The organism is Flaviaestuariibacter flavus (genome assembly GCF_004337505.1).
Classification (GTDB): domain Bacteria; phylum Bacteroidota; class Bacteroidia; order Chitinophagales; family Chitinophagaceae; genus Flavisolibacter; species Flavisolibacter flavus.
On record NZ_SJZI01000042.1, the window covers coordinates 168417 to 282421 of the forward strand.

Annotated in this window: 109 protein-coding genes and 2 tRNA genes (2 of these 111 cut by a window edge); 72 read left to right on the top strand and 39 right to left on the bottom strand. The window is 58.6% G+C overall.

Annotated elements, in window-relative coordinates:
- From EPD60_RS08740 to alaS, 3 genes are all read right to left on the bottom strand, one after another.
- A protein-coding gene (locus tag EPD60_RS08740; protein WP_165871486.1) for a TlpA disulfide reductase family protein crosses the window boundary here: on the bottom strand, positions 1 to 652 show its 5' portion. 527 nt of this gene lie to the left of the window's left edge; the window shows 652 of its 1179 coding nt (coding positions 1–652); its start codon is at positions 650 to 652; the stop codon falls past the left edge of the window.
- 148 nt (positions 653 to 800) lie between these two features.
- Positions 801 to 1793 (bottom strand): PDZ domain-containing protein, encoded by a 993-nt coding sequence (locus EPD60_RS08745; protein WP_131448871.1) that lies wholly within the window; start codon positions 1791 to 1793, stop codon positions 801 to 803.
- 218 nt (positions 1794 to 2011) lie between these two features.
- Entirely contained in the window at positions 2012 to 4627 is a 2616-nt protein-coding gene (gene alaS / locus EPD60_RS08750; protein WP_207896573.1) for an alanine--tRNA ligase, read from the bottom strand.
- Between the two features lie 178 nt (positions 4628 to 4805).
- Between alaS and EPD60_RS08755 the strand changes: the two genes are divergently transcribed.
- From EPD60_RS08755 to EPD60_RS08770, 4 genes are all read left to right on the top strand, one after another.
- Positions 4806 to 5777 (top strand): M23 family metallopeptidase, encoded by a 972-nt coding sequence (locus EPD60_RS08755; protein WP_131448873.1) that lies wholly within the window; start codon positions 4806 to 4808, stop codon positions 5775 to 5777.
- A gap of 237 nt (positions 5778 to 6014) precedes the next feature.
- Positions 6015 to 6644 carry a MerR family transcriptional regulator gene (locus EPD60_RS17155; protein WP_207896575.1) on the top strand — a complete coding sequence of 210 codons (630 nt, stop codon included), beginning with the start codon at positions 6015 to 6017 and terminating at the stop codon, positions 6642 to 6644.
- Positions 6645 to 6802: 158 nt separating this feature from the next.
- Positions 6803 to 7321, top strand: coding sequence for a thioredoxin family protein (locus EPD60_RS08765; protein WP_165871487.1), 519 nt, complete (start codon positions 6803 to 6805; stop codon positions 7319 to 7321).
- 95 nt (positions 7322 to 7416) lie between these two features.
- Complete coding sequence (locus EPD60_RS08770) at positions 7417 to 9225, top strand: autotransporter outer membrane beta-barrel domain-containing protein (protein WP_131448877.1); 1809 nt, start codon at positions 7417 to 7419, stop codon at positions 9223 to 9225.
- Positions 9226 to 9291: 66 nt separating this feature from the next.
- Here EPD60_RS08770 and EPD60_RS08775 read toward each other — a convergent pair whose 3' ends face one another.
- The 6 genes from EPD60_RS08775 to rsfS all read right to left on the bottom strand — a co-directional run bounded on the left by EPD60_RS08775 (position 9292) and on the right by rsfS (position 15302).
- Positions 9292 to 10356 carry a mechanosensitive ion channel family protein gene (locus EPD60_RS08775; protein ID WP_131448879.1) on the bottom strand — a complete coding sequence of 355 codons (1065 nt, stop codon included), beginning with the start codon at positions 10354 to 10356 and terminating at the stop codon, positions 9292 to 9294.
- A 94-nt stretch (positions 10357 to 10450) separates the two neighbouring features.
- Entirely contained in the window at positions 10451 to 11242 is a 792-nt protein-coding gene (locus tag EPD60_RS08780) for a hypothetical protein (RefSeq protein ID WP_131448881.1), read from the bottom strand.
- 158 nt (positions 11243 to 11400) lie between these two features.
- Positions 11401 to 12180: a UDP-2,3-diacylglucosamine diphosphatase gene (locus tag EPD60_RS08785; RefSeq protein ID WP_131448883.1), complete on the bottom strand. Its 780-nt coding sequence runs from the start codon at positions 12178 to 12180 to the stop codon at positions 11401 to 11403.
- An 8-nt stretch (positions 12181 to 12188) separates the two neighbouring features.
- The gene (locus EPD60_RS08790; RefSeq protein ID WP_243647792.1) at positions 12189 to 12776 is read right to left on the bottom strand and encodes a LutC/YkgG family protein; all 588 of its coding nucleotides are present in this window, start codon (positions 12774 to 12776) and stop codon (positions 12189 to 12191) included.
- 41 nt (positions 12777 to 12817) lie between these two features.
- Positions 12818 to 14887: an ATP-dependent zinc metalloprotease FtsH gene (gene ftsH, locus EPD60_RS08795; protein ID WP_131448887.1), complete on the bottom strand. Its 2070-nt coding sequence runs from the start codon at positions 14885 to 14887 to the stop codon at positions 12818 to 12820.
- A gap of 52 nt (positions 14888 to 14939) precedes the next feature.
- Positions 14940 to 15302 (bottom strand): ribosome silencing factor, encoded by a 363-nt coding sequence (gene rsfS, locus EPD60_RS08800; protein ID WP_243647793.1) that lies wholly within the window; start codon positions 15300 to 15302, stop codon positions 14940 to 14942.
- Positions 15303 to 15432: 130 nt separating this feature from the next.
- Here rsfS and EPD60_RS08805 point away from each other — a divergent pair, with 130 nt between their 5' ends.
- The gene (locus EPD60_RS08805; RefSeq protein ID WP_165871488.1) at positions 15433 to 16209 is read left to right on the top strand and encodes a biotin--[acetyl-CoA-carboxylase] ligase; all 777 of its coding nucleotides are present in this window, start codon (positions 15433 to 15435) and stop codon (positions 16207 to 16209) included.
- Between the two features lie 182 nt (positions 16210 to 16391).
- On the opposite strand, the gene EPD60_RS08810 is transcribed toward EPD60_RS08805, so the two are convergent.
- A complete protein-coding gene (locus tag EPD60_RS08810; protein ID WP_131448893.1) occupies positions 16392 to 16583 on the bottom strand; it encodes a hypothetical protein in 192 nt (63 codons plus the stop codon).
- A 16-nt stretch (positions 16584 to 16599) separates the two neighbouring features.
- The gene (locus EPD60_RS08815; RefSeq protein WP_131448895.1) at positions 16600 to 17022 is read right to left on the bottom strand and encodes a hypothetical protein; all 423 of its coding nucleotides are present in this window, start codon (positions 17020 to 17022) and stop codon (positions 16600 to 16602) included.
- 160 nt (positions 17023 to 17182) lie between these two features.
- Here EPD60_RS08815 and EPD60_RS08820 point away from each other — a divergent pair, with 160 nt between their 5' ends.
- Positions 17183 to 18196 (top strand): glycosyltransferase family protein, encoded by a 1014-nt coding sequence (locus EPD60_RS08820; RefSeq protein ID WP_131448897.1) that lies wholly within the window; start codon positions 17183 to 17185, stop codon positions 18194 to 18196.
- On the opposite strand, the gene bcp is transcribed toward EPD60_RS08820, so the two are convergent.
- Complete coding sequence (gene bcp, locus EPD60_RS08825) at positions 18193 to 18657, bottom strand: thioredoxin-dependent thiol peroxidase (RefSeq protein WP_131448899.1); 465 nt, start codon at positions 18655 to 18657, stop codon at positions 18193 to 18195. The two genes, EPD60_RS08820 and bcp, sit on opposite strands and share 4 nt — an antisense overlap.
- A gap of 153 nt (positions 18658 to 18810) precedes the next feature.
- Positions 18811 to 20469 carry a peptidoglycan DD-metalloendopeptidase family protein gene (locus EPD60_RS08830; protein ID WP_165871489.1) on the bottom strand — a complete coding sequence of 553 codons (1659 nt, stop codon included), beginning with the start codon at positions 20467 to 20469 and terminating at the stop codon, positions 18811 to 18813.
- Positions 20470 to 20851: 382 nt separating this feature from the next.
- On the opposite strand from EPD60_RS08830, the gene EPD60_RS08835 reads away from it, so the two are divergent.
- From EPD60_RS08835 to EPD60_RS08845, 4 genes are all read left to right on the top strand, one after another.
- Complete coding sequence (locus EPD60_RS08835; RefSeq protein WP_131448903.1) at positions 20852 to 21193, top strand: hypothetical protein; 342 nt, start codon at positions 20852 to 20854, stop codon at positions 21191 to 21193.
- A 319-nt stretch (positions 21194 to 21512) separates the two neighbouring features.
- Positions 21513 to 21677 (top strand): hypothetical protein, encoded by a 165-nt coding sequence (locus EPD60_RS16960; RefSeq protein ID WP_165871490.1) that lies wholly within the window; start codon positions 21513 to 21515, stop codon positions 21675 to 21677.
- 212 nt (positions 21678 to 21889) lie between these two features.
- Positions 21890 to 24712 (top strand): carbamoyl-phosphate synthase large subunit, encoded by a 2823-nt coding sequence (gene carB / locus EPD60_RS08840; protein ID WP_131448905.1) that lies wholly within the window; start codon positions 21890 to 21892, stop codon positions 24710 to 24712.
- A gap of 294 nt (positions 24713 to 25006) precedes the next feature.
- The gene (locus EPD60_RS08845; protein ID WP_131448907.1) at positions 25007 to 28360 is read left to right on the top strand and encodes a methylmalonyl-CoA mutase family protein; all 3354 of its coding nucleotides are present in this window, start codon (positions 25007 to 25009) and stop codon (positions 28358 to 28360) included.
- A gap of 65 nt (positions 28361 to 28425) precedes the next feature.
- On the opposite strand, the gene EPD60_RS08850 is transcribed toward EPD60_RS08845, so the two are convergent.
- From EPD60_RS08850 to EPD60_RS08865, 4 genes are all read right to left on the bottom strand, one after another.
- Positions 28426 to 29124, bottom strand: coding sequence for a Mut7-C RNAse domain-containing protein (locus tag EPD60_RS08850; RefSeq protein WP_131448909.1), 699 nt, complete (start codon positions 29122 to 29124; stop codon positions 28426 to 28428).
- Positions 29125 to 29189: 65 nt separating this feature from the next.
- Positions 29190 to 29687 (bottom strand): RDD family protein, encoded by a 498-nt coding sequence (locus EPD60_RS08855; protein ID WP_131448911.1) that lies wholly within the window; start codon positions 29685 to 29687, stop codon positions 29190 to 29192.
- 56 nt (positions 29688 to 29743) lie between these two features.
- Entirely contained in the window at positions 29744 to 30232 is a 489-nt protein-coding gene (locus EPD60_RS08860) for an RDD family protein (protein ID WP_131448913.1), read from the bottom strand.
- Positions 30233 to 30362: 130 nt separating this feature from the next.
- On the bottom strand, positions 30363 to 31403 hold the full coding sequence (locus EPD60_RS08865; protein WP_131448915.1) for a nucleoid-associated protein: 1041 nt from the start codon (positions 31401 to 31403) through the stop codon (positions 30363 to 30365).
- Between the two features lie 79 nt (positions 31404 to 31482).
- Between EPD60_RS08865 and EPD60_RS08870 the strand changes: the two genes are divergently transcribed.
- Positions 31483 to 31920 carry a DUF2141 domain-containing protein gene (locus EPD60_RS08870; RefSeq protein ID WP_131448917.1) on the top strand — a complete coding sequence of 146 codons (438 nt, stop codon included), beginning with the start codon at positions 31483 to 31485 and terminating at the stop codon, positions 31918 to 31920.
- Positions 31921 to 31924: 4 nt separating this feature from the next.
- Here EPD60_RS08870 and EPD60_RS08875 read toward each other — a convergent pair whose 3' ends face one another.
- Complete coding sequence (locus tag EPD60_RS08875; protein WP_131448919.1) at positions 31925 to 32314, bottom strand: hypothetical protein; 390 nt, start codon at positions 32312 to 32314, stop codon at positions 31925 to 31927.
- 149 nt (positions 32315 to 32463) lie between these two features.
- Between EPD60_RS08875 and EPD60_RS08880 the strand changes: the two genes are divergently transcribed.
- Positions 32464 to 33435 (top strand): zinc metalloprotease, encoded by a 972-nt coding sequence (locus tag EPD60_RS08880; RefSeq protein ID WP_131448921.1) that lies wholly within the window; start codon positions 32464 to 32466, stop codon positions 33433 to 33435.
- 138 nt (positions 33436 to 33573) lie between these two features.
- Here the strand turns inward: EPD60_RS08880 and EPD60_RS08885 are convergent, their stop codons facing one another.
- On the bottom strand, positions 33574 to 34047 hold the full coding sequence (locus EPD60_RS08885) for a hypothetical protein (protein WP_131448923.1): 474 nt from the start codon (positions 34045 to 34047) through the stop codon (positions 33574 to 33576).
- 160 nt (positions 34048 to 34207) lie between these two features.
- Between EPD60_RS08885 and EPD60_RS08890 the strand changes: the two genes are divergently transcribed.
- The 14 genes from EPD60_RS08890 (at position 34208) to EPD60_RS08955 (ending at position 49774) form a co-directional block, all read left to right on the top strand.
- Positions 34208 to 35671: a RapZ C-terminal domain-containing protein gene (locus EPD60_RS08890; RefSeq protein ID WP_131448925.1), complete on the top strand. Its 1464-nt coding sequence runs from the start codon at positions 34208 to 34210 to the stop codon at positions 35669 to 35671.
- A gap of 145 nt (positions 35672 to 35816) precedes the next feature.
- Positions 35817 to 36530, top strand: coding sequence for a nucleotidyltransferase family protein (locus tag EPD60_RS08895; RefSeq protein ID WP_131448927.1), 714 nt, complete (start codon positions 35817 to 35819; stop codon positions 36528 to 36530).
- Positions 36531 to 36826: 296 nt separating this feature from the next.
- A complete protein-coding gene (locus tag EPD60_RS08900; RefSeq protein WP_207896577.1) occupies positions 36827 to 37363 on the top strand; it encodes a GNAT family N-acetyltransferase in 537 nt (178 codons plus the stop codon).
- Positions 37364 to 37564: 201 nt separating this feature from the next.
- Entirely contained in the window at positions 37565 to 40396 is a 2832-nt protein-coding gene (locus EPD60_RS08905; RefSeq protein ID WP_207896579.1) for a M16 family metallopeptidase, read from the top strand.
- 222 nt (positions 40397 to 40618) lie between these two features.
- The gene (locus EPD60_RS17160) at positions 40619 to 41629 is read left to right on the top strand and encodes a polysaccharide lyase (RefSeq protein ID WP_207896581.1); all 1011 of its coding nucleotides are present in this window, start codon (positions 40619 to 40621) and stop codon (positions 41627 to 41629) included.
- A 588-nt stretch (positions 41630 to 42217) separates the two neighbouring features.
- The gene (gene arr, locus EPD60_RS17395; RefSeq protein WP_394346038.1) at positions 42218 to 42631 is read left to right on the top strand and encodes an NAD(+)--rifampin ADP-ribosyltransferase; all 414 of its coding nucleotides are present in this window, start codon (positions 42218 to 42220) and stop codon (positions 42629 to 42631) included.
- 64 nt (positions 42632 to 42695) lie between these two features.
- Positions 42696 to 43355, top strand: a complete 660-nt coding sequence (locus EPD60_RS08920) for a hypothetical protein (protein ID WP_131448933.1) — start codon at positions 42696 to 42698, stop codon at positions 43353 to 43355.
- A 47-nt stretch (positions 43356 to 43402) separates the two neighbouring features.
- Positions 43403 to 43927 carry a GNAT family N-acetyltransferase gene (locus EPD60_RS08925; protein ID WP_131448935.1) on the top strand — a complete coding sequence of 175 codons (525 nt, stop codon included), beginning with the start codon at positions 43403 to 43405 and terminating at the stop codon, positions 43925 to 43927.
- A 168-nt stretch (positions 43928 to 44095) separates the two neighbouring features.
- Positions 44096 to 44524: a VOC family protein gene (locus EPD60_RS08930; RefSeq protein WP_243647794.1), complete on the top strand. Its 429-nt coding sequence runs from the start codon at positions 44096 to 44098 to the stop codon at positions 44522 to 44524.
- Between the two features lie 59 nt (positions 44525 to 44583).
- Positions 44584 to 45966 carry a serine hydrolase gene (locus EPD60_RS08935; RefSeq protein WP_131448939.1) on the top strand — a complete coding sequence of 461 codons (1383 nt, stop codon included), beginning with the start codon at positions 44584 to 44586 and terminating at the stop codon, positions 45964 to 45966.
- A 36-nt stretch (positions 45967 to 46002) separates the two neighbouring features.
- Complete coding sequence (locus EPD60_RS08940; RefSeq protein ID WP_131448941.1) at positions 46003 to 46440, top strand: hypothetical protein; 438 nt, start codon at positions 46003 to 46005, stop codon at positions 46438 to 46440.
- A gap of 73 nt (positions 46441 to 46513) precedes the next feature.
- On the top strand, positions 46514 to 48496 hold the full coding sequence (locus tag EPD60_RS08945) for a M1 family metallopeptidase (RefSeq protein WP_131448943.1): 1983 nt from the start codon (positions 46514 to 46516) through the stop codon (positions 48494 to 48496).
- A gap of 305 nt (positions 48497 to 48801) precedes the next feature.
- Positions 48802 to 49311: a DUF4199 domain-containing protein gene (locus EPD60_RS08950; protein ID WP_131448945.1), complete on the top strand. Its 510-nt coding sequence runs from the start codon at positions 48802 to 48804 to the stop codon at positions 49309 to 49311.
- Between the two features lie 43 nt (positions 49312 to 49354).
- Positions 49355 to 49774, top strand: a complete 420-nt coding sequence (locus EPD60_RS08955) for a VOC family protein (RefSeq protein ID WP_131448947.1) — start codon at positions 49355 to 49357, stop codon at positions 49772 to 49774.
- Between the two features lie 28 nt (positions 49775 to 49802).
- Here EPD60_RS08955 and EPD60_RS08960 read toward each other — a convergent pair whose 3' ends face one another.
- The 3 genes from EPD60_RS08960 to EPD60_RS08970 all read right to left on the bottom strand — a co-directional run bounded on the left by EPD60_RS08960 (position 49803) and on the right by EPD60_RS08970 (position 53132).
- On the bottom strand, positions 49803 to 50897 hold the full coding sequence (locus EPD60_RS08960; protein ID WP_131448949.1) for a metallophosphoesterase: 1095 nt from the start codon (positions 50895 to 50897) through the stop codon (positions 49803 to 49805).
- Positions 50898 to 51095: 198 nt separating this feature from the next.
- Complete coding sequence (gene treA, locus EPD60_RS08965; RefSeq protein ID WP_207896583.1) at positions 51096 to 52625, bottom strand: alpha,alpha-trehalase TreA; 1530 nt, start codon at positions 52623 to 52625, stop codon at positions 51096 to 51098.
- Positions 52626 to 52751: 126 nt separating this feature from the next.
- Complete coding sequence (locus EPD60_RS08970) at positions 52752 to 53132, bottom strand: RidA family protein (RefSeq protein ID WP_131448951.1); 381 nt, start codon at positions 53130 to 53132, stop codon at positions 52752 to 52754.
- 69 nt (positions 53133 to 53201) lie between these two features.
- Here EPD60_RS08970 and EPD60_RS08975 point away from each other — a divergent pair, with 69 nt between their 5' ends.
- On the top strand, positions 53202 to 53816 hold the full coding sequence (locus EPD60_RS08975; protein WP_131448953.1) for a 3-hydroxyacyl-CoA dehydrogenase family protein: 615 nt from the start codon (positions 53202 to 53204) through the stop codon (positions 53814 to 53816).
- Positions 53817 to 53926: 110 nt separating this feature from the next.
- Here EPD60_RS08975 and EPD60_RS08980 read toward each other — a convergent pair whose 3' ends face one another.
- Entirely contained in the window at positions 53927 to 54325 is a 399-nt protein-coding gene (locus EPD60_RS08980; RefSeq protein WP_131448955.1) for a LexA family protein, read from the bottom strand.
- 74 nt (positions 54326 to 54399) lie between these two features.
- On the opposite strand from EPD60_RS08980, the gene EPD60_RS08985 reads away from it, so the two are divergent.
- Positions 54400 to 55005, top strand: coding sequence for a 2'-5' RNA ligase family protein (locus tag EPD60_RS08985; protein WP_131448957.1), 606 nt, complete (start codon positions 54400 to 54402; stop codon positions 55003 to 55005).
- Here EPD60_RS08985 and EPD60_RS08990 read toward each other — a convergent pair.
- Positions 54973 to 55716, bottom strand: a complete 744-nt coding sequence (locus tag EPD60_RS08990) for an SOS response-associated peptidase (RefSeq protein WP_131448959.1) — start codon at positions 55714 to 55716, stop codon at positions 54973 to 54975. The genes EPD60_RS08985 and EPD60_RS08990 overlap by 33 nt on opposite strands.
- A gap of 42 nt (positions 55717 to 55758) precedes the next feature.
- Here EPD60_RS08990 and EPD60_RS08995 point away from each other — a divergent pair, with 42 nt between their 5' ends.
- Positions 55759 to 56871, top strand: a complete 1113-nt coding sequence (locus EPD60_RS08995; protein WP_131448961.1) for a PA0069 family radical SAM protein — start codon at positions 55759 to 55761, stop codon at positions 56869 to 56871.
- Between the two features lie 13 nt (positions 56872 to 56884).
- Here EPD60_RS08995 and EPD60_RS09000 read toward each other — a convergent pair whose 3' ends face one another.
- Positions 56885 to 57370 carry a hypothetical protein gene (locus tag EPD60_RS09000; protein ID WP_131448963.1) on the bottom strand — a complete coding sequence of 162 codons (486 nt, stop codon included), beginning with the start codon at positions 57368 to 57370 and terminating at the stop codon, positions 56885 to 56887.
- Between the two features lie 864 nt (positions 57371 to 58234).
- On the opposite strand from EPD60_RS09000, the gene EPD60_RS09005 reads away from it, so the two are divergent.
- The 7 genes from EPD60_RS09005 to EPD60_RS09035 all read left to right on the top strand — a co-directional run bounded on the left by EPD60_RS09005 (position 58235) and on the right by EPD60_RS09035 (position 63057).
- Positions 58235 to 58307, top strand: a tRNA-Lys gene (locus tag EPD60_RS09005).
- Between the two features lie 4 nt (positions 58308 to 58311).
- Positions 58312 to 58383: transfer RNA gene (locus tag EPD60_RS09010), tRNA-Phe, on the top strand.
- Between the two features lie 33 nt (positions 58384 to 58416).
- Positions 58417 to 58833, top strand: coding sequence for a hypothetical protein (locus EPD60_RS09015; protein ID WP_131448965.1), 417 nt, complete (start codon positions 58417 to 58419; stop codon positions 58831 to 58833).
- Between the two features lie 63 nt (positions 58834 to 58896).
- On the top strand, positions 58897 to 59964 hold the full coding sequence (locus tag EPD60_RS09020) for an AAA family ATPase (RefSeq protein WP_131448967.1): 1068 nt from the start codon (positions 58897 to 58899) through the stop codon (positions 59962 to 59964).
- Between the two features lie 46 nt (positions 59965 to 60010).
- Entirely contained in the window at positions 60011 to 60496 is a 486-nt protein-coding gene (locus tag EPD60_RS09025) for a ribonuclease H-like YkuK family protein (RefSeq protein ID WP_131448969.1), read from the top strand.
- Positions 60497 to 60692: 196 nt separating this feature from the next.
- Positions 60693 to 62144, top strand: coding sequence for an RtcB family protein (locus tag EPD60_RS09030; RefSeq protein ID WP_131448971.1), 1452 nt, complete (start codon positions 60693 to 60695; stop codon positions 62142 to 62144).
- Positions 62145 to 62565: 421 nt separating this feature from the next.
- Positions 62566 to 63057 (top strand): asparaginase domain-containing protein, encoded by a 492-nt coding sequence (locus EPD60_RS09035; RefSeq protein ID WP_131448973.1) that lies wholly within the window; start codon positions 62566 to 62568, stop codon positions 63055 to 63057.
- 116 nt (positions 63058 to 63173) lie between these two features.
- Here EPD60_RS09035 and EPD60_RS09040 read toward each other — a convergent pair whose 3' ends face one another.
- Together EPD60_RS09040 and EPD60_RS09045 are read right to left on the bottom strand one after the other, a co-directional pair.
- A complete protein-coding gene (locus EPD60_RS09040) occupies positions 63174 to 63620 on the bottom strand; it encodes a DUF1569 domain-containing protein (RefSeq protein ID WP_131448975.1) in 447 nt (148 codons plus the stop codon).
- A gap of 108 nt (positions 63621 to 63728) precedes the next feature.
- The gene (locus EPD60_RS09045) at positions 63729 to 64304 is read right to left on the bottom strand and encodes a type 1 glutamine amidotransferase domain-containing protein (protein ID WP_131448977.1); all 576 of its coding nucleotides are present in this window, start codon (positions 64302 to 64304) and stop codon (positions 63729 to 63731) included.
- A 112-nt stretch (positions 64305 to 64416) separates the two neighbouring features.
- Between EPD60_RS09045 and EPD60_RS09050 the strand changes: the two genes are divergently transcribed.
- Positions 64417 to 65232 (top strand): N-acetylmuramoyl-L-alanine amidase, encoded by an 816-nt coding sequence (locus EPD60_RS09050; protein ID WP_131448979.1) that lies wholly within the window; start codon positions 64417 to 64419, stop codon positions 65230 to 65232.
- A gap of 51 nt (positions 65233 to 65283) precedes the next feature.
- Here EPD60_RS09050 and EPD60_RS09055 read toward each other — a convergent pair whose 3' ends face one another.
- Positions 65284 to 65505, bottom strand: coding sequence for a hypothetical protein (locus EPD60_RS09055; protein ID WP_131448981.1), 222 nt, complete (start codon positions 65503 to 65505; stop codon positions 65284 to 65286).
- A 185-nt stretch (positions 65506 to 65690) separates the two neighbouring features.
- Here EPD60_RS09055 and EPD60_RS09060 point away from each other — a divergent pair, with 185 nt between their 5' ends.
- The 5 genes from EPD60_RS09060 (at position 65691) to EPD60_RS09080 (ending at position 69481) form a co-directional block, all read left to right on the top strand.
- Positions 65691 to 65957 carry a hypothetical protein gene (locus EPD60_RS09060; RefSeq protein WP_207896585.1) on the top strand — a complete coding sequence of 89 codons (267 nt, stop codon included), beginning with the start codon at positions 65691 to 65693 and terminating at the stop codon, positions 65955 to 65957.
- A gap of 161 nt (positions 65958 to 66118) precedes the next feature.
- Positions 66119 to 66790, top strand: coding sequence for a tRNA (adenosine(37)-N6)-threonylcarbamoyltransferase complex dimerization subunit type 1 TsaB (gene tsaB / locus EPD60_RS09065; protein WP_131448983.1), 672 nt, complete (start codon positions 66119 to 66121; stop codon positions 66788 to 66790).
- 87 nt (positions 66791 to 66877) lie between these two features.
- Positions 66878 to 67210: an ArsR/SmtB family transcription factor gene (locus tag EPD60_RS09070; RefSeq protein ID WP_131448985.1), complete on the top strand. Its 333-nt coding sequence runs from the start codon at positions 66878 to 66880 to the stop codon at positions 67208 to 67210.
- Positions 67211 to 67319: 109 nt separating this feature from the next.
- Positions 67320 to 68732 (top strand): MBL fold metallo-hydrolase, encoded by a 1413-nt coding sequence (locus EPD60_RS09075; RefSeq protein WP_131448987.1) that lies wholly within the window; start codon positions 67320 to 67322, stop codon positions 68730 to 68732.
- A 458-nt stretch (positions 68733 to 69190) separates the two neighbouring features.
- Positions 69191 to 69481: a hypothetical protein gene (locus EPD60_RS09080; protein ID WP_131448989.1), complete on the top strand. Its 291-nt coding sequence runs from the start codon at positions 69191 to 69193 to the stop codon at positions 69479 to 69481.
- 167 nt (positions 69482 to 69648) lie between these two features.
- Here EPD60_RS09080 and EPD60_RS09085 read toward each other — a convergent pair whose 3' ends face one another.
- The 7 genes from EPD60_RS09085 to EPD60_RS09115 form a co-directional block, all read right to left on the bottom strand.
- The gene (locus tag EPD60_RS09085) at positions 69649 to 70617 is read right to left on the bottom strand and encodes a lysophospholipid acyltransferase family protein (RefSeq protein WP_317126060.1); all 969 of its coding nucleotides are present in this window, start codon (positions 70615 to 70617) and stop codon (positions 69649 to 69651) included.
- Entirely contained in the window at positions 70617 to 72215 is a 1599-nt protein-coding gene (gene nadB / locus EPD60_RS09090) for an L-aspartate oxidase (RefSeq protein WP_131448993.1), read from the bottom strand. The genes EPD60_RS09085 and nadB overlap by 1 nt, the downstream gene beginning before the upstream one ends.
- Positions 72216 to 72453: 238 nt before the next feature.
- Complete coding sequence (locus EPD60_RS09095; RefSeq protein ID WP_131448995.1) at positions 72454 to 73173, bottom strand: lysoplasmalogenase; 720 nt, start codon at positions 73171 to 73173, stop codon at positions 72454 to 72456.
- A gap of 68 nt (positions 73174 to 73241) precedes the next feature.
- Positions 73242 to 75332 (bottom strand): (E)-4-hydroxy-3-methylbut-2-enyl-diphosphate synthase, encoded by a 2091-nt coding sequence (ispG, locus tag EPD60_RS09100; protein WP_131448997.1) that lies wholly within the window; start codon positions 75330 to 75332, stop codon positions 73242 to 73244.
- A 616-nt stretch (positions 75333 to 75948) separates the two neighbouring features.
- Positions 75949 to 76491: a tetratricopeptide repeat protein gene (locus EPD60_RS09105; RefSeq protein WP_131448999.1), complete on the bottom strand. Its 543-nt coding sequence runs from the start codon at positions 76489 to 76491 to the stop codon at positions 75949 to 75951.
- Positions 76488 to 77525 (bottom strand): VWA domain-containing protein, encoded by a 1038-nt coding sequence (locus EPD60_RS09110; RefSeq protein ID WP_131449001.1) that lies wholly within the window; start codon positions 77523 to 77525, stop codon positions 76488 to 76490. Before EPD60_RS09110 ends, EPD60_RS09105 begins: the two co-directional genes overlap by 4 nt.
- 162 nt (positions 77526 to 77687) lie before the next feature.
- A complete protein-coding gene (locus tag EPD60_RS09115) occupies positions 77688 to 78467 on the bottom strand; it encodes a class D beta-lactamase (RefSeq protein WP_131449003.1) in 780 nt (259 codons plus the stop codon).
- Positions 78468 to 78802: 335 nt separating this feature from the next.
- Here EPD60_RS09115 and EPD60_RS09120 point away from each other — a divergent pair, with 335 nt between their 5' ends.
- The 4 genes from EPD60_RS09120 to EPD60_RS09135 all read left to right on the top strand — a co-directional run bounded on the left by EPD60_RS09120 (position 78803) and on the right by EPD60_RS09135 (position 81687).
- Complete coding sequence (locus EPD60_RS09120; RefSeq protein ID WP_131449005.1) at positions 78803 to 79714, top strand: hypothetical protein; 912 nt, start codon at positions 78803 to 78805, stop codon at positions 79712 to 79714.
- Positions 79715 to 79931: 217 nt separating this feature from the next.
- A complete protein-coding gene (locus EPD60_RS09125; RefSeq protein ID WP_131449007.1) occupies positions 79932 to 80486 on the top strand; it encodes an RNA polymerase sigma factor in 555 nt (184 codons plus the stop codon).
- 34 nt (positions 80487 to 80520) lie between these two features.
- Positions 80521 to 81210, top strand: coding sequence for a hypothetical protein (locus EPD60_RS09130; RefSeq protein WP_131449009.1), 690 nt, complete (start codon positions 80521 to 80523; stop codon positions 81208 to 81210).
- A 69-nt stretch (positions 81211 to 81279) separates the two neighbouring features.
- The gene (locus EPD60_RS09135) at positions 81280 to 81687 is read left to right on the top strand and encodes a hypothetical protein (protein ID WP_131449011.1); all 408 of its coding nucleotides are present in this window, start codon (positions 81280 to 81282) and stop codon (positions 81685 to 81687) included.
- A 164-nt stretch (positions 81688 to 81851) separates the two neighbouring features.
- On the opposite strand, the gene EPD60_RS09140 is transcribed toward EPD60_RS09135, so the two are convergent.
- The 4 genes from EPD60_RS09140 to EPD60_RS09155 form a co-directional block, all read right to left on the bottom strand.
- A complete protein-coding gene (locus EPD60_RS09140; protein WP_131449013.1) occupies positions 81852 to 82073 on the bottom strand; it encodes a hypothetical protein in 222 nt (73 codons plus the stop codon).
- Between the two features lie 52 nt (positions 82074 to 82125).
- Positions 82126 to 84141 (bottom strand): T9SS type B sorting domain-containing protein, encoded by a 2016-nt coding sequence (locus EPD60_RS09145; RefSeq protein WP_165871491.1) that lies wholly within the window; start codon positions 84139 to 84141, stop codon positions 82126 to 82128.
- Positions 84142 to 84220: 79 nt separating this feature from the next.
- Complete coding sequence (locus tag EPD60_RS09150) at positions 84221 to 84643, bottom strand: hypothetical protein (protein WP_131449017.1); 423 nt, start codon at positions 84641 to 84643, stop codon at positions 84221 to 84223.
- A gap of 138 nt (positions 84644 to 84781) precedes the next feature.
- A complete protein-coding gene (locus EPD60_RS09155) occupies positions 84782 to 86044 on the bottom strand; it encodes an acyltransferase family protein (RefSeq protein ID WP_131449019.1) in 1263 nt (420 codons plus the stop codon).
- 276 nt (positions 86045 to 86320) lie between these two features.
- On the opposite strand from EPD60_RS09155, the gene EPD60_RS09160 reads away from it, so the two are divergent.
- The 26 genes from EPD60_RS09160 to EPD60_RS09285 all read left to right on the top strand — a co-directional run.
- Positions 86321 to 86827, top strand: coding sequence for a UpxY family transcription antiterminator (locus EPD60_RS09160; RefSeq protein ID WP_131449021.1), 507 nt, complete (start codon positions 86321 to 86323; stop codon positions 86825 to 86827).
- A gap of 4 nt (positions 86828 to 86831) precedes the next feature.
- The gene (locus tag EPD60_RS09165) at positions 86832 to 87599 is read left to right on the top strand and encodes a polysaccharide biosynthesis/export family protein (protein ID WP_131449023.1); all 768 of its coding nucleotides are present in this window, start codon (positions 86832 to 86834) and stop codon (positions 87597 to 87599) included.
- A gap of 21 nt (positions 87600 to 87620) precedes the next feature.
- Positions 87621 to 90044 (top strand): GumC family protein, encoded by a 2424-nt coding sequence (locus EPD60_RS09170; protein ID WP_131449025.1) that lies wholly within the window; start codon positions 87621 to 87623, stop codon positions 90042 to 90044.
- Positions 90045 to 90063: 19 nt separating this feature from the next.
- Complete coding sequence (locus EPD60_RS09175; RefSeq protein ID WP_131449027.1) at positions 90064 to 91029, top strand: SDR family oxidoreductase; 966 nt, start codon at positions 90064 to 90066, stop codon at positions 91027 to 91029.
- Positions 91030 to 91040: 11 nt separating this feature from the next.
- Positions 91041 to 91610, top strand: a complete 570-nt coding sequence (locus EPD60_RS09180) for an acyltransferase (protein ID WP_131449029.1) — start codon at positions 91041 to 91043, stop codon at positions 91608 to 91610.
- Complete coding sequence (locus EPD60_RS09185; protein WP_131449031.1) at positions 91607 to 92548, top strand: Gfo/Idh/MocA family protein; 942 nt, start codon at positions 91607 to 91609, stop codon at positions 92546 to 92548. Before EPD60_RS09180 ends, EPD60_RS09185 begins: the two co-directional genes overlap by 4 nt.
- A complete protein-coding gene (gene rfbB, locus EPD60_RS09190; RefSeq protein ID WP_131449033.1) occupies positions 92545 to 93606 on the top strand; it encodes a dTDP-glucose 4,6-dehydratase in 1062 nt (353 codons plus the stop codon). Before EPD60_RS09185 ends, rfbB begins: the two co-directional genes overlap by 4 nt.
- 103 nt (positions 93607 to 93709) lie before the next feature.
- Entirely contained in the window at positions 93710 to 94597 is an 888-nt protein-coding gene (rfbA, locus tag EPD60_RS09195; protein ID WP_131449035.1) for a glucose-1-phosphate thymidylyltransferase RfbA, read from the top strand.
- 27 nt (positions 94598 to 94624) lie between these two features.
- Positions 94625 to 95674: a UDP-N-acetylglucosamine 4,6-dehydratase (inverting) gene (gene pseB / locus EPD60_RS09200; RefSeq protein ID WP_131449037.1), complete on the top strand. Its 1050-nt coding sequence runs from the start codon at positions 94625 to 94627 to the stop codon at positions 95672 to 95674.
- Complete coding sequence (pseC, locus tag EPD60_RS09205) at positions 95652 to 96842, top strand: UDP-4-amino-4,6-dideoxy-N-acetyl-beta-L-altrosamine transaminase (RefSeq protein WP_131449039.1); 1191 nt, start codon at positions 95652 to 95654, stop codon at positions 96840 to 96842. The genes pseB and pseC overlap by 23 nt, the downstream gene beginning before the upstream one ends.
- A complete protein-coding gene (locus EPD60_RS09210) occupies positions 96832 to 97821 on the top strand; it encodes a zinc-dependent alcohol dehydrogenase (RefSeq protein ID WP_131449041.1) in 990 nt (329 codons plus the stop codon). Before pseC ends, EPD60_RS09210 begins: the two co-directional genes overlap by 11 nt.
- A complete protein-coding gene (locus EPD60_RS09215) occupies positions 97812 to 98891 on the top strand; it encodes a Gfo/Idh/MocA family protein (protein WP_131449043.1) in 1080 nt (359 codons plus the stop codon). The genes EPD60_RS09210 and EPD60_RS09215 overlap by 10 nt, the downstream gene beginning before the upstream one ends.
- Positions 98892 to 98949: 58 nt before the next feature.
- Positions 98950 to 100401, top strand: coding sequence for a UDP-2,4-diacetamido-2,4,6-trideoxy-beta-L-altropyranose hydrolase (gene pseG / locus EPD60_RS09220; RefSeq protein WP_131449045.1), 1452 nt, complete (start codon positions 98950 to 98952; stop codon positions 100399 to 100401).
- Positions 100391 to 101431: a pseudaminic acid synthase gene (gene pseI, locus EPD60_RS09225; protein ID WP_131449047.1), complete on the top strand. Its 1041-nt coding sequence runs from the start codon at positions 100391 to 100393 to the stop codon at positions 101429 to 101431. Before pseG ends, pseI begins: the two co-directional genes overlap by 11 nt.
- A 6-nt stretch (positions 101432 to 101437) precedes the next feature.
- Positions 101438 to 102442: an N-acetylneuraminate synthase family protein gene (locus EPD60_RS09230; protein WP_131449049.1), complete on the top strand. Its 1005-nt coding sequence runs from the start codon at positions 101438 to 101440 to the stop codon at positions 102440 to 102442.
- Between the two features lie 6 nt (positions 102443 to 102448).
- The gene (locus EPD60_RS09235) at positions 102449 to 103234 is read left to right on the top strand and encodes an SDR family oxidoreductase (RefSeq protein WP_131449051.1); all 786 of its coding nucleotides are present in this window, start codon (positions 102449 to 102451) and stop codon (positions 103232 to 103234) included.
- Positions 103231 to 104010, top strand: coding sequence for a cytidylyltransferase domain-containing protein (locus tag EPD60_RS09240; protein ID WP_131449053.1), 780 nt, complete (start codon positions 103231 to 103233; stop codon positions 104008 to 104010). The genes EPD60_RS09235 and EPD60_RS09240 overlap by 4 nt, the downstream gene beginning before the upstream one ends.
- Positions 104007 to 105137, top strand: a complete 1131-nt coding sequence (locus tag EPD60_RS09245) for an N-acetyl sugar amidotransferase (protein WP_131449055.1) — start codon at positions 104007 to 104009, stop codon at positions 105135 to 105137. Before EPD60_RS09240 ends, EPD60_RS09245 begins: the two co-directional genes overlap by 4 nt.
- Positions 105134 to 105769, top strand: coding sequence for an imidazole glycerol phosphate synthase subunit HisH (gene hisH, locus EPD60_RS09250; RefSeq protein ID WP_131449057.1), 636 nt, complete (start codon positions 105134 to 105136; stop codon positions 105767 to 105769). The genes EPD60_RS09245 and hisH overlap by 4 nt, the downstream gene beginning before the upstream one ends.
- Entirely contained in the window at positions 105762 to 106634 is an 873-nt protein-coding gene (gene hisF / locus EPD60_RS09255; RefSeq protein WP_131449059.1) for an imidazole glycerol phosphate synthase subunit HisF, read from the top strand. Before hisH ends, hisF begins: the two co-directional genes overlap by 8 nt.
- Before the next feature lie 17 nt (positions 106635 to 106651).
- On the top strand, positions 106652 to 107905 hold the full coding sequence (locus EPD60_RS09260; RefSeq protein WP_207896587.1) for an N-acetyl sugar amidotransferase: 1254 nt from the start codon (positions 106652 to 106654) through the stop codon (positions 107903 to 107905).
- Complete coding sequence (locus EPD60_RS09265) at positions 107902 to 109131, top strand: polysialyltransferase family glycosyltransferase (RefSeq protein ID WP_131449063.1); 1230 nt, start codon at positions 107902 to 107904, stop codon at positions 109129 to 109131. Before EPD60_RS09260 ends, EPD60_RS09265 begins: the two co-directional genes overlap by 4 nt.
- Positions 109128 to 110414: a lipopolysaccharide biosynthesis protein gene (locus EPD60_RS09270; RefSeq protein ID WP_131449065.1), complete on the top strand. Its 1287-nt coding sequence runs from the start codon at positions 109128 to 109130 to the stop codon at positions 110412 to 110414. Before EPD60_RS09265 ends, EPD60_RS09270 begins: the two co-directional genes overlap by 4 nt.
- A gap of 2 nt (positions 110415 to 110416) precedes the next feature.
- Positions 110417 to 111526, top strand: coding sequence for a glycosyltransferase (locus tag EPD60_RS09275; RefSeq protein WP_131449067.1), 1110 nt, complete (start codon positions 110417 to 110419; stop codon positions 111524 to 111526).
- 49 nt (positions 111527 to 111575) lie between these two features.
- Positions 111576 to 113417, top strand: a complete 1842-nt coding sequence (gene asnB, locus EPD60_RS09280; protein WP_131449069.1) for an asparagine synthase (glutamine-hydrolyzing) — start codon at positions 111576 to 111578, stop codon at positions 113415 to 113417.
- A gap of 115 nt (positions 113418 to 113532) precedes the next feature.
- On the top strand, positions 113533 to 114005 hold the 5' portion of the coding sequence (locus tag EPD60_RS09285) for an NAD-dependent epimerase/dehydratase family protein (protein ID WP_131449071.1). Its footprint extends 421 nt past the window's final position; 473 of the gene's 894 nt are visible here — the first part of the coding sequence; it begins with the start codon at positions 113533 to 113535; the stop codon falls past the right edge of the window.

A 114005-nucleotide genomic window follows, 5' to 3' on the forward strand; every position in this document is an offset into this window, starting at 1 on the left:
CGTTCACCAGCTGCAGCAGTTCGTCGTTGCTCAGGTCGGGCAGGCCGAGCCGCGTGCCGCGTGCCAGCTGCAAATAGGTGCCGAGCGCATACACCGCCACCGTGGGGCTGGGACTGTTCTTTACCAGCTGCAGGGTGTAATTGCGGAACTCATTGGCTACTCCCTGTGCACGCCCGCGCAACGGCGCCAGCGTACTGTCCGACACGCTGGCATTGCGCAGCGAATCGCCCTGGCCGATGAGGGCTTCCATCAGGGGCAGCTTGCTGTTGATCGTGTCGGTGTACACCTGCAACGCGACGCTGGCGGCAGATCCTTTCACCGCATAGGATGGTGTTCCTGACGTGCTGGCGCTGACCGTGATCTGCGGGGCATCGTTCACCACTTTGGCAAAGGGTGCCTCGTTGCCCTGGCTGCGCAGCAGGTAGAGATTTTCCTCCAGGCGGCTGCCTTCGAGGCTGAAGCGGCCATTGGCATCCGCCTTCGCCGAATCGACGATCACGGGAACGCGTGCGTCCATCTTGGCTTCGAGCAGGTAAACCGTCTGGCCGGCGCCGCCCTTCAGCGTGCCGTCGACGGTGAAATTATTGTTTTCTTTATGCTTGCAGGCGGCCACCAGGAACAGCAGCGCGGCCGGGAGCAGGGTTCGATTCATGCGGCAAAGGTAGGACGGAGATGTATGATGTCGGATGGCTGATGTCCGATTTACAGCAGGCCACAGCATTCAGGATTCACGAATGCCGTTTCATGAAAAGCCCCGGCGGGAGACGCCAGGGCCGTTGTGTTATTGCACATGAGAATATCTAGAGGTCGGCCTTCCTGAGCGTGCGCGGGATCTTCAGCTCGATCGTTTCGGTCTTGCCGTTGCGCAGAACCTGGAAGGTGAGGGCACTGCCCTGGCGCAGCCGCGTAGCAATGCGCTTCAGTTCGTCGGTGCTCTCGATGGTGTCGTCATCCACCTTGGTGATGATGTCGTCTTTTTTGAGACCGGCTTTCGCGGCATGCGAGTCTTCATCCACATCGGTGATCTTCACACCTTTGCCGTCTTCTGTGTCCTGGATGGAAATGCCAAGGCGCGGGCGGCCCATGCCTATCGTGTAAAAGTTGCCGGGAGCCGAAGGCGGCATCGGGGTCTCCACATGCACGTTGAAGTCGTTCATGTTGAAGTAGCGCGAAGGCGCCAGGTTACCGAAAGTGCTCATGCCTTTCCACTTGCTGAGCTCTGCGGTCAGCACCTGCTCTTTGCCGTCGCGCAGGATCGTGATGGCCACCTTGTCGCCGGGCTTATGGGCGCGGATGGCCTTGGCCACGTCGCCGTCTTCCCTGATCACTTCCTTGTCGATCTTCGTAATGATATCGCCTTCCTTGATACCAGCTTTCTCAGCAGCGCTTTCCTTCGTGAGGGAAGCAACGCGGGCGCCGTTTTCGGTGAGATCGGTTACCACGCCGAGCATGGCGCGCTTTTCGTCTTCCTGGAAGAAGGTGTGCCCGTCCTCGTCGTCGCTGAACACCCAGGTGTTGCGGCCGCCGATGCCATTAATGCTCACGTGGCGACCCTTTTTGATGGTGTTCACGTTCACGTTGACGTCGGAGCTCTTGTCGGCATCCTTGCCGTTCACCGTTACCTTATCGCCTTTAATGCGGATCACGGTTTCCTCGTCCATGTTGCCATCACGGGTGATCACGATGGTCTGCACATCCTTTTCCTTTTTGTCAGCCTTCTTAGGCTGCGCATAGGCGGGCAGCGCTACCAGCGCCCCGGCCACCACACACATCTGGATAAAATATCGTTTCATAAGTTATTTGTTAGCTACGTTGAGTTTCGTAGATCAAATATAAGTTGCCTTTTTGAATTACGAAGCTTTTCGCATTGTTAAAATGTGTTAAACTCCGAAATACTTCGTAAAACACGTAAAACCACTTAGGGCGCCAAGAATACGCGGAAAACACGGAATGGTTTTTAAGCAACAAGGGGCCCATTGGCCCCTTGTCTTATCTGCGTATTTTTTGCGGGCTACACTTTCGCCCGCACCGCGTCGATAACGGCCTGCAGGTTCGATACGTCCTGGCCACCCGCGGTAGCAAGGCCTTTCTGGCCGCCGCCACCGCCTTTGATCAGCGGCGCAACTACCTGCTTGATCAGCGTGCCGGCGTCGAGGCCTTTGCTGCTCACCAGCGCATCGTCGAAGGCGATAGCTACGGACGCCTTTCCTTCGATGTTCGCCGCCAGCACCACGGCTGCATTGGCGAGCTGACCTTTGATGTCAAAGGCAAGCTTCTTGAGACCGTCGGCATTGGCTACCGAAACTATCTTGCCGATAAAGGTGGCACCATTCACTTCTTCTTTCTGCTGCAGCAGGCTGTCGCGGAGGCCGTTGAGCTGCGCCTGCTGGAATTTCTCCACCTGCTTCTGCAGTGAGTTGTTCTCCTCCTGCAGGGAACTGATGGCCTTCACCAGGTCTTTGGGCGATTTCAGCGCTTCCTTCACGGCCTGCAACTGTTGCAACTGCTCGTTTACATAACGCTCGGCGGCCGCACCGCACACGGCTTCCACACGGCGAACGCCGGCAGCCACCGCGCCTTCGGAAGTGATTTTGAAGAGTCCGAGCTCTCCGGTATTACCCACGTGGGTGCCGCCACAAAGTTCCACCGAATAGTTCGGGTCGATGGTCACCACGCGCACCGTGTCGCCGTACTTCTCACCGAAGAGGGCCATGGCGCCCAGCTTCAGGGCTTCGTCCTTGGGCATTTGCCTGATCACAACGGGGATATTCTCCCGGATCTTTTCATTGACGATCGCTTCTACCTGCGCGATTTCTTCGTCGGTCATTTTCGCGAAATGCGAGAAGTCGAAGCGGAGATAGTCGGCATTTACAAGCGAGCCCTTTTGCGCTACGTGGGTGCCGAGCACGCGGCGGAGCGCGGCATGGAGCAGGTGCGTGGCGCTGTGGTGCAGGGCCGTTTTCTGGCGCTTGTCGCCATCCACCTTTGCTGTGAACTCGCCGCCCAGCTGGGCCGGAAGGCTGTCGGTAAAGTGGATGATGAGATCGTTCTCTTTCTTCGTATCGATGATGCGGATGCGCTGGTCGCCGGAAATGAGGATACCGGTATCGCCCACCTGGCCCCCGCTCTCAGCATAGAAAGGTGTGCGGTCGAGCACAAGCTGGAAGCTTTCCTTTCCCTTCGCTTTCACCTGGCGGTAGCGCAGGATGTTGGCTTTCGTTTCCAGTGAATCATAACCCACAAACAATGAGTTATTGATGCCTTCGTTCACCGTGATCCAATCGCTGGCATCCACGGCGCGGTCCTTACGGCCGCGATCCTGCTGGTTCCTGCGCTCGGCCTCGTATTCGGCTTCATTGATGGAAATGTTTTTTTCTGAAGCGATGAGGCGCGACAGGTCGAACGGGAAGCCGTAGGTATCGTGTAGCTCAAAAGCCTCGGCACCGGTGATCTGCCCGCGGGCCAGCAGGTCGTCGATGCGGCGCAGGCCCTTTTCCAGCGTTCGCAGGAAGGACTCTTCTTCTTCGCGGATAACGCGGGCCACAAAGGCCTGCTGCGCTGCCAGCTCGGGAAACACGTTGGCAAACTGCCCGGCCAGCACCGGCACCAGCTGGTGCAGCAGCGGCTGCTTGTAGTCGAGGTAGGAATAATAATAGCGAACGGCGCGGCGCAGGATGCGGCGGATGACATAGCCGGCGCCGCCGTTGTCCGGCAGCTGGCCGTCGGCCACGGTAAAGGATACCGCGCGGATGTGATCGCTCAGCACGCGGAAGGCGATATCGCTCTTGCCGGTGTCGGAGCCTTCGTATTTTTTGCCGGTGATCTTTTCGATGGCGGCGATGGTGCCGGTAAACACATCGGTGTCGTAGTTGCTCTGCTTTTGCTGCAGCACGCGCACAAGACGCTCGAAGCCCATGCCGGTGTCTACGTGGCGGGCGGGGAGGGGCTGCAGGGAGCCGTCCTTGGTGCGGTTGAACTGGATAAATACGTTGTTCCAGATCTCGATCACCTGCGGGTGGTCGGCGTTGACCAGTGTCTTGCCATCTACCTGGGCGCGCTCGGCGTCTACACGGGTATCCACGTGGATCTCGGTGCAGGGGCCGCAGGGACCCGTATCGCCCATTTCCCAGAAGTTGTCTTTTTTATTACCGAGGAGAATACGATCGGGGGAGATCCATTTTTTCCATTCGGCTGCAGCTTCGTCATCCGCAGGAATCCCTTCGGAAGCATCGCCTTCAAAAACTGTCACGTACATGCGGTCTTCGGGAATGCCGAAAACTTTGGTGAGCAGTTCCCAGCTCCATTCGATCGCTTCCTTTTTGAAGTAGTCGCCAAAGCTCCAGTTGCCCAGCATCTCGAAGAGCGTATGGTGATAGGTATCCACGCCCACTTCTTCCAGGTCGTTGTGCTTGCCGCTGACGCGGAGGCACTTCTGGGTGTCGGCCACCCGCGGGTTGGGCGCGGTTTTGTTGCCGAGAAAGTAGTCCTTGAACTGGTTCATGCCGGCATTGGTGAACATCAGGGTCGGGTCGTTCTTCACCACCACGGGTGCGGAGGGCACGATGGCGTGGCCTTTCTGTGCGAAAAAATCCAGGAAGGCCTGGCGTATCTGCGAGCTGGTCATCATTTCTGAAACAATAAATGTTGAGGTTTTCCTGCCGAAGCAGGTAAATTTGTTGGCATCCCCGGCGGTAGCGCCGGGGCCGCCAAAGGTAACGAAACGCTCCCGACGCCGCGCAGCCTCCGGCCGCCGCCGCCATGCGCGGCTGCGGGTTTACGGTTGACGGGTCATGCATCCAACCTCCATGAAGAAAATCAAATATTACTATAACACCCATACCCTCCGCTACGAGAAGCTGGTGACGCCGCTGCGGGTAAAGCTGCTGCGCCTCTTCAGCTTCATGGCCGTGTCGCTGGTAACGGGGGCGCTCATTGCCTGGGCGGCCTTCCGCTTCCTGGGCTCGCCGGGAGAGAAGCTGCTGCGGATCGAAAACCAGCGCCTTCGCGGCAACTACGACGACCTTGACCGCCAGCTCGATGACCTTCGCCTGAAGATGGCGGAGCTGGAGCGCCGCGACAACAATGTTTACCGTTCCATCTTCGAGGCCACGCCCATCCCCGACAGCGCCCGTGCCGAGGTCATCGCCGCCCAGCAGGAGGTTGCCCGCGTGGAGCGGATGGACAATGCTCAACTCATTGCCTCGGTTCAATCCATCATCGGCAATCTCAAAAAGCGCATTGCAGTGCAGGGCAAATCCTACGAGGAGCTGGGTGTGCTGGTCAAGAACAAGGAAAAGCTGCTGGCGGCCACCCCTGCGATCCAGCCGGTGAGCAATAAGGATCTCGACCGTATTGCCTCAGGCTTCGGTGTTCGCATCGACCCTATTTACAAAACGCCCAAGATGCACGCGGGTCTCGACTTTACGGCGCCGCAGGGCACGCCCATCTATGCCACCGCCGACGGCCGCGTAACGGTGGCCGGCAACGAGAACGACGGCTATGGCAACCACGTGGAGATCGACCACGGCTATGGCTACGAAACCCTTTATGGACATATGGTGCGGGTAAAGGCGCGCCGCGGCGAGCAGGTAAAGCGCGGCGAAATCATCGGTTACGTTGGATCCACCGGCAAAAGCACCGGTCCGCACTGCCACTACGAAGTGCACAAGAACGGCCGCAAGCTCGACCCCATCTACTTCTTCTACAACGACCTCAGCCCGGCGCAGTTTGACGCGATGCTGAAACGCGCGCAGGCGAGCAACCAGAGCTTTGATTAGCGCCGCAGGCGGCGGGAGAGAAAGAACGCAGATCTTTTATGATGGTTATGATTCACGCAGCCTTCGACTACGCTCAGGATGACAACTTCGCCTACGCTCAGGCTGACCATGTCATGGTGAGCTTGCCGAACCATGCCGGCGTCAGCCAATCATAATAAATCATAACCGATCTGCGTATTCCGCCTGCGGAATCAGTGTTCTTTCGCTCCATGGCCCGCGCCCGTATCTTTGTCTCCGATGGATAAGGACCAATTCCAGTTTGCCTTTGATTTCTTCGGGGAGCCTGAAAAGCCCGCGGAGCAACCACCGGGTAGTGATGCGCCGGCGCCGGAGCAGCTGGCCGATGCGCCGCTCCCGATCGCGGATTCCGAAGAAACGCCGGAGGTGCATTTCCCGGAGCCGATCGAGTTGCCCACGCTGGACATCCCTTCGGAGTTTCTTTCCGGGGCGCCCGTTGCGGGCGAGGCGCCGCGAGCCAGGAGCAAGCGCGGGCGCAAAAGCCAGAAAGCAATGGCCGAAGAAGTAGCTAATGTGCAGGTGCCGCCCGACGAAGAGCTCAATAAGAAGCAGTATTACGGAATCACGGAGGTGGCCGCCATGTTCGGGGTCAACGCCTCGTTGCTGCGCTACTGGGAGAGTGCCTTTGGCATGCAGCTGCGCAAGAACCGCAAGGGCGACCGCTTTTTCACCCCGCAGGACATCCGCACCGTGCAGCTCATTCACGACCTGCTGCGCCGCCGTAAGTTCACCATCGACGGTGCGCGCGACTTCCTTCGTAAAAACAAGGGCGCCGATCAGCGCTACGAGCTTATCCAGTCGCTGCAGCGTGTGCGCAAGTTCCTGGTGGAGCTGAAAGCGCAGTTATAGTGTGCTAGTGGGGGAGTTTGCTAGTACTTTGTCGTTACCGACATTCACTAGCCCACCAGCAGACTAGCTCACTAGCAAACTCTTAGCACATTCTTCACAGCATGCAACCGGGCCGCAAGCGACCGCGTCCTATATTTGACAAAACCGGTAGACTAATCATGAAAACATTCCTGCTCGCCTTTTCGCTGCTGGCCGCCACGGCCGCTTTTGCCCAGGCGCCCGAGGTTAGCCGTGACGCCGAAAACGGATCGAAAGTGCTCAAGGGCTTTATCCCGAAAGAAATGTTGGCCACCGATACGGCCTTTGCCTGGTACGGCAGCGGCATCAAGAGCTTTGCGCCCAATCCGGAAGCGCTGGCGACCCTTACCAAGTATAAGAACGACGTCTATATTCTTGCCTTTGGCGGCACCTGGTGTGAGGACACCCACCAGATCCTGCCCAAAATGATGGCTACCTTCCAGGCCGCAGGCCTGCCCGAGGATCATGTGACGCTGCTGGGGGTTGACCGTCAGAAAAAGACGATCCAGCACCTGTCGGAGATCTTCGGCGTCACCAGCGTGCCCACTTTTATCGTTTTGAAGAACGGGAAGGAGGTCGGCCGTATTGTCGAGTTCGGCAAAACCGGGCTACCGGAGCGTGAGATCGGGACTATTGTAAATGAAGCTTTTAAGAAATAGTTGCTCTGCAAAATCAGGAAAGGCGCCCAACGGGCGTCTTTTTTTTGCGACTGCACTTAACTTCGTCGGAATCTTTTTTACCCAAAACCTCCGATATGCAAAAATTTTACTCCAGATTTCTTGCCGTTTTATGCTGTGTGCTCGCCGGGCTTTCGGCCGGAGCGCAGGTTAGCGTAGCGGCCACTGTTGGCACCGCTACCGGCACCTACACCACCCTGAAAGGCGCTTTCGACGCGATCAACAACGGAACCCATAAGGGCGCCATCACGATCACCATCTCCGGCAACACCACCGAAGCCGTAAAAGACAGCCTCGGGCCCAGCAGCGGCGCGGCGTCTTACACCTCGGTGCTCATCAAGCCCGCAGCGGGCACCAACCCGGTGATCACTTCCGCTTCCGCGAACTTTATCACGCCCCTGATCGAGCTGGTGGGCGCCACCAATGTCACCATCGACGGCTCCAACACGGTTGGCGGCACTACCAAGGACCTGACCATCTTCAACGCCGATACGCTGAACGCCGCGATCCGGGTCGCAGGTGGTTCCAGCAACAACATCGTCCGTAACACGGTACTGAAGGGTTCTCCCAACGGTTTCGGCGTGCTTACGGTTTCCACCTCTACCGCGGCTACCGGAAACAACAACAACCTCTTCGAGAACAACGACATCACCCGCGGCTCCACGTTGCGTATGCCGCTGATCGGGGTTTATAACACCGGTACCTCGGGCAAGCCCAACAGCAATAACATCTACCGCAACAACCGGGTCTTCGACTTTTCTACCTACGGCTTCCTGGATGGCAACGGCGGTCTCGGCTACTCCAACAACACCCTGATCGAGCGCAACGAGATCTTCCAGACCGTAGCAGGCGTAGGCAATGTTTTCGGCATCCAGACCAATTACGTCTCGGGCATTACCAACATGACCATTTCCCGCAACTACATCCACGATCTGAAGAACAACACCCCTGCCCCCGGCAGCACTTCGCTGGGAGTGGTGGGTATCGACCTGTTTGACGTTACCTCCGCGACGCTTGTCAACAATATGATCCTGCTCGACAACGCTGCCGCCACTTCGCTCCGCGGCATCGCCCAGGAGTCGGACGGCACCACTGTCAACATCTATAACAACACGGTACTGATCACCGGAACGGCTGCTAATGCGAACGGCTCCTTTGCCTTCCTGAAGAACTATACCAGCACCAACGACATCTTACGCAACAACATCTTCGTGAACCGCCGCACCTCCTCGGGCACCGGTAAGCAGTATGCAATCCTGCTCACCTCGCCTACTACGAGCAATATCGCGGTTTCGTCCAACTACAACCTGCTGTACAGCGCCGGCAACGCGAACAATGTACTCGCCAGCCGTGGTAATACCAGCGGCAGTACCGATTATGCTACGCTGGCCGCCTGGCAGACTGCCACCGGGCAGGACGCCAACTCCATCAGCGTTGACCCGCTGTTCGTATCGGCAACCGACCTCCACCTGCAGCCCGTTGCAGCAAACTCGGCAATCGACAACAAAGGAACACCCCTGCCTTCCGTTACGGTTGACTACGACGGTGATGTTCGCAACGCGACGACACCGGATATCGGCGCCGATGAATTCACGGTTGTAGCCAATGCCATCGCTTCGGTAAATGCAGAAGTGATCTCTTCGGCCCTGTGGCCCAGTACCGTTCGCGAAGAGGCCCGCCTCCGCGTGGTATCGCGCCAGGTTATGAGCATCCGCTGGACCATCACCGATGCCGCCGGACGCACCGTGCGCAACTTCACCCAGCAGGCACAGGCTGGCGAGAACTTCCTGCCCCTGCAACTGGGTAGCCTCCAGGCCGGTGCTTACAATATCACCGGCGTGTCGTCGAAGGGCGGCAAGCTGAACCTGCGCTTCGTAAAGCTTTAAGGAATTCAGCCTCCCATAAAAAAAGATCCCGCTCCATGGAGCGGGATCTTTTTTTATGGTTGTCGCTCAGGGCTGCACCGCGATCTGGATGCCGAGTTCCTCCATGCGCCGGAGCACAAAGAAGTTAACCGACTGACGCAGCGCCACAAACCGGTCGTTGGGGATCGCCCTGGTGAAATACTCAACCGTAGCTACGATGGTGTTGGGACGGATATCGCTGAGAGCTACCGTGAAGTTCTGCACGTCTGCCTGTTCTTTCAGGAAGCCGCGCAGGTCCTGCAGCAACTGTTCGGCGCGGGCGGGCGGGGTATGCACGTGCAGGTTAAGCTCGGTGAAGCCGCGCAGCTGCGTGCGGAGGGAAACGTTGTCGAGGATGGAATCCACCATCTGTTTATTGGGCACGGTCACATAGCTTTTGTCGGCGGTGCGGATGCGGGTGCTGCGCAGGCCGATGCGCTCCACGTTTCCGGCAACAGTTTGCACTTTCACGAAGTCGCCGATCGTAAAAGGCTTGTCGAAAAAAATGACAAAGGAGGCGATGAGGTTTTCGAGGCTTTCCCGCAGGGCGAGGGCAATGGCCGCACCCACGATCGAAAGTCCCGTAAGCAGCGTGCTGATGTTGTACCCGAAGGAAAAGCGCAGGATGAGCATGCCGCCCACGATGATGACGATGACCTTGAGAAAGTCGCGGAAGAACACGATGAGCTGGTATTCGCTCTGCGCCGGCTGCCCCGCGCGTTGCTGCTGCAACAGCACCGCGATGAAGTCGATGCTGCGCAGGATGAGCCAGATAAAGGCCCCGATCTGGAGCAGGATGGCAAGCGCCAGCAGCACCGAGTGCAACTTGTATTTATACAATTCGATGTCGAGCTGCTGCGGGAAATGCAGGCGGTACAGGGTAACGATCGAAACCGTAATGACGAGGAAGATGCCGAGCGGCGGGATCACCAGGTCAACGAATGTTTTGGTGTCGAAGTTGGGCCAGATGCGCGAAAAGGCGCGGCACAGCAGTGAGGCAATGGTGCGTGAAAACACCTTTTTCAGGAAGAAAACGAACAGGATGATGCCGAGTGTCCAGAGGTACGCGCCGATAGTGTTGTTCCCAATGACGTAATGAAAAAACTCACGCATGGCGCAAAGCTAATGCGGTAATGCGGTAATGCGGTAATGCGGTAATGCGGTTACCAATAGACCAATTAACTAATAGACCGGGCCTTACGCGGCATCAATAACCAATACGGTAAATAGAAACCGAATCTTTTCCAAGGGCGAACAGTTTGCCGTTGCCGACGAGATAACGTTGGAAGCCGCCGAAGGAGGAGGGGAACTGGTATTGCCGCTGGAGGTAGGTGCCCGTGTTGAAAAGCACGAGCGCGCCTTCGCTCACACCAACGAGCTGGCGGTCAAGCACCTGGAAGGAGCGCCAGCTTTGTGCCGGGAATTTTTTCTGCAGCGTGCCGTAGTAATCGAAGCGCAGCACACCGGCCTTCGGGTCGAAGAGATAAACCGAGTTATCCTGGTCAACGATCTTTTCGGGCTGAAAAGGGTAGCCGAGCAGCTGGCGCAGGTCGGGCGTGCTTTGCAGCTGGCGGCCGCTCTCATCGAGCTTTTTGAGCTTGTTTTCCACGGCGTCAAATACCCAGATATTGTTGTCGTAGGAAGTGGCTGCGGCGGAAGCCTGGGCGATGCCCTGGCGGCGCAGGTCGAGCACCGACTTCTGCGCGAGAAAGCGATCAAGCAGCACAACGGTAGAGAAATCCTTGTAGAAAAGCAGCGGCCGCAGGGGGTTGCTGACGTCAAGGCCTTCGATGCGGCCAAAGCGGCGCACGTTGTTGAACACCGCGATCGAGTCGCCGGCAGGGCCGTACTTTTTCAGGAGCCCGCCCGGGGTAAGCAGGTACAGGTTGTCGAGCTGGTCAACGGCGAAGTCGGTGGCGGCTACCGGGACGGTTCTTAGCAGCCGGAAGGAATCCTGGGCTTTTGCATTTGCCGATGCGAACAGCAACGACAAGGTCATCGCGAGCGCAGCGAAGCAAACCACCCATTTACGCAGAGGGATTGAAGCATGAAAAAGCCTGGAGCTTAAGCCCTTTTTCCTCCGATCCGTCATAAGATCGGGGAGTTTGCTTCGCTTTGCCCGCGATGACGGCCTCCGGCCGTCGGCTTCGCGCGCTGTCATCCTCTTACAATTTTATGATCCATGCCGGTATACGATTTCAGTGTCAGCTCGCTTCCGTCAAACACCGCGTAGGTAAAATAGATCACCCAATCGCCGAGGTTGACATAGCGGCTTTCTTCAGATAGACGATAATCGATGGGCAGGTGTCTATGGCCAAAGATGAAATAGTCCACTTTTTTTTGCTGCAGCACCTCCTTACTGTAGGTGATGAGCCATTCGTTTTCGGCGCCGTGGAAGACCTCTTCGGCGTGCTCGCCGCCGCGACTTTTGCGGCTGAAGTAGTCGGCGAGTCCGATGCCGATTCGCGGAGGCAGGATGCCGAAGCACCATTGGGCCACCGGGTTGCGGAACAGCTTCTTGAGGGCCTTATAGCCGTGGTCGCCGGGACCGAGCCCGTCTCCGTGCGCTACGTGGAAGAGCCGGTCGTTGAAGGTGAATTCCGTAGGGCCGTAATACACGGGAGTGTTGAGCTCTTTCTGGAAATAGTCGCGCATCCACATATCGTGGTTACCGACGAAGAAGTGAACGGGGATGCCGCTGTCGGTGATCTCGGCCCACTTGCCCAGCAGGCGGGTGTAGCCCTTGGGCACCACGTGCTTGTATTCGTACCAGAAGTCGAAGACATCGCCGACGATGAAGATGGCCGCCGCGTCGTGCCGGGCTTCGTCGAGAAAGCGCACGATGAGGCGCTCGCGCTCGAGGCTGCGCGCCGGGTCGGGGGCGCCCAGGTGGAAGTCAGACAGGAAATAAACTTTTTTCCCGGGAGGCAGTTGCATGCGCAAGGTTAAGAAGATGCGCCGAGATCGTCAACCAGGAAGAGGTAAACCTCCTTGGGGCCGTGGACGCCGGTCACCAGTGTTTTTTCAATATCCGCGGTGCGGCTGGGGCCGGTCGCGAAGGAGATCTGTGATGGCAGGCGGCCCTCGTAGCGCTTCTGCAACAGGGCAATGGCGTCGCCGAGGTCATACACCAGCTGCGAAGCATAGGCCACGCACACGTGCACCGGCGCGTATACCGAAGGGATGCGGCCGCCGTTGCGCGCGCTCAGCACGATGGTGCCGGTGCGCGCCACGAGCGCTTCGCAATCGGTAATCGAGGCGTCGCAGGTCACGATGTCGTCGGTCCAGAACTGCTCCGGAACCAAGCCGCGCCACTTTTGCTCGGAGGTATAGATCCTGGTCCACTCCTGCTTTTTACGCAGGGCTTCGAGCTGAACGTAGAGCTCCGTTTCGTTAAGACAAAAAGCGAATTTCCCCTGCAGCTTGGTGAATTCTTCAGCAAAGGTGACTACGATATCGTCGTCGGGCCGGGGCTGCACCACCGGGTCATTGCCTTCGCTTTTCGGAAAAGGAATTGGCGTTGAGTGTGTCAACGCCAATCGGATTTTCTTGAAAATATTGTTTTTCGAGCCACTCATTTGGACGTGGGTTGCTGGTTCATAATACCCGGATCGTAGGGCGGAACGCCTTCCGAGATGCCTCCTTCGGGAGCGCTTTCGATGCCTTCGTCGGCGATGGGCTTGTGCACTTCAAAGGGGCGGGGGCCGATGAGGGACTCCACGTCGCTCTGGAAGAGCACTTCCTTGTCGAGCAGGGCCTCGGCAAGCTTTTCCACGTCGCCCTTCTTTTCGGTAAGCAGGTTTTTCGTGCGCACGTAAGCCTCGTCGATCAGCTTGCGCACTTCCTCGTCGATGATCTTGGCGGTCTCATCCGAGTACGGCTTCTGGAAGGAGCCTTCGTTCTGCGGGTCGTAGAAGGAAACGTTGCCCACCTTCGGGTTCATACCGTAGATGCTCACCATCGAGTAGGCGATACGGGTGATCTGCTGGAGGTCGTTCTGGGCGCCGGTGGAGATCTTGCCGAAGAAGATTTCTTCCGAGGCGCGTCCGCCGAGCGTCATGCAGATCTGGTCGCCCAGCTGGTCGGTATTGTAGAGGTATTGCTCTTTGGGCGTATACTGGGCATAGCCGAGGGCCGCGGTGCCGCGGGGTACAATCGTCACCTTCAGCAGCGGGTAAGCGTGCTCGAGGTACCAGCCGCAGATGGCGTGGCCGGCCTCGTGGTAGGCGATGATGCGCTTTTCTTCGGGGGAGATGATCTTGTTCTTCTTCTCAAGGCCGCCGATCACGCGGTCAACGGCGTCCTGGAAGTCGCCCATATCCACGGCGTTCTTGCCTTTGCGGGCGGCGATGAGCGCGGCTTCGTTGCACACGTTGGCGATGTCGGCGCCGGCAAAACCGGGTGTCTGCTCAGCCAGCTTGTGGATGTCAACCTTTTCCGAAACCTTGATGGGCTTCAGGTGCACTTTGAAGATCGCTTCGCGGCCTTTTACGTCGGGTTTGTCGATCGACACCTGGCGGTCGAAGCGGCCGGGGCGGAGCAGGGCCGTGTCGAGCACGTCGGGGCGGTTGGTGGCAGCCAGCACGATAATGCCGGAGTCGGTACCGAAGCCGTCCATCTCCACCAGCAGCTGGTTGAGGGTCGACTCGCGCTCGTCGTTCGACATCATCATGTTCTTGCCGCGGGCGCGGCCGATGGCGTCGATCTCATCGATAAAGATGACGCAGGGTGCTTTCTCCCGGGCCTGGCGGAAGAGGTCGCGCACGCGGGAGGCACCCACGCCCACGAACATTTCCACGAAGTCGGAGCCCGACAGCGAGAAGAAGGGCACCTGTGCCTCGCCGGCCATGGCCTTGGCGAGCAGGGTCTTGCCCGTACCCGGAGGGCCTACGAGCAGGGCGCCCTTGGGGATCTTACCGCCGAGGGACGTATATTTTTTGGGGTTGCGGAGGAAGTCGACGATCTCCATCACTTCCACCTTGGCTTCATCGAGGCCGGCCACGTCGGCAAAGGTGATGTTGACACGCGTGCCTTTTTCAAACAGGGTGGCTTTGCTTTTGCCGATGTTGAAGATGCCGCCGGGGCCGCCGCCGGTGCCGGCGCCGCCGCCCATCTTGCGCATCAGGAGGATCCAGATGCCGATGAAGAGGAGCACGGGCAGCACGAAGGAGGTGAAGGGCTGCAGCCAGTTCGTTTCGTTTTCAACGTCCGACTTCGGACGGTTGGCTTCGGGGATCTTGGCTGCGGTGTAATATTCCTCGAGTTCCTTGCGGACGTTCTCGTTGGAAGCGGTTTTGAAGTATACGTGCGGGCCTTCTTCGCTCACGCGGCCTTTCACGTATTCGGGGATGGCGTCTTTTTTCAGCCACACCCGCACCATATCGCGGTTGTTGACCACCACGTACTTATCCACCTGACCTTTGGCCACCATCACCTTGAACTGGTCGAGCGTAACCCGGCCGTTGGAGCTGAAGGAAGGACTCAGGAAGTTAAAGCCGATGACGAGGGCGAGGATGAGTGCATAGACCCAGTAGATGCTGAAGCGGGGGCCTTTGCGGGGTGTGTTGTCGTTGGGGCCGCCGGGGCGTCCGGGCAGGCGGGGAATGCGGTTCTTGCTGTCCTTATTATACGGTTCTTGTGCCATGGTTCAATTGTAAAGGATCTTCTCTTGATTCGTTAATCGTCGTTGGGTTCGCTCAGGAAGCATGCTCCTGCAGCACGGCATCGCTCCACATTTCTTCCAGGCGGTAGAACTTGCGGGTTTCCGGATTCATCACGTGCACCACGATGTTCACAAAGTCGAGCAGCACCCACTGCAGGTTCTGGCGGCCTTCCTGGTGGTACACGTTTTCGCCGCACTCCTGCTTCACCTCGTCTTCGATGCTGTCGGCAATAGCACGTACCTGCGGGCCGCTGGTGCCCTCGCAAATGATGAAGAAATCGGCTACCGCCTCATCTATTTTGCGGAGATCGAGGGAGATGATGTTCTCGCCTTTTTTCTCCTGGATTGCCTTTATGATGGTTTTGAAGATCTTGGAGTTTCGGGTCAGTCGGGTCACGTTTTTTTTCCGGTTTGCCAGGGCTGCTATTTGTTCCAAATACGAATCCTTTTGTGGTTAAATAAAAAAATGCGGCAGTACGAAAGGTACGCCGGGGAGTTTGAATAGTTTCGCCAAAAATACGGCAAAATTGTCCCCCGGACCGAAGCGCATCGGCACTCCATTCATCGAACTGACTCAGGTAGACAGCACCAACAACTATGCCACCGGCCTGGCGCATGCGGGTATGGCGGAGCACGGTACAGCCGTGCTGGCAGCCCATCAAACCAAAGGTAAAGGACAGCGGCACAAGGCCTGGGAGGGGGCGCCCGGCGCCAACATAACCATGAGCCTCCTGCTGGCACCGGCCGGGCTCGGGTTGCAACCCCCGCCGGTGCGGCTCACCGCTGCCGGCGCCTTTCGCTTTTCCATGGCCGTGGCACTGGGCGCGCAACGCTTTTTCGCCCGCCATGCCGGCGAAGAAACTTTTGTTAAATGGCCCAACGATCTTTATTGGCGTGACAGAAAGGCAGGCGGCATCCTGATCGAGAACATCCTGGCGGGTGATCAGTGGAAATGGGCCGTGGCCGGGCTCGGTATCAACATCAACCAGACTGATTTCGGGCCGGATGCGCCGCGGGCCGTATCGCTGCGGCAAATCACCGGGCGCCAGTGGGACGTGCGCACGCTGGCACTGGAGCTGTGCGCTTCGATCGAGGACTCTTTAAACCAGCTATCGGCCAGCCCCGACTCTGTTGCAGCCGATTACCACGCGGTGCTCTTCGGGCGCGGCGAAATCGTTCGCCTGCGGAAGGACAGCCGCGTGTTTGCGGCCGAGGTGCTAGGCGTTACGGAGGATGGGTTACTACGCGTGCGGCATGGTGTAGAGGAAGAGTTTGCCGTAGGTGAAGTGGAGTGGGTGTTTTGAGTAGGGGAGGATTGCTCGCAAAGGACGCCGGAGCGTTTCGCAGAGCTCACTGAGCGTGTTCTTCGATTACAGTTTTGGGAGAATGACCTACAGGTCCGCACGATGTTCCAGGGCCGGGCGCTACAAGCCCACAGAGTTTTGCACGCCGGCGAGCGTGCCGGCCCTGCCGGCAAATATCCCAATTATTCTTTCACAAAGCGGTCACCGCAGGGCTCGATGCAGGCATAGCGCAGCTCCAGCTGCTGGCCGCTGATGCGGTAGCGCGCATCGAAATGGCCCCCGCTCGTGGTGGTAAAGCGGAGGTAGCCATCGCCTGGAGGAGCAGGGAGGCAAGAAGATGTTTCATACCTGGCTGACAGCGGCGGGGGCGCCAACGTTGCATCGCGACGGTCACAACTTCCGGTAGCGGTCCATGGCCGTTTCGCGGGCTTCCTTAATGAGCTGCAGCACCTGCCCGTCGGTTTCGAAGAACACCGTGAGCGAGTCGCCATGACCGCCGAAGAGGCGGAGCTCGCGACCGGAGTTGGGCGTGTAGCGGGTATACGGAGCGAGGCTGCTGTTGCTGCTCGCGGTGAACTCACCGCCGGCGCCAAATGTGACGCGGGTGATGTCGTCGCCGGTAACAGGCTGCCAGGTGCCGCTGCCATCGCCGGGGTCGCGGAAAGTTTCGAAGCGCTGCCAGCTGCCCACGAGGGCCGCGGGGTCTTTGATGGGTGCGGGCGCCGCTGCCGTTTCGGCCATGAGCTCGGAGCGCGAGTTCTCGCGCGAGCAGCCGATGGTGGCCACCAGGGCCAGTAGGAGGAGTTTTCGCATAGGTCAGGGTTTATACCCTGTCGTTCACAAAAACGTGCCGGTTTATACCAGCTCATCGCTCGTTCCGCCGCTGCTTTTGTTGGATGGCACGGGCCGCAAAGGGGCGCATTATTTGCGGTGCTTCCGGGAGCCTTTTCCCGTCAATCCTAAACACCGAACAATGCCGCGTCCCAAACGGATTTACCTCTACCCCATTGCCCAGTGCATGTTCGAGCCCGGCGCCAACGATTATATCCTGCGGGTGCGCGACTGTCTTTCCGGGCCCTTTGAAGTAGTCAACGGGCCAACGCGCCTGGGTCTGCTGGATGTACTGCGCAAGCTGCCCCGCACCGACATAGTTTACTTCAACTGGATTGACGACCTGGCCGACCGGCGCCTCGGCTACCTGCAGCTTACGCTGTTGCCGCTGATCCTGCTGTGGTGCCGGCTGCGGGGCATCCAAACGGTATGGTGCGTGCACAACAACACCTCGCACCGCCGCAGCAACTGGTGGGCAAAGAAGGTGACCGAGCGCGTGATGGCCCGTTTTTCCGATACCATTCTTTGCCATTCGCGGAGTGCGCACCTGGCACCGCGGGTGGCCCGTATGTCGTTTTTCGATCATCCGGTGTCGCCCTGGCAGCCGGTGCCGCAGGCGGCCCAACCCGGGTGGGACCTGTTGATCTGGGGCGCCGTCAGCCCCTATAAGGGCGTAGCTGAATTTGTGCGCCACCATGCCGCCGATCCCGTGCTGCGGCACCGCAAGGTGCTGATCGCCGGGCGCTTTTCGTCGGACGCGCTTTACCGCGAGGTGGCTGCCGCCGCGCACCCCAACATCACCCTGCGCAACGAGGTGATCAGCGAGCCGGAGCTGCGGGTGCTGATGGGCCAATGCCGCTACGTGTTGTTTTGCTATAATTCCGCGTCGGTGCTCAGCTCGGGGGCGCTGAGTAAAACGCTATCCTGCGGAAAAACGGTCATCGGGCCCGCCATCGGGGCCTTCGAGGAGCTGGGCCGCCGCGGGCTTATTTACACCTACACGTCGCTTTCAGAACTGGGCGCACTGCTGGAGCAGCTGGGCGGGCGGCAGGTTGACGGCGGGCAATTGCGGCAGTACACGGAAGCCCACAGCTGGACGCGGTTCGGGCTCTTCCTGCACGGTCTGCTGCGGAAGCCGGAAGAAGCGGCGGCTTAGGCCGTATGCTTGATTATTTCCTCGGCGTGCTGCTTGTTGCGGGGACGGGTGAAGATTTTTGTGATGACGCCTTTTTCATCAATTACAAAGGTGGTGCGGTGCAGCCCGATCACCAGGTTGCCGTACATGTTCTTCTCGCCCCACACGCCGTACTTTTCAATGATGGCGCGCTTCGGATCGGCCACGAGCGGAAAGGGGAGGCCGAACTTCTGCACGAACTTCTTATGACTCGCGCTGTCGTCGGGGCTTACCCCGATCACCTGGAAGCCGTGCTGCTTCAGCAGGCCATAATTGTCGCGCAGGTTGCAGCTCTGTACCGTGCACACCGGCGTGTCGTCGGCCGGGTAGAAATACAGTACCACTTTCTGTCCCTTGAAATCGGAGAGGGAGATCTTGTTGCCGTCCTGGTCGATGCCGGTGAAGGAAGGCGCTTTGTCGCCGGCCTGGAGATGAGTAGCCATGAGGGAATTTAATGATGTCCGATGTCGGATGTCTGATTTGGAATGCGGCAAATGTAAGCTTGCGGATGCTCATTGATCACCGGCTCTCTTGTTCTTATTACCACATTACCGCATTAGCACATTAGCACATTAGCACACTAGCACACTAGCACACTATCGCGTCACCGTCCACGTCTTCACCGTCACATTCCCTGCTTCATCTTCCACCGTCGCCTTCAGCTCGTGGGTGCCTTCGGGGAAGTGCTCATCGAAACTATAGATCCAGCTTTTGCCCTTGTCGTTGGAGCAGCGGAGCCACTTTCCGTCCACCTCGAGGCGGAAGGAGCGGATGGCGTCGTAGTTGTCGCGCGGGGTGAACACCAGCGAGGCGCGGCCCCGCAGGCTTGCCGGCGGTGTGTTGACGGTGGGCGGCTCATTGTCTACCAGCAGCTGGTAGGAGCCGAACTGCCGGAAGCGGGCCATCGCCCAGCCGCCGTTCCAGCGGGTGCGCTGCACGTAGGTGCGGCTTCCATACTTGTTGCGCATCACGGTGCGGTCGCGCTGCGCGGCGCTGAGCGTTGCCGCCGGGCGGATGCGGATCGTTACCGAGTCGTGCGCGGGGATCGATGCGCCCAAAAACGTATGCACCGGCGAAGCCACGCCGGCCGCAAAGGCGTCCACGCTGCTCCAGTTGATGGCAACCGTATCGTACACGGTGCGCTCGGTGGTATACAGCTCGAAGTCGGGCCGCTCAAACACGTTCACGTTATTGGGCAGGAGGCGCTCACCTGCTGTTGTTTCACTGCTGCGCGCCAGCGCGGGGTCGTACTGCACGCGCAGGGTCCGCCGCGTTTTGTTGCCGTTGGCGTCCCAGGCTTCGATGGCGATATCGTGCACCGCTTCGTCGTCGAGGTGCACGGTGCCATCGCCGTTGTAAGTTTTATAGGCCACCGCTGCGGCGCCCGGCAGCGGGCTCAGGTGCTGCAGGTCGGCGCCACCGCCCGATTTGTAGCGGTAGTCGAGCTGTGCGTTGATGAGGCGCGTTTCGTTGTAAGAGATATCGTTGAGCGCAAACTCCGATACGGGCGTGCCGTCTACCAGCAGGCGCGCGGCGTAGGTGCCGTTGGGATTGTTGGAGCCGCTGAGGCAGTCGGTGGTGCCGATGGCGAAGGAGATGCGGCGCGACCCGACGCGCACGGTGCTGCCGGCGCTCACCAGCTGGGGCGCCTGCGCCCAGGTGCTGCGGCTGCGGTCGTAGAGGGCGATGCGGCCCACCGCGGGCGGCACGGCGTCGGCGATGGGCATGCCGAAGAGCAGCGGGTTGAGGCAGTTCTCGGTCTTCGTATCTCGAATTTCGAAGTGTACGTGCGGCCCCTGCGAGGCGCCGGTGGAGCCGCTTAGACCGATGTAGCTGCTTTTGTTTACCGGGAACTGCCCCGGCTGCGGATAGAAATCGCCTTCCCAGCTCTCGGTGCGGTATTGCTCGGATTTTACCCACTGGGCCAGCTCCGGGTAAAAGCCGTTCATGTGGGCGTAGAGGGTGGTGTAGCCGTTGGGGTGGTTGATATAAATGGCCTGCCCGAAGCCGCCCGGCTCCACCGACACGCGGGCGATATAGCCTTCTGCGGCGGCATACACCGGCAGGTTCACGCGCTGCTGGGTGCGGATGTCGAGCCCCATATGCCAGTGGTTGCTGCGGATCTCGCCGAAGTTGGCCACCAGCTGCATGGGGATGTCGAGCGGGTTGCGGAAATAGCCCTTGGGATAGTCCTGGGCCGCGGCTGCCAGCGAGAAAAAGAGGGTACCTGCGAGTAGTGTCTTTCGGATCATCATGCGTTCTTGGGCTTCTGGGGAACAATCTTCGTACCGGCAAAGAAAGGAAGGTGCGACGAAGGGCGCCAGCATTTAACAGAAGCACCGGAAATTTTCCGGCAGGCGTTCCGCGGCCGCGGCTGGCCGGCCCGACGAGGGCAGGGCGTCGGCAACAGCTGGTGCTCCCCTGTCGCCCATCCGGCGAGACGCTGTCGTTGAAGGTTGCCACCCCGTCGGAAAAGCGCCGGCGGGAAGCCGCAACGGTTGCCGGGGCCATGGAAGAACGGTGGAGCGGTAGCCGCACCCATTGCCAGGATGTTGCCCCCGGGGCCCGGGGCCAGCCGCGCCTGGAGGGTTGCTGCGGGAATAATTATTGTATCCCATCTGTAAAAAACAACCCGTTATGAGTGTCAACAACAAGCATCTCGCCACCTTCCTGCTTGGCGCGGCCGCGGCCTTCGGCGCCTACAAGTACGCCAATATGAGCGACGAGGAGAAGGAAAAGCTGGCCGCCTCGCTGAAAGACAAGGCCAAAAAGCTGAAAGACACGGCCATGGACGCCGAAGACAAGGCCATGGACTACTTCAAGGAGCTGCAGACGAAGGGCGCCGACGCCTTTAAGGAATACATGCCCAAGGTGGAAGAGTACTTCGAGAACCTTTTCGGCAAGAAAGACGCCTCCGGCACGCCCCCGGCATCGGCCTCGGGTGCGGCGGGTGGCAACACCGGGAATGTGGGCGAATAGGCTTCGGCTACGCTCAGCCTGACAGAAGGCTTGTCATCCTGAGCGGAGCGCAGCGAAGTCGAAGGATGGCCCCTCACCCCCGACCCCTTCGCAAGGGGAAGGGAACGCACATTCTTCGTTCCCCAGGCTGAAGCCCGGGGTTGACAGAAAGCGCCGCTCTGCGGCGCTTTCTTATGTCACCAAAGTTTCAAGGGGAGCTCTGTTCGTCCTTCCATAGGGAGAAGGGACGGGCGCGCCCATTACCCCATTCTTTTTCCGGCACGCTATTTTATCTACCTCCACCCATTAACCCTATTGTAGAACACTAAAAGAAAAGTTCATGGTACGACTCCTCACCCTGGCGGGCCTCGCCTATGCAGGTTATTACGCCTACTCGAAAATGACTCCCGAAAAAAAGCAGCAGCTCGCCGACAAGGCGCGTGAGCTGGCAGGCAAGCTCCCGCTCGACCGCGTTACCGGCGCGCTGGGCAAAGTAGGCCTGTAAGTAATCGGCTGATTTGTTAATGTGCTGGTGCGTGTATGTGTTTTGAGGTGCTTTTTCACCTGCCGGTGATTCGCACATGCACACATTCACACATTAGCACATTTTCTTAACGTGCATTCCGCTACTTTTGCAACCCGGGCCGCCGCCCGGTTTTTTTATGCCCGGAAGGGACGAAAAAAGACCGAAAAAGGGGTGGCCACCACGAAACAGAAATGCCCAAAGACTCCTCGATCAAGACCGTCCTGATCATCGGATCAGGCCCCATCGTCATCGGCCAGGCCTGCGAATTCGACTACTCCGGCACCCAGGCCGCCCGCTCCCTCGCCGAAGACGGCATCAAAGTGATTCTTATCAACTCCAACCCGGCCACCATCATGACCGACCCCATGATGGCCGACAAGGTGTACCTGCTGCCCCTGACCGTGGAAAGTATTGAGCAGATACTCGAGGAAAACCAGGTGGATGCCGTGCTGCCTACCATGGGCGGACAAACCGCGCTCAACCTCGCCAAGGAAGCCGAAGACCTCGGTGTGTGGGAAAAATACGGCGTGCGCCTGATTGGTGTGGACATCAAAGCCATCGACAAGGCCGAAGACCGCGAGCAGTTCCGCCAGTGGATGCTGCGGATGAACGTGCCGGTGGCTACCGCCAAAACGGCCAACTCCTTCCTCGAAGGCAAGGAGTTCGCCCAGGAGATCGGCTTCCCGCTCGTGATCCGCCCCTCCTTCACCCTCGGCGGTACCGGCGGCGGCTTTGTGCACGGCCCCGAAGACCTCGACGAGGCCCTTCAGCGTGGCCTGCAGGCATCGCCGATCCACGAAGTGCTGGTAGAGCAGGCCGTGCTCGGCTGGAAGGAATATGAGCTCGAGCTCCTGCGCGACGCCAACGACAACGTGGTGATCATCTGCACCGTGGAGAATTTCGACCCCATGGGCGTGCACACCGGCGACTCCATCACCGTCGCACCGGCCATGACCCTTTCGGATACCGCCTTTCAATTAATGCGCGACACCGCCATCGCCATGATGCGCGACCTCGGCAACTTCGCCGGCGGCTGCAATGTGCAGTTTGCCCTCGACCCGGAGACGGAGTCGATCATTGCCATCGAGATCAACCCGCGCGTGAGCCGCTCCTCCGCCCTCGCCTCCAAAGCCACGGGATACCCCATCGCCAAGATCGCGGCCAAGCTGGCCATCGGCTACACGCTGGATGAACTCCAGAACCCCATTATCAAAACCACCTCCGCTTACTTCGAGCCCGCGCTCGACTACGTGATCGTGAAGATCCCGCGCTGGAACTTCGATAAGTTCAAGGGCGCCGACGATACCCTCGGCCTGCAAATGAAATCGGTGGGCGAGGTGATGGCCATCGGCCGCTCCTTCACCGAAGCCATCCAGAAGGCCTGCCAGAGCCTCGAGAACAATGCCGTGGGCCTCGGCTATTACGGCAAGAGCGGCATGCGCGCCGAAGAGCTCATCGAATACATCAAAACCCCGAAGTGGGACCGCATCTTCCGCATCAAGGACGCCCTGATGCTGGGCGTGTCGGTGAATACCATCTCGAAGGCTACGCGTATCGACAAGTGGTTCCTCTACGAGATCCAGAAGATCGTCAACATCGAGAAGGAGCTGGGCAACTACTGGCTTCATGAAATTCCTGAGGAGCTCCTCCGCCGCGCCAAGGTGCATGGCTTCTCCGACGAGCAGATCGCCCGCATCATCACCGACGGCTCCGAAGAAGAAGTGTATGAAAAGCGCAAGGCCGCCGGTATTACCCGCGTGTTCAAGATGGTGGATACCTGCGCCGCCGAATTCGAGGCGCAGACCCCGTATTTCTACAGCACCTTCGAGGAAGGTCATGGCAACGAAAGCATCGTAAGCGACAAGAAAAAGATCATCGTGCTCGGCTCGGGTCCCAACCGCATCGGCCAGGGCATCGAGTTCGACTACTGCTGTGTGCACGGCCTGCTGGCCATCCGCGAGTGCGGCTTTGAGGCCATCATGGTCAACTGCAACCCCGAGACGGTTTCTACCGATTTCGATATCGCCGACAAGCTTTATTTCGAGCCCGTATTCTGGGAGCACCTCTGGGAGATCATCGAGCACGAAAAGCCCGCGGGCGTTATCGTGCAGCTGGGCGGCCAGACGGCACTCAAGCTGGCGGAGCGCCTTCATGAGAAAGGCATTCCCATCATCGGTACTTCCTACGACAATATGGACATTGCCGAAGACCGCGGCCGCTTCTCCGACCTGCTGAAGGAGCTCGATATTCCCTACCCGCAATATGGCACCGCCACCGACGTGGACGAAGCCATCCAGGTGGCCAACGAAGTGGGCTACCCGGTGCTGGTGCGTCCCAGCTACGTGCTTGGCGGCCAGCGCATGCGCATCGTTATCAACGACGACGAAGTGGAAAAGGCCGTGATCTCGCTGCTGAAGCACATTCCCGGCAACAAGATCCTCATCGACCACTTCCTCGACCGCTGCCAGGAAGCCGAGATCGATGCGCTCTTCGACGGCGAGAACTTCCACGTGATGGGCGTGATGGAGCACATCGAGCCTGCCGGCATTCACTCCGGCGACTCCAACGCGGTGCTGCCTGCCTTCAACCTGACGCCGCTTACCGTGGCCACCATGGAAAGCCACGCCGAGAAGATCGCGCGCGCGCTCAACATCAAAGGACTCATCAACATCCAGTTTGCCATCAAAGACGGCAACGTATACGTGATCGAAGCCAACCCGCGCGCCTCGCGCACAACGCCGTTTATCGCCAAGGCCTATGGCATTCCTTACCTCAACATCGCCACCAAGGTGATGCTGGGCGTGAAAAAGCTCACCGACTTCACCTACGAGAAGAAGCTCCAGGGTTATGCCATCAAGGAGCCGGTGTTCTCGTTCAACAAGTTCCCGAACGTGAGCAAGGAGCTCGGCCCGGAGATGAAGAGCACAGGCGAGGCCATCCGCTTTATCAAGGACCTGCGCGATCCGTACTTCCGGCAGCTGTACAAGGACCGGAGCATGTACCTGAGCCGGTAGGCGAGAACGAGAGAAAAAGAGAAAGAGAGAACATGAGAACGAGAGCAGAAGCCCCGCAGCGAAGCTGCGGGGCTTCGTCATTGCGAGCGTAGCGAAGCAAACTCCCCGACCTTAAGACGGACCGTAGTCGGTAAGAGCTTCAGGTCGAAACTTCTTTCAGATACTACCACTCTGCGTAAATGCGGAGTTTGCTTCGCTCCGCTCGCAATGACGGGCTGCCGCCCGTCGCCTGACGGCGGCAACGTAGTTCACGGCTCACGCTTCTGGCTTAACTTTGCCGCGATTCTTGCAATTATGAGCTACACACCCAACAACAAGATCCGTATCGTCACTGCCGCTTCGCTTTTCGATGGTCATGACGCCGCCATTAATATCATGCGCCGCATCCTGCAGAGCAAGGGCGCCGAGATCATCCACCTCGGCCATAACCGCTCCGTGCACGAGATCGTGGAGTGCGCCATCGAGGAAGACGCCCAGGGCATCGCCATTACGTCGTACCAGGGCGGCCACGTGGAGTTTTTCAAATACATGAAAGACCTGCTGGAAGAGAACGGCTGCGGCCATATCAAGATCTTCGGCGGCGGCGGCGGCACCATCCTGCCCCAGGAGATCGCCGAACTGCACCAGTATGGCGTTACCCGCATCTACAGCCCCGACGACGGCCGCAAGATGGGCCTTGAAGGGATGATCGAAGACGTGATCAGGCAGTGCGATTTTACCCTCAACGGCAATGGCGTTTATAACAAGCCGATGTCGCTTGGCGAACTGAAGGATGTGCGCCAGGTGGCGCGCCTCATTACCAATGCGGAGAATGGAGTCGTGAGCCGTGAACCGTCAACCGTGAGCCTTGACGCCGGTAAGGCTCCCGTATTGGGAATCACCGGTACCGGTGGCGCCGGTAAATCGTCGGTCACCGACGAGATCGTGCGCCGTTATCTCAGCACCTATTCCGACAAGACGATCGCGGTGGTCTCGGTGGATCCTTCCAAGAAAAAGACGGGCGGCGCCCTCCTCGGCGACCGCATCCGGATGAACTCCATCTCCTCGCCCCGTGCTTACATGCGCTCGCTGGCTACCCGCGACTCCGAGGTGGCGCTCAGCGCGCATGTGCAGGACGCGCTCGACATCTGCCGCGCCGCGGGCTTTGACTTCATTATCCTCGAAAGTGCCGGCGTGGGCCAGAGCGATGCCTCCATTCTCGACTACTGCGATGTGAGCCTGTACGTGATGACGCCTGAATACGGTGCTGCCTCCCAGCTCGAAAAGATCAATATGCTCGACTACGCCGACGTGGTCGCCATCAATAAATTCGACAAGGCCGGCGCCCTCGACGCGCTCGCCGACGTGCGCAAGCAGTTCAAGCGCAACCACCAGCTGTGGGCCGCCAAGGACGAAGAGCTGCCGATCGTAGGCACCATCGCCGCACAGTTCAACGACCCCGGTGTGAACACACTGTTTGCGAAACTGGTAGCCGCCATCGAAACGAAGACCGGCAAGACCTTCGGCGAAGCAAGACCCGAAGGCAGCGGCCAGTTGTCTTCGAAGAGCCAGATCATCCCGCCGGCACGCGTACGCTACCTCTCCGAAATTTCGGAGAACAACCGCAGCTACGACAACTGGGTGGATGAGCAATGCGCCATCGCCTCGCAGCTGTATAAGATCACCGGCATCATCGGTGAAAAAGAAGTAAGCGCCATCCCCGAGCTGCAGCAGCTGAAGGCGCGCTACGAAGAGCAACTGCATCCCGAGTGCAAAAAGCTCGTGCAGCAGTGGCCCGAGGTGCAGAAGAAATATGAGGCCGACTACTTCGAATACCAGGTGCGTGACAAAGTGATCCGCCAGGACCTCATTACGAAATCACTCAGCGGAACGCGTATCCCGAAGGTGGTGCTTCCCAAATACAAAGACTGGGGCGACATCCTTCGCTGGCAGCTTCAGGAAGGTGTGCCGGGCGAGTTTCCCTACACCGCCGGTGTATTTGAGCTGAAGCGCCAGGGCGAAGACCCCACGCGGATGTTTGCCGGCGAGGGCGGCCCCGAGCGCACCAACAAGCGCTTCCACTACGTGTCGGAAGGCCAGCCTGCGAAGCGGCTTTCCACCGCTTTCGACTCGGTAACGCTGTATGGCGAAGACCCGGCGTATCGTCCCGATATCTATGGTAAGATCGGTAACTCGGGTGTGAGCATCGCCACGGTGGATGATGCCAAGAAGCTCTATTCCGGTTTCGATCTCTGCGACCCGAAAACCTCGGTGTCGATGACCATCAACGGTCCCGCGCCGATGCTCCTGGCCTTTTTCATGAATGCCGCCATCGACCAGCAGTGCGAAAAATACATCGACCAGAACGGTCTGTGGGAGGAGGTAAAGCGCGTGAGCGCCGAAAAATATAAGGGCGGCGTTCCCCCGCAGTACTACAATCCTTCGTCACCGGAGCGCCTGCCGCACGGCAACGACGGTCTTGGCCTGAAGCTCCTCGGCCTCAGCGGCGAAGAGGTGCTTCCGAAAGAAGTATACGAGCAGCTCAAAGCACAGGCCCTGCAGCAGGTGCGCGGCACGGTACAGGCGGATATCCTCAAGGAAGACCAGGCGCAGAATACCTGCATCTTCTCCACCGAGTTTGCGCTCAAGCTGATGGGCGACGTGCAGCAGTATTTCATCGACCAGAAGGTGCGCAATTTCTACAGCGTTTCGATCTCGGGCTACCACATTGCGGAGGCGGGCGCCAACCCCATCACGCAGCTGGCCTTTACCCTGGCCAACGGCTTCACATATGTTGAATACTACCTGAGCCGTGGCATGAACATCGATGATTTCGCACCCAACCTGTCCTTCTTCTTCTCCAACGGTATGGACCCCGAGTACAGCGTTATCGGCCGTGTGGCCCGCCGCATCTGGGCCAAGGCCATGAAGCATAAGTACAAGGGTAACGACCGCTCGCAGAAGCTTAAGTACCATATCCAGACCTCGGGCCGCTCGCTGCACGCGCAGGAGATCGACTTCAACGATATCCGCACCACGCTGCAGGCGCTTTATGCGATCTACGACAACTGCAACTCGCTTCATACGAACGCATACGATGAAGCCATCACGACGCCCACCGAGGAAAGCGTGCGCCGCGCCATGGCCATCCAGCTGATCATCAACCGCGAGCTGGGATCGGCCAAGGTCGAGAACTTCACGCAGGGCTCCTTCGCCATAGAAGAACTGACCGACCTGGTGGAAGCTGCAGTACTCGCCGAGTTTGACCGCATCACCGAGCGCGGGGGCGTGCTGGGCGCCATGGAGCGGATGTACCAGCGTAATAAGATACAGGAAGAAAGCCTCTATTACGAGCACCAGAAGCATACCGGCGAGCTGCCGCTGATCGGCGTCAACACCTTCCTCAGCAAGAATGGCTCGCCCACGGTGCTGCCCAATGAAGTGATCCGCTCAACTAAAGAAGAGAAAGAGCAGCAGATCCAGAACGTGCAGGCCTTCTGGAAGCGCAACGAAGACAAGAGCGCCGCTGCGCTGCAACGCCTGAAAGAGGTGGCAGTACAGAACGGCAACCTTTTTGCCGAGCTGATGGAGACGGTGAAGTACTGCTCACTCGGCCAGATCACGCACGCGCTGTATGAAGTAGGCGGACAGTACCGCAGAAATATGTAGGTATCTCAGATCTCAGATCTGACATCTGAGATCTGAGATTTTCACAGACGCCTTCGGGCGTCTTTTTATTTGCGGAGACGCTCGATAAAATCGAGCATGCGTGTATAGTGCGTGCCCTTCCAATACACCCGGTTGCAGTTGCCGCACTGGTAGAATTCTTTTTGAAAGCCCAGCACGCGCGGCGGTATCAGCTTGCGCACCTGCTCTTCGGCCACGGGCGCAATCGGTCCGTTGCAGGCAAGGCAGCGCCGGAAAGGCTGGATGGCGCCGGCAAGTCCAAAGCGGCGCAGCACCTCCCCCGCCTGCTCTTCGGTGTGCTGGGAGCGCAGCCAGTAGCCGCGCCGGATGCGCCGGTGCTTGAGCAGGCCCACGTCGCGGGTAAGCAGGGCGCGGTCTTCGGTATCAGAGAGCGCTGCCAGCTGGGGATCGGTGTAGTCGTTGCGGTATAGGGTATCGAAGCCAAGCAGGCGCAGGGCGCGCGCCAGGCCGCCAAGGTGCACATCGAGCACAAAGCGAGCCTCTGGAAAAGAGCTGTCATCGGGATGCACCGCCACCTCATCGCCGTCCCGCAGGAGCGCGGCCGGGTTCGAATCCTGCCTGTTGACGATAATGACGCCCACCTCCACATGCGGTACGCCCATGGCTTCGATGGCATCCTTAAGTGCCGGCGTGCCGTTGAATGAATACATATAGGCGGCACCCGCCGCAGCCGGCGCGAGGTCGGCAAGCCGGCCGAAAAAACGAAAGCGGGCGTTGCTGGGCATAGGCAGCCTGTAGAAAAAAGAATGCCGCCCCGGGGCGGCATTGCTGGTGATTAATACTTTCTTTCTTAGTAAGCGACTTCTTCCGCGCTGGCCGACTTCCGGATGTCGATCACATAGGTCTTCGACCAGGAGTCGTGCCAGAGGCGCGAGCCGAAAAAGATGCTCAGGGCTTCGAAGGGAACAAAACGGATGAGCGCACGCAGGGCCGCGGTGCCGAAGCCGATTCTGCCGCCGTCTTCGCGCACGGCGCGGGTGCCCGTGCACAGCTTGCCGAGGGTGCGGCCGTTGCAGAAAGCTTCGGACAGGGACAGGTATAGGAAATCAATTATGAGGGCGAAGAAGAAAACACCTGTTTCCCCGATGCTGCCCAGGAAGTCGATGTACTGTTCGCGCAACGTCAGCGCAAGGACCATGCTCACGGAAAATGTCACCAGGTAATACGCAATGAAGTCGATGATCAGGTTGAGAAAGCGCTTGCCCACAGAGGCTTGCTCGAGTCTCGGCTCGATTTCGCTAAGGATGTCGGAGGGATAGGCCGCCTCGGGTGTGTTTGTATATTCCATAAACAGGTTTGGTTTGGAACTAAATATAACACATTATTGAGGCCGGCGAGTGTGCTTTAGCTCCCGGGAAAATGCGAAGCCTTTTCGTCGATCACCACGGTGCGCGACAGCTGGTCGTGCCAGGGCAGCGGCGGCGTGCTGAACAGCGCGCTCAAGGTGTTCAGGGGTATCGCCCGGCAGATGCCCCGGGTAAAGGCCTGGTCGGTGGAGAGGGGCGCGCCGTCGCGCGAAACGGCACGGGTGCCGGTGATCATCTTGCCAAAGGTTTTGCCGCGGAAAAGGGCCTCCTGGCTGCCCATGAAAAAGGCGTACAGCAGCTGCGAGGTGAGGTAATTGAGGATGAAATTCGCCTCGATACGCTTGACGAATTCTATCGCGGCGTCGCCGCCGGCCACGCCAGCCACCAGCCCCAGCATTGCAGCAAAGGCGATAAAGGCCACCTGGTCTACGATATAGTTGACAAGCCGCTTGCCGGCATCGGCCTGCACCAGCACCGGCTCCATATTGGTGAAAAGGTCTTCCTGCCGCTCTTCGTATTGTTCCATTGCCTGCAAAATTAAGCATCGCGGGCGCTCCGCGTGACTTCTGTATCCTGCCTTCCGGAACGATTTCAAGCCGTTGAGCCGCCAACCGGTATCCGAAGTTCGCTATTCGTTATTCGATATTCGAAATTCCCTATGCTTCGTCCTGGTAATAGATCTTATAGTATTTCCGCCCGTCCATGTCCACGCCTTTTTCAATAAGGTCGGTGCGGCCATGGATATAGATGTGAAAGTTCTTGTCCAGTTTCAGCACGCTCTTGAAGATGCGCGCCTGCTTTTTGACGGCGTCGTGGGCGATGTCGAACTGGGCGGCAATGTCGTAGTCGTTCTTCTCGGTGAAGCGCGCGCCGAAGTCGCGGAAGGAGTCGATCACGTCTTCTGCGCCGAACACTTCATTCTGGAATTCGTCGATGTCGAAGCTTTCCTTGCTGCGGAAGTAGTCGATGGATTTGTGCAGCAGTTCCACCTGCTCCTTGCGCCCGACGCCGTGCTCGCTTTCGAGCTGCTCGGTAATGAATTGCTTGGTGAGCGTGAGAAATTGCGCCGTATGATGAAACTCGTTGCGCTGCGGCTCCACGTTGAGAAAGCCTTCCTTCCAGTAAAGCGCTTCTTCGCCGCGGTTCTGGTTGTCGAACAGCAGCACGTCGAAACCTTCTTCCTCGTTGCGGTTGATGATGAGGCAGCCTTTGTCGATCTTATCGAGCTGCACGCCTTCGCGCAGGTCGAACTGCACTTCCTGCCGCTCCTGCCGTGTGTCGAGAAAGTAAGCCTTGCTTTCTGTTTTGAAAAGCGCGATGGCCTTGTGCATGCGGCCCTCCACCGGCAGACCCTCGAAGAGCGCTACGTATAATTCGCCGCCTTTAACCTTCGGGTGTGTAGATGCCTCGTAAAGGTGCCGCGCAATGCGGCCCGATAGCTCCACGAACTGCTCCGCGTCAGCGAACGTGCCGCGACAGTAATTATACACCTCGTTGAACTGGAGCGAAGAAGGATGGGTGAATGCGTACTGCTCCGGAACGTTGCGGAAGCGGCTCATAAGCCCGCTTTCCAGCACCTCGCGCACGCCCTCTTCCAGTTCGAGCTCCTTGTCGGCTACGATCAGCGGGTCGAGGTTGTTCTTGCTGCCCACGAAATGCAGGCTCAGCTTTTTCAGTACAGCGGTATTCAGTTCCATTCTTTGCGTTGAGGGGCTGCAAGATAATATGCTTATGGGGGAATGGGGTAATCAAAGCCCGTGCTTAAATTGCAAGGCTATGGCAATGAAGAGTCTGGTTTTGATCGTTGCACTTTTTGGCGTAAACGGCACGCTTCAGGCGCAATGCAGTATTGTGGCGAAGATGACCAACCTGCGGAACGACAAGGGCGTCTGCCGGGTCTGCCTCTTCGACCGGCCCGAGGCGTTTAACGAAAAAGGCGGCTCGCCGCTCAGGTGCGTCGTTGCGCCGGTGCGCGACCGCACGGCCGAAGCCACCTTCGCCAACCTGGCCCCGGGCACCTACGCCGTTTTTGTTTTTCACGATGCCAACAATAACGAGCGCTTCGATACCAATTTTCTCGGAATTCCGAAGGAAGGCTACGGCGCGTCGCGCAACAACCTGCCTTTTGCCGCGGCGCCAGCGTATAACAGCAATAAGATCACCATCGCCGACCGCACCATCACCACGCTGCATATCCGGCTGCGTAACCTCTGATGATTCAAAGCTCTTCGCCCGTCAATGTGTAGTGGAGGTTTTGCAGCTGGTGCAGTTGCCGCACGGCATTGCTCGCCGTCAGCCCGTTGACGTTGTACCAGGCCAGGCATTCGCCATTGCTTTTTACATAAGCCACGAGTTCGTGATGCTCCTTGCCTTTTACCGGCAGCACGCGTTTGAACTCGCGGGCCTGCGGGTAAAGCGCGTAGTCTTTATTCTCGCTGAAGCCGGCGCCCTCCAGCACTTCCGCCTTCAGCACTACCGGGAAAAAGTCGGCAGCCTTGCCGTTTGCCAGCAGCGCCATCTGCTCCGGGCCGCAGCTTACCGGCGCGATGCGTCCTTGTTGTTTCTGTAATAAAGTATTCCCCCAGCGTACTTCCTTCAAGTCGATCATGGCGCGAAAATAAACGGCTCTGCGGGCCCGCGCATCAAGCATGAGCTTGCATTAGAAAACTCTTAGTTTATCGAAAAAAAACGATGGCAAATGCAAAAAAGTTAATAATTTCCTAACGCAACATTATTCACACACTTAACCCTTCGACAATGAAGAAAATTGCATTTGGTTTTTGCGCCCTTATCCTTGCGATCTCCTGCCAGAAGAAAGTAGCCAGCGACGAGCAGCAAACTATCGCTGAAGAACCCCAGGAGCTCACCCGGGCTTGCGCTACCGAAGAAGTATTCCAGCGCCAGCTTGAAGAAGATCCTTCGCTTGCCCAGCGCATGGCCAGCATCGAGCAGTTTACAAAGAACGCCATCGAGCGTGGCCGCCTAGTAAATGGTGTGATCGAGATCCCGGTAGTTGTAAACGTGGTGTATAAAACCGCCGCGCAAAATATTTCGGACGCGCAGATCGCTTCCCAGATCACCGTGTTAAACGAAGACTATAACAACACCAACGCAGACGGTGCCAACACACCTGCTGAGTGGAACGGACTCCGCGCCAACTACGGCATCCGCTTCGTGCTCGACCAGGTGATCCGCAAGTCCACCAATAAAACCAGCTGGGGCACCAACGATGCCGTTAAGAAGTCCAGCCTGGGCGGCATTGATCCCACAAGCCCCACCACAAAGCTGAATATCTGGGTTTGTAACCTGGGCCAGAGCCTCCTTGGCTATGCACAATTCCCCGGCGGCAACTCCGCGACGGACGGCGTGGTGATTCTTTACTCCGCATTCGGCTCCCGCGCCAAGGCTGCCGGCACCTATGCTACCAACTACGACCTCGGCCGCACCGCCACCCACGAAATAGGTCACTGGCTCAACCTCCGCCACATCTGGGGTGATGCCAGCTGCGGTAACGACCTCGTAGGCGATACCCCGGTTGCCCAGACCTCCAACGGCGGCTGCCCTGCCTACCCCAAGGTAAGCGCCTGCTCGCCCACTCACAACGAAATGACCATGAACTACATGGACTATACGTATGATCGTTGCATGTACATGTTCACCAACGGCCAGAAGTCGCGCTCGCTCGCGGTATTCGCCGCCGGTGGCCCCCGTGCCGCTTTCGCACAGTAATTGAGTTTTCGTTTAGAAATAGGAAGGCCCCGCTTATCGAAGCGGGGCCTTGTTTATTGGTCTATTGGTTAACTGGTACTTGTTCGCTGCTGACATGCTCTTTAGCAATCCTTGAACCCCTTGAACCGCCCGAACCCTTTATTCCAGTCGTTCCAGTTCCCGCGTGTATTCGTATTGAAGATCTTCGTGCAGCGTAGCGATGGCTGCGCGGATCTTTTTCACCTGGCTGTTGTAGAGGTTGAGCAGCACGGCGTGCTTATTAAGCGGCAGCTTTGATCCCTTCAGGGATACGCAGAAATGCAGCAGCAACTCGATCTCCGCTTCTTTGGAGCCGGTGTAGCGAATGTGTTTATTAGTGATGCGCAGCACCTTGCGGATCGTTTTCTTCGCCAGGTACACGCTGTTCTTATTCATCTCGGCAAAGCCTTCGTCCATCTCTTCCTTCACCTCGCGGATATAGGCCGGCAGGTCGTCGCTGTGGAAGATGAGGTAGGAGAGGAGCTCCTTGTTGTCCTTCTTGTGGCGCGCCAGGCGCAGCACCAGCTCAGCCAGCTCTTTGGCTTCGAGGTTTTTCAATGATGATTTGATGTCGGAAATGGACGCAGGAGTCATGGTGCAAAGATCGGAGCTGAGAACGAACGCAGATTTGTTATGATTTTTATGACGTACACAGGAACAATGGTGTGCGTCAGCCCTCATAATGAATCATAACAAATCCGCGCATTCCGCTTTAGCGGAATCTGCGTTCTTTCTCTCCGCGTACCTTCGCTCCATGCAATCCCTGATCGAATCCATTACTGCGCTTTATACAAAATGGGCCGGCAAGCCGCCCGCCGGCGTGGACGTGTTGCCGCAAGCAGGCTCCGACCGGCGTTACTTCCGGCTAAGGTCCGAAGACGGACGCACCGTTATCGGCACCCATGGGCTCAACATACGCGAGAACGAGACCTTCGCCTATTTCGCCGACCACTTTTATGCGAAGGGCATTCCGGTTCCGGCAGTGCTTGAGATGAGCGCCGACGGTACGGCATACCTGCAGGAAGACTTCGGCGATGTATCCCTCCTTTCGGTGCTGGAGCAGGAAGGCTATTCCGACCGCGTGTACGGACTCTTCCGCACCAGCCTGCAACAGCTCGCGCGCCTGCAGGTGCAGGGGCACGAAGGGCTCGACTACGACCGCTGCCTCACCAACAAAGAGTTCGGCAAGCAGGCGATCATGGCCGACCTGCTTTATTTCAAATATTATTTCCTCGACGCCCTGCGGCAGCCCTACGACAAGCAGCGTCTCATTGACGATTTCGAAGCGCTCGCCAATTACCTCACGCATACGGAGTACAAGTTTTTCATGTTCCGCGACTTCCAGAGCCGCAACATCCTGGTGCGCGATGGCGATACTGTCGGGTTCATCGACTTCCAGGGCGGGATGCGCGGAGCACCGCAGTATGATGCCGCCTCCCTGCTGTGGCAGGCGAAGGCAGCGCTTTCTTCTGAATGGAAAGAGCGGCTCCTCGAAGATTATATGGATGCCTACGATGGCCTGCTCGATCGCCCACTCGACCGTGGCATTTTTCGCAGCCAATACAACGGCTACGTGCTGATCCGCTTGTTGCAGGTGCTCGGCGCTTACGGCTTCCGCGGGCTCTTCGAGCGCAAGGCGCATTTCCTCACTTCCATACCACTTGCGCTTCGCAACCTCGGGGAATTCGTAGCCGGGAGCAGCCTGGGTATCATGTTGCCCGAGTTCCGGCGCGTGCTCGATATCTGCCTTGCCGACGAGGTGATGGAGCGCTTTATGCCCATCCAGGCCACGGAGGAAACACCGCTTGTTGTTAAGGTGTGCAGCTTTTCTTACAAAAAAGGGTATCCTGTTGATGAGAGCGGTAACGGCGGCGGCTTTGTGTTTGATTGCCGGGGCATCCTCAACCCCGGCCGCTTTGACGAGTACAAGGAGATCCACGGGCGCGACAAGCCGGTGATGGACTTCCTGGAACAGCGCACACGAATGCAGGAGTTCCTCAATTCGGTATATGATGTGGTGGACGTATCGGTGGAAGACTATATCCGGCGCGGATTCGAATCTTTGTCGGTCAGCTTCGGCTGCACCGGCGGCCAGCACCGCAGTGTGTACGCAGCCGACGCGCTGGCAAGGCATTTGCGCAACAAGTACAAAGTAAAAGTCGAACTGTGCCATACTGTGCAGGAGGCTAAGAATTGGATTAATAAACGTGAAGCATAAAGAGAGAAAGAACGCGGATTTATTATGATCTGTTATGATTGACGCAGGTGTTGATACCGACATCGGCATAAATCATAACCAATCTGCGCATCCCGCTTGCGGGATCAGCGTTCCTTCTCTTCCCTGCGATCACAAAATCGGAACTATGAAAGGAATGATCTTCGCCGCCGGGCTCGGCACGCGCTTCAAGCCCTGGACTGACCAGCATCCCAAGGCGCTGGCTGTTGTGAATGGCAAATCGCTGCTGCAGCGTGCGGTGGAATACCTCCAACAGTATGGCATCAACGAGATAGTGGTAAATGTGCATCACTTCGCCGACCAGGTGGAGGAAGCCATCAGCAAGGCAAAAGGCTGGGGCAGCCATATACACATCTCCGATGAGCGCGACGAGTTGCTCGACACCGGGGGCGGCATGCTCAAGGCGCGGCAATGGCTCGAAACCGGCACCTTCCTCACCCTCAACGTCGATATTCTTTCCGATGCCAACCTGAAAGACTTTCTCGTGGAGCACCAGCAGGACAATTCGCTGATCACCCTCGCCACAACCGATCGCGAAACGTCGCGCAAGCTCCTCTTCAACAAATACGACCGACTCTGCGGGTGGCGCAACAAAAGCACCGGTGAGGAAAAACTCGTGCTGGAAGCAAAAGACTACTTTGAAAAAGCATACAGCGGCCTTGCCATCTTCGAGCCCCAGGTGTTTTCGCTCACCAAACTGAGCGGCAAGTTCTCACTCATCGATCTTTACCTGGAGCTTGCTCACGACAACAAGATTTCCAGCTACGACCACAGCGGCTCCAAGCTCCTGGATGTAGGCAAGCCCGGCAGCGTGGAAACGGCAGAGAAGCTGTTTGCCTGATACTGAAATAGTTTTAGAAAGAAGAAGGCGTCCGTTCCGGGACGCCTTCTTCTTTTAATGCTTTTCTGCTTTAATGTTCCTGTTCGCGCCGGGCGCATAGTTGCCGGCGCTGAATACACCGAAAGCAAGAAGTGCGGCCAGCGCGCCGCTGCGGAAGGATGGTAATCGTTTCATGCGCGCAGTTTGGTTACTACAAGATAGAAAAAGAAATCGCCAAAGATGCATGCGTGCCGGTCCATGCACTTGCCGCGGGCAAGGCGGGCTGCTTGTATTATGTTTACCGAAACATTTTCGTCATGATCACCGTTCGCCCCCTGCAAGACCGGGACATCCCCCAGATCGTTCGCTACTGGACACACTCCGGTGATGCGCACCTGCAAGCCATGGGTGTTGACCTTTCGAAAGTGCCGGCGCCCGAACAGCTGGCCGCAGGCCTTGAGCGGCAACTGTCGCTGCCGGTAGAAGAACGCATGGCGTATTGCCTTATCTGGGAGATCGATGGTGTGCCTTCGGGTCATTGCAATACCAACCCTACACACTTCGGCGAAGAAGCCTTTATGCATCTCCATTTGTGGGAGCATGCACAGCGCCGCTCGGGCCTCGGGCTCCGGCTGGTGAAAGCCTCGCTGCCGCATTTCTTCAGCACGCTGCAGCTGCAGCGCCTTTACAGCGAGCCCTATGCGCTCAATCCCGCGCCGAACCGCACGCTCGGAAAGGCCGGCTTCGTGCTTGAAAAAGAATACGTGACCACGCCGGGCTCCATCAACTTCGAGCAGCCGGTAAAACGCTGGGTGCTGACGCGGGAAACATATGAGCAGCTGTATCGGCATTGACCGCGCAGGGGAGAAGGAACGCAGATTTATTATGATCTGTTATGATGAACACAGATATTGGTACGGATATCTGCGCAAATCCTAACCAATCTGCGTATTCCGTTTGCGGAATCAGCGTTCCTTCTCTCCCGCCGTTCCTGTAAAAGCAGGATGCCTCTATATTTCCCGCCGTAACTTGATCGCATCAAACCGAGTATGCGCATGAACCTCAGACACACATTCCTGCCCCTTTCCCTGGCGGCATCGCTCAGTGCCGGCGCGCAGAAGCCGGCGACGAAGGCGGCGCCCTTCCAGGTAAAATACGAACAGTTTACCCTGCCTAACGGCCTTAAGGTGATCCTGCACGAAGATCACTCCGATCCCATCGTGGCCGTATCCACGGTGGTGCACGTGGGCTCCAACCGCGAGAAGGCCGGCAAGACCGGCTTTGCCCACTTCTTCGAGCACATGTCATTCAACCATTCCGAGAACACACCGCGCGGCGCCAACCGTAAGCTCATTCCCGAATGGGGCGGCAACCGCAACGGCGGCACCTGGAGCGACGGCACCGTGTACTACGAGGTGATCCCCAAAGACGCTTTCGAGAAGATACTCTGGATCGACTCCGACCGCCTCGGCTTCATGATCAACACCGTAACGAAGGAAGCGCTCGCCAAGGAGATCCAGGTGGTGAAGAACGAGAAGCGCCAGAACTACGACAACGTGCCCTACGGCAGCACCAGCGAGGTGATCCTCGGCGCGCTCTACCCGAAGGAGCATCCCTACAACTGGCCTGTCATCGGCTCGCTGCCCGACCTGCAGGCCGCTTCGCTCGAGGATGTGAAGGAGTTTTACAACCGCTACTACGGCGCGGCCAACGCCACGCTCGTCATCGCCGGCGACATCGACCCGAAGAAAACAAAGGAGCGCGTGCAATACTGGTTCGGCGAGATTCGCCGCGGCCCCGCGGTGCAGCCGCTGAAGCCGATGCCGGCAACGCTCGCCGCCTCGCGCTCCTTCTGGTACGAGGACAACTTCGCGAAGCTCCCCGAGCTTACGATGGCCTATCCCTCCGTGGAGCAGAATCATAAGGACGCCTACGCACTAAACCTCCTGGGACAGCTCCTCGCCGGCAGCAAAACAGCACCGCTTTACTCGGTGATCGTGACGGAGCAAAAGCTGGCTCCTTCCGTGTCGGCCAACAACCAGTCGAAGGAGATCGCCGGTGAATTTTACATCCGCGTGCGCGGCAACGCTACCACCGATCTGGATGATGTGAAGAAGGCAATTGAAACGGGCCTCGCGCGTTTTGAAAAGGAAGGCTTTACCGACAAGCAGCTCGAAAATCTCAAGACGCAATACGAATCCAACCTGTACAGTGGCCTCGAGAGCGTGCTGGCAAAGGCTCAGCGCCTGGGCCGCGACAACGAGTTCCGCGGTGACCCCGGCTTTGTAACGAAGGAAGCCGTGCTGGTGCGGGGCGTGACGCGTGCCGACATCCTGCGCGTGTACAACCAGTACATCAAAGGAAAGAACTACATCGCCACCGCCTTTGTGCCCAGGGGTAAGAAAGACCTGGCGCTCGCCGGCGCCGAAGAAGCGAAGGTGTGGACCGAGCCCATCGTGAACGGTGTAGCTGTTGAAGATGTGGACCCGGGTGCCGACGCGCAGTTTGCCAAAACGAAAACGAAGAACGACCGCTCCGAGCCGGGCTTCGGCGCCATGCCGCTCTTTAAGATGCCACCTGTGTGGACCGGCACTATGGCCAACGGCATGCGCCTCTATGGCATCGAAAGCCGCGAGGTGCCGCTGGTGAACTTCGAGGTGGTGATCCCCGGCGGCCATTGGGCCGACCCTATCGACAAGAGCGGTGTGTCGGCGCTGCTGGCCGGCCTTATGACGCAAGGAACAGCTACGAAAACGCCGGCCGAGCTCGAAGCTGCCATCGACGCGCTGGGCGCCTCCATCAACGTAAGCAGTGGCAACGAAGAGCTGCGCGTGCGCGCTACCTGCCTCGCCCGCAACTTCGCGCCTACGATGGCGCTGGTGCAGGAGATGCTGTTACAGCCGCGCTGGGACAAGGCCGAATATGAGCGCCTCTATAAAGCCACGCAAACCGCCATCCAGGGCCGCGAGGCCAATGCCACGGCCATTGCCGCCCTCAACTTCAACAAGCTCCTCTATGGCGACCAGCACATCCTCGGCATCCCCGCGCAGGGAACAAGCGAGTCGGTGGCCCGCATCACGCTCGACGACCTGAAGCAGTATTTCAGCACTTGGGTAAAGCCCTCCGCTGCCACCGTGCACGTTGCCGGCGCAGTGCCCCAGGGTGAAGCGATCCAGACCATTGCCGTGCTGGCGCAGAACTGGAATGGATCAGCTCCTGCGCTGCCGTCCTACACGGTGCCGCAGCAGGATCGTGCAAATACGGTGTACTTCATCGACGTGCCCGGTGCGAAACAGTCGGTGCTCTACGTCGGCAAGCTCGGCGTTTCGGCTAAAGACCCCGATGCCACCGCCATCTCCTTCGCCAACGAAGTGCTGGGTGTGAACTCCAGCAGCCGCCTCTTTCAAACGCTGCGTATCGGCAAGGGTTTTACGTACGGCGCACAGTCGGCACAGCTGCGCTCCACGGAGCGCGCGCCCTTTCAGGCTGTGACCTCGGTACGCGCCAATGCCACGCTGGCTTCACTGCAGATCATCCAGGACATGATCCGCCAGTACGGCAACACCTTCACCGAAAAAGAGGTGGAGCTGACCCGCAACAAAGTGTTAAAGGGCAGTACCCTCGATTATGAAACGCTTGGCGCCAAGCTCGGCCTGCTTAACGAGATCAGCAAGTACAGGCGCCCGCTGCGCTTTGTGGAAGAAGACCAGCAACAGCTGGTGAAGATGAACCTGGCCGACTACCGCGGCATTATCGGCAAGCATTTCAACGAAGCCGATATGGTGTATGTAGTGGTAGGCGATAAGGCCACGCAGCTGGAAGAAGTGAAGAAGCTGGGAAAGAAGGTGGTGCAGCTCGATACCAACGGCAACCCCCTCGGATTTTAAGCCACGATAGGATTTCTTTAACAAGGCTCGCCCGCTCTGGGCGGGCCTTTTACGTTGTGGTTGCCCGTTAGATCGTTAACGCCGCATGCGCCCTTTTCACCCCCCGAATGACCCGGTTTGTCTAAAGTGAGGGCACATCGCCTTTTGGTGCGGGTACCTTTATGATGTACCGTGGAAACGCCGTACACACTAACCTTCGCCCTTTTAACCTAACCGTGTATTATGTTAAAGCACCAATCCAAGTGGGCCTGCCTGGCCGCTATTGCACTTTTCACAACCTCCCTTGTAAGCTGCTCGAAAGACCAGTCCATCCTTGAAGGAAAAAGCGGTAAGATCACCGTAGGCCCCGGCGGCGCTATTACTTCCGGTGGTACCACTTCTACCGGTGGCGGCACTACCGCTACCGGCGGCACCTCCACGAGCGGCACCGGTACTACGAGCGGCGGCACCACCAGCGGTGGTACGACCTCTACCGGCGGCAGCACTTCTACAGGCAGTACCACACCCACCTCTTCGCTCTACTCGCTGAACCTGAACTGGGCCGGCCGCGCCGACGCTGCCTATGGCTACACCCAGGCAGTGACCGATTTCAAAAACATTCCTTTCTGGGGTAAGAACACATCAATCTCCGGCGGCACCCTGAAGACCGTGCTGCTGAAGAATATGATCGGCCCCGACGGCGGCAACGTATCGCGCGTTGACATTCCGGATGCGCAGGAATACCAGCTCAATTTCGATATGAAGTTCGATGCCGGATTCGACTGGAGCGCGGGCGGTAAGGTAGGCTTCGGCTTCCTGCTCGGCGAAGGCAACACCGGTGGCGATCCCGCCTGGGACGGCAACGGCGGCAGCGCCCGCATCATGTGGACGAAGCGCAGCGACGGCACCGTTAAACTGATCCCGTATATCTACTATAAGGACCAACCCGGCACTTACGGCGACGAGCTCGCCAAGCAATACCCCGCCACCGGCTCCCTGCAGAAGGGCACCTGGTACAACGTAAAAATGTACGTGAAGAGCAACACCGGCTCCAACACCGACGGCCGCATCCAGATCGTGATCAACGGCACCACCCTGATCGACCAGGCCATCCGCTGGACCACCAACGATGCGCAGCGCCTCGTGAAGCACCTGTGCTTCGAAACCTTCCGCGGCGGCGCCGAGAGCTACTGGCAGTCGGCCACCGACGGCAGCATCTACTTCAACAACGTTGCTGTCACTGCTATCCGCTAATGGACAATCATCATAGTAAAGCCGTTCCGCGAAAGCGGGGCGGCTTTTTGTTTTTGAGATGGTCGCGATTCCACGTGAGCTGTAAAGCGTACCTGCGGCACGGTTTATTCAACACACAAAGGCCCCACTCCCGGTTTTTGGGTTGGGAGTTGGATTGGTGCAAGAGTGGCAGTAACTTGTTGTAGCGTAAGTTATTGTAGAGCGGTCCGTTAAGTACCGACAGGCGCGCTTTATTGTAACACAGCCAATAATTGCAAAATGGAATTCTCACCCTTTAATCACGTTGTTAAGATCTGCCTCCAGGGCATGGTTATGGAAGAGCAAGGCAAGGCAGACGAAGCCGCCATTCTTTTTCAACAGGCCTGGAATGATGCGGCAAATGACTTTGAAAGATTTCTTGCCGCTCATTATTTAGCCCGACAGCAAAAAACTGTTTCCGGGAAGTTGCGTTGGCTCGAAACGGCTTTACACCTTGCATTGTCGATAAATAATGACGCCGTTAACAGCGCTCTGCCGGCCCTTTATTTGAACCTCGCGAAATGCTATGAGGACCTGGGCGATCCGGACAAAGCAAAAGAGAATTACGATCTGGCAAACACATATAAGTACAGTCCGTCTGATAAAGGTCCGTTTTATCATGGCACGAAAGCGGATCTGCGGGTTGGCGATTTGCTGATCGCAGGAGGGGCGTCGAATTACCAGTCTGAGCTGAAAATGAACCATATTTATTTCTCGGCTTTGGTGAATGGAGCGGGGCTGGCTGCTGCATTGGCAAAGGGTGATGGTGCGGAAAGGGTTTATATCGTTGAGCCAACAGGGGCTTATGAAAATGACCCGAATCTGACAGACAAAAAGTTTCCAGGTAATCCAACCCGTTCCTATCGCTCCGAAGCTCCATTGAAAATCGTTGGAGTAGTAACAGAGTGGGTACGGCCAACACCCGAACAGCTGCAGGCCTTCCGCGATAAATTGGCGGACAGTAAAGGTGAAATAATTAATTAGGCACGGTCACGGCACAAAGCCTTGTTGGTTGTGCGCCATCGCTAAAGATCAAAATCACTGCATTATGTATACCCCTGAGCCAATCAGACTTTCATTAATCGCTCTGTTATTTGCCTGTTCGTTGAACGCAGGAGCACAGGCGCCGGCCGGTAAGGCTTCGAGGTATAAATTTACCGATACGGTGATCATGATCATCCCCGATGAGCTGGTGAAAGATGCTGCCGCAAATTTTGCCGAGCGGAAGGGCATCCCCGACTCGCTGAAGCCTATGCTGGAAGAGCAACTGAAAACCGCTTTGCTACGGAAGCAGCCGATGCAAATACAAACAAGGTTTGTTGATGCAGGGACAGACAGCACCATTGTTACTTTGAGTCCTGAGGTGGAGCATGAAGGACTGACGATGCCTCAATCCTATAGCAGGATGGTCATGAAAAAGGGGCGTGTTGTTTCCAGGATACTGGATGCCAATGATCAGAACGTGCCGATCCCGCCTCCCGACGGAAGAAGCTTTGCGTCAACGGGGCGCACCAGGATAATCATGGGGTATGCCTGCGCCGAATTCTCAGCCAATGATGGTGCCGTAACGATCTGGGTGACCGATGCGTTGCCCTCCTCAATTAACCCGGGTGTCAAAGACGTGAATGTCAAAGGTGCCATTCTTGGCTTCAGCATCAGGAGCCAGAGCGATCAGCTTACATCGGTTCTGATCAGGGTAGTCCCATAGGCCGGACGCGTCCCGTGGCGTAGCCAAACACTAATAATCAGTAAAGAATGACAGGCAAAAAATTTACGCCGTTCCCGGTTCTCAAAACCGATAGGCTGACACTGCGGCAACTCGTGATCAGTGATGACAGGGAGATATTTGCACTGCGTTCGGATGAGGCCGTAAACAAGTATCTCGGCAGGAAGGCAAGTCAATCAATCGATGACGTTCGGAGCTTCATTCAGGCCATAAATGAAAACATCCGGAAGAATGTTTCAATCTATTGGGCCATCACGTTAAACGGTAGGGATAAATTAGTTGGAACAATCTGTTTGTTCGATTTTTCCGGTGATGGTTCGCGGGCGGAAATCGGGTATGAATTATTGCCCGGGTTCCAGGGAAACGGTATCATGCAGGAGGCAATTTCAAAAGTGATTGAATTTGGGATAAAGGATATAGGTCTGAAATCTATAGAAGCCTATACGCACCGCGACAACCAGGGCTCCGTACGGCTTCTGGAGAAATCCCACTTCAAAATGGAGCGCGTGGATGGTGAAAAGTTTATGATATTTAAGTTGACAACTAACGGGTGAATACGCCGGTCAGCAAGCGCCTTTTTCCTGGCCGCTGTTCTGCCTCAGCACAAGGCCCGGCTGTTAAGCACAACGCTGCAACGCCAGCTTAATAACAAACGGCTGCCCGGCAACATTGTTTTCGCTAATTAAAAAGTACAGACCGTGGAGAGATCAACCGTACTAAGGATGGATAATGTCGGCATCGTGGTGGCATCCCTCGATGAAGCCATTGAGTTTTTTACGGAATTGGGCCTGACCCTCCAGGGGCGCGCCTTCGTGGAAGGGGCTTGGGCCGGTCGCGTCACCCGGCTGGGCGATCAGCGGGTTGAGATCGCGATGATGATTACACCTGATGGACACAGCCGGCTGGAACTTTCGCGTTTCATCACGCCACACACAGTCGCCGATCATCGCGAAGCCCCTGTGAACGCGCTCGGGTACCTGCGCATCATGTTCACGGTTGCGAATATTGACGAAACGCTCGCCCGTCTCTATAAGCGCGGCGCCACGCTTGTCGGCGACGTAGTTCAGTACGAACAATCGTACCGGCTGTGCTATATCCGCGGATGCGAAGGACTGCTCATCGGGCTGGCGGAAGAGCTCGGCAGAAGCTAAGGCCCTGACTTTTCATCAAGGATGCTTTTATTATATAGATTAGCCATTAACCTTTTTCTATGCGCCTGCTCCTCCTGTTTGCCGCCTTCCTGCTTTCTACTGCGGCCTCCGCCCAGAAGACGAAGGCCGAGCGTCTCGACTCGCTTTTTACAGCCCTGCATGCGGCCGGCTCTTTCAATGGCAACGTGCTCATTGCCGAAGACGGTGTGCCGCTGTTCGAGCGCTCCTACGGTCTTGCAAATCTTACTACGGGTGAAAAGCTCGAAGCCGGCTCTGTGTTTGAGCTTGCCTCGGTATCGAAGCAGTTTACGGCAACGGCGATCCTGTTGCTGCGCGAAACCGGCCGGCTGCGCCTCGACGACGAGCTCGGGCGCTGGATCGCGGGCCTCGCCCACTACAAGGGCGTTACGCTTCGCCACCTGCTGCAGCATACCGGCGGGCTGCCCGAGTATGACGGGCTGCTCGATTCGCTGTGGACCGACAAGCAGCGCATCGTTACCAACGACGACATGATAGCGCTCTATACGCAACACCGCTTTGCGCCGGTGTTTGCGCCGGGCGCCAGGTGGGCGTACAGCAACACGGGTTATGCCCTGCTGGCATCGGTGATTGAAAAGGCGTCCGGTATGTCGTACGGCGCTTACCTCGATAAATCGATCTTTCGCCCGCTGGGGATGAAGCACACCACGGTATACCGCCGACGCTACGAGCAGCGGCGCAGCATCCCGCACTATGCGTACGGATATGTGCGCGACGGAGCCCGGGGCTTCGTACTGCCCGACTCGCTGGCGCGCACTTCTTATGTACACTACCTCGACGGCATCGTGGGCGACGGCACCGTCAACTCCACCGCCCGCGACCTGCTCACCTGGGATGCGGCCCTCCGCTCGGGTAAGCTGCTGTCCGCAGCTGTACAGACGGAGGCATATACGCCCGCCGTCCTCAATGATGGCAAGACCTATCCCTACGGCTATGGATGGGCCATCGGCAAGTCGCCCGCGGGCCGCTCGGTGAGCCACTCGGGTGGATGGCCCGGTTATGCCACTTTGATTGCCCGCGATCTCGACAGCCGAAAGACGATCATCCTCCTCAAGAACATGGAAGGCGGCGGACTGCCTGTAGGCCCGGTAAACCGTATTCTTTACAACCTGCCCGATGTGGCCGGCAGCGGCGCCCTCGTGCTCCCGGCTGCTTTGCTGGATACCTATGTGGGCTCCTATGAGCTTGTGCCGGAATTCTCCATCACCATCACGCGCGAAGGCACGCAGCTCTACGCGCAGGCAACGGGCCAGGGCCGCCTTGAACTTCAGGCGATCAGGGAAGACCTGTTTGCGGTAAAGGGCGTGGATGCCAAACTGGGCTTTGTGAAGGCGGACGGGAAGGTGGATCACCTGGTGTTGTACCAGGGTGGGCACGAGCAGGAAGGAAAGAAGGTGAAGTAAGCGGATGCATCCCGCACAATCCGCAACTTTACTGTCATGAATGCCCATCGCCTTCCTGCGCTCCTTTTCGGTATCGCCGCACTGCTGTTGCTGGGCCTGCTCCTTTGGGCGCCCCAGGCCGGTCTCGACCTGCATGTGGCTGACACCTACCTGGTAATCGAAAAGCCCTTCCTCTATGCCGCACCGGCGGCGCTTTGTTTCCTCTTCTGCCTGCTTTACCTGGTGGCCGGGCGCATCCTGCTGTCGCGCTGGCTAAGCTGGATCCACCTCGGCCTGACGCTGGCTTTCTTCGCCGGGATCTTTTACACAGCCCACTCCGGCCCGTCCGGCGGCACTACCGTCAACCTGCAACCGCGCCTCTGGACGGGCACGCCCTTCGAGCTGCTGCTCGCCGGCTTTGCCATCGGGCAGGCGGTCTTCGTGCTCAACCTGCTCGGTGGCCTGCTTCGCGCACCCTTCCGGCGGCGGGCCTAAGCCCGACCTTAGCACGGCATTTGCATCTTGCTGCCCGTTCCCTCCTTACCTTAACCGCATATTCTCCATACGTATGAAGCAATTCTTCCTGGCCTTCACGGCCCTTTGCGGTGCGCTCGGCGCCGGTGCGCAGTCCGGGCCCACCACGCCGCCCGTTACATCGTCTGTACAGCCGAAGTACAACCAGTACGAGGCGTTCAACCCGCAGTTCTATCCCTACCCGGGCAACGACTTCCGCAGCGCCTCCGGTGAGCCGGGGCCGCGCTACTGGCAAAACCGCGCCGACTATAACGTGGCCGTCACCCTCGACACGGCCACGCATAGCGTAAAAGGCAACGTCACCATCACGTACACCAACAACAGCCCTGACAACCTCACGTTCCTCTGGCTGCAGCTCGATCAGAACATTTACCAGCAGGGCTCGCGCGGTTCCGCCACCACCACGCAGGCCGGCGGCCGCTGGGCCAACCCCGCCTTCACGCAGGGTGATGTGGTGCGCAGCATTTCCGCCGAAACGGGCGGTCAGAAAACAACACCTAAATACACCATCACCGACACCCGCATGCAGGTGTGGCTGCCGCAGCCGCTGAAGCCGGGTGGCAAGACCACGCTCAATATCGGTTATGACTTTACCATCCCGGAGCGCGGCACCGACCGCATGGGACGCCTCAAAACCCGCAACGGCTGGGTGTATGCCGTGGCCCAGTGGTTTCCGCGCATGGCCGTATACGACGACATCCAGGGCTGGAACACGCTGCCCTACCTCGGCGCCGGCGAGTTCTACCTCGAGTACGGCAATATCGAGTACAGCATCACCGCGCCTTCCAATATCATCATCGCCGGCTCGGGTGCGCTGATGAATGAAAAAGAAGTGCTCACTACGCAGCAGCAGGCGCGCCTCGCGCAGGCCCGTAATTCCGACAAGACGGTCACCATCCGCTCGGCCGAAGAGGTCAACAGCGCATCATCGCGCCCCCCGGGCAGCGCACTCACCTGGCGCTTCCGCATCGAGAACGCCCGCGACGCCGCCTGGAGCGCCTCCCGTGCCTTCGTGTGGGACGCCGCGCGCATCAACCTGCCCTCGGGCAAGAAATGCCTGGCGCAAAGCGTGTATCCCGTGGAAAGCATCAAGACCAACGGCTGGCAGCGCGGCACCGAATTCACCAAGGGCTCCATTGAACACTACTCGAAGCAATGGTTTGAATTCCCTTACCCCGTAGCCACCAACGTTGCCTGCAACGTGGCCGGCATGGAATACCCCGGAATCGTGTTCTGTAATTATACCGACAGCGGCTCCGAGCTCTGGGGCGTCACCGACCACGAGTTCGGGCACACCTGGTTCCCGATGATCGTGGGCTCCAACGAGCGCAAGTATGCCTGGATGGACGAAGGCTTCAACACCTTTATCAACGACCTGTCGACGAAAGAATTCAACAAGGGTGAGTTTGCCGCCAGCTCGCTCGATGGCGGCGCTTCGGAGATGACCGGCTACGTGTTCAACTCCAAAATGGACCCGCTGTGGACGGCGCCCGACGTGGTGCAGCAGGCCAACCTGGGCGTGGCCGCCTACTTCAAGCCGGCTATGATGCTGGGCGCCCTCCGCGACGTGGTGCTCGGCCCCGAGCGCTTCGACCGCGCCTTCCGCGAGTACGTGCGCCGCTGGGCCTTCAAGCATCCTACGCCCTGGGACTTCTTCCACACCATGGAAAACGTGAGCGGCGAAGACCTCTCCTGGATGTGGCGCGGCTGGGTGATGAACAACTGGACACTCGACCAGGCCGTGACCAACGTGAAGTACAATAACAACGATGCGTCCAAGGGCGCTGCCATCACCCTGCAGAACCTCGGCCAGATGGTAATGCCTGTGCCGGTGCGCATTACCGAAACCAACGGCACCGTCCATAACATCACCCTCCCGGTGGAAGTGTGGCAGCGCGGCGGCACGTGGACCTTCACCGTTCCCAGCACCTCCAATATCCGCGACGTCACCATCGACCCCGATAAGAAGCTCCCGGATATGAACCGCGCCAACAACTCGTTTAAAGCGCAGTTTTGAGGTATTGATTTGAATGTGCTAAAACGCAAAGGCCGCTCCGCAGGAGCGGCCTTTGTCTTGCGGCCAGGTTGCAGGTTTTAGCTGGGATCGGAGGAGCGCTTTTCCTGCCGGCAAGTGCTTTGAGAAGACCCATGTATCGAATATCGTCTTCTGGCTCGATGTAAAAAGGCGCGCCGCGGTGCAGGCGGCCCGGGTGCGCCGAATCCTTTCCTGACGCAGAAATTGGTACTTTCGGAGGAGCAGATCGGCCTTCGGATGAGCCCCGGCCCTTACTGAACAACCGTTCATGCCAAAACAAAACTACTATGATGAAAAAGACGGTGCTTCGCTACGGCGGCTATGGCACCATCGTTCTTGTTGTGCTGAGTGCCCTTCCTTTCCTGTTTTTCAGCGGTGGCCAGGACTATGACAAAATGGAAGTTTTCGGTTACCTCACCATGGTGCTCTCCATGGTCTTTGTATTCTTTGGCCTGCGGCATTACCGCGATTCAGTCAATGGCGGCGTGCTCGGTTTCGGACAGGGACTGAAGCTTGGGCTGCTGATCACCCTGCTGCCCGCCATCGGTTTCGGGCTGTTCGATGTGATCTACACGCGCGTGATCAACCCGGGCTGGCATGCCGAGTATATGGCGCAGTATTCCGCGAAGCTGCAGCCGGCCGAGCGCGCCGCCTTCGAGCAGCAGATGGCCCTGTTCAGCAATCCTGTTTTCGAGTTCCTCCTGATGGCGGCCACCGTGCTCATCATCGGGCTTATCGTTACCATCATCTCCACGCTGGCCCTGATGCGCAAGCCGCGCAAGGAGCTGGCAGTATGATGTCATTTGTCTTCAATAAATTATCGCAACCAACTTCCCGTTTATGAAAAAAGTAACCGGCATCGGCGGCATCTTCTTCAAGACCAAAGACACCGAGGCCACCAAGGCCTGGTATAGCGAGCATCTCGGCCTGACTGAAACACCCGGTATGGGTGTGGTGTTTGCCTGGCGTCCCTTCGACAATCCTTCTTCGGCGGCCTGCTCCATCTGGTCGCCCTTTAAGGAAACGACCAATCATTTCAGCCCATCGGAACATGACTACATGATCAACTACCGTGTTGCCGACCTCGAGGGCCTGCTGGCGGAGCTGAAGGCCGCGGGTGTAACCGTGGTGGGTGACATGCAGGTGTATGACTTCGGCAAGTTCGGCTGGGTGCTTGATCCCGACGGTCGCAAGATCGAACTGTGGGAGCCGCTGGGTCCGCAGACCGGTGAATCATTCAAAGACGGCAGTATTTACTGAGCCCGGTGCCGCGGATTAATGCATCTGTTCAGAAGTTGTTGCGGCAAAGATCATCCAGCTGCGCGTCTTCGAGCACGTCGCGCAGGATCTCGTTGCCGGCACGCCGCCACTTTACCAGGCGCAGCTGCCCTTCCGCGATCTCGATGCCGGTGATCTCGCCGTCCGAATAGCAACAGCAACCCGAGTTGAAGTAACTGGGCTTGAGCGAGAGATAGTCTTCTGATACGGTGGTGTATTCAAACTTGCGGCGCCGGATCTCTTCCTCGATCTCGTCTACCGACGAGTCGTTGTCGGCCCGCGCGTAGAGAAGGCGCCGGTAGAGACGCTCAATGTGCGTGAGCGATTCGAATACGGGCTGGTGCGTGTGGCCGGTAATGAGCAGGAGTCCGGGTTGCCGCGCGCTCCATTCATACATCATCGCGTGGTGGCGGGTCTTCAGGTTGTTGTCGTAAGCGGGTGTGTTGGGGTTGATCCGCAGCCAGGCCTGAAAGGGCGCCCAGATGCGGGCCACGAAAAACTTGCTGAACCAGTTGCCATCGCTGACGGCGTCACCCTGGTGCCCGTGGGTGCAGAAGATCTCCAGCGGGCCGGCCGCCGTATTCGTGCGCAGCAGCACGCCTTCGTAAATCGGTACCGGCTGTCCGTATACCGATTGAAGGAAGGATGGAGCCAGCGGGTCATTATCCCAGAGCAGGTCGTGGTTGCCGAAGATCTTGGTGAGGGCGCCGCGGTCAAGAAAAGCCTTTTCTATTTCGAAGGTGGCCGCCTGCGCATTTTTGACGGCAGGCCAGCTGTTTTCCCATAGCTCCTCGCTGTCGCCAAGTGCCACGAAGTGATAGCCTTCCCGGTTATAATGTTCGAGTGCCCCGAGATAGGCGGGCGCGCACACCGCGAAGTCGTCGGAGCCGTCGCCGGCACCTTTGTGCTGGTCGGAGAAAATAATGAAGCGGTCTTTCGCTGCATCAAAAGGCAGCACGAGGCCTTTCTTTTCGTTGCCTGCCCGGATACGCGCCAGCTGCTTGTCCAGCGCTGCATTCACGTTTGCTGCTATGGGCGCCGAAGAGTAGCGGGCGCTGAGGCGGAGCACAGGTTTGAGTAAAATTCGTCTTAGAAATGCACGCATAGACAATGTGGTAATGCGGTAATGTGAGAATGCGGTAAGCAGGTTCTATGGTTCTGAGGTTCTGTGGTTCTGAGGTTTTGTAATACCCGGGTTTTACAAGCTCTGGTGCCGGGCAAGGAAAGACGCAGAAGGCTTGCCGGGATCGCCTAATTATCACATTACCGCATTCTCACATTACCGCATTCTCACATTACCGCATTATTTGAGGTTGTATTTCTTCATCAGTGCCAGCAACACGCCATTCGTCCAGCCAAAGCCGTCCTGCGTGGGGTATTCGCCGCCGCCGCCTTCTTTGTCGGCATGCACCACGTCGTATTTCTCGGTGAGCTTGCCGGTTTGGCGAAACACGCGTAGGTTGAGTTTCACCCAGCGCGTTGCTACCGTGCGTGCGAGCGATGTGTCGCGATAGCGGTCGAGGCCTATCACCGTTACCCATTGCAGCGGTGCCCATCCGTTGGGCGCGTCCCACTGCTCTTTGGTGAAGCGCAGCGTGGTCACTACGCCGCCGGCTTTGAGAAACTGTTTCTGGAGCAGCGTACGGGCGGGGCGCAGCTGGCTCTTATCGGCGAGGCCCAGGAAAAAGGGAAACATCCCCGCAAGCGTCGGTGCCTGCGTGGTGCGGCGCGCATCGAGGTCGTAATCCATAAACCATCCCGTTCGCGGCGACCAGAAATGTTTGAGGATCGCCCTGTGTCGTGCGGCCGCGGCGGCGGCATAGCGTTGCGCGGTCTGGTTCATGCCTTTCAATGCAAGGCCTTTGGCAATGGTTTGTTCCAAATGATACAGCAGGCAGTTCAGGTCGACGGGAAGTATCCGCGTCGTGCGGATGCTGTGCAGGTTCTTGCCGTCGGCAAACCAGCGGCTGCTGAAGTCCCACCCGCTTTCGGCGGCCGAGCGCAGGTCGCGGTAAAAGGCCCCGGCGCTGTCGGCGTGGTGCTTGCGGCCGGGCATCACGTCCTCGGCCCAGGCTTCCTGCCGCGGGATCTCGAGCTGGTCCCAGTAGCGGTTGAGTATACTTCCGTCGGCCAGCTTCACCACGTGTTGGGTTGGGGCGCTGCTGTCTATCCAATAGGAGTACTCGCGCTGCAGCTGCGGGAGGTAATCCGTATAAATACGGTCGCCGCGGATGCCGGCCAGCAGCTCCACCATCAGGCTGAAGAAGGGCGGCTGCGAGCGGCTCAGGTAATAGGTGCGGTTGCCGTTGGGAATATGCCCATACCGGTCGATGAGCCAGGCGAAGTTCTTCACCATGCTTTCAATCATGCGGTCTTCGCCGCTTTCGCGAAGGCCCAGCATGGTGAAGTAGGAATCCCAATAGTAGATCTCGCGGAAGCGGCCGCCCGGCACGATGTACTCGTGCGGCAGGGGGAGGAGCGAAGAGCCTTCGGCGGCGGTGTCGGCCTTGCGGTGCAGCACGTGCCAGAGGCGGTTGATGTGTTTTTCAGCGTCGGTCTCGGTGGTTTCGTAGTCGCTGATCGGCTTCTGCGGCAGGTGGAAGTTCTCGGTAACGAAATGCATCAGGTGAAAGCCGGGGCGCTCGCGCTCTTCTTCATACGCCTGCAGGATGTGCTCGGCGCTGTATCGCGGCAGCGCGTCCACAAAGGTTTTGCTGTCCGGGAAAATATGTGCCAGCTGCACGTCTTCGAACAGCCTGCCGTAAATCTGGTCGGGAGTTTTTTGCGCCATGAGCGACAATGGGAAAAGTACGGAAAGGAAAAGGAGACGCATGGTAGGGAGTTGAAGGTTCTGAAAGGTTTTAACAGGTTCTAAAGGGTTCCTGAGGTTGTTAACAACGCCTTCACTGCGTGCTGAACCTTTTAAAACCTATTAGAACCGCTTAAAACCTTTGAACTTTTACAAGGCGGCAATCATCGAAATCTCCACGTTCACAAAGCGCGGGAGCGCCGATACCTGCACGGTTTCGCGGGCGGGGAAGGCCTCGCTGAAGTATTTGCCATAGATCTCGTTGACCTCGCTGAAGCGGTTCATGTCGGTGAGGAAGATGGTGGTTTTAACAACGTTGCTGAAAGACCCGCCGGCTTCCTGGAGGATGGCCTTGAGGTTATGCATCACCTGGTGGGTTTCTTCCTGCAGGTCGGTGTTGCGGAGCTGGCCGGTAGCAGGGTCGAGGCAGATCTGGCCGGAGATGAAGAGCAGGTTGCCTGTGCGCACGGCCTGGTTGTAAGGACCAATCGGGGCCGGTGCGCTGGTAGTATTGATGATCTGTTTTTCCATGAGGCTAATATCGGCAATCGCCATTGCCGCCCCGCGAAAAGTTTGGCCGGATGCCCTTAGGTTTGCGCCATGGAAATCGCGATCATCGCTCACGAAGCGGCTCTCGCCGCCTGGGCTGCCAACGCCAGGGAAGGCACGCGTGTGCTCGGTATTCAGTCGCCCGAAGAAGCGCCGGAGGGCGCCCTGCTTATCGACTGCGAATACGACGGCACCGCGCTGCGCGGAAGCCAGCTGCGCGCACACAAGGGAGCTGTATGGGTGAGCGACGTTCCGGGTCATGCGATCGGCATCACCGGCTTTGTCCGCTTCAACGGCTGGAACGCCGCCGCAGCACGCATCGAGGCCGCAGGTACGTCCGAAGTCCAGGCAGCCGCCGAAGAAGCCGCGGCGGCACTCGGGAAAACGATCGAGTGGGTGCCCGACACCCCGGGCTTCGTTACCGCCCGGGTGATCGCCATGATCATCAACGAAGCCTACCACGCCTGCTCCGAGGGCGTCAGCACGAAAGAGGATATCAATACCGCCATGAAGCTCGGTACCAATTACCCGTTCGGCCCCTTCGAATGGGCGGCGCAGATCGGGCTGAAGCACGTAGTGGAATTATTGCGGGCGCTTGCGCACAAGAACGGGCGCTATGCGCCGAACGCGTTGCTGTTGCAGGAAGCGGGAGAGAAGGAACGCTGATTCCGCAAGCGGAATGCGCAGATTGGTTATGATTTACACGGATGTTGGTACCGATATCTGCGTTCATCATAACAGATCATAAAAAATCAGCGTTCTTTCTCTCCGCCACATCATACATGGTGAATCACGTACGTCACCACACCCCAGATCATCTTTTCAGAAAAATGATCCAGCGCGATGGGCGCGAGCTTCGATGCCGGCACAAGCCGGGCGCCGTGTGTGCCTTGTTTTTCGAGGCGGCGGATCAGCAGCTCGCCGTTTACCGACGCAATCACCACCTTGCCGGAAGAAGGCGGGAGCGAACGGTCCACGATCACTACGTCGCCTTCCTGGATCCCGGCGCCGCTCATAGCGTCGGAGTTGACCCGCATAAAAAAGGTAGCCGCCTTGTTGCGAATGAGCTGCTCGTTGAGGTCAATGCCCATCGTCGATTCATCTACGGCTTCCAGTGAAGCAGGTAAGGCGCGGTCCTCATTACCGGCCGGCGAAAAATAATCCCGGGCATCCATATCAAAAAGTTTTGTTTGCTAAAATTCTCGGTAAATTTATACTAATTAATTTAGCAAAAAGCAAACCAACGTCTATGGATACCCCGAATTCAACATTGCCCGGCTACCGCATCCACGAATACCGCCTGCAGGTGCTGCTGCCCGACGCGTTGCAGGAGCGCATTGCGCATTTACGGGAACGCCTCAACGAACGTCACCGGGTAAAAGGGGCATCCGGGCCGGTGCCGGCACTGACGGTGCTTCATTTTCATGCCTTTGAAAAAACAGAAGCGCGCCTGCTGGAACGCCTTCAGCAACTCTCCTGCTCGATGACGCCTTTTAAAGTGGAACTGGAAAACTTTTCCGCCTACCCGTCCCACACCATTTATATCAATGTGCCAACACGCACGCCTTTCCAGGAGCTGGTAAAAGAGCTTCGGCAACTGAAATGGCTGATGAATATCCAGGGGCACGAGCCGCACTTCATTCCCGAGCCGCAGCTGGTGCTGGCGCAGCGCCTCAAGCCGATGCAGTTTATCGGGATGTGGATGGAGTGCGAGCACAGCGAATTCTCCGGGCGCTTCATTGCCGATCGCCTGGCGCTGCTGCGTCGGGGCGAAACGGGTGGCTGGGAGCCGCTGCGCGAGCTGGAGCTGTTGCAGCAGCCGCTAGCTGTCAAACAGGGAGAACTGTTCGGGTGAGGCGCCGAGCTCGGGGTAACTCACTTCGGCAAGTGTGCCCGCATGGTTGGTGTCGGCACCGGGGCGCCCGATGGCGCGGTCGATGGTGTGCGCTTTGAGATAGCTGTCGGGACAAGGCTGCAGCAGCTCCTGGATCTTTTCGCGGGGCAGCTCCGGGTTCAGCCAGTCTTGCCAGGCCGCGCGCGGCAGGATCACGGGCATCCGCTGCTTGCTGTTGTGGATGCGGGCCATAAACGGATTGGCGGCAGTGGTAATAATGGCGAAGGTGCGGAACAGCTCGCCGGTTTCAGGCTCGGTCCAGTGGCTGTAGATGCCGGCGAAGGCAAAGAGCTCTTCCTCCTGCAGCCGCACCAGGTGCGGGTATTTTTTCTTCTGGAACTCCATCCACTCGAAAAAGCCGTCGGCCAGCACCAGGCAGCGCCGCTTGGGCACATAGCTGCGGAAGGCCGGCTTTTCGAAGATGGTCTCGCCCTTGGCGTTGAGGGTTTGCGCCCGCAGCTTCGTGGCTTCTTCGAGCGTGCCCACCCAATGAGGAATCAATCCCCAGGTGTAGGCCTGCACCTTGCCCGGCTCCTGCGAAGTGATCACCGGCATATGCGGAAAGGTGAAGCCATTGGCATGAAATACCGGCTCGAAAGGCATTTCCCACTCGGCGGTGATGGCCTTCATCACCTGCTCCTGCTTCTTGGTAAACGTATAATGATAGCACATGCGGCAATAAAGTTACAATGCCGCGGCAAGCAATGATCTTCAATGAGCAATAACATCCTGCATACAAAAACAGACCTCGGCCGCTACGGAAAAGCCGAAGGCGAAGATGAATACCACAAAGGCCGCGGCGCGCAGTTCAATACGCCGAACCGCTTTGATAAAACACGGCAGTCGAAAGACCATGCGGAAGGCATCGATGAGTGGGTGGAGGAAAGCGTGCGCACACAGTTCATCGAGGTGGAGGCGAAAAGCCTCGTCAACAAAGTAGACAGCCCCGATGTGGGCATGTTTTACAGCATGAATCCCTACCAGGGCTGCGAGCACGGCTGTATTTACTGCTATGCGCGCAACTCCTTCGAATACCTCGGCTTCAGCGCGGGCCTGGACTTTGAAAGCAAGATCCATGTGAAGCACAATGCGCCCCAGCTCCTGCGCCAGTTCCTGATGCACCCGAAGTGGCAGTGTGTGCCCCTTTCGCTCAGCGGCAACACTGACTGCTACCAGCCCGCCGAGCGCCGGTTCGGGATGACGCGCGCCCTGCTGGAGGTGTGTCGCGAATTCAACCAGCCCGTAGGCATCATTACCAAAAATGCAGGTATCCTGCGCGATACCGACCTGCTGCGCGCCATGGGCGAGCGGCGCCTCGTGTCGGTGCTGATGACCATCACTTCGCTCGACGAGCGCCTCCGCGGCGCGATGGAGCCGCGCACCACCACCGGCGCGCAGCGTATCCGCACCATCGAAAAGCTGGCTGCAGCGGGCATCCAGGTGGGAGTGATGCTGGGACCCATGATCCCCGGCCTCAACGAGCAGGAGATGCCGGCTATCATCAAAGCGGCGGCGGAGGCGGGCGCCACCTTTTCAGCCTACACCTTCGTACGGCTCAACGGCGCGGTGAAGCTGCTTTTTCACGACTGGCTTTATAAGAATTTTCCCGACCGCGCCGACAAAGTGTGGCACCTCATTGAGTCGGGGCACGGCGGCCGCGTGAACGACAGTGAGTTCGGCCGGCGCATGCGGGGCGAGGGTAATATCGCGCAGCTGGTGGCGGATCAATACCGGACCTATACGAAAAAGTATGGCCTTGGCCACGAGCGCCTGGGGCTCGACTGCACGCAGTTCAGGCGGCCGGGGGAGCAGATGAAATTATTCTGATGCCTGGTCCTGCTCAGGAGCTGCGACGTTTTGCATTGGGCTTCGGCCGGATGCTGATGACATAGCGCGTGGCCTTGCCGATCGTTTCCATGTGTACCAGGTACTCGCGCGAGCTGTAGGTTTCCAGCACCTCGCCGCTGCCTTCGTTGTTTCCGGGAAGGGCGTTGAAAGATCCGTCTTCGGCGACCTGCCGGCGAATGGCGGCGTAGTTGTCGGTGGAGCGGGTGGCGTATTGCACCATCTTCACTTCGTTGCCTCCCAGGTCTACGAATACCATTTCCGTAAAACGCTTCGTGCCCGGGTCGCGGTCGCCGAGAAACACGATGTTGCCGTCGTCGGTGCGGGCGCGGCGGTTGAAGCCGCGGGCGCGGATATAGCGAAATACCGATGCCGTATCCTGCCGGTTGTCGGTAACGTAAATCAGGTCGGTGAGCGACAGGCGCTGGGCCCCGGCCGGGAGCGCGGAAAGAACGATCAGAAGCGCAAGGACGACTTTCATAAAGTGTAGATGATAGGGGACCGATAAAGGTAGCGCATCCTTTGTTAAAGAAGGCCCACTGTAGAAATACGGACGCGTTTGCACGCCTGCTGCAAAAATATTTTTCACAAAAGTTTTGCTTGCATCAATAAAGCTTCTCATTTTTGCCCCCACAAAATAATCAACAGTGAACCGCATAGAATTATATATCAAGCAAACGATGGGATTCAGCCCGAAGGGCGATCTCCGTGGCGGGGCCTGTATTGCAGTCTGGTAGTAAACCAAAACTTCACATACGTCAAACCCCGCGGCAATGCAGCGGGGTTTTTCTATTTCCTCCTGTATTCTTCGGATCAACCAAAAAGAGCGAACAGAAAAAATGAATTCGTGTAAACACGCGTCACATAAAAACCAACCAGGGGCCAGCAGCCTGTTACCGGAAAGCCGCGCCGCGCAAAGCCGCAGCGGTTTCGGAACGGACTTCCTGTGCCCATCCGGGAGACGAAAGCCTGTCCTGTCATAGCATTTGCTCTGGCAACACAAGCCCGGTCTCCCGCAAGGACCGGGCTTTTTTGTGCGCGTTTCATAACCAATAAAAACAGGAAGTATGGAAAGCGGAAGGTATCGGGTGATCACCCGTCCGGGAAGGAAGTTACTGGTAGAGGTAATGGGGCGGCAACGGCGTGCCGTGGGCGATCTCCGGAGTGGCGTGGATCGGGCGTGATGAGGTGCATTATGTAAATGAGTAAAACAACAATCATGAAATTCTTTTTAATCATCAGCGTGCTTACGTTCCTGCTGCGGCGCCTGCTGCCGGCAGAGGAAGAGCCGCAATAGGTACACATTCTTTTCAAGACCCGGATGTTCCGGCGTCCCGGTCTTTAACGGCTCGTAGCTCAATGGGCAGAGTACGCGATTCTTAATCGCGGGGTTGTGGGTTCGAAGCCCACCGGGCCGACGAAGGACAAATAGCTCCAACGGTAGAGCAGCGGGTTGAAGCCCCGTGGTTGCAAGTTCGAATCTTGCTTTGTCCACGATTGGTAACTATATAAAAAAAGGAGGTATTTATGTTCAGACGATTCCTGGGTCGCCGGATGCCGTCGCCGGCCGGCCTTTTCAACGGTCCCTTCTTCGACGTGCGGACGCTCTTCGTGCTCGAGTTCGATTGCCTGCCGAGCGTCTGCGCCGTGGGTGATCTTGACGGCGACCGGGCCCTTGTCTTCCTGCGTGAGCGTATCGCCTCGCAGGTGATCAAGACCTGGCAGCACAGCTTCTTTGAATACGACGAAGGCACAGTGTGCTTCGCCCGGAGCATCTACCTGCTGCCCGGCCGCCGGATGGTCGAAGTGGGCGCAGGGTACGTGGAGTTGCTGCACGATGGCGACTTCAGCTGGGCCAACGCGCTCGTGACCGAGCTGGCCCGCTTCCGCCAGGTACAAAAAGAAGCGCCGATCGGCTTTGCACGCTCCGGCTCGATGAACTGAGGCCGAACACGCAACCGGTTGTATCAGAACAAAACAGTATTAATACGGAATAAAGAACCAGCAATGGAAACACAATTTGAAAAAACGATCAGCGTGAACGCGGCGCTCGGGGAGGTCTTTCCCGACAGCCGGGCTTACTACCTGTGGCGCTTCGGGCGCATCCCGAGCCGGCATTACATCTCGGGAATCGCGGGGGAAAAGCTGGTTGCTGTCTTTCGCGAGCGCTTTGCGGAGCTGATCTGCGATGTGTACCAGAACCAGTGGTACAATAAAAAACGCCGTCGCTATGAGATCGACAAGACGCTCCTGGTGCTGACCAACGGCTGCGTGGTGGAGATCGCCTATTACTGCGAGATCCTGCACGACGGCCATGCCGATGTATTTGTAACGGAGTGCACCGCGCTGGCCGCCCGCTTCCGCGAGCGCGAAAAGCGGCAGCCGCAGGAGATCAACCTGATCGTAAAGGGCGAATATGGACTTACAACACGCTCCATGGAGATCAAGCGGGCGAAGCTGGACCTCGATCTTTTTTACGAGGCCGACTTCGCCGCCGTGGATGCCGTGATCCGCAGGCGCCTGCGGCAAAAGGACGATAAGGGCATCGTGCTGTTGCATGGGCTGCCCGGCACCGGCAAGACCACTTACCTGCGTTACCTGGTGGGTCAAACCCGGAAGCGCGTGCTCTTTCTTTCGCCCACGGTCGCGGGCAACCTGATGGATCCCGACTTTATCGACCTGCTGATCGAAAACCCGAATACGGTGCTGGTGATCGAGGACGCCGAGAATGTGCTGATGGACCGGAGGGCGCACAGTCATTCCGGTGTATCGAACCTGCTGAATATTTCAGACGGCCTGCTGGCCGACTTCCTGAATGTGCAGCTGGTGTGCACCTTCAACAGCCCCGTGGCGCTGATCGACCCGGCGCTGCTGCGCCAGGGACGACTCATTGCACGCTACGAGTTTGGTAAGCTGGGGGTGGAGCGTGCCCAGCGCCTCAGCAGCCACCTAGGTTTCCGGAACGAGATCCGGAGCCCGATGACGCTGGCGGAGATATCCGCCCAGGGCGAGCCCGCACTGCAACAAAAGCGCGTGGAAGTGATCGGCTTCCGGCAGGTGACACTTGAAAACTGAGGCGAGAACGAGAGAACAAGCTGAGAATTCACTAAAACAAAAACCAATGAACCGGATACAAAAATGGCGGCGGCTGGATGGCAGGCCCATCCGGTTGCCCATCGACGAAGAAGTGCGGATGACGCTCCTGCGGGAGCAGGCCGCGGGACACGAGCTGACGGTAAGCATCGGCTCCGACAGCCAGGTGAAAGGGAAGGATATTGACTTCGCCACCGTAATTGTATTTATACGGAAAGGCAGGGGCGGATTTTTCTTTATCGCCACCGACCGGCTTCGGCAACCCATGACCGTGAAGGAGCGGATGCTGGAAGAGGTGACGCGAAGCATCGAAGTGGCCTACCTGCTGGCGCCCGTGTTTGCGCGCTACGGCGTGCCGCTGGAGGTGCATGCCGATATCAACCCCGACCCGAAGTTCAAAAGCAACGCGGCCTTCCGCGAAGCGATGGGCTATATCATGGGGATGGGCTTCACCTTCCGGGCAAAGCCGCACGCTTTCGCGGGCTCGTGCTGCGCTAACAAAATCGTGCAATGACTGGAGAAGGAACGCTGATTCCGCGAGCGGAATACGCAGATTGGTTATGATGTTTTATGATGGCTTACGCACGAAGCGTCGGCATCTGCGCAAATCATAAGGATCATAAGAAATCAGCGTTCTTTCTCATCACGTAAATCATCAACGGCGACCGGTGTTCTTTTTGCAGGAACATCATCGCCTCAAAACAAACAACATGGCAAAATTGAAACTGAAGGGCAAAGACCTCCGGGCGATCGGTTATCCCGAGTCGCCGGTGATCTCGCTGGCGATGGGGCTCATGGAAAAACATTACAGGCACAGCTCCGCCGGAGAGGCCCTTAAGATACTTGGTGACGTAAAAGAGCGGCCCGCTGATTACCTCGGCCACGAGGTGCTCGGCAGGATCGCGGAGGCGCTGCTGCCGAAGGCGGAGCCCGAAGGGGCTGCGGTGGCGCTGAATGGTACCGGCGTCAACTTCAGCATCTTCGGTAGCGAAGGCATCGAGCAGGGTGCGCTGTCGCAGATGAACACCGCCGTGCGGCTGCCGGTTGCGGTAGCCGGCGCCCTGATGCCCGACGCGCATTCGGGTTATGGCCTCCCGATCGGCGGGGTGCTCGCCACCCGCAACGCTGTTATCCCGTACGGGGTGGGTGTCGACATCGGGTGCCGGATGTGCCTGTCGGTGTTCGACATCGACCCGAAAGAGCTCGGGGCGCGGCCGCAACAGTTTGCGAAGGCCATCCAGGAGAACACGCTCTTCGGAAGCGGCGGGCAGTTTACCCGTGCTGAAGAGCACGAGGTGCTGGAGAGCCCTCTCTTTTCCGAGATCGCTCTGTTGAAAGGGTTGCATGCGCGGGCCTGGAAGCAGCTGGGTACATCGGGCTCGGGTAACCACTTCGTTGAATTCGGGGTGGTGTCGGTGGCGGCGTTCGACCCGGTGCTGGCAGTGCCCGCGGGCAATTACCTGGGCTTGCTGTCGCATTCGGGCTCGCGGGCCCTCGGCGCCAATGTCGCCAACCACTTTACGAAGGTGGCGAAGGACAAGCGGCGCCTGCCGCCCGAGGCGGCCAACCTCGCCTGGCTCGACCTGGACGAACAGGAGGGGCAGGAGTACTGGCTCGCGATGAACCTCGCCGGTGATTACGCCTCGGCCTGCCACCACGTGATCCACGAGAAGATGGCGAAAGCACTGGGGCGGCGTCCGCTGCGGCGGGTGGAGAACCACCACAACTTCGCCTGGAAGGAATTGTGGGAAGGAGCGGAAGTGATCGTGCACCGGAAAGGCGCCACCCCGGCCGGCGCCGGTGTGCTTGGCATCATTCCCGGCTCGATGACGGCCCCGGGTTTTATCGTAAAGGGTAAAGGCGAAGCGGCTTCCGTCAATTCGGCCGCGCACGGCGCGGGACGGCGGATGAGCCGGACGGCTGCCTTGCAGTCGATCTCCGAGGCGGCGCTCCGCGAGCAGCTGCAGCGGGAGGGCGTGACCCTGCTCGGTGGCGGTCTCGACGAGGCGCCGATGGCCTACAAGGACATCCACTCGGTGATGAAGGCGCAGCGGGCACTGGTGGATGTGGTGGGAACCTTTCAGCCGCGGATTGTGCGGATGGACGGGGCACCGCCGAAACCGTGGATGAAGAAGAAAGGAGACGCAGTGCTTGGAGAATAATGGCCGGTCCCGGATTTTCGATGTCTGATTTGAAGGGGCGCTTCGGCGCCCCTTTGTTCTTCAGTAAATCGGACATCCGACATCGGAGATCGTGACATCTAAAAAAAGAAACTCCTGTAAAAACAGGAGTCGTCACCTAAACCAACTGCATGTTGAGAAAGCTCGGGGCTGTGTAAAGCCCGTTGTACTTCTCGAGCAGAGCTACGAAGTTGGGGGATTCCATTTTATTTTTCTGTAAAAACTTTTTAAAACGCTGGAATTAAGGGTAATCACCGGCTTCGCTTTCCTGTAAAACAGGTGTGGCGGCGCTCCTGAAGGGTTGATACCGAGCCGGTTATTGCTGAAAAATAAAAATGCGTTTTGTTTTATTCTTCGCGAAAAAAAAATCCGGGCCCGCTATTTTTACCCTTTATTTTACGTTATGGCGATACGCATTTTCGTTACCGGCGGCACTTTCGACAAGGAATACAACGAGCTTTCGGGGCAGCTTTTCTTCAAGGACTCGCACCTGCCGGAGATGTTGCAGCTCGGGCGCGCCCGCGTGCCGGTGGACATCCGCACGCTGATGATGATCGACAGCCTTGAGATGACCGACATCGACCGCGAGCTGATTGCACGTCACTGCAGCGAGGCCGACGAGGCGCAGATCGTCATCACCCACGGCACCGACACGATGGCCGATACCGCGGCTGTGCTTGCGCAGCGGGTAAAGGGAAAGACGATCGTGCTCACCGGCGCCATGATTCCCTATAAGTTCGGATCCTCCGACGGGCTGTTCAACCTGGGCAGCGCCATCGCTTTTGTACAAACACTTCCGCCGGGCGTATACGTGGCCATGAACGGCCGCTGCTTCGAGGCGGGCAAGGTGCGAAAAAATAAGCTGACGGGCGAGTTTGAGGAGACGGCGTCGTGAATTGTGAATTGTCAACTGTGAATCCGCGAGGCGCGGAATAGAAGAAAGGATGCCTTTGGCATCCTTTCTTCCTGAGGTGGCGTCAGCATTCACGATTCACGATTGCCGATTCGCGTTCATACTCCAAACTGCCGCAGGTGATGATCGGTATGCTTATAAGCCAGCCGGCTCCACTCCTGTGCGCTCATCTTGCCGAAAAAAGGATGCCGCGGCGGGTGCAGCAGGATGCTGCTGCCGGAGAAGCGCTCGATCTGCGCGGCCAGTTTTTCCTGTTCTTCGGCAAAATCGCGTACATCGGTTACGATGAATTCGGGGGCGGTGGGCAGGCTGTGCGGCCAGGGTTTGTCGGAAAGCAACCTGCGCTTGGCGAGCGGTCCGAAAAGAAGGCCCATGAGACTTCGGCGGAGGTGCAGCTCACCGAAATACGTAGCGAAGGGCGCCTGGCAATGCGTCAGCATCTGGGCTGCGTTCATTTTTCCCCACAGCGGCGGCTGTTCAGGCTGGAGGCGGTAAAGACGGTCGAGGAGCCGCCGGGCGCTTTCGGGATTGAAGAGATCGTTCATGCGGTTTTGGTCTGATGCGTAAGATACGTTTTTCGGAATCCGCGCCAAAAATGAAAGCGGTCGGGGCACTGCTGCCGCGACCGCCTTCCGTAGGAATACGGATCACTCCTAATCGTGTTGTGTGTATTGGCCGGTAGTAGCGTGGCGGCCTTCCGCGATCTCCTCAAGCAGCTTCTTGTTGAAGGCCGGGATGTCATCGGGGCTGCGGCTCGTCACCAGGCCATTGTCCACCACCACTTCCTTATCCTGCCACAGGGCGCCGGCATTTACCAGGTCGGTGCGCACCGAGGGGTAGGAGGTGAGCGTGCGGGTGCTGATCATGCCGGTTTCGATGAGCAGCTGCGGGCCATGGCAGATGGCGGCCAGGGGCTTGCCATATTCCAGGAAGTGCCGCGCGAAATCAACGGCCCGCTGGTTGGTGCGCAGCTGGTCGGGATTCAGCACGCCGCCCGGCAGCAGCAGTGCGTCATAGTCTTCGGGGTTGGCATCGTCGAGCGCTTTGTCTACGGGCAGCTCGATACTCCAATGGTCGTGGTTCCATGCCTTCACCTTATTTTTCTGAGGTGAAATGATGTGCACTTCCGCGCCGGCATCGCGCAGCGCTTCCACCGGTTTGGTCAGCTCTACTTCTTCAAAGCCGTTTTCGGTAAGCACGGCTACTTTCTTTCCATTCAACTTGGGCATAGCATTGAAATTTGATATGCATTCATCGCACAAAAATGGAACCAGCAACGGCAACCCTATCTTTGTCCGGAAGCACGCGCGGATGCGGGCTTTCATTCTTCAACAATTGCCCATGAAGCGCCCGATTTTTTCCCTGCTCGCCGCCGGCTGCCTGCTGGCCTTTACCCAGTGCAACCGCGGCCCTTATGCCGCCGCCAATAAGAAATACAAAAAGCAATCGAAGAGCTATGCCGAAACCCTGAAGTCCTCGCCGGCCACCCAAACGATGGCCACGGCCACGCCCTGGGTCGGCACAGTCAACTTCAATATGCGCAAGCCCAATTTCGTGGTGATTCATCACACCGCGCAGGGAAGCTGCGACACGACCCTGCGCACCTTTACACTCGAGCGTACCCAGGTGAGCGCCCACTACGTGGTGTGCCGCGAGGGTATCGTGCACCATATGCTCAACGATTATCTCCGCGCCTGGCATGCCGGCGCCGGGCGCTGGGCCGGCGTTACCGATGTCAACTCGGCATCAATCGGCATCGAGATCGACAACAACGGCTTCGAGCCCTTCAGCGAGGCGCAGCTAAATGCTACGCTGCAGCTGCTGGATACCCTGAAGCGCAAGTACAATATCCCGGCGGCTAACTTCATCGGTCATGCCGATGTGGCGCCCACCCGCAAGAACGACCCGAGCATTCTCTTCCCCTGGAAGCGCTTTGCCGATGCGGGCTTCGGCCTCTGGTGGGGCGACACGACGCAGGCACAGGTGCCTGCCGGCTTCAACCACCTCGACGCGCTCCGCATCATCGGCTACGACCTGCGCGATACGAGCGCCGTCTTCAGCACCTTCCGCCGCAAATACCTGCAGTCGGAAGCCAAAGGCCCCCTGAACGAGGGCGAGAAGAAAGTGCTGTATACCCTTTACCGGAAATTCCTTTAATTGTCAGATGTCAAATCGCAGATCTGAGATCCGACCTCTGAGATCTGAGATCTAATTGTGTTTTGCTTTCGCAGAGGTGTCATAACTGATCACCGTGCTGCTGTCGTGCGCATGACCCCTGGAAGTATCGAGCGTATGGTTGCTGAAGTCGTTGGGATCTGATGAGGGCGGCTGATTGGTCACTTCTTCCTGTTTGTAAGTGCGCTCACCCGCTTTGTCCTGGCAGTCGGCAAAGCAGAGTGCGACTGCCATAAAGCCGAGTACTTTTTTCATATCCAGTCTTTTGGGTGGAGGTGCCCCAAACCCGATGCCACAAGAGAGAATCTGATGATCTCCGATGTCTGATGTCTGATTTAGAGGGGTGATTCCGCGCGCCAAATCAGACATCAGACATCAGACATCGTAAAATTCTCTCCCGTTGGCACCTTTTTGGTACCCCTGCCGGTAAACACAGTTTTATGAACGTCAAGCGCACATTCGGCGTGATCCTGACCATACTCGGCATTGCCGGGCTTATCTACGCCGCGGTATTATTCATGAATACGGAAGGCACGGGCCGCCAGATCAAAACGCTTGTAGTGTATGGCCTGTTGGGTGCTATCTTCTTTTTCACCGGCATCGGCCTCATCCGCACCACTGCCGACGATGCCCGCTCAACCATTGACCGGCCCGGCGGCACGGTGCACCGGGAGACACGGACCTATCGCACCGATACGGATGTTTAAAGAGTGATGATTACATGATTCGAGATTACATGAGTACATGATTATATGAGGGAGGGCAGGAAGCAAAAAGATGACATTCCCCCATCACCTCTAAAATCATGTATTCATGTAATCATGTACTCATTTGCTCTTCCCTCTCTTGTATTCTTTAGCTTTGCGGCGTGCCGCTCCTGCTCCATATCGATACTGCCGTTACGGGCGCCTCCGTTTGTTTGTCTGACGATGCCCAGGTATTGGCGTACTCTGCCAACCCGGCACAGCGCGACAGCGCGGCCTGGCTGCAGGCTGCCATCCGCGACCTGATGACGGGCGCCGGCCGCCGGCTCGATGAGCTTTCTGCTGTTTCGGTTAGCGCCGGACCCGGTTCCTATACCGGCCTGCGCGTAGGTATGGCGTCCGCCAAAGGGCTTTGCTATGCCCTCGGCATTCCCTTATTGACGGTGCCTACCCTGAAGATGATGGCCGCCGCCGCGGCGCCTGCCGACGGGCTGCTTTGCCCCATGATCGACGCGCGCCGGCTGGAAGTGTTTGCCGCTGTTTATAATTCAAAGCTTGAAGAGCTTGTCCCCGCCGCCCCTTTCATCCTGGATGAAAACTCTTTTTCCGCCCAGCTCGATGCAGGGCCGGTCACCTTTTTCGGCAACGGCAGCGCCAAGTTTCGTCCGCTGCTAACGCACCCCAATGCCCGCTTTGCGGAGGTGGAAGCCGACGCCCGTCACCTGGCACCGCTTGCATCCGCGGCTTTTGCGGCGGGCGCTTTCGCCGACCTGGCCTATGCCGTTCCCTTTTACGGGAAGGAATTTTATACCCCGGTACCGCCGAAAACGGGCTGAGTGGGTGCGGTGTAGAAACAGATATCGTTTTTTACGGATGTGTTCTATACATTTGCGGGATATTAAGAAAGCCAGATACCAAAACTTATGAGCGAACTTCTAGTGGAAAAGCCGGTGAAAGGGGATGTGGAGTTGAAGATTGACGTGCTTACCTTAAAAAAGGCGGCCCTCGTACTGCGGGCCATCAACCATAAACTGCGCCAGCAGATTCTCAAACTGATTCAGCAAAAGGGCGAGATCACTGTTACGGAGATCTACGTGAAGCTGCGTCTCGAGCAATCGGTTGCTTCCCAGCACCTCGCCATTCTGCGCAAAGCCGGCTTCGTGCAAACGAACCGCGAAGGCAAGTTCATTTATTACAGCGTCAACGAGGAGCGCCTCGTGCAGGTGCACCAGTTCGCCCAGCAACTGTTAAAATAGTCTTTCGCTTATGCGTTCCGCTTAGCCGCGGCGCCAAGGATGACAATCGCCTGACATCAATCATCCGGCGTACGATCGCTTGCAGCCTACCTTTGTACAAAGCCTGACTATGTTTATCCAGCAACTGTATACCGGCTGCCTCAGCGAGGCCGCTTATTATATTGAAAGCAACGGGGAAGCCGCCATCGTGGACCCCCTGCGCGATATCGACGCCTACCTGCAGCTGGCACGGGAGCGCGGCGCCACCATCAAATACATCTTCGAAACGCATTTCCACGCCGACTTCGTGTCGGGTCATATCGACCTGGCCAAGGCTACCGGTGCCACGATCATTTATGGGCCCGCTACCGAAACGAAACTCCCGGTGCATATCGCCAAAGACGGCGAAGTCTTTCATGTGGGTGAGCTGACCATCACCGTGCTGCATACTCCCGGCCATACACTGGAGTCGAGCTGCTACCTGCTCAAGGACGGCAACGGCAAGGAGCATTGCATCTTCACCGGCGATACGCTTTTTGTGGGTGACGTAGGTCGTCCCGACCTCGCCCAGAAAGGCGCGGACCTTACGATGGAAGACCTGGCCGGCATGATGTACGACAGCCTGCACAAGCACATCCTCACCCGTCCCGACAACGTGATCGTATACCCGGCGCACGGCCCGGGCTCGGCCTGTGGCAAGAGCCTAGGACCCGAAACCTTCAGTACCATCGGCGCGCAAAAGGCCGACAACTATGCGCTGCAGCCGCAAACGAAGGCCGAGTTCATCAAGGCCGTTACCGACGGGCTGAGCGCCCCCCCGCAATATTTCCCCATCAACGCCCGCATCAACAAGGAAGGCTACGACGACCTGGAAGCGATCCTGGCAAAAGGCCTCCGCCCCCTTTCGGTAACGGAACTGAAAAAGGCGATCGATGAGCACGATGCCCTCGTGCTCGACACCCGCCCCGCCGCACAGTTTACGCAGGGCTTCGTGCCCGGCTCCGTGTTTGTAGGCCTCGAAGGCCGCTTTGCCGAGTGGGCCGGATCGCTGCTGCCCTACACCGGATCGATGATCCTGGTGACCGAGCCCGGCAAGGAGCGCGAAGCCCTCATCCGCCTCGCGCGCGTGGGCTTCCACAACGTGGACGGTTACCTCGAAGGCGGCTATGAGCGCTGGAAAGCGGCCGGTGAATCTTTCGACATCATCATCGACGTAGACGTAGACGAACTGGCCATGGACCTGCCTTTCGACGAAAACATCGTGGTGGTGGACGTACGCAAGCCCTCCGAATTTGCCGAAGGCCATGTGAAAAACGCCATCAACCTGTCGCTCTCCGACCTCACCGATGTGGCGACCATGGCCAGCCTGGAGGAAGAGCAGAACCTGTACATCCATTGCCAGGGCGGCTACCGCAGTGTCATTGCCGCTTCGCTGATGAAGCGCCAGGGCATCCACAATCTGCGCAATGTGCTGGGCGGCTGGAACGCCATCAAAAAAGAGCCGCGCATCGCTACAGAAAAAGAAAAGAGCGTGCTCAACTAAAGAATAAGAAAGCGAAAAGCTCCCGGAAACGGGAGCTTTTTTTATGCAAATCATGCAATTTCAGCGGCCGCGAAACCCGTTGGCGATAGTGTGGCTGAGTATGCGAAAACCCGCTGTGGAAGCGGGTTTTGCGGTAGAGTAAGCCGTTTAGGTATCGTGAAAACGATTTGAAATTGCCTTGCTGCCGGTGATCAGCAGGACTATTTTAGCAAAAGAAAAGCAAGCAACCGGTACGAGAGAAGATAAAGTGAGCAAGCAACCGGGGATGGATAAAGAGCAAGCAGTGAACGTTACGTCCTAATTCAACTCTTTCATATAGCAAGCAATCGTTACGTCCGCCGTTTCCACGGGGGACTTCTTTTTTGTTAGCACAACGTTAAGTTCTTTTATCCATATCATGACTTTTCGTCGCCGGTTTTTTTACACACGCGCCCGGCGCTCTTTCCTACATTCGCCGCATGACACCCGAGGAAACGCGATTTGCTGCCATCGGCGCCTCCCTGCCCGGCGCGGAAGCCGGGAAATTATTTGGCAAACCTTGTTTTAAACGCGAGGGGAAAGCCTTCCTGTGTTTGTTTCAGAATGAAATGGTTTTCAAGCTTACCGGCCCCGGCCATGCCCGTGCGCTCGCGGTTCCCGGCGCGCAGCTTTTCGATCCTTCCGGTAAAGGCCGGCCCATGAAAGAATGGGTGCAGGTGCCGGCGCAGGGCGATTGGGAGGGTTTCGCAGCAGAAGCCTCGCCGGTTTAACAAAGCCCTTTCACCGGGCGGCTTTCTTCGGAACGATGTTGCCGCTGCTGCATAAGATCCGACTGCTCTAGCCTTTCTGCCGGCCGCTGACGCGCTTTTCGGCGACCTGTTCTGGATGAAGCTGGGCGCGCTCGCAGGCGCCTTCGGCATTCAAATATTTCGGCGGCCTACTCCACCAGTTTCCATTCCGGGCTATATGCCTTCTTCCACCTCCGGTGACTCCAGAGCCACAGTTCGGGGTGCTCGCTCATGACGCGTTCAAGGAAGTTGGCGTAGCGCTTTGTAAGCTCGCCTTCGGGCAGTTGGCGCGGGTGGTCGGTGGCGAGCTCCACGTGCGCCTCGTAGTAGCCGCGTTTCTTCTTGGTATAATGAGCGAAGAAAACCGGGTAGTCGTTGCGACGGGCCGCTGCCTCGGGTGTGCGGATAAAGCCCGTGGGCTGCCCGAAGAAGCGTGTCCACACGGCCTTTGAAGGCACGGGCGGACTCTGGTCGGCGATGAGCGCAAACACGTATTGCTGCCCGCGGAAGGGAAGCATATCCTCGCCAAGACGGGTAGCGGCGGCGAGCTTCGTACCAAAGCGGCTGCGGATCTTGTAAAAGAGGCGGTCAACGGCGCGGGCATGCAGCGGCATATATACCGCCACCAGCTGGCCGGGGAGATGTCGCGGCATCGCCAGGTTCGCCAGCTCCCAGTTGAAGTTGTGCCCGACGTGAAAATGTACCGGCCGGCCATCTTTCCACAACTCGTGCACCTGCGAAAAATCGCCCGTAAAATGCTTCTCAAAAAAGCGCGGCGGCGCCGATATGAACTTGATCGACTCGATGAAGTTGTCGGTGAAGTTGTAATAAAAGCGGCGGGCGATGCGCACGCGCTCCTCCTCCGTCTTTTGGGGAAAGGCGGTGCGCAGGTTGGCGAGCACCACCTCTTTGCGATAGCCGAGCAGGTGGTACACGATAAAGAAGCCCAGGTCGGAGAGCAGGTAGAGCACCCGCAGCGGCAGCAGCGAGAGCACGTAAAGCAGGCCGTAGAGCACGTAGTACATCGGGCGGCAAAGATGACGCGAAAAATCTGGAATCTGCGGATCTGGAATTTGCCTATGCAGAACCTTAAGATCCCAGATTGTAAAATTCCAGATTACAGAATGATATTCTGCACGATCTCCGAATGTTCGGGGAAATCAGTGGTGTAGTGCAGCCCGCGGCTTTCCTTGCGGAAGGAGGCGCCCTTGGTGATCAGGTAGCCCACCGTAATGAGGTTGCGGAGTTCGAGCAGCTGCGGCGACACGGTGGTGCTGCGGTACAGCTCCTCGGTCTCTTCAAACAGCAGGTCGATGCGCTTCATGGCGCGCTCGAGGCGCACGGTGTTGCGCACGATGCCCACGTAGTCGCTCATCACCTGCTGCAGTTCCTTGAGGCTTTGCGTGATGAGGATCATCTCCTTGGGCTCCACTGTGCCCGAAGCATTCCAGTCGGGGATGGGCGGTGCGGGCTTCAGCTGGCCGATGCGCGCCACCGCATCCAGGTAGCAGCGGTGGGCAAACACCATGGCTTCGAGCAGCGAGTTGCTCGCCAGCCGGTTGGCGCCGTGGAGGCCGGTGGAGGCACACTCGCCGCAGGCGTAGAGGTTCTGGATGGAGGAGCGGCCCCATTCGTCGGTTTTGATGCCGCCGCAGCTGTAGTGGGCTGCCGGCGCCACGGGGATCATCTGCACCGCCACGTCGATGCCCATGCCCTTGCACTTCTCGTAAATGTTGGGGAAGTGCTCCCTGAATTTTTCCAGGTCCATATGGCGGCAGTCGAGCCATACGTGCTCGGTGCCGCCGATCTTCATTTCGTTGTCGATGGCGCGGGCCACGATGTCGCGCGGGGCGAGGTCGCGGCGCGCGTCGTAGCGCTCCATGAAGGCTTCGCCCTTGCTGTTGCGCAGGATGCCGCCGTCGCCGCGCACGGCCTCGGTGATGAGGAAGGCCTGCCCGCGCTTGCCGGCCTCGTAGAGCGCGGTGGGGTGAAACTGGATGAACTCCATGTTCTCGATGCGGCCCTTGGCGCGGTACACCATGGCCACGCCGTCGCCGGTGGCGATGGCGGGGTTGGTGGTGGTGCGGTATACCTGCCCGTTGCCGCCGGTGGCCAGCAGGGTAAGCTGCGCGAGGATCTTCTCGATGCGGTTCGTTTGCATGTTGAGCACGTACACGCCGTAGCAGCAGCTGTCCGGGGTGCTCTTGGTAACGAGGTAGCCGAGGTGGTGCTGCGTGATGATGTCGACCACGAAGCAGTGCTTGATGATGCTGATGTTGGGTGTGTTCTCAACGGCGGTCAGCAGCGCGCGCTCCATCTCCTTGCCCGTAACGTCTTTGTAGTGCAGGATGCGGTACTCGGAGTGGCCGCCCTCGCGCCCCAGCTTGTAGGAGCCTTCGGCGTCCTTGTCAAACTGGGCGCCCCAGTCGATGATTTCCTGCACGCGCGCGGGGCCTTCCTTCACCACGAGCTCCACCACTTCGGGGTTGCAGAGCCCGTCGCCGGCGATGAGCGTATCCTGGATATGCTTTTCGAAGGAGTCGTGCTCGTTGTCGTTCACCACGGCGATGCCGCCCTGCGCGTACTTGGTATTGGTCTCATCGGCCGCGGCCTTGGTGATGATGGTCACCTGCCGGTCGGGGAAGTGCTGCGCCACCTTGAGGGCATAGGTAAGGCCCGCGATGCCGGAGCCAATGACGAGGAAGTCGGTTTGCATACGTGCACGAATTTACTGGCCGGACGGAGTTGAATATCGAATATCGATCAAGGAACTCCGAAAGTTGAAGGGGAAGAAATATTCAATATTCAATGTTCAATGCTCAAGGCAGGGGAGCCATCACTTGAAAATTGAATATTGAACATTGATTATTGATCATTTGATACGCAAAGCCCCGACGGGTACCGTCGGGGCTTTGCCACTCGAATTTCGATATTCCCTGATCGATATTCGCTATTCAATTGAGCAGCTCCATCCGCATCGCCTCTTCGCTCTTCCGCTTCACGGGTGGCGGGGCGGCATGATTGAGCAGGCCGAGGGTGAGCAGCAGCTGGGCAAAGCCGTAAGTGCCCATGACCACGAGGCCGGCGCCACGGAAGGGCTCGTAAAACCGGTTGAGGGCCAGCGTGGAGTCGGACACGACAAATAGCAGCGCGCCTCCGAAGATGAGCAGCGCCGAGCGCCGGTTTTTGAGGCGGGCGAGTTGCAGGGCCATGGCCAGCATCATGCTGATGACGGCGCCATACACCAGCACCGGCACGCGCAGCGCTCCCAGGTGCTCCCACAGCAACGCGATGAGGCATACATAATACGCGACCACCGGCACCAGCGCCACCAGGCGGAAGGCGATTCCCTTGAGCACACGCAGGTGGTTGAAGGCAAGTGCGTAGGCCAGCTGCGCCACCAGGAAGGCACCGATCCCCCCGAGGAAAAAGTCGGGCGAGCGCACTTCGAACAACAGCAGCACATCACCCAGAAGCGAAGCCGCGAGCGCGGTGAAGAGCAGGCTCTTGATGCGCGAGCTGCCCTTTGGCGTGGTATACTTCACCATCAGCAGCAGGGTGAGCATCAGGGCCGTCTTGCTGAACACCCGCAGGCTTTCATCCTGCATGTAAATGAACACCCCGTCGGTGACAAGGGCGATGAGGTAGAAGAGGATCCAGTAGGTCTTTTTCATTTTTTGATCTCCGATGTCGGATATAGATAAAATAAAATTACGGGCTACTGCAAATCAGACATCCGGCTTCAGACATCCGACATCACTCCCGCCGGCTCCACCCAGGCCCCCGCTTCCTTCAGCAGGTTGATGAGTTCTTCCACGGCCACTTCGCTGGGCACGTTGCGCTTCACCACTTCCCTGCCCTGGTAGAGCGTGATCTTGCCCGGGCCGGAACCCACATACCCGAAGTCGGCGTCGGCCATCTCGCCCGGACCGTTCACGATGCAACCCATGATGGCGATCTTGACGCCCTTCAGGTGGTTGGTGACGGCGCGGATCTTCGCGGTCGTTTCCTGGAGGTCAAAGAGCGTGCGGCCGCAGGAGGGACAGGAGATGTATTCGGTCTTCGAGATCCGCGTGCGCGTGGCCTGCAGGATCGAAAAGGCGGTATGGTTGAGAAAGCGTTCGGCGCTGTCGGCGCCGGTTGTATACCTGCGGCCCGAGAGTGTGTTGTACTGATCGAACACTGCATACGATGCTGCGCTCATGCCCAGGCAGATGCCATCGCCGATGCCGTCGAGCAGCAGCGCACCGGCTTCCACACCGAAGTGTACGAGGTGCTCGTCGGCCGTTTGCCAGTTGGAGTCGGTGATGAGAACGACGGGATTGCGCACGCCTTTCAGGTCAAGATCCACCACGAGCCGGCGCACCGACTGCACCGCGTTCTTATTGGTGCTGCTGACGCACAATACCACCGAAGGATCGTTGGCGATGGCTTCGAGGTGCGGCGATAGTTCACCGTCGTTGTGCGCGTCGAGCATCACGAAGTTGAGCGTGGCGCTCTTCGCCATGGCCGATGCAAAGCCAGCATCGTCGAAGATGGGAAAATATTTTTCGAGCACGTCTTCGGCTTCGATGGCGTGTTGCTCGATGGTCTGCTCCCAGGTGGCGGGGTATTGAATCACGCGCAGCGTGCCCGGCAGCGCGAAGCCGATGGGCAGGTGGCCGGTGAAGATGAAGTCGGCCGCCGTATCGGCGATGGCCCATTTGTCGGTAGCCTCGTTGTAGCTATAGCCGACATGCCGCAGGTCGGCGGGCGCGATGGCCGCGAGCTTGCTCAGGTCGGCGATGACGACGGGCACGTTGTGGCCGCCGATATGGGTGACGGCGAAGGATGCTCTTCGTTTATAAGAGTATGGATCGTACGTCAGACCTCCAGACCCATCCCCCAGCCCCTTCCCAAGGGGAAGGGATGCTTCACCCCTCCCTTCGGGAGGGGCCGGGGGTGGCTCTTGCACGGTGTATCGTTTCACCAGATCCTTGCAAACAGGTATCTCCAGCTCCGGGTCCTCCGTCAGCGACACGCGGATGGTATCGCCGATGCCGTCTTCCAGCAGGGTGCCGATGCCGATAGCGCTCTTGATGCGGCCTTCCTCGCCGTCGCCGGCCTCCGTGACGCCCAGGTGCAGCGGGTAGCATTCGCCGAACTCCTCCTGCATCTGGCGGATGAGGAGGCGGTAGGCCTGCACCATCACCTGCGGGTTGCTGCTCTTCATCGACAGCACCACCTGGTGGTAGTCTTCGGCGCGGGCGATGCGGAGAAATTCCATGGCGCTCTCCACCATACCCATGGGCGTGTCGCCGTAGCGGCTCATGATGCGGTCGGAGAGGGAGCCGTGGTTGGTGCCGATGCGCATGGCGGTGCCGTGCTCTTTGCAGATGCGCACCAGCGGTGTAAAACGCTCGCGGATGCGGTCGATCTCGGTGGCATATTCGGCGTCGGTATAATCAATGGTCTCGAACTTCTTCTTGTCCACGTAGTTGCCCGGGTTTACGCGCACCTTCTCCACGATGCGGGCCGCGATCTCGGCGGCGTTGGGCGTGAAGTGGATATCCGCCACCAGCGGGGTGTTGTAGCCCCGGCGGTGCAGCTCGTCGCGGATGGCCTTCAGGTTTTCGGCCTCCTTCTTCGACGGTGCGGTGATGCGCACGAGCTCGGCGCCGGCCTCGATGCAGCGGATCGTCTGCTCCACGGTGGCCAGCGTGTCCATCGTGTCGGTGGTGGTCATCGTCTGCACGCGGATGGGGTGGTGGCCGCCGATCCAAAGGTCGCCGATGCGCACGGGGCGGGTCTTCAGGCGCTTATAGGAAGTGAGGGATTCGGTGTAATACTGCATGGAACACAAAGGTAATGTGCTAATGTGCTAATGGGGTAATGTGCTAAAGGGGAATAAGTTAATGCGGTAATGTGGTAATGTGGTAATGCGGTTATGGGGTTTCGGTGCCGCGTACGCTGCCGTTCCTGCATTTTACTGTATCGTCGGAGCAACTGACACTGCCGTTCTTTCAACTTACAATGTTGTTTTCGCAATTAACAGTGCTGTTTTCGAAACCTACATGATCGTTTTTGCAACTGACATGACCGTTTTCGATGCTGACACGGCCGTTCTGGCAGTTTACACTGCCGTTATTGCATTTTACAGGGCCGTTGGAGCAACTTACAGTGCCGTTTACTACCTGATTGGTCACTTTTTCGAACCGGCGACCGTCTTAGAACAGTCTGCCTGACACTTTTACCGAATGGCAGGTGTCTCGGAGCACCTGTCACCCACTTTAGCGCAGTTGTCCTGACGCTTTTACCGGCTGGAAGCCATCTCGGAGCAACTGACACACGTCTTAGGGTAGTTGAAAGTGTACTTGGAGTGATTGGAAGTAGTCCCGGGGATGGTGGAGGTTTTCTGAAAGCCCTTCAGCGCATTACCGCATTATCACATTACCGCATTACTACTTTCGCTACCAGTCCTTACTCTGTTTATTCCCCCCGCCCTTATCCTGCCGGGCCTGCTGGAGCTTGCGTTCCTTGTCCTGGAGGTCTTTGAGCTTTTTGTCGGCGTTGGAGCTGTTCTTGTCCTGTCCGCCGCCACCGCCGCCGCCCTGCTTCAGCTCGGAGAGGGCTTTTTGGAGGTTGTCGCGGGCTTCCTTGTCGTAGGGGGCGAGGCGCAGGGCCGACTTATAGGCGTCGATGCTTTGCTCGATGGCTTTTTGCTTGGAGTAGACGACCCCGGTATTGTAAAAGGCTTTTTCGCGCAGCGATGCGTCGCCGGCGAGGGTGAGGGGTGCCAGGATGGCCAGGGCCTCGTCGTAGCGGTTTTGTTTGATGAGGGCATTGGCGAGGTTGTACTGCGCCACCGGGTTTTCGCCGGCGCGGCGGTACTGGCTTTCGGCCATCGTCCAGTCGCCGTTGCGGTAGGCGGCATTGCCGGCGCGGATGGCGTCCTGCTGGGCGCCGGCGCCGAGGGTGGCCAGGAGCAGGAGGAGCAGCGGGAGGATCCTCATTTCTTTACTTTTTTGGGTTTGGCGGCACGGACCTTCCGGCGCTCGGGAATAAAGGCTTCGATGGCCAGCAGTCCCAGCATGGGGCCGACGAGCCAGAAGTAAAAGGTTTCGTAGCTGAGGAGGCGTTTGTCGATGAGCGTGGTGCTTTTCACCGTCGACAGCTGGGCCTGCAGCTGGGCGGCCGCGCCGTTGGGTTCGTTGAGCAGCACGTAGCGGCCCTTGCCGGTGGCGGCGATCTGCTGCAGCAGCGGCTGGTTGAGGCGCGAGATGACGGTGTTGCCGGCCTCGTCTTTCTTGAGGCCTTTGGTGGCGGGGTCGATGATGGTGGTGCCGGCGGGCGAGCCGATGCCGACGGTGTTGATCATCACGCCCTGGTCGCTGAGGTCCTGGGCGGCCTTGAGGGCTTCCTCGTCGTGGGTTTCGCCGTCGGTGAGGAGGGTAACGGTGCGGTAACGGCCGCCCTCTTTGCCAAAGGCAAGGCCGCACTGGTTGAGGGCTTCACCGATAGCGGTGCCTTGCCCGGCCACCTGGCCCGGGTTGGCCGACTCGATAAAGAGGCGCGCCGCGCTGGCATCGTAGGTGAGGGGCAGCTGGGCATAGGCGTGGCCGGCGAAGACGATGAGGGCCACGCGGTCGTTGCGGCGTGCCTTGAGCAGCTGGAGCATCAGGCTTTTGGCGGCCTGCAGGCGCGAGGGGGCTACGTCGGTGGCGAGCATGGAGTTGCTTACGTCGAGGGCAAACACGTGGTCGATGCCCGTGCGGGCTTCGAGGTCGCCGCCCGAGGGGCGCCGCGGGTTGGCAAAGGCGATGATGCCGAGCGCCAGGGCCGTGAGGGCGAGGGCAAAACGCAGCGATTTGCGGTGCCGCGTGTAGCCGGGGAGAAGGCGTGCGCGCATCTCCGGCGTACCCAGCTCGAGCAGCGCGAGCCGCCGCCGCCGCAGGTACAGCCCGTACAAGAGCAGCAGCACCGGCAGCATTGCCAGCGCATACAGCGCCCAGGGGCGTTCGAATTGAATGTCGAAGGGAAGCTCCATAGCCGCGTTTCTGTAAATATCAGACCAAAAACTTAATGCGGTAATGCGGTAATGTGATAATGCGGTAAATAGAAGCCGCTTCCCGGGAAGCGGCTTCTATTTGGTATCAGAACCTCAGATTATTACCACATTACCACATTACCGCATTATCACATTACCGCATTATTTCTTCCCTTCCAGGTAGCCCAGGTGCTGGAGCATCTCTTTGAGCATACCGAGGCCGGTGGCGCGGGCATTGGGTTTTTCGGTGTGGAAGTTCATGGCGAAGAAGTAGGGGTGGTTGTTTTCCTCTACCCAGCCGGTGTACCATACGAGGGTGCCGGCGGAGCCGCGGGTTTCGCCCGACTTCCAGGCAAGACGGTATTTACTGGTGTTTTCGCGCTGCATCGCTTTTTTCACCAGCTCCTGGTTCAGTTTGAAAAAGGGAAGCTGGTTGAAGTAAAGGCGCTTGACAAGACCGAGCTGCTCGTCGGCTTTCACGCGGAGGGAGCCGTCGAAGGCGGCGCTGTCGCCGGGGGCGAGCTTGCGGCTGCCGTAGCCGAGGGAGTCGGTCCAGCGCTGGAGCGTGTCGTGGCCGATGCGGCGGGCGAGCTCGGCGAAGAAGGGCGCGCAGTCGCCCTGGAAGGCGGCGCTGAAGGTAGGGTTGGCGTCGGCCCCGCAGGCGACGGGGAGGCGGGCCGTGTCGCTGGCGAGGGCGCCGGTTTGCAGGCCTGCGAGGCCGGAGACGATGTCGAAGGTCTGGGCGGGCGCGTAGGCGGAGTCGCGGTAGCGGGCCAGGTTGTAGAGCACGAACTGGCCGTCGGCATTGTTCATCACGGCAAAGGTGCCGGTGGCGTTGTTTTTCGAGAAATATTGACCGAGCGAATCGTCGGTGGTGACGTTGTTGGTGGAGCAGCCGGCCAGCATAATGGTGGCGGTGGCAAAAGCGAGAATGGTGCGCATGGCCGCAAAGGTCCGTGAAGAATTGCGAATATTGAATAACGAATATCGAAGGATGGTAGGTCGCGGAGCGACAGCGTAGCTGTCATTGCGAGCGGAGCGAAGCAAACTCCGGATTTACGCAGAGTGGATGTAGCCGAAACGAGTTGCGCGTTGAAACTCTTACCGGCTACAGTCAGTCTTCAAGTCGGGGAGTTTGCTTCGCTCCGCTCGCAATGACGGGCAAAGCCCGTCGCGCAAAGCGACACCAAAGGCAATACTTCCGTGTTTTCCGCGTTTTCCGCCTGCCCATATCCCACCTTTTCGCCATCTTTATCCCACCAAAACTTAAGAGCTCCATGCGTTTCATCGTTCCCGTGCTGCTGGTTGCCGGTGTGCTTTTCGCTACTTCCTGCAAGAAGAATGTCACCGCCGAAGACCGGGCCACCATCACGTTCGTCTTTAAGTTCGACAGCACCCAGGCGCGCCTCAACAACATAGGCCAGCCCACCGGCATGGCCGTGGGTAATGCGGCGCAAAGCCCGGTGTTCAACAGCATCAGCGCGCACTACATCGAGCTGGCACCTTCGGCCTTTACCGCCCTCGGCTCGGGCACCGTGCTGTACCGCGCACCCGAAACCACTGCCGGCGGCGCCAACGCCATCGATGTGGAACAAAGCACCATCGTCGGTGCCCACCAGGGCTTCTTCTCCATGCCCATCAAAGACCTGCCGCCGGGCGAATACGAGTTCCTCCGCCTCTCACTGGCCTACCAGAATTTCGATGTCAAATACTACCTCGACACCGTCATCGCCGGCACCGCCATCCGCCAGGAGTTTTTCGGAACCGTGGCCGGCTTTATCGGCTTCAACAACTACATCAAATCCTTCCCGGTAAAAGAGCGCACGATCACCGTCAACGGCAACCGCCCGCAGGGCTTCTGGGGCTTTGAAAGCTCGGTGCGTTACGGCGGCCTCACCTTCCCCGTGCTCGACTCGGCCACGGCGCCCGCCGGTGCCACCACGGTGGTCAACCCGATCTTTACTTCCTCGCCCGTGCCCGCAGGATCCTGCGTGGTCACCGCGGCTTTCTCGCCCGGCAAGCTCGTCATCCGCGGCGACGAAACGCAGAACATGACCGTGGAAGTATCGCTTTCCACCAACAAAAGCTTCGAATGGCGCGAGGTGGTGCACAACGGTCTCTGGGAACCCACCAAGGGAGAAAAGGTGCAGGATATGGGGATCCGGGGGATGCTGCCGCGGATCCTGTAAGAATTTCGAATGCCGATCAGGGAATATCGAAATCTGAAATAGTAAAACCCGCCGTGAGGCGGGTTTTTGCATGTTTCATGTTCAATATTCAATGTTCAATTTTCAAATGAGCCGAACCAAACCTTGTGCCTTGAGCATTGATTGTTGAATATTTCCCTTCTTCGATATTCACTTTTCGTTATTCATTATTCGATATTCATTGCCTTTCTTTGCCGCAATGGCTTTCACCGCACCAGAAGACGCCGAGCTGCTCCGGCAGTTCCGCGAGCCCGCCACCCGCGAGGCGGCCTATACCACGCTCATCCGCAAGTACCAGGAGCGCCTGTACTGGCATGTGCGCCGCATGGTGGTGAGCCACGACGACGCCAACGACGTGCTCCAGAACGTGTTCATCCGCGTGTGGAATGCGCTCGAGAACTTCAAGGAAGAGTCGCAGCTGTACACCTGGCTGTACCGCATCGCCACCAACGAATGCCTCACCTTTTTGGAGCAGCAGAAGAAGCGCTCCTCGGTATCCTTCGACGATGTGCAGAGCGGCCTTGAAAACCGCGTGCGCGCCGAAACCGGCTTCGACGCCAACAAGCTCGAGTGGAAACTCCAGCTGGCGATCCAGCAGCTGCCGGAAAAACAACGCATCGTGTTTACGCTCCGCTATTACGACGAAATGCCCTACGAGGAGATGAGCCGGGTGCTCGAAACCAGCGAGGGCGCCCTCAAGGCGAGCTATCACCATGCGGCCAAAAAAATAGAGGATTATATCCGGAACCATTAAACTTCAAGGCCTTCGGAACGTCTCAACAGGGATTATGAAAACACGCCAGCATATCATTCAGGAGCTCAGCGCAGCCGGTATTTCCCTCCCGGGAAACCTGGTGGCGCCGCCCTATGCCGTGCCGGCGGGTTATTTTGAATCCTTCGCCGCCACGGTGCTGGCCCGCATCCGCCGCGAGGCGGCTGCCGCCGAGCTGGAAGAGCTGTCGCCGCTGCTGGCCGGCATCCCCAAAAAGATGCCGTTTGCAGTGCCGCAGGGCTACTTCGAAGCGCCGGTGCTGCCGGCCGAAGCCGAACTGCCCGCCAACTGGACGCGCGAGCTGCCCTACACGGTGCCTGCCGGCTACTTCGAAAGCCTGCCGCAGGCCCTGCTGGACCGGGTGGCGCCCAAAGCCAGGGTGGTGCGGATGCGCCCGGTACGCTGGATGCGCATCGCCTCTGCCGCTGTGGTGGCTGCCGCGATGGCCATCGGCGGCTGGCTGTATACCCGCCCCGCGCAGAGCCTGGAAGCCAACCCCAAGGCCTGGGTGGAGAAACGCCTCACCGGCGTTCCCGACGGCGACCTGGACGCCTTTATCCAGACCACGGAACCCGCCGCAGGGCTGGAGCTGGCACAGCGCCCCAAAACGGAGGTGGGCCAGCTACTCCACGACGTAAGCGACACGGAAATGGAGGCTTTCCTCGACCAGGTGCCCACCGACGAGTCGCTGCACGGCTTCAATTGAGAATCGAACTAGCTTTGCCGGGTTCGTGAATGATTTTTGTGTGTAACGGTTAAATACCCGCTCATTGCCATGAAACGCTTTATCTACATATTAATCTTCTCCCTGAGTCTCGCCTCCACGGCGAGCGCCCAGCCGGGTGGCCCGGGCGAACGGATCCGGGAGCGCATGCGCGAATACCTGCAGAACCGCCTCAGCCTTACCCGCGCCGAATCGGAGCGTTTTACGCCGGTTTTCATCAGCTATTTCAACGAGCTCCGCTCCATCAACCAGCAATACCGCGGCGACCGCCTCGTGCTGCAGCAAAAGATCGTAGACCTCCGCCTCCGCTACCGCGACCAGTTTCGTCCCATCATGGGCGAAAAGCGCTCGAACGACATCTTCGTGTACGAGCACGACTTCGTGGATGAGGTAAAGCGCATCCGGGAAGAACGGATGCAGAACCGGCTCGATAACGACCGCACGGGAAAAAGATTTTAACCGGCCGTTGCTACGAAAGACAATTTCTCCTATATTTGGAATTGGTGTTTTTCATAGGTTAGCAACGGCCGGCTCTTTTTAGGGCAGGCCTTTTTTCTTTTTTAGCATTTCCTTCACATTTCCTGTACGAGCTCATCGCTCCAAAGTCAAGCCCGGCAAGGGTTTTAGCGAACAGTTTCCCCCGCTTCATTTTCATCCGTTCCGGCCTTCCAACGCAATTTTTTACCGGCTTTGTACGTTGTCGTTCCTGGGCAGCCCAGCGTTCCGAACCTGCCCGCAGGGGGGCAAACGGCGTCTCCGGCCGGCATTTTTTTCACTTTTTTTAAAAAATTTTTAAGATTTCCGGGCAGCCCTAATTTCTCAATGCCGGGATAAAGGGGATGCAAAAGCCATCCGGTACATCCGGGGGAATCAGACGGGAATATGCTCAAGTTCCGGTTAGCGGATGAGCAGTACGGTTCCTTTACGGAAGACGGATTTCCCGGTATCGCGCTCCACGTAGCGCACCAGCCAGGCATAAACACCCGTAGGCTGTTCTATGGCGCCGATCTTGCCATCCCAGCCTTCCTTCCAGTTATTGCTTTTGAAAACGAGCCCGCCCCAGCGGTTGTACACGGCAAACTCAAAGTTGAGCGCCTTCACCGCATTGAGCACGTGGAAGCGGTCGTTGCGACCGTCGTTGTTGGGGGTAAAGGCATTGGGCACATCCACGAAGCAGCTGTTGTAAACCGTGATGCGCTTGCGCACCGCGTCGGTGCAGTTGAAGGAGTCGGTAATCTGCAGGTCGATCCAGTAGGACGTGGCCCGGGGCGGGGCGCTGTAAAGGGGCATCGGCGTTTGCTCATTGGAAGAGGTGCCGTTGCCGAAGGTCCACCAGAAACGCAGCGCGCGGCCCACCGAGGTATTGGTGATGGCGATGAACTCATCCGGGCACTGGTCTTCGAACACCTCGAAGCCGGCCTTGCGGTAGTTAACGAGGCCAATGGTGGTGCGGGCGGTATCGGAGCAAAACCCGTTGCTGACCACGAGGCGCACCTTCTTCTCCACGTCGAAATCCGTATAGTAGGCCACTGCGTTTTGCGTAGCGGCAGTCTGGCCCTGGTCGAGGTCCCACTGCCAGCTGTTGATGCGGTTGCCGCCGGGGTGGGCGAAAGACACCGTGTCGCGCTGGCAGCCGTAAGCAATGCTGTAGCTGAAGTCGGCATTGACCGTGTCAAGCACGCTGAACGTCAGCACTGCGCCCGGGGGCGTGGGCTCGCCGCACTCGTCGGTGATCGGGTTGCCGTCGCTGCCCTGCTGGAGGCGGAGCTGGAAGGTTCCTTCCTGCTGCAGCGGCGCTGTCAGGGTGATCACAATCTCTTTGCTGAGACCGTTGGAGCTGGCGCAGGCGGCGCCACTGATGCTTACCGGGTAGGTTCCGGTAATGCTGAAGTCGGATCCATCGGGCGCGATCGAGCTACAGAGCATCGGGCGCTTGAACACAAGCCGCAACTGCCTGGGGGCGCAGGACAGGGGCGCCAGGCTGTCCATCGGAGTAAAGGTGCGTGGCAGCAGCACGAAGTCGAGCTTGTCGGTTTCGGGAATGCCACGGTCGCAGATATCAAGAATGGTGTTGTTGTCGGAGCCGTTGCGGATGCCGAGGCTGTAGTTGCCGGGATTGAGGAAGGTGGAAAGACGCAGCTCCACCGAGTCGGTATCGAAGCCCGTGCTGCAGCCGATGGCGGTTGCCGACACAACGGTAGCCACCGACGGGGTGATGAAGAACTCGCTTCCCGAAGCCGTGACGCTGCTGCACTTCATGCCCTTATTGAGCTTTACCCGCAGGATGTCGCCTCCGCAGGAAGCCTCCACAGCCTTGAGGCGGGGCAGGGTATTGTCAGTAATGACGGCCGTGCCGCCGCCAAAGGAAAGGGAGTAGCCCGCATCGGTGGGGGTGAAGTGCGATACCAGCAGCAGGTAATTGTGGCCGGCTTCGATCACCGGCATGCGGTTGAAGGTGGGATTGGGCTCGCCGCAATCCACGAACTGCGCGGTGCCCTGGGCACGGGTGCCGGTGGCGCCAGGCTCGGAGCTCCAGTTGTCGGAAATCGTCAGGGCCGCATTTGCGAAGATCTGGTTGGGATCCTGGTTGGTAACGTCGAACAGGGCCCAGTCGTAATCTTCCCGCTGGTCGTTGGGGTTGATGATGAAGCCGAGGGTGCCGGAAACGTAGCAGGTAAACTTATAATAGAAGGGGTTGATGTCGGTGAGCGTGTTATTGCCCGGGCAGTGTTGCTTGGCCATACGGAAACCGCCGCACTGGGGCACCGTGGTCTGGGCAAAGGTGGTGGTGCCGCAAACCGGGAAGGCGCTCCGGGGCGTCTGGCCCGGCGTGGTACAGTTCGTCTGCGCCAGCAGCAGCAGCGGAAACAGCAGCACGGGAAGCAAGAGCGCGGCGCGAGTGGTTTTGGTCATGTCTGGGGCAAATATCCGATGCCTGCTTCTAAGACATTGTGAAATCGGAAAGCGTGGCATGGATGCCGCGCGAAATGTCTTATTCGATGATCTGGACGTTGAAACGGTTGCGGATCAGGTAGGTGGTCAGCATCGACCGCATCAGCTCCACCGGGATGCCGAGGTAAAGGGCGCAGGCGCCCAGTTGCTCAGAGCTGCTTTCCGGCAGCTGGCCGGCATCGGTCATGAGCTCGCAGATCATGGCAAACAGCGTTTCGCGGAAGTCGGGGGTGATAAGGGGGGCGGCGCTTTCAACCACGGTCCGGGCGCCATCGCTGGTATAGGCCTGCAGGGCTTTCGAGGAAAGCTCGGTGAGGTCGTGGCCGCGGAAGCGCGAGCACAGCACCAGCATGCGCGACAGCTGCTCGATGCGGGCCTCGCCCGGCTGTGCATCCTGCTGAAAGAGGCAGGCAAATAAGATGGCTACGGCGGCTTCCTGCTCGGTTTGAAGGGTGGCGTTCATGAGGCGAATATAGTGCGCTGGTGTGCTAGATTGCGTGTATGCTTGCGGAAGGAAAAAGGAACCGCGATTCGATGGATCGGCAAAGGGGGCGCTACCGGCGCGCTAACCCACTAGCCTGCTAACCCACCAGCCCGCTGTCTACACTTTAATATAGATCTTCTTGCGGTCGAGCCAGTAGCAGATCGCCCACATAAACAGGATGACGGTGAGGGCGAAAAGGAGGGAGCCGACGCGCGGGTCGCCGGGGAGAAACTTGTAGACCTTGTCGTAAAGGAAGTTCCAGGGGTTGGTGTACACCGGCGCGCCCTTGTCGTTGGTGCCGTTGGGAATGCGGAGCAGGCGCAGGCCGCGCGGGAGGAAGGCGCTCAGGGCGAAAACAAACAGCGCGTTCTTACCGAATACGTCGAAAAAGCGCGTCCACCGGCCCCGCATTCCGCGTACTTCAATCGCATAGATAAGGGTGCCGAGCACGAGGATGGCCATGCCGGTGGTGGCGGTTACATAAGAGGAGGTCCAGATGCGCTTGTTGACCGGGAATACCTGGTCCCACACGTAGCCCATTACCAGCATGCCCACCCCGGTAACAAAGAGGCCGGTAAGCGTGCGGTAGAGGCTGTTGGTGGCTGCTGCCGGGTCGGCGTTGCCGGGTACCGGGCGGGTGGCGTTGATGATATAGTCGCCCACGAGGTAGCCGAAGATCACCTGGCTGATGGCGGGCAGGGTGCTGCCGAGGCCTTCGGGGTCGAAGATCTGCGGTACCCCTTCCCAGGTTTCCCGGTTATACATATGGGGTACGCCCAGCACGGCCCGGTCGATGGCGGTGCCGAAGAACCCGGGCATGGTGTAGTCGCCCAGGGAAAAGCAGAGCGCCCAGTAGGCCAGGAGGAAGAGCATGCCCACGAACAGGGCGCCCCGCGGCTTCAGGTAATAGATGATGACCGATGCAAGGAGGTAGCAGATGGCGATCCGCTGGAGCACGCCCAGGATCCGGATACCGTAGAGCTGTTCGGTGCCCATTTTGATCCCGGCCACCGAGTCCTGCGCCGGGCCGGTCCAGGTCCAGCCGGTGCCCACCAGCACATCATTTTGCCAGCGTACGAAGGGCCACCAATTGAGGAAGAGGCCGATGGCGAAGATGAGGGCGCTGCGTTTGAGCACCTTGCGCCAGAAGGCGGCGTCGCCCGCCGCGGCAAAGCGCGGCATCACGAAGGCCATGGCGTTGCCCACGGCAAAGAGGAAGAACGGGAAGACGAGGTCGGTGGGGGTGAGGCCATGCCACTCGGCGTGCTCGAGGGGGCCGTAGATATGCCCCCAGGAGCCCGGGTTGTTGACCAGGATCATCAGGGCGACGGTGGCGCCGCGGAACACGTCGAGGGAATAAAAGCGGGGGGTGGAACTCATGGGCTTTTTCTTCGCCTAAAGATAAGGCGCCCCGGCCGGAAAAGGGGCGCTCAACCAGGGGCGTTAGCCTGTATCCTGCTCAGTATCAGGCACTAATCCGGCACCCCTCCAAAATGCCCGGATTTTTTAATAACTAATTCATAATCTGTATTTTTTAGGTAATTGTCAGTCACACGGCAAAGCCTATATTTGCACCTCCTTAACCGCTCAGAGCCTGCCATTTTTTTAAAAAAAGATGGGACTGAGGTGGCGAAGCTTTGCCCTAAACAATTGATAATGAGTTTGAAATGGTATGCTATTTATACCCGGCCGCGCTGGGAGAAAAAAGTGCATCACCTGTTGTTGCAGAAAGGGATCGAAAGTTATTGTCCTCTCAACAAGGTTCACCGCAAGTGGAGTGACCGGATCAAGCTCATCGAGGAGCCCCTTTTCAAAAGCTATGTTTTCGTGCGCATCGCCGAAGAGCAGCGTACGGAAGTGCGCATGACCAGCGGTGTGGTCAATTTCGTGTATTGGGACAGCAAGCCCGCCATTATCCGCGACCGGGAGATCCATACCATCAAGAAATTCCTGGATGAACACCTCGATGTGGAGGTGGTGAAGGTGGACTGGCAGCCCGATCAGAAAGTGATGGTGACCGCCGGCCCGCTCATGAATGCCGAGGGCCGCGTCGTCCAGGTTCACGGCAAAACCGTTAAAGTGCTGATCGAAAGCCTCGGCTACCTGCTGCTGGCACACGTGGACAAGAACAAAATCATTTCCCTGCAATCTGCTAAAGTCTAGGCATATGCGATTTTTTTACTATATATTTGCCCTCGCTTTCCTCGCTTCCTGTGCTCCCCGGAAACCGATTTACAATTACCTCCAGGAGATCAAGGATACGAGCTTCCGCAAAACGGCCTTTATTGCCGAGCCGGTAATTCAGAAGAACGACCTGCTGACCATCAAGATCACGAGTGCGAGCCTCGATCCGAAAGCCGACCAGCCTTACAACCAGTCGGCCGTAAGCCAGGGCAGCACCCTGGCCCAGGAGCCCGGTTACCTTGTGGATGTGAACGGTGATATCCTGATGCCGCGCCTCGGTAAGGTGCATGCGGAAGGACTGACGAAAAGCGAGCTGGAACGTACGATCCGCGCCAAGCTGGTCAACACCAACCAGCTCACCGACCCTACGGTGTCGATCCGCTTCCTCAACTTCCGCATCACGGTGCTGGGGGAGGTGGCCTCACCCGGGGTGCTGACGATCGCTTCCGAGCGGGTCACCATCCTGGAGGCGGTGGGCCTTTCGGGCGGTATCACGGAGTTCGGCTCCATCCGGCGCGTTCGCGTGCTGCGCGAAACCAACGGGGTTCGGGAAACAGGTTTCCTGGACCTGACGTCGAAGGACATTTTTGAATCACGGTTTTACCAGATGCAGCAAAACGATGTGGTGCTGGTAGACCAGACAGAATATAAAGTGAAGCTGGCCGAGCAGCAACGTCTTACCCAGCAGATCACTTTCGGTCTGGCCATACTTACCAGTACGGCCATCCTGCTTAACTTTTTCAGGAAATAACCCAAACCCAGAAACAACACCATGAGTTCGAATTTCCAGGCAACACGCAGCGATCAGACGGGCTTCAACCTGAAGGAGTTTCTGTTCAAGTACCTCCGCTTCCTGCCCCTCTTCATCCTGTCGCTGGTACTTTCGCTGATCATCGCGTTCTTTTACCTGCGCTATACGGCTCCTACCTTCCAGTCGCGGGGCGCGCTGATCCTCACGGAAGACAAGGCGGCCGCCAACTCGGCCGACAAGTTCAACCAGCTCTTCGTAGACGACCGCTCGAAGAACATGGCCAACGAGCTGGAATACCTCCACTCGAAGGCGCTCATGCAGCGGGTTGTTGCCGACCTCGGGCTCAACACACAGTATTATTCCAAGGGCAAGATCAAGCAGCTCAATGTTTATAAGGACAGTCCTTACCGCCTGCGGGTGCTGAGCCTTACCGACTCTGCGAGCAGCTTCGACCTGCACATGCACTTTATCAAGGGCAGCTCCTTCTATGTCGGCGAGAACTCCAAAGAGGTCTACACTGCCGGCCAGCCCTTTACCCTGCCGCAGGGCACTTTCGTGGTGGATTTCGTTCGCCAGCCCGCTCCCGGCACCGACTACCTCACCCGCTGGATGCCGGAAGCTTCTATGGCGATGAACCTGGCAAACGCCATCAACCCCATCAACAAAGCCGGTTCCTCGGGTATCATCCAGATCACGATGGAAGCGGACAATGCCGTATTCGCCGCCGACGTCATCAACAAAGTGATGCTCGAATACCAGGAAAGCATCAAGGAAGACAAGAACCAGAAGACCCGTCAGACCCTGGCCTTCCTCAACGGCCGCCTAGCGATCGTTAACCGTGAGGTGGACAGCATTACGGCCCTGCGCGACAATTTCATGCGGGTGAACAAGCTGAGCGACATCAATGCCGTTTCCGACAAGGCCTATGAGCGCAGCAACGAATCGCTGAAGGAGATGCAGGCCACTACCCTCCAGCTGAGCAAGATCGGCATGATCGAGTCGTACATCCGCGACGGCAACCGCGGCGATATCGTTCCCACCACGCTCGACCTACCCGATGTGACGCTCAACAGCCAGGTGCAGAAATACAACGACCTCCAGCTCGAATACAAGACGCTTACCGCAAACGGCAACACACCCAGCGGTAACGCCACCGTCCGCCAGCTTGAAGAGCAGATCGAAAAGACGCGCCGCAATATCCTGGAGACCCTGCGTAATGTGCGCGCCGCTTATCAAACCGCCAATCAGCAGCTGGCCGGCCAGAAGTCGTCCGCTGAAATGACCCTGAGCGGGCTGCCTTCGCTGAAGCAGCGCCTCGAGGAAATCAACCGCGCCCTCGAAAGCAAGCTCCAGGTGTTCGCATTCCTCAACGAGAAAAAAGAAGAAACCGCGATCTCCCTCGCCGCTACGATTTCCAACACCCGTGTGCTGGAGCAGGCCGAGATCAACCGCGCACCGGTGCGTCCCACCTCGGGCAAGGTGCGCAGCATCGCGCTGCTCATCGGCCTCCTCATCCCCCTCATCTTCGTGCTGGTGCTCGAGATCCTCGACGACAAGATCACCTCGCGTGTTGACATCGAGCGCCAGACCGGTACGCCCATTATGGGTGAAGTTGGCCACGCCGGTGCCGAGAACACGCTGGTGGTAAAGGCGCGCAGCCGCTCTTTCATCGCCGAGCAGTTCCGGATCGCGCGTTCCAACATGCAATACGTACTCCCCGATAAGAGCTGCCCCGTGCTGATGGTTACCTCTTCGTTCTCGGGTGAGGGTAAATCCTTTATCTCCACCAACATAGGCGCGGTGATGGCACTTGCCGGCAAGAAGACCGTGGTACTCGAGTTCGACGTACGCAAGCCGAAGATCCTCTCCGGCCTGGGTATGGCGAAGAAGCCCGGTCTCACCAACTTCATGCTGGGCAAGGCTACAGCGGCCGAGCTGCTCGTGCCCGTTGACGGCATCGACAACTACTGGGTGCTACCTTGCGGACCCATTCCGCCCAACCCTGCCGAACTGCTCCTCGACCCCAAGCTGAACGAGCTTTTCGACTACCTCAAGGCCAACTTCGACTTCATTGTGATGGATACCCCGCCCGTAGGTATGGTGGGCGATGCCATGACGCTTGCCAAATACGTGGATGCCACGCTGTACATCGTACGCCAGGGCGTTACCCACAAGAAGCAGCTCGAGATGGTGAACGACTTTTACAAGAGCGAGAAGCTGCCGAAGATGAATATCATCCTCAACGATGTGAAGCTGCGCGCCGGCTATGGCTACTACGGCTACGGCCGCTACGGCTACGGCTATGGCAGCTCGTACGGCTACGGCTATGGCTACGGCTACTACGACGACGACGTGGAAGGAACCTCCTTCATCAAGCGCTGGTTTGGCTGGGCCCTCCCTGCCGGCAGCCGCAAGCGGAAGAAGAAGCAGGAAAAGGCAGGATAACCAACCAGACGATACCACTATGCGCATTCTAGTAACAGGAGGAGCCGGCTTCATCGGCTCCAACCTCGTGGAGGAGCTGCTCCGCACCCCGGAGGTGACCGCCGTTCGCGTGCTCGATAATTTCGCCACCGGCTCGGCCAAAAACCTCAAAGACTTTGAAAGCGACCCGCGCTTCGAGTTCCTGCAGGGTGACATCCGCGACTACGAAACCTGCCTGCAGGCCTGCGCCGGGGTGGACCGTATCTCGCACCAGGCGGCGCTCGGCTCGGTGCCCCGCTCCATCAACGATCCGCTGACGAGCAATGCCGTCAATATTACCGGTACCCTCAACATCTTCACCGCCGCCAAGGAAAGCGGGGTGCAGCGTGTGGTGTTTGCCGCCTCTTCGTCCACCTACGGCGACCATCCCGGCCTGCCCAAAGTGGAAGACAAGATCGGCCGCCCGCTGTCGCCCTACGCGGTGACGAAATATGTAAACGAGCTGTACGCCCGTGTGTATGCCGATGTATACGGCCTGCCTTTCGTGGGGCTGCGCTACTTCAATGTCTTTGGTCCGCGCCAGGACCCTAACGGCGCCTATGCCGCCGTGATCCCGCTGTTCATGAAGGCCGTGCTCGACAACGAGCCGCCGAAGATCAACGGCGACGGCGAAACAAGCCGCGACTTCACCTTCGTCAGCAATGCCGTGCATGCCAACATCCGCGGTCTCTTTACCGATAATCCCGAGGCACTCAACCAGGTGTACAACATCGCCTGCGGCGAGCGCACCACGCTCAACCAGCTTTTCGAGGGCATCAAGGGCATCGCCGGCTCCGACCTGGCGCCTGTTTACGGGCCCGAGCGCAGCGGTGATGTGCGTCACAGCCTTGCCGACATCACCAAGGCGCGTACCCTGCTTGGCTACGAGCCGCAGGTGCTGGTGCAGCAGGGCCTCAAGGCGGCCTTCGACTGGTATCGCCAGCACCACCATTTCTCCTACTCCTGAGCCACCCCGTCATGAATACCTTCATCCATCCCACCGCCATCGTTGAAGCGGGAGCCGTGCTCGGGGAAGGAGTCCGTGTGTGGCACTTCTGCCACCTGATGCCGGGCTGCGAGCTCGGACCGGGTTGCAACATCGGGCAGAACGTATTCATCGCCGCCGGCGTGCGGCTGGGGCGCAACGTGAAAGTTCAGAACAACGTATCGCTTTACGAAGGCGTGCAATGTGCCGATGACGTGTTCATCGGTCCGTCGGCCGTCTTTACCAATATCCGCAACCCGCGCAGCGCGGTATCGCGCAAAGACCAGTACCAGCCCACCCTGGTGGGGCGCGGTGCCACTATCGGCGCCAATGCCACGGTGGTTTGCGGCAATCCCATCGGAGCCTATGCCTTCATCGGCGCGGGCAGCGTGGTGACCCACCCCGTGCCCGATCATGCGCTGGTGCTGGGCAACCCCGCCCGCCTTGCCGGCTGGGTGAGCGAGCTTGGTCACCGGCTCCAGTTCAACGCCGCCGGCCAGGCCACCTGCCCCGAAAGCGGCGCCGTTTACGTATTATCAAACAACCAGGTATCCAGGCTGTGAAAGGATTTGCGATCACGGGAGCCTGCGGCTTCGTAGCGCCGCGCCACCTGCGGGCGATCCGGGAAACCGGAAACGAGCTGCTGGCCGCCTGCGACCGCTCCGATTCCGCCGGGATCCTCGACCAGTATTTTCCTGCCGCCGACTTCACCACCGATGAAGACCGCTTCCGGCAAATCATCGGCAACCTGTCTGCCGCCGGCCGCCTCGGTTTTCTCTCGGTATGTACGCCCAACCATGTACACGAAGCGCAGGTGACCTACGGGCTGCAGGCGGGTCTTGATGTGATCTGCGAAAAGCCCCTGGTGACCGACCCCGACCGTGCCGAAAGCCTGCTGGCGATCGAGACAGCGTCGGGCCGTCACGTTTACAATATTCTCCAGCTGCGCCTGCATCCGCGCATCAAGGCACTGAAAGAGGCGATGGCCGCAAGGCCCGCCGGCAGCAAGGCCGATGTGGACCTTACCTACGTAACGCCGCGCGGCCGCTGGTACCACGAAAGCTGGAAGGGCAAAGAAGATCTTTCCGGCGGCATCGCTACCAATATCGGGATCCATTTCTTCGACATGCTGATCTGGATCTTCGGGGCGGTGCAGCACCAGCAGGTGCACCTGCACACACCCGAGCAGGCGGCGGGCTACCTCGAGCTGGAAGGCGCGCGGGTACGCTGGTTTGTCAGCATCCGGGCCGAAGATCTGCCCGCGCCGGCGCGCGACACGGGCCAGTACCGTTACCGCGGCATCGTGGTAGATGGCACGCCGATCGAGTTTACCACGGGTTTTGAAAACCTGCATACGCAATCGTACGAGGCGATCCTCGGCGGCGAAGGCTTCGGGCTGATGGAAGCCTACCCCTCGCTGGTGCTGGCCCGGCAGATCCGGACCAGCGCTCCCGCCCGGCCCACCTCGGAATATCATCCATACATCACAACGCTGCAATGAGCAACGCAAGAACCATCATCATCACGGGTGGCGCCGGTTTCATCGGCTCACATGTCGTGCGCCTTTTTGTCAACCGCTACCCGGATTACAAGATCATCAACCTCGACGCGCTGACCTACGCGGGCAACCTCGAGAACCTGAAAGATATCCAGGATGCCCCGAACTACGTGTTTGAGAAAGTAAACATCCTCGATACCGCCGAACTGGAGCGCGTATTCGCCGAGCACCGTCCCGACGGCGTCATTCACCTTGCCGCCGAGTCGCACGTGGACCGCTCCATCGTGTCGCCGCTCGACTTCGTATACACCAACGTGATCGGCACGGTGAACCTGCTCAACACCGCGAAGAACGCCTGGAAGGGCGACTTTGAGGGCAAGCGCTTTTACCATGTGTCGACCGACGAAGTATACGGCGCCCTTGGCGATACCGGCTTCTTCACCGAAACGACACCCTACGACCCGCATTCGCCCTATTCGGCTTCGAAGGCTTCTTCCGACCACTTTGTGCGGGCTTACCACGACACCTACGGGCTGCCCGTGGTGATCACCAACTGCTCGAACAACTACGGTCCGAACCATTTCCCCGAGAAGCTCATCCCGCTTTGCATCCACAACATCATTCATAACAAGCCGCTGCCGGTTTACGGCGACGGCAAGTACACGCGCGACTGGCTCTTCGTGATCGATCACGCACGTGCCATCGACCTGGTTTTCCACGAAGGCAAGAACGGCGATACCTACAATATCGGCGGCTTCAACGAGTGGCAGAACATCAACCTGGTAAAGCTGCTTTGCAGGCAGATGGACGAGAAGCTCGGCCGGCCCGAAGGCACGAGCGAAGGGCTCATCACCTTTGTGAAGGACCGCCCCGGCCACGACCTGCGCTATGCCATCGATGCCACCAAGATCAACAAGGAACTGGGCTGGAGCCCCAGCGTGACCTTCGAGGAAGGCCTCAGCAAAACCATCGACTGGTACCTGGAAAACGAAGAGTGGCTGAAGAACGTCACCAGCGGCAACTACCAGAAGTACTATGACGGGATGTATGCCAACCGGTAAACCGAAAGGTTCGGGGTTCTACGGTTTCGGGTTCGAGAGAGAACCCTGGCGCAGAACCGGTCACCAATTAAGCAATAGACCAATTAACTTATAGACTCTCCTCATGAAAGGAATTATCCTCGCCGGCGGCAGCGGCACACGGCTCTACCCGATCACCAAGGCGATCTCGAAGCAGCTGATGCCGATCTACGACAAGCCGATGATCTATTATCCCTTGTCGATCCTGATGATGGCCGGCATCCGCGAGATCCTCATCATCACTACGCCGGAAGACAGCGCACAGTTTCGCCGCCTGCTGGGCGACGGCAGCCAGGTAGGCTGCCACTTCGAGTATGCCGTGCAGGAAGTGCCCAACGGCCTCGCGCAGGCCTTCGTGATCGGTGCCGACTTTATCGGTAACGAGAAGGTGGCGCTCGTGCTTGGTGATAATATCTTCTACGGCTCCGGCCTTGGCCGCCAGCTGCAGTCGCTCAACGACATCGACGGGGGCTATGTATTCGCCTACGAAGTGTCGGATCCCGAGCGCTACGGCGTGGTGGAATTCGACGGCGACAGCCGGGTGCTTTCCATCGAGGAGAAGCCCACGCAGCCGAAGTCGCACTACGCGGTTCCCGGCCTGTATTTTTACGATAACGAGGTGGTGGAGATCGCTAAAAACCTCGCGCCTTCGGCCCGTGGCGAATACGAGATCACCGACGTCAACAAAGAATACCTGGAGCGCGGCCAGCTGAAAGTGTCGATCCTCGACCGCGGCACCGCCTGGCTCGACACCGGCACCTTCGACTCGCTTTCCGATGCCACCGAGTTTGTGCGCGTCATTGAAAAGCGGCAGGGCACCAAGATCGGCTGCATCGAAGAAGTAGCCTACCGTATGGGCTTCATCGACCGCGGCCGCCTCGAGCAACTCGCCGGCGAGCTCGCCAAGAGCGGCTATGGCGGCTACCTCGCCCGCGTCGCCCGCCAGGTTCCTGAACAGCAAACAACCCACTGATCATACGCAACTATTAACACACTTATTATGTCTTTAGACCTCAACGGAAAATCAATCCTCATCACCGGCGGCACCGGCTCCTTCGGCAAGGCCTTTGTGAAAATCGTGCTGCAGCGCTGGCCCAACGTGAAGCGCCTCGTGATCTACTCGCGCGACGAGCAGAAGCAGTTCAACATGGCCCACGAGTACCCGCTGTCGAAGTACCCGGCCATCCGCTTTTTTATCGGTGACGTGCGCGACCAGGAACGCCTCAAGCGTGCCTGCCACGGCATCGACTACGTGATCCATGCCGCCGCCATGAAGCACGTGCACATCGCCGAATACAACCCCGACGAGTGCGTGAAGACCAACGTGGGCGGTGCCGAGAACGTCATCCGCGCCGTGCTTGAAACCAACGTGGAGCGCGTGGTAGCACTCTCCACCGACAAAGCCTGCGCGCCCATCAACCTGTATGGTGCCACCAAGCTGACCTCCGACAAGCTGTTCATCGCAGCAAACAATATCAAGGGTAACAAAGACCTCAAGATCTCCGTTGTTCGCTATGGCAACGTGATGGGCTCCAACGGCTCCGTGATCCCCTTCTTCCTCAACAAGCGCAAGGAAGGCGTGCTGCCGATCACCGATCCCAATATGACCCGCTTCAACATCTCCCTCACCGAGGGCGTTGAGATGGTACTGCACGCGCTCGAAACGGCCTGGGGCGGCGAGCTGTTCGTTCCCAAGATCCCGTCGTACCGCATCATGGAAGTAGCCGAGGCCGTCGGCCCCGAATGCCGCAAAGACATCGTGGGCATCCGTCCCGGAGAGAAGATCCACGAAGAAATGATCACGGCTTCCGACTCCTTCACTACTTATGACCTCGGTAAGTACTATGTGATCCTGCCGCAGACCAGCAACTGGGACCTCAACGAGTATATCAGCCACTTCGGCGCCGTGAAGGTTCCTGAAGGTTTCAACTATAATTCCGGCACCAACGAAGACTGGTTGTCGGTTGATCAAATCCGCGAATTAATCATCGAACATGTCGATCCCAAATTCTCCGTCAACAAAGCTTATGAAGCCGATACCGTACGGTAAGCAATATATCTCCGTAGAGGACCTGCAGGCCGTAACCGACACCCTCCAGTCCGACTTCCTCACACAGGGACCCCGGATCGGCGCCTTCGAAAAGGAGTTTGCCGACTATATCGGGGCGAAGTATGCCATCGCTCTCAGCAACGGCACCGCCGCCCTGCACCTCGCAGCGGCCGCCCTCGATGTGAAGGAAGGCACCAACGTGATCACCACCCCGATCACTTTCGCCGCCTCGGCCAACTGCGTGCGCTACTGCGGTGGCAACGTGTATTTCGCCGACATCGACCCCAGGACCTACCTGATCGATCTAAACAAGGTGGAAGACCTGCTGAAGTCGAAGCCCCAGGGCTTCTTCTCGGGCATCGTGCCCGTTGACTTCGCCGGCGCCGCCGTGAACCTCGAGGAGCTGAAAACGCTCACCGACAAGTACGGTCTCTGGATCCTCGAGGATGCCTGCCATGCGCCGGGCGGTTATTTCACCGACAGCAAGGGTGTGCAGCAGTGGTGCGGCAACGGCGCTTATGCCGACGCGGCCATCTACTCGTTTCACCCCGTGAAGCACATCGCCTGCGGTGAAGGCGGCGCCATCACCACCAACAACGAAGCGATCTTCAAAAAGCTGCTGAAGTCGCGCACCCACGGCATCACGCGCGATACCTCGTTGTTCGAGAACTCCATCGAGTTTGCTACCGGCGGCGTTGCCGCGGAGCAATACCCGGGCTGGTATATGGAGATGCAGGAGCTGGGCTACAACTACCGCCTCACCGACTTCCAGGCAGCGCTCGGCTCTTCGCAGCTGCGCCGCGCCGACGAAGGCCTGGTGCGTCGCCGTGCCATCGCGGCGGCTTATGCGGAGGCTTTTGCCGGCAAGCCCTGGCTGCGCTCGCAGTCGGGCGTGGTGGAAGGCCATGCCTATCACCTCTACGTGATCGAAGTAGAAAAGCGTTACGAGCTGTATAACTACCTGCGCTCGAAGAACATCTTCGCACAGGTACATTATATCCCTACGCACCTGATGCCTTATTACAAGAGCCTGGGCTGGAAGGAAGGCGATCTGCCGAACGCGGAGCGCTACTACCAGGGCTGCCTCAGCCTGCCCATGTTCCCGACGCTCACCGACGAGGAGCTGGCCTATGTAATCGAGACGATCAATGCCTTCTATGCGCAATAGCATTTACGTTTTAGAAGATAAGCTCGTTCTGAAAACGAAGGAAGAGGAGCTGGAAAGCGAAACGCTCGCCGCCGACGCGGTGCTGGCGCAGACGCTGATCACGGCCGTGTCGCCGGGCACCGAGCTGGCCGCTTACCAGGGGCTTCCGCCCCTGCGGCCGGGCAAGGTGTACCCGCGCGTGGTGGGCTATTGCAACGTAGCCAGGGTGCTGCGCACCGGTGCCGATGTGGGCGGCTTTGCCGCCGGCGACATCATCCTCACGTTTAACTCACACCGCCGCTATTTTATCTCGAAGGCGTCCGATATCATCTGCAAGCTCGATCCCGATGAGGACCTGAAGCACGCCGTGACGGCTTACCTCTACCACCTCGCTTACGTGGCGCTGCTGGAGAGCGGCGCGCGTGCCGGTATGAAGGTGGCGATCCTCGGTGGCGGCACCCTCGGCTACAACGCCTGCCAGCTGGCAGCGGCGATGGGCCTGCAGGTAACGCTTTTTTCGGGACAGAACTACCTTGCCGCCGAGCTGGAAGAAGCCGGCATCGGGTTTTTCGATAAGACCGGCGACGCCGCGGCGCATGCCGGGGCTTTCGATATCGTGGTCAGTACAAGCAATGCCTGGAACGACTGGTTCCTGGCGCTGCAGCTGCTGCGCTACCGGGGCACCCTCGCCTGCCTGGGCTTTCCCGGGCGCGGCCAGGAGGCACCCGATACGAACCCGCTCGACTCGCGCTGGTTCTACGACAAGCAGCTCACCATCAAGTCCGTGGGTTACGTATACGAAGGCGACATCGCCGCGCACGACATCCGGTTCAACCTGCGGCGCAACATGGCCTACCTGCTTGACCTGATCCGGAAAAAACGCATCAACCCCGCTTCCATCATCAGCAAGGAGGTGGACGCCACACAATTGGAAGAACTTTATCAATACCTGTCCGACCGCGGCTCGCGGCGGTTTACGGGACTTCTCTTATGGCAGTAACGAATCTGACGGCAGGAATTATCGGGCTGGGGCGCATGGGCGCCGAGCCCAGCCAGCGACTGACGGGCCGCGTGCCGGCCGGCTGGCTCCCGATCTCGCACCTGGAAGCGGTGCGCGATGCGGGCTTCGACATCACGGCGATCTGCGACGCCAACGCCGCGCGCACCGAATGGGTAAAGGAAAGCTACGGGCTCAGCGCCGCCCTGCGGGCGAGCGCCGACGAGCTGATCGGCGAGCGTGCTCCCGACCTGCTGGCCGTGGCCACCCGCACCCCCGAGCGGCCGGGCATCCTGCTCCGCGCCATTGAAAAAGGCGTGCGGGCACTGGTGGCCGAAAAACCGCTGGCCAACAACCTGCGCGAGACCTACCAGGTGACCGACGCCGTAATGGCCGCCGGCACGCTGCTTGGTTATGGGGCGATGCGCCGCGCGATGGACATCTATCGCCGTGCCCGCACCCTGGTGGCCGAAGGCGCCATCGGTGAGCTCGTAGGCATCAACGCCGAGTTCGGCTTGTCGAAGCTCCTTTGGTCGCTGCCGCATGCCGTGGACCTGTTTCTCTTTTTCGCCAACACCACGGAGGTAGACTATGTGTCGGGCCACTGCACCTGGGGCGCCGATGAAAGCTTCACCTCTGAAAATTATTTCGATGGCGACCCGCTGGTGGAGACCGCCACGGTGCGCTTCGCCAACGGCGTTATCGCCAACATCGTTCCCGCGGGTGGGCTTAATATCCGCCTCTTCGGCACGAAGGGCAGCATGGCGATACTCGGTGACGGTGAGTACATCGAGCTGCATACGCCCGGAAGGGCGGACTGGTATTTTACCGAGTACCGCCGCTTCGACAACTTCGCGCAGGCAAGCGGCACGCTCAATCTGTATCGCCAGCTGCACGGAGCCTTGTCGGGCGAAGGCAGTTTCGACGTTATCGATGCCGATACGATCCGCGTTAGCCAGCAGATCCTGTTCGCCATCCTGCAATCCTCCGCGCAGGGCGGGCAGCGGATAAAGCTGGCCGGCCTCAACGAGGAGCTGGTCATCAACGGCCGCACCGGAGCCAACTTCGCCTGACGCTCACCACCCTTTTCCATCATCAATTCGCCTGAAAGGGGCTACTCTTTTAGATAGAATGAACAAGCCTACGATCGTATTCCGTGCCGACGGCAGCAGCAGCATGGGGCTGGGACACCTGTTCCGCTCCGCAGCACTCGCCGATATGCTGCAGGAAGATTTTCAACGCATTCTTGTCACGCGCTGCGACCAGGAGCCGGTGCTGCGCAACCTCGCCACCTGCTTCGACCGCATCGAGGTGCAGGCCCCGGGTACCCCCGCGGAAGACGCGCTGCAGCTGGCCGCCCTGGCCACCGGCGATGCGATGGTTGTCCTCGACGGCTACCATTTCGATACCGACTACCAGCAGCACCTCGTTGACCGCCAGGTTTCCTTTGCCTGCATCGACGACATTCATGCCTACCGCTTTCTCGCCGCCACGGTCATCAATCATTCCGGCGGCTTTACTCCTCTTGATTACGAAGCGGAACCTACCACAACTTTTTATCTCGGCCCTGCCTACGCCCTGCTGCGCGCGCCCTTCCTGGAAGCGGCGAAAACGCGCCGGCAAACCATCACCGATAACAGCTGCATCATCTGCTTCGGCGGTGCCGATCCACGCAATACGACGCTGGAGGTGCTCCGCGGCGCGGCGCTTGCCGCTGCCGGCTTCGATCACATGCACGTGGTGGTAGGGGCGGCCTACCCCTTCCGCGAAGAGCTCGAGGCTTTTGCCGGAGCTCGGGCCGATATTTCCCTTCATTATAGTTTGACGCCCGATGCGATGGCCGCGCTCATGCAGCGCTGCAGCTACGCCATCTGCTCGCCGAGCACGGTTGTATACGAATACCTGTCGGTAGGCGGCGTGGCTTTCCTCGCCACCACCGCCGACAACCAGACCGATGTGTACCGCTACTTCGTAGGAGAAGGCCTGGCCTTCCCGCTCGAAAAGCTGGGCAAGCTTTCGGACGACGAGATCAGCGACTCCCTGGCTGCCGGCGCGCGCATCTTCGACGGCGGCTCCGCGGCGCGCTATAGCAAGCTGTTTCGCCAGCACTTCGACGTGCGGGAGCTGCAGGTGCGGCGCGCCAATGAAGGCGACGTGAAGACCTGCTTCGACTGGTCGAACGACCCCGAGGTGCGGCAGCAGTCGTACAACCAGGCGCCCATTCCTTACGAGGATCATACCCGCTGGTTTGCGCAGAAGCTCCAGGACCCGGCTTGCTTTTTCTATATTTTCGAGCGTCACGGTGAGCCCGTGGCGCAGATCCGCTTCCAGGTTTCCGGAAGTGAAGCGGTACTGGGTTACCTTGCCGCCCCCGGCATCCGGTCGCGCGGCCTCGGCGCGGCCCTCCTGGCCGCCGGCATCGGTGCCCTCATCAACGATTACCGCCGGCCGCTGCGGGTTGTGGGCTTCGTCAAGAAGAGCAATATCGCCTCGCAGCGCTCCTTTGAAAGGCTCGCTTTTGTAAAGGAGGATACCGAACAATATCCCGACTCGATAAAATATACGCTGAACTATGGAATTTAAAATTGGTGACTATATAATCGGCAAAGGCCACAAGCCTTTCATCATCGCCGAAATGAGCGGCAACCACAACCAGTCTATCGATCGCGCCATCGCCATTGTGGACGCGGCCGCCGACGCCGGTGCCGACGCCATCAAGCTGCAGACCTACACCGCCGACACCATTACCGTGGAAGGTGCCTACCGCATCGACGACGAAGGCTCGCTGTGGAAGGGTCGCGAGCTGCACGATCTTTACAAGGAAGCCTACACGCCCTGGGAGTGGCACGGCCCCATCTTCGAGCATGCCAAAAAGCGCGGCATCCTCGCCTTCAGCTCGCCCTTCGACGAGACGGCTGTTGACTTCCTGGAAAGCCTTAACGTGCCTGCCTACAAGATCGCCTCTTTTGAAAATACCGACTGGACCCTGCTGAAAAAAGTAGCGGCTACCGGCAAACCGGTGATCATGTCGACCGGCGCTTCCAATATCGCCGACATCGACGAGTCGGTGCGCCTGCTGCGCAAGCATGGCGTGGAGCAACTCGTACTCCTGAAGTGCACCAGCACCTACCCGGCAACACCCGAGAACACCAACCTGCTTACCATCCCGCACCTGGCCACGATGTTCGGCTGCGAGGTGGGTCTTTCCGATCACACAATGGGCATCGGCGCCGCCGTGGCGGCAGTTGCCCTCGGTGCTTCCGTCATCGAGAAGCACTTTACCCTGCGCCGCGCCGACGGTGGCGTGGATTCGGCCTTCTCCCTCGAGCCCGAAGAACTGAAAGCGCTCGTGGTGGAAACAGAGCGTGCCCAGCTGGCCCTCGGCCGCGTGCAGTACGGCGTGCAGAAATCGGAAGAGAAAAGCGTCAACTTCAAGCGCTCGCTTTATGCCGTTGCCGACATCAACCCCGGCGAGGAGATCACCGACAAGAACGTACAGTCGAAGCGTCCCGGCTTCGGGCTGCACACCAAATATTTCGATCAGGTGCTTGGCAAGAAAGCCAAGGAGCTGATCAAAAAAGGAACGCCCATTCAATTTGACCTGATTAACTAAGCCAGCGTGGAAGCATTCAACAACAAAGACGGACTCTATTTCATCGTCGAGGAAGGCCAGTTCAACCTCGGTGACTTCGGTAAGGCAAAGCAAATGATCGAGCTCGCCGGTAAGACCGGTGCCACGGCCATCGAATTCCAGCTTGCCTATGCCGATGATTTTTATATCAGGGCCGAGTCGGGCCATGCCATTTACAAAACGCGTGAGTTCAGCGACGCGCAGCTGCAGGAGCTGGTGGATTATACCCACCAGCACGGCCTCCAGTTTGTAGCCACCTGCCTCAGCCACAAGCTGGTGCCCAAGATGGCTGCCTTCGGCGCCGACACCTTCAACGTGAATGCCTCCGACATCAACAACGCCCACATCGTGGACGCGGTGGTGGCAACCGGCCGCCCGTTCTTCGTGGCAACGCCGCTGGCAACGGAAGAGGAGATCGCCTGGGTGGTGAGCCGCATCCGCAGCCAGAAACCCGACGCGCAGTTCGTGCTCCTGCACGGCCAGCACTCCATGGCCTCCGGCCACGAATGGGTGGAGCCCGTCGATACTTCGCTCGGTTACCTCAAAACGCTGAAAGAAACCTACGGCGTGCCCGTGGGCTTTATCGACCATACCCGTGTTGACTGGATGCCTGCCGCCGCCGTAGCCGCCGGTGCCTCCGTCATCAGCAAGCACATCACGATGAGCGCCGTATTCCAGGGGCCTGACTGGGCCATCTGCCTGGAGCCGCCCGTGATGAAGGAAGCCATCGCCCGCGCCCGCGCCGTGCATGAAAGCATGAAGGTGAACGCGAAGCACCTCGCCAAAGGCGAGGACCTCGACCGCACCGTGATGCGCCGCAGCGTGGTGGCCCTGCGCCCCATCGCCGCCGGCAAAGTCATTGAAGGCGAAGACATCGGCTTCAAGCGCCCCGGCACCGGCATTTCGCCCGATAAAGCTGCTGCCATCGTTGGTAAAAAAGCAACCCGTGATATTTCGGAGGACGAACTGTTTTCCGCGGACATGTTTCACTAAGAGTTTATGAGCACATTGAAAGGACGCGTTGCCATCATCGGCGGCGCCAGCAAAGGATTAGGTAAAGGATGCGCGCTTTCGCTCGCCGGCGAGGGTGTCAACATCGTGCTCTGCGCCCGCAACCAGGAAGTCCTGGAGGCAACGGCTGAAGAGATCCGCGCCCTGGGCGTGGACGTGTTGCCGCTGGCCGGAGACATGGCGGATGCCGCATTCAACGAGCGCGTGGTAAACGAAACGATCGCGCGCTTCGGCCGCATCGACATCCTCGTGAACAACAGCGGCGGGCCCACCGCGGGCACCTTCCGCAGCATGAAGGAAGCCGATTATGACAAGGCCTACCAGGGCGTGCTGATGTACGTGATCCGGATGACCAACCTCTGCGTGCCGCATATGGAAAAAGGCGGTTGGGGACGCATCATCAACATCACGTCGCTGTCGGTGAAAGAGCCGGCGGAAACCCTAGTGCTGTCGAATGTTTTCCGTGCCGGGGTGGTGGCCTTTGCCAAGTCGATCTCCAAAGACCTGATCCGGCACAATATCACCGTCAACAACCTGTGCCCCGGTGCCTTCAAGACCGACCGGGCCAAGGAGCTCATTCAAAAGGCCGCCGAGGCCGCGGGTAAAACGCCCGAGCAGGTAGAGACCGAGAACCAGGCCAAGCTGCCCCTGGGCCGCTACCAGACGCCGGAAGAACTCGGCGCCTTCGCGGCTTTCCTGTGCACCGATATCGCCGGCGGCATCACCGGCACAACCATCCAGGTGGATGGCGGCATTTCAAACGGACTATTATGATCATCGCATTCGTGCCTTGCCGGCTGAAGTCCTCGCGGCTGCCCAACAAGGCGATAAAAGACATTCACGGCGTGCCCGCTATCGAGCGCGCCTTGCTCAACGCCACCGCCATCCCCGAGGTGGACAAGGTGGTGCTGGCCACGTCGACCAACCCGGAAGACGATGCGCTGGAAACGCATAACCTCGGCGGCGAGGTGCTGGTGGTGCGCGGCTCGGAAGAAGACGTGCTGTCGCGCTGGATGCCCGTCATCGACCAGTACGAGCCAGAGCACGTGATGCGCATCACGGGCGACTGCCCGCTGGTGCCCGCGGAACTTGCCAGCCTGATTATCAACTCGCACCTTAAAACAGGTGCCGAAGCCTCGTTCACGCGCTCGCCGGTGGCACTCGGACTCACCTGCGAGATCTACAAGACCTCGGCGATCCGGAAGCTGCGGGAGCTGTTTCCGCAAACGAATTACAGCGAGTATCTCATCCTGTATTTTCTCAACAACCCCCACCTGTTCCAGATCAACGAAGTGCCGGCGCCGGAAAAGTTTATCAAGTCCTGGCGCCTCACACTCGACGAGCAGGTGGACCTCGATCTTTTCAACGAGCTGTATGGCTGGCTCGACGCGGGCCGCCGCGCCGTGTCCTTCGACGAGGTGATCCGCTTCTTCGAAGCCAACCCCGAAGCCGCCGCCATCAACCAGGGCATCGAGGTGAAGTACCGCGACAACAAAGCCCTGATCGAACATCTTAAGGAAATGACTTCTTACAAGGAGCCTGTGAAATGAAGTATTGCAAGAACTGTCTGAATGTTGATACCCGTCCGAACATCAAGTTTACCGAGGACGGACTTTGCCCGCCCTGCGCCAACTACCTGCACCCGCAGGAGATCGATTGGGACGAGCGCCGCGAGGAGCTGAAGGAGGCTATTGAGTTTGGCCGCCAGCACAGCAACTCGGGCTACGATTGCATCATCGGCGTGAGCGGGGGCAAAGACAGCACCCGCCAGGCGCTGTATGTAAAGGAAGCCCTGGGGATGAATCCCCTGCTGGTATCGCTCAACTACCCGCCCGAGCAGATGTCGGAGCGTGGCGCGCGCAACCTGTCGAACCTGGTGTCGCTGGGCTTCGACTGCGTCAACGTGGGCTGCTCGCCGCAGATATGGCGCAAGCTGATGCGCACCGCCTTCTTCGAATTCGGCAACTGGGCCAAGGCCACCGAGATCGCCCTCTTCAGCTCGGTGCCCCGCGCCGCCATCGCCTACCAGATCCCGCTGATCTGGTGGGGAGAGAACGCCGCCGTGGTGCTCGGCGACCTGGGCATGAAGGGTAAGTCGGGATCCGACGGCAACCGCCTCAAGTACAGCAACACGCTGGCCGGCGGCGACATCAGCTGGATCCTCAAGGAAGGCCTCTCCAAGCACGAGGTGCTGCAGTATACCTACCCGTCCGACGAGGAGATGGAGCGCGCCAAGCTGCGCATCGTGTTCCTCGCGCACTTCTGGAAAGACTTTTCCATCTACACCAATGGCAACGTCACCTCCATGCGGGGCCTCGACGTGCGCCCGGAAGATATTCACGGCAATGCCGACCACTGGGGTACGTCGATGCTCGACGAGGACTTCTTCATTATGAACATGATGATCAAGTGGCTCAAGTTCGGCTTCGGACGTGCTTCCGACAATATCAACGAGGAGATCCGCTACGGGCGCGTGAGCCGCGAGGAAGGCATCCGCATCGTGGAGCTTTTCGACGGCAAGTGCTCGAAAGAGATCATCGAAGAATTCTGCGACTACATCGAGATCTCCGTGAAGGAGTTCTGGGAAGTGGTGGACCGATATGCAAACAAGGAGCTTTTCGAACGCAAGTCGGAAGGCGTCTATATTCCTAAATTTAAAGTTGGTACAGGCTTATGAGCAAGCTCAGGATCGTACTGATCGACTATGGCGTCGGCAACACGCGTTCGGTGGTGAACGCGATCAGCCAGCTCGACTACCGCGTGAGCATTTCCGACAAGGTTGCCGACATCAAATCCGCCGATGCCCTGGTACTTCCCGGTGTCGGCGCCTTTGAAACCGTGATGAGCAACCTGCGCTCGCGCGGGCTGCAGGAAGTGCTCAACGAAGAGGTGCTGGTAAACCAGAAGCCCATCCTCGGGATCTGCGCCGGCATGCAGATGCTGGCTACTTCTTCGGAGGAGAACGGCCATCACGAAGGCCTCGACTGGATCAAGGGCCGCGTGGTGAAGCTCGACCTGCCGGCGCAGTACAGCGTGCCGCACGTGGGCTGGAACAATATCTCGGTGCTGAAGAAAGACATTCTCTTCACCCGCCTCGAGAACGACAGCCACTTTTACTTCGACCACAGCTATCATTTCGTGCCCGACAACCCCGCCCATATCGCGGCTACCTGCGATTACGGCGTCAACGTGACGGCAGCCGTTCAGGACCGGCACATCTTCGGCGTGCAGTTTCACCCCGAGAAGAGCCAGGTCAACGGTCTCAAACTATTTCGTTCGATTTTTAGCGGCTTAGCACAATATGCTTAAGAAAAGAATTGCGGCCTGCCTGCCGGTTTACAATGGCGTAGTGGTGCAAAGCATCCGGTTTAATAAATACCTGCCCGTAGGACGACCGCCGGTGATCCTGGAGTTCCTCAACAAGTGGGGCATCGACGACGTGATGATGGTTGACATCACCGCGCGCAAACGCGGCGAGCGTCCCGACTTCGGGATGTACCGCCTCGCCGCGCAGCGTTGCCAGGTGCCGCTGGCCATCGGCGGCGGCATCAACGACCTGCACGACGTGGAGGAGCTGATCATGCGCTGCGGCGCCGACAAGGTTTCGTTCAACCGGGCGCTGTTCACCAACACCGAACTCATTACGGCCGTGGCCAAGGGCTACGGCGACCAGTGCGCGGTGGTGTCGATCGACGCGGTAAAGACAGACGACGGCTACCGTGTGTTCAATTACCTCGACAAGAGCAACGAGGCCATCACGCCCGCCGACGCGGCCCGCAAGGCCGTTGACCTCGGCGCCGGCGAGATCCTCATCAACTCGGTGGACCGCGACGGCACCTATACCGGCTACGACCTGGAGCTGATCCGCACGATCACCGACGCGGTGCATGTGCCGGTGATCGCCGCCGGCGGCGCACGCAACGCCAACGACATGCTGCAACTGCTTAACGAAGTGCCCGTATCGGCCGCGGCCGCCGGGAACTTCTTTCACTTCACCGAGCACAGCGTCAACATCACCAAGCGCCACCTGCTGAACAACGGCGTGGACCTGCGCCTGGAAACACACGCCGACTACGCCGAAAGCACCGTCGATGAATCGCTGCGCCTGCTGAAGAAAAGCGATTCGACATTGGAAAACCTGCTGTATATACACATCGAGAAGGAGATCATATGAGGTTTTGTAAACGTTGTTTGTACCCGGAAAATCATCCGCTCAACCTCGTGTTCGACGAGGAAGGCATCTGCAGCGGCTGCCGGGTGCACGAAGAGAAAGACGTGCTGGACTGGAACGAGCGCGGCGAAAAGCTGCGGACCGTCCTGGAGCAGTACCGCTGCAAGTCGGGCAATAACTACGACTGCATCATCCCGGTATCGGGCGCCCGCGATTCACACTTCATCGTGCATACGGTGAAGAACGTGTACGGCATGAACCCGCTGCTGGTAAGCTATAACAAGCATTATAACACCGATCTCGCCTACCGTAACCTGGCCAACCTGCGCATCAAGTTCGACTGCGACTTTATGATGCTGACGGTGAGCCCCGAGAAGGTGAAGAAGATCACGCGGGCCACGATGCGCCGCTTCGGCAGCATGTACTGGCACTGCATCGCCGGGCAAACCGTGTACCCGGTGCAGATGGCCGTGCAGCTCAAGATACCGCTGATCGTATGGGGCGCGCACCAGGGCGTTGACCAGGTGGGCATGTACTCGCACCTCGACGAAGTGGAGATGAGCCGCAAGTACCGCAAGGAGCACGACCTGATGGGCTACGAAGCCGAAGACCTCGTAAATGTCGAATACGACAACGTGCGCGAAAGCGACGTGTTTGAATTCGCCTATCCCGACGACAAAGAGATCGAGCGTGTTGGTGTACGGGGCATTTACCTGAACAACTACGTCCGCTGGGACAGCAAGGCGCAGCACGAGGAGATGATCCGCCTGTATGGCTATGAAACCGCGCCGCAAACCCGGACCTTCGATACCTACAACGACGTCGACTGCTTCAACTACTCCGACGTGCACGATTACATCAAGTATATCAAGCATGGCTACGGCAAGGTGACCGATCATGTGGCCCGCGAGATCCGTCTCCGCCGCATGACCCGCGAGCAGGGCGCCGAGCTGATAAAACAATACACTACGCGCGAGCCGCGCAACCTCGGCTTGTTCCTCGACTGGCTCGGTGTTGCCGAAAACAGCTTCAACTACCTCATCAACCAGTTCCGCAACCCGGCCATCTGGCGCCGGAACGACGACTGGAAATGGGAGCGGAAGATTGACCTGCTGCCCCCGGGCGAGGACGCTGCCGCCATCGACCGTGCGCGCCTGGAACTCATGCCCGGCGCGGACCCCAATTTTGTGCTGACACCCAACGGCCGGCCCGGATACAACGACGATCATTATATCCTGATCGGGAAAGGGCACTACCGGAAAGCGACGATATGAAGATCCTGCTGATTGTGGAGCCGCTGCGGAAAGACCTGTACGCGTACCTGAAGGATACGCCCGGCGTGGAATGGGAACTGTTGTGGCACGAAGGTGCCGAGCAGATGTCGGAGGTTGACTGGGAGTCGCTCCCCATCCGCTTCGGCGCGGTGCATTACTGGAAGAAGTTCAGCACGCCCGCCGACCTGCTGCGCCGGGTTAAGCCCGACCGCATCGTGCTTTTCGAGATCATCGACCTGCGGCAGATCGCGCTCATTACCTACGCCAACTACAAAGGCGTGTCGACCTACTTCCTCGAGCACGGCGCCGCCGGCAGCCGCGAGACCGCCATCGTGCGCTGGGGCGAGATCACCTTCCGCAAGCAGAAGCTGCCTTACCTCGTAAAGCGCTTCTTCGGCCGCTTTGGTGACGTCGTCAAATCAAAATGGTTCTACTACGGTGCCCGCCCGCGCTTCAGCACGCGCGCAGCCGCCCGGAAATACCGGATGCTCCCGGTGCGCATGCTCAAGGAAGCGCCCAACAAGGTGCTCGCCGAGAATATGTTCGCCGAGCGCATACCGAAGCGCTGTATCGTGTTCAACGAAGCGAATTACGAAGAGTTTGCGCTGTACACCGGCGTAAAGAAAGAGCAGTGTTATTTTACCGGTGTGCCCTTCTTTGACGAGTACTATTCGGTTTCGCGAAGCGACAAGGGGCATATCGTCTATATCGACCAGCCTTTCTACGAAGAGAACCTCGTGGGCTGGACGCAGCCGCACCACGAGCGGATCGCAAAGGCACTTATCGCCTTCGCGGCGCGCCACAAGGTGAAGCTCTATATCAAGCTCCACCCGCGCTCGAGCCGCGCCGCCTGGGAAGCATACAACTTTGACCCGGATCACGTGGAGATCATCCAGCATGGCGACTTCCACCAGTTGTATATGGATGCCCGCCTGCTGCTCGGCTACAGCTCGAGCCTCATCAACGGGCTGCTCTGCGCGCAGAAAAATATGGTCATCCTCGGGTGGCACCCGGTACCGCATGTTTTCGGTGCCGACTTTTCCGCCACCGGGCTCTGCCACCTGTCGCTCGACCCGGCCGACCTCGAAACAAAATACGAATACTGGGTTACCAATAACCTGGCTATCCAGAACAAGGAAGCCTATCAGGATTTCCTCATGCGCTTCAACTATCCCTTCGACGGCAAGGCCACCGAGCGGGTGATCCAGGCGCTGATTCAACCATGAAGTTCCTCAAGCAGCTTTCCTTATATACGATCGTAGGCGTTGTCAGCGCGGGGGTGAACTTCTTCATCATGCCGGTGCTTTCGCATTACCTGAGCCCGGCCGACTACGGGCTTTTTTCGCTTTTCAACTCCTATATCTCGATCCTTATCCCGATCGTAAGCCTTTCGGCTTACAGCATCATCAACGTAGACTACTACACCAAAAAGGACGACCGCGCCTTCGCCCGCCAATTCAGCTCCCTGCAGCTGATCCCGGTGTTCAACGCGCTGGTGCTGGCCATCGGCGCCTGGCTCTTTTACAGCCGCCTGATGGCGCCGCTGGAGCTCGAGCGCGCCGGGAGTCACTGGGGTTATATCATCATCGCACTGACCCTCATCAGCATCTTCAACGAGCAATTCAGCGTCTTCCTGGTGATCCAGAAAAAGGCCGGCCTGTTCGCGTTTTATTCCCTGCTTAAAACAGCGCTGGAGATCGGGCTCACGGTGCTCTTCGTGGTAAAGCTCGATATGGGCTGGGAAGGCCGTATGTATTCCTGGCTGATCGGCTCGCTGGTGCACTTCGTGCTCGGCACCCTGTATTTCTACCGGCAAGGTATGCTCACCACGCAACTCGAATGGCGCTACGTGCGACAGGGCCTTCTTTTCGGCGCGCCGCTGGTGCTGCACGGCGTGGGCAAGTTCGTGGTGAACCAGTCCGACCGGCTCTTCATCGTGAAGCTGGTGCCCCATGGGCTCGACGAGGCCGGCATCTACGGCATCGGCTATACGGTTGGCATGCTGGTCATGGTGGCGATCAACGCATTTTTCAATTTCTACACGCCGTTCCAGATGGAGAAGCTGGCCGACGGCTCCAGCGAAAGCAAGCTCCAGATCGTAAAGGTGGGCTATGTTTACGTCGGCATCAGCGTAGCCCTGCTCGCCGGCCTCGCCATCTTCTCGCCGATCCTGTTTCACTACTTTATCGATGAACGCTACGCCGGCGGACTCAAATACGTTTTCTGGGTTGGGCTGGGCTACATTTTCTGGGGCGGCTACATGCTGTTCTCGGGTGTTATTTTCTACCTCAAGCGCAGCGGCATCCTCGGATGGCTCGCCATTTTCAATGTCGTTTCCAATATTCTCTTCAACCTTTTCTTCATCCGCTATTTCGGTGCGATCGGCGCGGCCTATGCAACGGCCCTGTCCTTTTTCCTGCTGATGATGGTGGTGGCCTGGATCGCGCAACGGCTTATTCCCCTGCCCTGGCTTCAGTTCAAGAAAGTAAAACAAGCAGCCCTCTCCTGACCATGAGTAAGCTTACTATCGTTCACGTCATCGATTCGCTGCGCACCGGAGGCGCTGAGATACTGCTTAAGAATACGGTCAACCTGCTGGCGGGTCATCGCCACGTGATCGTATACCTGCTGCACGGCGGCGAGATGTCGGGCATCACCGGCGAGGACGTCGAGTTCGTCTGCCTGCACCACAAAGGCTGGGGCTCGCTGCACACCACGGCAGGCAAGCTGCGGGCGGTGATCAAAAAAGAAAAGGCCTCGCTGGTGCACTCGCACCTCATTGTGAGCTCGCTCATTGCGCGCCTGGCCATCCCCCGCAACACCCCGCTAGTCACCACCATCCACAGCACGCTCAGCATCGATGCCTTCAAGAAGAACCGCCTCAGCCTCTGGGCCGAACGGCTCACGCTCCGCAACCGGCACGTGCTGGTGGGCGTGTCGCACTTCGTGCTTGAAGACTACCTCGCGTTCGTGCGCTTCAGCGGCAGGAAGTATGTGCTTTATAACTTCATTCCCGACGCTTTCTTTCAATACGGGGCCGCGCCGAAGCCGCAAAGCGACGTGCTGCGCTGCGTGGCCGTGGGCAACCTGAAAGAGGCGAAGAACTACGCCTACCTGCTGGAGGTGATGGAGCATTGCAAGGAGCACCGCATCCAGCTGGATATCTATGGCGAAGGCCACCTGCGCGGCGCTTTGCAGCAGAAGATCGATGCCGAGGGGCTGCCGGTGCGCCTCTGCGGAAGCGCCTCCGAGCTCAAAGGCCTGCTGACGCAGTACGACCTGTTCATGCTGGCCTCGCACCAGGAAGGCTTCGGCATCTCGGTGGTGGAAGCCATCGCGCTGCGCCTGCCCGTGTTCATCAGCAACATCAAGGTGTTTGAGGAAGTGACGGGCGGGCACGCCCACTACTTCCCGCTTGACAGCGCCGCGGCGGCCGCAAAGCTGCTGCAGCGTTTGGAGACCGACATTACATTCCGTACAATGCATGTGGACGCGGCCTACCATTATTGCAAAAAGCTTTACAACCAGGCGGCCTACCGCGACAGGATCGAACATATTTACGGCGACGTGATCTCGGGCACCTACACGACACCTCCCGTGCCCGCCGACGCCCTTGCCTAGCCCTTAACTTTGCGGTCTTCCCGCGGAATCAAAATAAAACCCAGAATTTATGTGTGGCATTGCCGGTTTCTTTACGAAAGGCCTCACGCACCCACAGCTCCAGGATACAACGGATGCACTCGTGCACCGCGGCCCCGACTCGGGCGGCTATTTCTATGACGACTGCGGCATCGGCCTCGGCCACCGCCGCCTCTCCATCATCGACCTCTCCGAAGGCGCCAACCAACCGATGGCCTCGGCCAACGAGCGCTACGTGATGATCTATAACGGCGAGGTGTACAACTTCAACGAGCTGCGCGAAAAGCTGCCGGGTCATGCCTGGAAAACGCACGGCGACTCGGAGGTGATCCTCGAGCTCTTCGTGCGCTACGGCGCCGAAAGCTTCGCCTGGCTCAACGGCATGTTCGCCCTCGGCATCTACGACAAGCAGGAGCAGGTGCTTACCATCGCCCGCGACCCCGTGGGCATCAAGCCGCTGTTTTATTATTACGACGGACAGTCGTTCAGCTTTTCCTCGGAGCTGAAGTCGATCAAAAAACTCTACCCCGGGCTGAAGGTAAACCGTGAGGCGATCCCCTTCTTCCTGCACCTGAGCTATATCCCGGCGCCGCTCACCATTTACGAGAACGTACATAAGTTTCCTTCGGGACACTATGCCGAAGTGCGCCTCGCCGGCGACACGCCGCGCCTGTCGGAGATCAGGCCCTTCTGGCAGCTGAGCGACCATATCAAAAGCAGCCTCGTTACCGACGAAGCGGAGGCAAAGCGCCTGCTGAAAGACATCCTCTTTGGCGCCGTGGAGCGCCAGCTCATTTCCGACGTGCCCTCGGGTACCTTCCTCAGCGGCGGCATCGACAGCAGCACCGTTACGGCCATTGCATCCAAGGTTTCGGAGAAGAAGGTAAAGACATTCAGCATCGCCGTGGTGGACGGGAAGGTGAACGAGGCGCCCTATGCCGCGGCTATTGCCAAATACCTCGGCACCGAGCACTACGAGCTGCCCATTCACCAGAAGGACATCATGGATATGGTGCCCGACCTGCTGGGTGTGTACGACGAGCCCTTCGGCGACACGTCGGCCTTCCCGACGATGCTGGTGAGCAAGCTCGCGCGGAAGCATGTAACCGTGGCCCTCAGCGGCGACGGCGGCGACGAACAGTTTTACGGCTACGGCACCTACACCTGGGCACAGCGCCTGCAAAACCCGCTGCTCCGCGCCCTGCGCAAGCCGCTCTACGCCGCCAGCCGGATGGCGCCCGACTATTACAAGAAGGCCGGCCGCATGCTGGGCTATGAAAAGGAAAGCCTGATCAAAAGTCATATCTACGGCCAGGACTACTTTCACAGCGCCGAGCTGAAGCGCCTGCTGACTTTTAACGGCTATTCACTTGAAGCTTTTAACCAGGACGTGGAAAGCGTGCGCCCGCTGAGCGTACGCGAACGACAGTCGTTCTGGGACCTCGCCCATTACCTGCAGGACGACCTGCTGGTAAAGGTGGACCGCGCCTCGATGAAATACTCACTCGAGAGCCGCGTGCCCCTGCTCGACCTGGAGGTGATCAAGTTTTCGCTCAACCTGCACGAAAGCCTCAAGGAAAAGAACGGCCAGTCGAAATACCTGCTGAAGCAGGTGCTCTACGACCTGGTGCCGCAGCAATATTTCGACCGTCCCAAATGGGGCTTCGGCATCGCCCTCGACAAGGCACTGCAACAGGAGCTGCGCCCGCTTGTGGAGCAATACCTGACGAAGGCCGTCATCGAAAAGCACGGCCTCGTCAATACACGCGAAGCGCTGGCCCTCAAAGACCGTTTTTACAAAGGCGAAAACTCTTCCTACTTCCGCCTGTGGCTCCTTACGGTGCTGCACTGGTGGCTGGAAGAAAACGGGTAAGTGGTCTATTAGTCTATTGGTTAATTGGTAACGCGTTCTTCGCAAACCCGTTTATGATTTCCAGACTTCGTTTAGCACATTGCCCCATTAGCACATCACCCCATTACCCCATTCAATGAACGTTGCTGTATTCGGCTGTAACGGCTACCTCGGCCAGCATATCGTGCACTACCTGCTGCACGAAAAGGGCGCTGCCGTCACCGGCTTCGACCTGCAGGAGGGCTATAGCGGCACCGACGCCATTGCCTACCGCAAGCTCGATATTACGGATGCGGCGCAGGTGCGCAGCATCGAGGAAGGCTTCGACGCCATTTACTATTTCACCGGGCTTACCGGCACCGATATTTCCTTCGAGCGCTACGAGCTGTTTGTGCAGGTGAACGAGCTTGGCCTGTTGCACCTGCTGCAGCAACTCCGCGGCTTCACTAAAAAGCCGAAGATCATTTTCCCCTCCACGCGGCTTGTATACAAGGGCGTGGAAGGCGTGCCGCTGGCCGAAGACGCGGAAAAAGAATTCAAAACGATCTACGCTTCATCGAAATACAACGGCGAGCAATACCTCGAAATGTACCGCAACCTTTTCGGGCT

Excerpts from the sequence above, each read along its gene's own strand:
- EPD60_RS08940 (WP_131448941.1), top strand. The coding sequence starts at position 46,003 with ATGAATGCCCATCGCCTTCCTGCGCTCCTTTTCGGTATCGCCGCACTG.
- EPD60_RS09075 (WP_131448987.1), top strand. The coding sequence starts at position 67,320 with ATGTTTATCCAGCAACTGTATACCGGCTGCCTCAGCGAGGCCGCTTAT.
- EPD60_RS09165 (WP_131449023.1), top strand. The coding sequence starts at position 86,832 with ATGCGATTTTTTTACTATATATTTGCCCTCGCTTTCCTCGCTTCCTGT.
- EPD60_RS08780 (WP_131448881.1), bottom strand. The coding sequence starts at position 11,242 with ATGACCTTGTCGTTGCTGTTCGCATCGGCAAATGCAAAAGCCCAGGAT.
- EPD60_RS08990 (WP_131448959.1), bottom strand. The coding sequence starts at position 55,716 with ATGTGCTATCATTATACGTTTACCAAGAAGCAGGAGCAGGTGATGAAG.
- EPD60_RS08835 (WP_131448903.1), top strand. The coding sequence starts at position 20,852 with ATGAGTGTCAACAACAAGCATCTCGCCACCTTCCTGCTTGGCGCGGCC.
- EPD60_RS09045 (WP_131448977.1), bottom strand. The coding sequence starts at position 64,304 with ATGCCCAAGTTGAATGGAAAGAAAGTAGCCGTGCTTACCGAAAACGGC.
- EPD60_RS09015 (WP_131448965.1), top strand. The coding sequence starts at position 58,417 with ATGTTCAGACGATTCCTGGGTCGCCGGATGCCGTCGCCGGCCGGCCTT.
- EPD60_RS17160 (WP_207896581.1), top strand. The coding sequence starts at position 40,619 with ATGTTAAAGCACCAATCCAAGTGGGCCTGCCTGGCCGCTATTGCACTT.
- EPD60_RS08815 (WP_131448895.1), bottom strand. The coding sequence starts at position 17,022 with ATGCGAAAACTCCTCCTACTGGCCCTGGTGGCCACCATCGGCTGCTCG.
- EPD60_RS08875 (WP_131448919.1), bottom strand. The coding sequence starts at position 32,314 with ATGATCGACTTGAAGGAAGTACGCTGGGGGAATACTTTATTACAGAAA.
- EPD60_RS08950 (WP_131448945.1), top strand. The coding sequence starts at position 48,802 with ATGATGAAAAAGACGGTGCTTCGCTACGGCGGCTATGGCACCATCGTT.
- EPD60_RS08785 (WP_131448883.1), bottom strand. The coding sequence starts at position 12,180 with ATGCAACTGCCTCCCGGGAAAAAAGTTTATTTCCTGTCTGACTTCCAC.
- EPD60_RS09110 (WP_131449001.1), bottom strand. The coding sequence starts at position 77,525 with ATGGAGCTTCCCTTCGACATTCAATTCGAACGCCCCTGGGCGCTGTAT.
- EPD60_RS09035 (WP_131448973.1), top strand. The coding sequence starts at position 62,566 with ATGGCGATACGCATTTTCGTTACCGGCGGCACTTTCGACAAGGAATAC.
- EPD60_RS08885 (WP_131448923.1), bottom strand. The coding sequence starts at position 34,047 with ATGACTCCTGCGTCCATTTCCGACATCAAATCATCATTGAAAAACCTC.
- EPD60_RS09170 (WP_131449025.1), top strand. The coding sequence starts at position 87,621 with ATGAGTTCGAATTTCCAGGCAACACGCAGCGATCAGACGGGCTTCAAC.
- EPD60_RS08970 (WP_131448951.1), bottom strand. The coding sequence starts at position 53,132 with ATGGAAAAACAGATCATCAATACTACCAGCGCACCGGCCCCGATTGGT.
- EPD60_RS09115 (WP_131449003.1), bottom strand. The coding sequence starts at position 78,467 with ATGCGCACCATTCTCGCTTTTGCCACCGCCACCATTATGCTGGCCGGC.
- EPD60_RS08980 (WP_131448955.1), bottom strand. The coding sequence starts at position 54,325 with ATGGATGCCCGGGATTATTTTTCGCCGGCCGGTAATGAGGACCGCGCC.
- EPD60_RS09155 (WP_131449019.1), bottom strand. The coding sequence starts at position 86,044 with ATGAGTTCCACCCCCCGCTTTTATTCCCTCGACGTGTTCCGCGGCGCC.
- rfbB (WP_131449033.1), top strand. The coding sequence starts at position 92,545 with ATGAGCAACGCAAGAACCATCATCATCACGGGTGGCGCCGGTTTCATC.
- EPD60_RS09105 (WP_131448999.1), bottom strand. The coding sequence starts at position 76,491 with ATGAGGATCCTCCCGCTGCTCCTCCTGCTCCTGGCCACCCTCGGCGCC.
- asnB (WP_131449069.1), top strand. The coding sequence starts at position 111,576 with ATGTGTGGCATTGCCGGTTTCTTTACGAAAGGCCTCACGCACCCACAG.
- EPD60_RS09055 (WP_131448981.1), bottom strand. The coding sequence starts at position 65,505 with ATGAAAAAAGTACTCGGCTTTATGGCAGTCGCACTCTGCTTTGCCGAC.
- EPD60_RS09040 (WP_131448975.1), bottom strand. The coding sequence starts at position 63,620 with ATGAACGATCTCTTCAATCCCGAAAGCGCCCGGCGGCTCCTCGACCGT.
- EPD60_RS09030 (WP_131448971.1), top strand. The coding sequence starts at position 60,693 with ATGGCAAAATTGAAACTGAAGGGCAAAGACCTCCGGGCGATCGGTTAT.
- EPD60_RS09235 (WP_131449051.1), top strand. The coding sequence starts at position 102,449 with ATGAGCACATTGAAAGGACGCGTTGCCATCATCGGCGGCGCCAGCAAA.
- EPD60_RS08820 (WP_131448897.1), top strand. The coding sequence starts at position 17,183 with ATGCCGCGTCCCAAACGGATTTACCTCTACCCCATTGCCCAGTGCATG.
- EPD60_RS08905 (WP_207896579.1), top strand. The coding sequence starts at position 37,565 with ATGAACCTCAGACACACATTCCTGCCCCTTTCCCTGGCGGCATCGCTC.
- EPD60_RS08830 (WP_165871489.1), bottom strand. The coding sequence starts at position 20,469 with ATGATGATCCGAAAGACACTACTCGCAGGTACCCTCTTTTTCTCGCTG.
- EPD60_RS09000 (WP_131448963.1), bottom strand. The coding sequence starts at position 57,370 with ATGAAAGTCGTCCTTGCGCTTCTGATCGTTCTTTCCGCGCTCCCGGCC.
- pseG (WP_131449045.1), top strand. The coding sequence starts at position 98,950 with ATGAACAAGCCTACGATCGTATTCCGTGCCGACGGCAGCAGCAGCATG.
- EPD60_RS08985 (WP_131448957.1), top strand. The coding sequence starts at position 54,400 with ATGGATACCCCGAATTCAACATTGCCCGGCTACCGCATCCACGAATAC.
- EPD60_RS08975 (WP_131448953.1), top strand. The coding sequence starts at position 53,202 with ATGGAAATCGCGATCATCGCTCACGAAGCGGCTCTCGCCGCCTGGGCT.
- EPD60_RS08955 (WP_131448947.1), top strand. The coding sequence starts at position 49,355 with ATGAAAAAAGTAACCGGCATCGGCGGCATCTTCTTCAAGACCAAAGAC.
- EPD60_RS08995 (WP_131448961.1), top strand. The coding sequence starts at position 55,759 with ATGAGCAATAACATCCTGCATACAAAAACAGACCTCGGCCGCTACGGA.
- EPD60_RS08900 (WP_207896577.1), top strand. The coding sequence starts at position 36,827 with ATGATCACCGTTCGCCCCCTGCAAGACCGGGACATCCCCCAGATCGTT.
- EPD60_RS08775 (WP_131448879.1), bottom strand. The coding sequence starts at position 10,356 with ATGCGTGAGTTTTTTCATTACGTCATTGGGAACAACACTATCGGCGCG.
- EPD60_RS09245 (WP_131449055.1), top strand. The coding sequence starts at position 104,007 with ATGAAGTATTGCAAGAACTGTCTGAATGTTGATACCCGTCCGAACATC.
- carB (WP_131448905.1), top strand. The coding sequence starts at position 21,890 with ATGCCCAAAGACTCCTCGATCAAGACCGTCCTGATCATCGGATCAGGC.
- EPD60_RS09180 (WP_131449029.1), top strand. The coding sequence starts at position 91,041 with ATGAATACCTTCATCCATCCCACCGCCATCGTTGAAGCGGGAGCCGTG.
- EPD60_RS09130 (WP_131449009.1), top strand. The coding sequence starts at position 80,521 with ATGAAAACACGCCAGCATATCATTCAGGAGCTCAGCGCAGCCGGTATT.
- ispG (WP_131448997.1), bottom strand. The coding sequence starts at position 75,332 with ATGCAGTATTACACCGAATCCCTCACTTCCTATAAGCGCCTGAAGACC.
- EPD60_RS08765 (WP_165871487.1), top strand. The coding sequence starts at position 6,803 with ATGAAAACATTCCTGCTCGCCTTTTCGCTGCTGGCCGCCACGGCCGCT.
- EPD60_RS09095 (WP_131448995.1), bottom strand. The coding sequence starts at position 73,173 with ATGAAAAAGACCTACTGGATCCTCTTCTACCTCATCGCCCTTGTCACC.
- EPD60_RS09070 (WP_131448985.1), top strand. The coding sequence starts at position 66,878 with ATGAGCGAACTTCTAGTGGAAAAGCCGGTGAAAGGGGATGTGGAGTTG.
- EPD60_RS08845 (WP_131448907.1), top strand. The coding sequence starts at position 25,007 with ATGAGCTACACACCCAACAACAAGATCCGTATCGTCACTGCCGCTTCG.
- hisH (WP_131449057.1), top strand. The coding sequence starts at position 105,134 with ATGAGCAAGCTCAGGATCGTACTGATCGACTATGGCGTCGGCAACACG.
- EPD60_RS09050 (WP_131448979.1), top strand. The coding sequence starts at position 64,417 with ATGAAGCGCCCGATTTTTTCCCTGCTCGCCGCCGGCTGCCTGCTGGCC.
- EPD60_RS08880 (WP_131448921.1), top strand. The coding sequence starts at position 32,464 with ATGAAGAAAATTGCATTTGGTTTTTGCGCCCTTATCCTTGCGATCTCC.
- rfbA (WP_131449035.1), top strand. The coding sequence starts at position 93,710 with ATGAAAGGAATTATCCTCGCCGGCGGCAGCGGCACACGGCTCTACCCG.
- nadB (WP_131448993.1), bottom strand. The coding sequence starts at position 72,215 with ATGCAAACCGACTTCCTCGTCATTGGCTCCGGCATCGCGGGCCTTACC.
- EPD60_RS08925 (WP_131448935.1), top strand. The coding sequence starts at position 43,403 with ATGACAGGCAAAAAATTTACGCCGTTCCCGGTTCTCAAAACCGATAGG.
- EPD60_RS09270 (WP_131449065.1), top strand. The coding sequence starts at position 109,128 with ATGAAGTTCCTCAAGCAGCTTTCCTTATATACGATCGTAGGCGTTGTC.
- EPD60_RS09060 (WP_207896585.1), top strand. The coding sequence starts at position 65,691 with ATGAACGTCAAGCGCACATTCGGCGTGATCCTGACCATACTCGGCATT.
- EPD60_RS09150 (WP_131449017.1), bottom strand. The coding sequence starts at position 84,643 with ATGAACGCCACCCTTCAAACCGAGCAGGAAGCCGCCGTAGCCATCTTA.
- EPD60_RS09145 (WP_165871491.1), bottom strand. The coding sequence starts at position 84,141 with ATGACCAAAACCACTCGCGCCGCGCTCTTGCTTCCCGTGCTGCTGTTT.
- EPD60_RS17155 (WP_207896575.1), top strand. The coding sequence starts at position 6,015 with ATGGATAAGGACCAATTCCAGTTTGCCTTTGATTTCTTCGGGGAGCCT.
- EPD60_RS08945 (WP_131448943.1), top strand. The coding sequence starts at position 46,514 with ATGAAGCAATTCTTCCTGGCCTTCACGGCCCTTTGCGGTGCGCTCGGC.
- EPD60_RS08745 (WP_131448871.1), bottom strand. The coding sequence starts at position 1,793 with ATGAAACGATATTTTATCCAGATGTGTGTGGTGGCCGGGGCGCTGGTA.
- EPD60_RS09135 (WP_131449011.1), top strand. The coding sequence starts at position 81,280 with ATGAAACGCTTTATCTACATATTAATCTTCTCCCTGAGTCTCGCCTCC.
- bcp (WP_131448899.1), bottom strand. The coding sequence starts at position 18,657 with ATGGCTACTCATCTCCAGGCCGGCGACAAAGCGCCTTCCTTCACCGGC.
- pseC (WP_131449039.1), top strand. The coding sequence starts at position 95,652 with ATGAAGCCGATACCGTACGGTAAGCAATATATCTCCGTAGAGGACCTG.
- EPD60_RS09275 (WP_131449067.1), top strand. The coding sequence starts at position 110,417 with ATGAGTAAGCTTACTATCGTTCACGTCATCGATTCGCTGCGCACCGGA.
- pseI (WP_131449047.1), top strand. The coding sequence starts at position 100,391 with ATGGAATTTAAAATTGGTGACTATATAATCGGCAAAGGCCACAAGCCT.
- EPD60_RS09025 (WP_131448969.1), top strand. The coding sequence starts at position 60,011 with ATGAACCGGATACAAAAATGGCGGCGGCTGGATGGCAGGCCCATCCGG.
- ftsH (WP_131448887.1), bottom strand. The coding sequence starts at position 14,887 with ATGGCACAAGAACCGTATAATAAGGACAGCAAGAACCGCATTCCCCGC.
- treA (WP_207896583.1), bottom strand. The coding sequence starts at position 52,625 with ATGCGTCTCCTTTTCCTTTCCGTACTTTTCCCATTGTCGCTCATGGCG.
- EPD60_RS09125 (WP_131449007.1), top strand. The coding sequence starts at position 79,932 with ATGGCTTTCACCGCACCAGAAGACGCCGAGCTGCTCCGGCAGTTCCGC.
- EPD60_RS08935 (WP_131448939.1), top strand. The coding sequence starts at position 44,584 with ATGCGCCTGCTCCTCCTGTTTGCCGCCTTCCTGCTTTCTACTGCGGCC.
- EPD60_RS08920 (WP_131448933.1), top strand. The coding sequence starts at position 42,696 with ATGTATACCCCTGAGCCAATCAGACTTTCATTAATCGCTCTGTTATTT.
- EPD60_RS16960 (WP_165871490.1), top strand. The coding sequence starts at position 21,513 with ATGGTACGACTCCTCACCCTGGCGGGCCTCGCCTATGCAGGTTATTAC.
- EPD60_RS09240 (WP_131449053.1), top strand. The coding sequence starts at position 103,231 with ATGATCATCGCATTCGTGCCTTGCCGGCTGAAGTCCTCGCGGCTGCCC.
- EPD60_RS08770 (WP_131448877.1), top strand. The coding sequence starts at position 7,417 with ATGCAAAAATTTTACTCCAGATTTCTTGCCGTTTTATGCTGTGTGCTC.
- EPD60_RS09210 (WP_131449041.1), top strand. The coding sequence starts at position 96,832 with ATGCGCAATAGCATTTACGTTTTAGAAGATAAGCTCGTTCTGAAAACG.
- EPD60_RS09265 (WP_131449063.1), top strand. The coding sequence starts at position 107,902 with ATGAAGATCCTGCTGATTGTGGAGCCGCTGCGGAAAGACCTGTACGCG.
- EPD60_RS08960 (WP_131448949.1), bottom strand. The coding sequence starts at position 50,897 with ATGCGTGCATTTCTAAGACGAATTTTACTCAAACCTGTGCTCCGCCTC.
- alaS (WP_207896573.1), bottom strand. The coding sequence starts at position 4,627 with ATGATGACCAGCTCGCAGATACGCCAGGCCTTCCTGGATTTTTTCGCA.
- EPD60_RS08870 (WP_131448917.1), top strand. The coding sequence starts at position 31,483 with ATGGCAATGAAGAGTCTGGTTTTGATCGTTGCACTTTTTGGCGTAAAC.
- EPD60_RS08850 (WP_131448909.1), bottom strand. The coding sequence starts at position 29,124 with ATGCCCAGCAACGCCCGCTTTCGTTTTTTCGGCCGGCTTGCCGACCTC.
- EPD60_RS08855 (WP_131448911.1), bottom strand. The coding sequence starts at position 29,687 with ATGGAATATACAAACACACCCGAGGCGGCCTATCCCTCCGACATCCTT.
- EPD60_RS08890 (WP_131448925.1), top strand. The coding sequence starts at position 34,208 with ATGCAATCCCTGATCGAATCCATTACTGCGCTTTATACAAAATGGGCC.
- EPD60_RS08755 (WP_131448873.1), top strand. The coding sequence starts at position 4,806 with ATGAAGAAAATCAAATATTACTATAACACCCATACCCTCCGCTACGAG.
- EPD60_RS09020 (WP_131448967.1), top strand. The coding sequence starts at position 58,897 with ATGGAAACACAATTTGAAAAAACGATCAGCGTGAACGCGGCGCTCGGG.
- pseB (WP_131449037.1), top strand. The coding sequence starts at position 94,625 with ATGTCTTTAGACCTCAACGGAAAATCAATCCTCATCACCGGCGGCACC.
- EPD60_RS08895 (WP_131448927.1), top strand. The coding sequence starts at position 35,817 with ATGAAAGGAATGATCTTCGCCGCCGGGCTCGGCACGCGCTTCAAGCCC.
- EPD60_RS09160 (WP_131449021.1), top strand. The coding sequence starts at position 86,321 with ATGAGTTTGAAATGGTATGCTATTTATACCCGGCCGCGCTGGGAGAAA.
- hisF (WP_131449059.1), top strand. The coding sequence starts at position 105,762 with ATGCTTAAGAAAAGAATTGCGGCCTGCCTGCCGGTTTACAATGGCGTA.
- EPD60_RS09215 (WP_131449043.1), top strand. The coding sequence starts at position 97,812 with ATGGCAGTAACGAATCTGACGGCAGGAATTATCGGGCTGGGGCGCATG.
- EPD60_RS08865 (WP_131448915.1), bottom strand. The coding sequence starts at position 31,403 with ATGGAACTGAATACCGCTGTACTGAAAAAGCTGAGCCTGCATTTCGTG.
- EPD60_RS08860 (WP_131448913.1), bottom strand. The coding sequence starts at position 30,232 with ATGGAACAATACGAAGAGCGGCAGGAAGACCTTTTCACCAATATGGAG.
- EPD60_RS09175 (WP_131449027.1), top strand. The coding sequence starts at position 90,064 with ATGCGCATTCTAGTAACAGGAGGAGCCGGCTTCATCGGCTCCAACCTC.
- EPD60_RS08930 (WP_243647794.1), top strand. The coding sequence starts at position 44,096 with ATGGATAATGTCGGCATCGTGGTGGCATCCCTCGATGAAGCCATTGAG.
- EPD60_RS09080 (WP_131448989.1), top strand. The coding sequence starts at position 69,191 with ATGACACCCGAGGAAACGCGATTTGCTGCCATCGGCGCCTCCCTGCCC.
- EPD60_RS09120 (WP_131449005.1), top strand. The coding sequence starts at position 78,803 with ATGCGTTTCATCGTTCCCGTGCTGCTGGTTGCCGGTGTGCTTTTCGCT.